The 113650-nt window shown below is 66.2% G+C and carries 96 protein-coding genes (1 of these 96 cut by a window edge); 44 read left to right on the top strand and 52 right to left on the bottom strand.

Annotated features, from left to right (window positions below; translation table 11 throughout):
• Nucleotides 1-1414, top strand: partial view of an OmpA family protein gene (locus V9L21_RS10680; RefSeq protein ID WP_337311647.1) — the 3' portion only. 2834 nt of this gene lie to the left of the window's left edge; 1414 of the gene's 4248 nt are visible here — the last part of the coding sequence; the start codon falls outside the window, past its left edge; it ends in the stop codon at nucleotides 1412-1414.
• Nucleotides 1415-1440: 26 nt separating this feature from the next.
• A complete protein-coding gene (locus tag V9L21_RS10675) occupies nucleotides 1441-1683 on the top strand; it encodes a hypothetical protein (RefSeq protein ID WP_337296806.1) in 243 nt (80 codons plus the stop codon).
• Nucleotides 1684-1706: 23 nt separating this feature from the next.
• Here V9L21_RS10675 and V9L21_RS10670 read toward each other — a convergent pair whose 3' ends face one another.
• From V9L21_RS10670 to V9L21_RS10660, 3 genes are all read right to left on the bottom strand, one after another.
• A complete protein-coding gene (locus tag V9L21_RS10670) occupies nucleotides 1707-2594 on the bottom strand; it encodes a hypothetical protein (RefSeq protein WP_337311645.1) in 888 nt (295 codons plus the stop codon).
• A 264-nt stretch (nucleotides 2595-2858) separates the two neighbouring features.
• The gene (locus tag V9L21_RS10665; RefSeq protein WP_337311643.1) at nucleotides 2859-3245 is read right to left on the bottom strand and encodes a RidA family protein; all 387 of its coding nucleotides are present in this window, start codon (nucleotides 3243-3245) and stop codon (nucleotides 2859-2861) included.
• Between the two features lie 11 nt (nucleotides 3246-3256).
• Nucleotides 3257-4399 (bottom strand): DSD1 family PLP-dependent enzyme, encoded by a 1143-nt coding sequence (locus tag V9L21_RS10660; RefSeq protein ID WP_337311641.1) that lies wholly within the window; start codon nucleotides 4397-4399, stop codon nucleotides 3257-3259.
• Between the two features lie 71 nt (nucleotides 4400-4470).
• Between V9L21_RS10660 and V9L21_RS10655 the strand changes: the two genes are divergently transcribed.
• On the top strand, nucleotides 4471-5424 hold the full coding sequence (locus V9L21_RS10655; protein WP_337311639.1) for a LysR family transcriptional regulator: 954 nt from the start codon (nucleotides 4471-4473) through the stop codon (nucleotides 5422-5424).
• A gap of 33 nt (nucleotides 5425-5457) precedes the next feature.
• Here V9L21_RS10655 and V9L21_RS10650 read toward each other — a convergent pair whose 3' ends face one another.
• Complete coding sequence (locus V9L21_RS10650) at nucleotides 5458-6303, bottom strand: plasmid replication/partition related protein (protein ID WP_337311637.1); 846 nt, start codon at nucleotides 6301-6303, stop codon at nucleotides 5458-5460.
• 307 nt (nucleotides 6304-6610) lie between these two features.
• Here V9L21_RS10650 and V9L21_RS10645 point away from each other — a divergent pair, with 307 nt between their 5' ends.
• From V9L21_RS10645 to V9L21_RS10600, 10 genes are all read left to right on the top strand, one after another.
• Nucleotides 6611-7156, top strand: coding sequence for a sigma-70 family RNA polymerase sigma factor (locus V9L21_RS10645; RefSeq protein ID WP_337311635.1), 546 nt, complete (start codon nucleotides 6611-6613; stop codon nucleotides 7154-7156).
• 104 nt (nucleotides 7157-7260) lie between these two features.
• Nucleotides 7261-7488, top strand: coding sequence for a DUF4880 domain-containing protein (locus V9L21_RS10640; protein ID WP_337311634.1), 228 nt, complete (start codon nucleotides 7261-7263; stop codon nucleotides 7486-7488).
• A 102-nt stretch (nucleotides 7489-7590) separates the two neighbouring features.
• Nucleotides 7591-7842 (top strand): MbtH family protein, encoded by a 252-nt coding sequence (locus V9L21_RS10635; RefSeq protein WP_337311632.1) that lies wholly within the window; start codon nucleotides 7591-7593, stop codon nucleotides 7840-7842.
• 5 nt (nucleotides 7843-7847) lie between these two features.
• Nucleotides 7848-8585, top strand: coding sequence for a thioesterase II family protein (locus V9L21_RS10630; protein WP_337311630.1), 738 nt, complete (start codon nucleotides 7848-7850; stop codon nucleotides 8583-8585).
• A gap of 4 nt (nucleotides 8586-8589) precedes the next feature.
• Nucleotides 8590-9252, top strand: a complete 663-nt coding sequence (locus V9L21_RS10625; protein WP_337311628.1) for a 4'-phosphopantetheinyl transferase family protein — start codon at nucleotides 8590-8592, stop codon at nucleotides 9250-9252.
• Entirely contained in the window at nucleotides 9249-14543 is a 5295-nt protein-coding gene (locus tag V9L21_RS10620) for an amino acid adenylation domain-containing protein (RefSeq protein ID WP_337311626.1), read from the top strand. Before V9L21_RS10625 ends, V9L21_RS10620 begins: the two co-directional genes overlap by 4 nt.
• Nucleotides 14543-19162, top strand: coding sequence for a type I polyketide synthase (locus tag V9L21_RS10615; RefSeq protein ID WP_337311625.1), 4620 nt, complete (start codon nucleotides 14543-14545; stop codon nucleotides 19160-19162). Before V9L21_RS10620 ends, V9L21_RS10615 begins: the two co-directional genes overlap by 1 nt.
• On the top strand, nucleotides 19159-22491 hold the full coding sequence (locus V9L21_RS10610) for an amino acid adenylation domain-containing protein (protein WP_337311623.1): 3333 nt from the start codon (nucleotides 19159-19161) through the stop codon (nucleotides 22489-22491). Before V9L21_RS10615 ends, V9L21_RS10610 begins: the two co-directional genes overlap by 4 nt.
• Entirely contained in the window at nucleotides 22491-30359 is a 7869-nt protein-coding gene (locus V9L21_RS10605; protein ID WP_337311621.1) for an amino acid adenylation domain-containing protein, read from the top strand. The genes V9L21_RS10610 and V9L21_RS10605 overlap by 1 nt, the downstream gene beginning before the upstream one ends.
• Nucleotides 30359-34474: an amino acid adenylation domain-containing protein gene (locus V9L21_RS10600; RefSeq protein ID WP_337311619.1), complete on the top strand. Its 4116-nt coding sequence runs from the start codon at nucleotides 30359-30361 to the stop codon at nucleotides 34472-34474. Before V9L21_RS10605 ends, V9L21_RS10600 begins: the two co-directional genes overlap by 1 nt.
• Before the next feature lie 86 nt (nucleotides 34475-34560).
• On the opposite strand, the gene V9L21_RS10595 is transcribed toward V9L21_RS10600, so the two are convergent.
• The 5 genes from V9L21_RS10595 to fhuF form a co-directional block, all read right to left on the bottom strand.
• The gene (locus V9L21_RS10595) at nucleotides 34561-36762 is read right to left on the bottom strand and encodes a TonB-dependent siderophore receptor (RefSeq protein WP_337311617.1); all 2202 of its coding nucleotides are present in this window, start codon (nucleotides 36760-36762) and stop codon (nucleotides 34561-34563) included.
• Nucleotides 36763-36931: 169 nt separating this feature from the next.
• Nucleotides 36932-38266, bottom strand: a complete 1335-nt coding sequence (locus V9L21_RS10590) for a lysine N(6)-hydroxylase/L-ornithine N(5)-oxygenase family protein (RefSeq protein WP_337311615.1) — start codon at nucleotides 38264-38266, stop codon at nucleotides 36932-36934.
• Between the two features lie 13 nt (nucleotides 38267-38279).
• Nucleotides 38280-39323, bottom strand: a complete 1044-nt coding sequence (locus tag V9L21_RS10585) for a GNAT family N-acetyltransferase (protein ID WP_337311614.1) — start codon at nucleotides 39321-39323, stop codon at nucleotides 38280-38282.
• Nucleotides 39320-40171 carry a formyltransferase family protein gene (locus V9L21_RS10580; RefSeq protein ID WP_337311612.1) on the bottom strand — a complete coding sequence of 284 codons (852 nt, stop codon included), beginning with the start codon at nucleotides 40169-40171 and terminating at the stop codon, nucleotides 39320-39322. The genes V9L21_RS10585 and V9L21_RS10580 overlap by 4 nt, the downstream gene beginning before the upstream one ends.
• Before the next feature lie 49 nt (nucleotides 40172-40220).
• Nucleotides 40221-40949: a siderophore-iron reductase FhuF gene (gene fhuF / locus V9L21_RS10575; RefSeq protein ID WP_337311610.1), complete on the bottom strand. Its 729-nt coding sequence runs from the start codon at nucleotides 40947-40949 to the stop codon at nucleotides 40221-40223.
• Nucleotides 40950-41132: 183 nt separating this feature from the next.
• Here fhuF and V9L21_RS10570 point away from each other — a divergent pair, with 183 nt between their 5' ends.
• Together V9L21_RS10570 and V9L21_RS10565 are read left to right on the top strand one after the other, a co-directional pair.
• Nucleotides 41133-42824, top strand: coding sequence for a cyclic peptide export ABC transporter (locus V9L21_RS10570; RefSeq protein WP_337311608.1), 1692 nt, complete (start codon nucleotides 41133-41135; stop codon nucleotides 42822-42824).
• Between the two features lie 9 nt (nucleotides 42825-42833).
• Nucleotides 42834-43079 carry a hypothetical protein gene (locus V9L21_RS10565; protein ID WP_337311606.1) on the top strand — a complete coding sequence of 82 codons (246 nt, stop codon included), beginning with the start codon at nucleotides 42834-42836 and terminating at the stop codon, nucleotides 43077-43079.
• A 12-nt stretch (nucleotides 43080-43091) separates the two neighbouring features.
• On the opposite strand, the gene V9L21_RS10560 is transcribed toward V9L21_RS10565, so the two are convergent.
• From V9L21_RS10560 to V9L21_RS10540, 5 genes are all read right to left on the bottom strand, one after another.
• Entirely contained in the window at nucleotides 43092-43307 is a 216-nt protein-coding gene (locus V9L21_RS10560; protein ID WP_258501596.1) for an iron dicitrate transport regulator FecR, read from the bottom strand.
• A gap of 10 nt (nucleotides 43308-43317) precedes the next feature.
• A complete protein-coding gene (locus V9L21_RS10555; RefSeq protein WP_337311604.1) occupies nucleotides 43318-43935 on the bottom strand; it encodes an RNA polymerase sigma factor in 618 nt (205 codons plus the stop codon).
• Nucleotides 43936-44176: 241 nt separating this feature from the next.
• Nucleotides 44177-44881, bottom strand: a complete 705-nt coding sequence (locus V9L21_RS10550) for a glutathione S-transferase N-terminal domain-containing protein (protein ID WP_337311602.1) — start codon at nucleotides 44879-44881, stop codon at nucleotides 44177-44179.
• A gap of 56 nt (nucleotides 44882-44937) precedes the next feature.
• On the bottom strand, nucleotides 44938-45825 hold the full coding sequence (locus V9L21_RS10545) for a phosphate/phosphite/phosphonate ABC transporter substrate-binding protein (protein WP_337311600.1): 888 nt from the start codon (nucleotides 45823-45825) through the stop codon (nucleotides 44938-44940).
• Nucleotides 45826-45935: 110 nt separating this feature from the next.
• A complete protein-coding gene (locus V9L21_RS10540) occupies nucleotides 45936-46775 on the bottom strand; it encodes a hypothetical protein (protein WP_337311598.1) in 840 nt (279 codons plus the stop codon).
• A gap of 210 nt (nucleotides 46776-46985) precedes the next feature.
• Between V9L21_RS10540 and V9L21_RS10535 the strand changes: the two genes are divergently transcribed.
• Complete coding sequence (locus tag V9L21_RS10535; RefSeq protein ID WP_337311596.1) at nucleotides 46986-47636, top strand: DUF1345 domain-containing protein; 651 nt, start codon at nucleotides 46986-46988, stop codon at nucleotides 47634-47636.
• On the opposite strand, the gene V9L21_RS10530 is transcribed toward V9L21_RS10535, so the two are convergent.
• The 3 genes from V9L21_RS10530 to V9L21_RS10520 are packed head-to-tail and all read right to left on the bottom strand — an operon-like array spanning nucleotide 47611 to nucleotide 50722.
• Entirely contained in the window at nucleotides 47611-48579 is a 969-nt protein-coding gene (locus V9L21_RS10530) for a DMT family transporter (RefSeq protein ID WP_337311594.1), read from the bottom strand. The genes V9L21_RS10535 and V9L21_RS10530 overlap by 26 nt on opposite strands.
• A gap of 37 nt (nucleotides 48580-48616) precedes the next feature.
• Complete coding sequence (locus tag V9L21_RS10525; RefSeq protein WP_337311592.1) at nucleotides 48617-49111, bottom strand: methylated-DNA--[protein]-cysteine S-methyltransferase; 495 nt, start codon at nucleotides 49109-49111, stop codon at nucleotides 48617-48619.
• A gap of 6 nt (nucleotides 49112-49117) precedes the next feature.
• Complete coding sequence (locus V9L21_RS10520; protein ID WP_337311590.1) at nucleotides 49118-50722, bottom strand: DNA-3-methyladenine glycosylase 2 family protein; 1605 nt, start codon at nucleotides 50720-50722, stop codon at nucleotides 49118-49120.
• Nucleotides 50723-50833: 111 nt separating this feature from the next.
• On the opposite strand from V9L21_RS10520, the gene V9L21_RS10515 reads away from it, so the two are divergent.
• The gene (locus V9L21_RS10515; protein WP_337311588.1) at nucleotides 50834-52216 is read left to right on the top strand and encodes a phosphomannomutase/phosphoglucomutase; all 1383 of its coding nucleotides are present in this window, start codon (nucleotides 50834-50836) and stop codon (nucleotides 52214-52216) included.
• A 5-nt stretch (nucleotides 52217-52221) separates the two neighbouring features.
• Nucleotides 52222-53601, top strand: coding sequence for a 3-deoxy-D-manno-octulosonic acid transferase (locus tag V9L21_RS10510; protein WP_337311586.1), 1380 nt, complete (start codon nucleotides 52222-52224; stop codon nucleotides 53599-53601).
• Between the two features lie 17 nt (nucleotides 53602-53618).
• Here V9L21_RS10510 and V9L21_RS10505 read toward each other — a convergent pair whose 3' ends face one another.
• The 4 genes from V9L21_RS10505 to V9L21_RS10490 all read right to left on the bottom strand — a co-directional run bounded on the left by V9L21_RS10505 (nucleotide 53619) and on the right by V9L21_RS10490 (nucleotide 56991).
• Nucleotides 53619-55172, bottom strand: a complete 1554-nt coding sequence (locus V9L21_RS10505) for a TolC family outer membrane protein (protein ID WP_337311584.1) — start codon at nucleotides 55170-55172, stop codon at nucleotides 53619-53621.
• 21 nt (nucleotides 55173-55193) lie between these two features.
• Nucleotides 55194-55532 carry a rhodanese-like domain-containing protein gene (locus tag V9L21_RS10500; protein WP_157614927.1) on the bottom strand — a complete coding sequence of 113 codons (339 nt, stop codon included), beginning with the start codon at nucleotides 55530-55532 and terminating at the stop codon, nucleotides 55194-55196.
• Nucleotides 55533-55545: 13 nt separating this feature from the next.
• Nucleotides 55546-56223, bottom strand: a complete 678-nt coding sequence (locus V9L21_RS10495; protein ID WP_258501579.1) for a protein-L-isoaspartate O-methyltransferase family protein — start codon at nucleotides 56221-56223, stop codon at nucleotides 55546-55548.
• Between the two features lie 90 nt (nucleotides 56224-56313).
• Nucleotides 56314-56991, bottom strand: coding sequence for a TetR/AcrR family transcriptional regulator (locus tag V9L21_RS10490; protein ID WP_337311582.1), 678 nt, complete (start codon nucleotides 56989-56991; stop codon nucleotides 56314-56316).
• 101 nt (nucleotides 56992-57092) lie between these two features.
• Between V9L21_RS10490 and msrA the strand changes: the two genes are divergently transcribed.
• The 4 genes from msrA (at nucleotide 57093) to V9L21_RS10470 (ending at nucleotide 61303) form a co-directional block, all read left to right on the top strand.
• Nucleotides 57093-57644, top strand: coding sequence for a peptide-methionine (S)-S-oxide reductase MsrA (msrA, locus tag V9L21_RS10485; protein ID WP_337311580.1), 552 nt, complete (start codon nucleotides 57093-57095; stop codon nucleotides 57642-57644).
• Between the two features lie 24 nt (nucleotides 57645-57668).
• Nucleotides 57669-58097 (top strand): hypothetical protein, encoded by a 429-nt coding sequence (locus V9L21_RS10480; RefSeq protein ID WP_337311578.1) that lies wholly within the window; start codon nucleotides 57669-57671, stop codon nucleotides 58095-58097.
• Nucleotides 58098-58178: 81 nt separating this feature from the next.
• Nucleotides 58179-60263 (top strand): TonB-dependent receptor, encoded by a 2085-nt coding sequence (locus V9L21_RS10475; protein ID WP_337311576.1) that lies wholly within the window; start codon nucleotides 58179-58181, stop codon nucleotides 60261-60263.
• An 89-nt stretch (nucleotides 60264-60352) separates the two neighbouring features.
• Nucleotides 60353-61303, top strand: a complete 951-nt coding sequence (locus V9L21_RS10470) for an AEC family transporter (protein WP_337311894.1) — start codon at nucleotides 60353-60355, stop codon at nucleotides 61301-61303.
• 97 nt (nucleotides 61304-61400) lie between these two features.
• On the opposite strand, the gene V9L21_RS10465 is transcribed toward V9L21_RS10470, so the two are convergent.
• Complete coding sequence (locus V9L21_RS10465; protein WP_337311574.1) at nucleotides 61401-61772, bottom strand: hypothetical protein; 372 nt, start codon at nucleotides 61770-61772, stop codon at nucleotides 61401-61403.
• Nucleotides 61773-61790: 18 nt separating this feature from the next.
• Between V9L21_RS10465 and V9L21_RS10460 the strand changes: the two genes are divergently transcribed.
• Complete coding sequence (locus V9L21_RS10460) at nucleotides 61791-63002, top strand: OmpA family protein (protein ID WP_443304619.1); 1212 nt, start codon at nucleotides 61791-61793, stop codon at nucleotides 63000-63002.
• Between the two features lie 6 nt (nucleotides 63003-63008).
• Here the strand turns inward: V9L21_RS10460 and pdxH are convergent, their stop codons facing one another.
• Entirely contained in the window at nucleotides 63009-63680 is a 672-nt protein-coding gene (gene pdxH / locus V9L21_RS10455) for a pyridoxamine 5'-phosphate oxidase (RefSeq protein WP_443304617.1), read from the bottom strand.
• 37 nt (nucleotides 63681-63717) lie between these two features.
• On the opposite strand from pdxH, the gene V9L21_RS10450 reads away from it, so the two are divergent.
• Nucleotides 63718-64290 (top strand): nucleotidyltransferase family protein, encoded by a 573-nt coding sequence (locus V9L21_RS10450; RefSeq protein ID WP_337311568.1) that lies wholly within the window; start codon nucleotides 63718-63720, stop codon nucleotides 64288-64290.
• A gap of 7 nt (nucleotides 64291-64297) precedes the next feature.
• Here the strand turns inward: V9L21_RS10450 and V9L21_RS10445 are convergent, their stop codons facing one another.
• The gene (locus V9L21_RS10445; RefSeq protein WP_337311566.1) at nucleotides 64298-64840 is read right to left on the bottom strand and encodes a superoxide dismutase family protein; all 543 of its coding nucleotides are present in this window, start codon (nucleotides 64838-64840) and stop codon (nucleotides 64298-64300) included.
• Complete coding sequence (locus V9L21_RS10440; RefSeq protein WP_337311892.1) at nucleotides 64837-65604, bottom strand: gamma-glutamylcyclotransferase; 768 nt, start codon at nucleotides 65602-65604, stop codon at nucleotides 64837-64839. The genes V9L21_RS10445 and V9L21_RS10440 overlap by 4 nt, the downstream gene beginning before the upstream one ends.
• Nucleotides 65605-65727: 123 nt before the next feature.
• On the opposite strand from V9L21_RS10440, the gene V9L21_RS10435 reads away from it, so the two are divergent.
• From V9L21_RS10435 to V9L21_RS10420, 4 genes are all read left to right on the top strand, one after another.
• Nucleotides 65728-66279 carry an OmpA family protein gene (locus V9L21_RS10435; protein ID WP_337311565.1) on the top strand — a complete coding sequence of 184 codons (552 nt, stop codon included), beginning with the start codon at nucleotides 65728-65730 and terminating at the stop codon, nucleotides 66277-66279.
• Between the two features lie 174 nt (nucleotides 66280-66453).
• Nucleotides 66454-68280 carry a phosphogluconate dehydratase gene (gene edd, locus V9L21_RS10430; RefSeq protein ID WP_337311563.1) on the top strand — a complete coding sequence of 609 codons (1827 nt, stop codon included), beginning with the start codon at nucleotides 66454-66456 and terminating at the stop codon, nucleotides 68278-68280.
• Nucleotides 68271-68915 carry a bifunctional 4-hydroxy-2-oxoglutarate aldolase/2-dehydro-3-deoxy-phosphogluconate aldolase gene (eda, locus tag V9L21_RS10425; protein ID WP_157614912.1) on the top strand — a complete coding sequence of 215 codons (645 nt, stop codon included), beginning with the start codon at nucleotides 68271-68273 and terminating at the stop codon, nucleotides 68913-68915. The genes edd and eda overlap by 10 nt, the downstream gene beginning before the upstream one ends.
• A 2-nt stretch (nucleotides 68916-68917) precedes the next feature.
• Nucleotides 68918-69646, top strand: coding sequence for a haloacid dehalogenase type II (locus V9L21_RS10420; RefSeq protein ID WP_337311560.1), 729 nt, complete (start codon nucleotides 68918-68920; stop codon nucleotides 69644-69646).
• A 26-nt stretch (nucleotides 69647-69672) separates the two neighbouring features.
• On the opposite strand, the gene V9L21_RS10415 is transcribed toward V9L21_RS10420, so the two are convergent.
• The 9 genes from V9L21_RS10415 to V9L21_RS10375 form a co-directional block, all read right to left on the bottom strand.
• On the bottom strand, nucleotides 69673-70734 hold the full coding sequence (locus V9L21_RS10415) for an acyltransferase family protein (protein WP_337311558.1): 1062 nt from the start codon (nucleotides 70732-70734) through the stop codon (nucleotides 69673-69675).
• Nucleotides 70731-71894, bottom strand: a complete 1164-nt coding sequence (locus V9L21_RS10410) for a hypothetical protein (RefSeq protein WP_337311557.1) — start codon at nucleotides 71892-71894, stop codon at nucleotides 70731-70733. Before V9L21_RS10410 ends, V9L21_RS10415 begins: the two co-directional genes overlap by 4 nt.
• Before the next feature lie 304 nt (nucleotides 71895-72198).
• Nucleotides 72199-72639 (bottom strand): lactoylglutathione lyase, encoded by a 441-nt coding sequence (gene gloA / locus V9L21_RS10405; protein WP_337311555.1) that lies wholly within the window; start codon nucleotides 72637-72639, stop codon nucleotides 72199-72201.
• Nucleotides 72640-72686: 47 nt separating this feature from the next.
• Complete coding sequence (locus tag V9L21_RS10400) at nucleotides 72687-73364, bottom strand: glutathione S-transferase family protein (protein ID WP_337311553.1); 678 nt, start codon at nucleotides 73362-73364, stop codon at nucleotides 72687-72689.
• A gap of 97 nt (nucleotides 73365-73461) precedes the next feature.
• Nucleotides 73462-74145 (bottom strand): ABC transporter ATP-binding protein, encoded by a 684-nt coding sequence (locus V9L21_RS10395; RefSeq protein ID WP_337311552.1) that lies wholly within the window; start codon nucleotides 74143-74145, stop codon nucleotides 73462-73464.
• The gene (locus V9L21_RS10390) at nucleotides 74142-75806 is read right to left on the bottom strand and encodes an ABC transporter permease (RefSeq protein WP_337311550.1); all 1665 of its coding nucleotides are present in this window, start codon (nucleotides 75804-75806) and stop codon (nucleotides 74142-74144) included. Before V9L21_RS10390 ends, V9L21_RS10395 begins: the two co-directional genes overlap by 4 nt.
• Before the next feature lie 136 nt (nucleotides 75807-75942).
• Entirely contained in the window at nucleotides 75943-77004 is a 1062-nt protein-coding gene (locus V9L21_RS10385; protein WP_337311549.1) for a Fe(3+) ABC transporter substrate-binding protein, read from the bottom strand.
• A 130-nt stretch (nucleotides 77005-77134) separates the two neighbouring features.
• On the bottom strand, nucleotides 77135-77827 hold the full coding sequence (locus tag V9L21_RS10380; RefSeq protein ID WP_337311547.1) for a nitroreductase: 693 nt from the start codon (nucleotides 77825-77827) through the stop codon (nucleotides 77135-77137).
• Nucleotides 77828-77841: 14 nt separating this feature from the next.
• Nucleotides 77842-78387, bottom strand: coding sequence for a PaaI family thioesterase (locus V9L21_RS10375; protein ID WP_337311545.1), 546 nt, complete (start codon nucleotides 78385-78387; stop codon nucleotides 77842-77844).
• Nucleotides 78388-78437: 50 nt separating this feature from the next.
• Between V9L21_RS10375 and V9L21_RS10370 the strand changes: the two genes are divergently transcribed.
• The 3 genes from V9L21_RS10370 to V9L21_RS10360 are packed head-to-tail and all read left to right on the top strand — an operon-like array spanning nucleotide 78438 to nucleotide 81607.
• Nucleotides 78438-78935 (top strand): MarR family winged helix-turn-helix transcriptional regulator, encoded by a 498-nt coding sequence (locus V9L21_RS10370; RefSeq protein ID WP_337311543.1) that lies wholly within the window; start codon nucleotides 78438-78440, stop codon nucleotides 78933-78935.
• Nucleotides 78928-80163: an MFS transporter gene (locus V9L21_RS10365; RefSeq protein WP_337311541.1), complete on the top strand. Its 1236-nt coding sequence runs from the start codon at nucleotides 78928-78930 to the stop codon at nucleotides 80161-80163. Before V9L21_RS10370 ends, V9L21_RS10365 begins: the two co-directional genes overlap by 8 nt.
• A gap of 34 nt (nucleotides 80164-80197) precedes the next feature.
• Nucleotides 80198-81607 (top strand): MATE family efflux transporter, encoded by a 1410-nt coding sequence (locus V9L21_RS10360; RefSeq protein WP_337311540.1) that lies wholly within the window; start codon nucleotides 80198-80200, stop codon nucleotides 81605-81607.
• 36 nt (nucleotides 81608-81643) lie between these two features.
• Here the strand turns inward: V9L21_RS10360 and V9L21_RS10355 are convergent, their stop codons facing one another.
• The 5 genes from V9L21_RS10355 to V9L21_RS10335 all read right to left on the bottom strand — a co-directional run bounded on the left by V9L21_RS10355 (nucleotide 81644) and on the right by V9L21_RS10335 (nucleotide 86197).
• Nucleotides 81644-81967 carry a hypothetical protein gene (locus V9L21_RS10355; protein ID WP_337311538.1) on the bottom strand — a complete coding sequence of 108 codons (324 nt, stop codon included), beginning with the start codon at nucleotides 81965-81967 and terminating at the stop codon, nucleotides 81644-81646.
• Between the two features lie 158 nt (nucleotides 81968-82125).
• Complete coding sequence (locus tag V9L21_RS10350) at nucleotides 82126-82881, bottom strand: aldolase (protein ID WP_337311890.1); 756 nt, start codon at nucleotides 82879-82881, stop codon at nucleotides 82126-82128.
• Nucleotides 82882-82909: 28 nt separating this feature from the next.
• Nucleotides 82910-83551 carry a 2-dehydro-3-deoxy-6-phosphogalactonate aldolase gene (locus V9L21_RS10345; protein ID WP_337311536.1) on the bottom strand — a complete coding sequence of 214 codons (642 nt, stop codon included), beginning with the start codon at nucleotides 83549-83551 and terminating at the stop codon, nucleotides 82910-82912.
• Nucleotides 83548-84456: a 2-dehydro-3-deoxygalactonokinase gene (locus V9L21_RS10340; RefSeq protein WP_337311535.1), complete on the bottom strand. Its 909-nt coding sequence runs from the start codon at nucleotides 84454-84456 to the stop codon at nucleotides 83548-83550. The genes V9L21_RS10345 and V9L21_RS10340 overlap by 4 nt, the downstream gene beginning before the upstream one ends.
• Before the next feature lies 1 nt (nucleotide 84457).
• The gene (locus V9L21_RS10335) at nucleotides 84458-86197 is read right to left on the bottom strand and encodes an IlvD/Edd family dehydratase (protein WP_258501538.1); all 1740 of its coding nucleotides are present in this window, start codon (nucleotides 86195-86197) and stop codon (nucleotides 84458-84460) included.
• Nucleotides 86198-86402: 205 nt separating this feature from the next.
• Here V9L21_RS10335 and V9L21_RS10330 point away from each other — a divergent pair, with 205 nt between their 5' ends.
• From V9L21_RS10330 to V9L21_RS10310, 5 genes are all read left to right on the top strand, one after another.
• Complete coding sequence (locus tag V9L21_RS10330; protein ID WP_337311532.1) at nucleotides 86403-87152, top strand: FadR/GntR family transcriptional regulator; 750 nt, start codon at nucleotides 86403-86405, stop codon at nucleotides 87150-87152.
• Nucleotides 87153-87199: 47 nt separating this feature from the next.
• A complete protein-coding gene (locus V9L21_RS10325; RefSeq protein WP_258501537.1) occupies nucleotides 87200-87745 on the top strand; it encodes a TRAP transporter small permease in 546 nt (181 codons plus the stop codon).
• Nucleotides 87742-89043, top strand: coding sequence for a TRAP transporter large permease (locus V9L21_RS10320; protein WP_337311530.1), 1302 nt, complete (start codon nucleotides 87742-87744; stop codon nucleotides 89041-89043). Before V9L21_RS10325 ends, V9L21_RS10320 begins: the two co-directional genes overlap by 4 nt.
• Nucleotides 89044-89090: 47 nt before the next feature.
• Nucleotides 89091-90101: a TRAP transporter substrate-binding protein gene (locus tag V9L21_RS10315; protein ID WP_258501533.1), complete on the top strand. Its 1011-nt coding sequence runs from the start codon at nucleotides 89091-89093 to the stop codon at nucleotides 90099-90101.
• Nucleotides 90102-90173: 72 nt separating this feature from the next.
• The gene (locus V9L21_RS10310; protein WP_337311528.1) at nucleotides 90174-91370 is read left to right on the top strand and encodes a mandelate racemase/muconate lactonizing enzyme family protein; all 1197 of its coding nucleotides are present in this window, start codon (nucleotides 90174-90176) and stop codon (nucleotides 91368-91370) included.
• A 24-nt stretch (nucleotides 91371-91394) separates the two neighbouring features.
• On the opposite strand, the gene V9L21_RS10305 is transcribed toward V9L21_RS10310, so the two are convergent.
• A complete protein-coding gene (locus V9L21_RS10305) occupies nucleotides 91395-92408 on the bottom strand; it encodes an endonuclease/exonuclease/phosphatase family protein (RefSeq protein WP_337311526.1) in 1014 nt (337 codons plus the stop codon).
• A 202-nt stretch (nucleotides 92409-92610) separates the two neighbouring features.
• Here V9L21_RS10305 and V9L21_RS10300 point away from each other — a divergent pair, with 202 nt between their 5' ends.
• Genes V9L21_RS10300 through V9L21_RS10285 form a run of 4 tightly spaced genes read left to right on the top strand, consistent with a single transcriptional unit; the run spans nucleotide 92611 to nucleotide 97157 of the window.
• On the top strand, nucleotides 92611-93042 hold the full coding sequence (locus V9L21_RS10300) for a hypothetical protein (protein ID WP_337311524.1): 432 nt from the start codon (nucleotides 92611-92613) through the stop codon (nucleotides 93040-93042).
• 45 nt (nucleotides 93043-93087) lie between these two features.
• Complete coding sequence (locus V9L21_RS10295; RefSeq protein ID WP_337311522.1) at nucleotides 93088-94815, top strand: Hsp70 family protein; 1728 nt, start codon at nucleotides 93088-93090, stop codon at nucleotides 94813-94815.
• Nucleotides 94812-96413, top strand: coding sequence for a hypothetical protein (locus tag V9L21_RS10290; protein WP_337311520.1), 1602 nt, complete (start codon nucleotides 94812-94814; stop codon nucleotides 96411-96413). Before V9L21_RS10295 ends, V9L21_RS10290 begins: the two co-directional genes overlap by 4 nt.
• Nucleotides 96414-96434: 21 nt before the next feature.
• Nucleotides 96435-97157: a hypothetical protein gene (locus V9L21_RS10285; RefSeq protein ID WP_337311519.1), complete on the top strand. Its 723-nt coding sequence runs from the start codon at nucleotides 96435-96437 to the stop codon at nucleotides 97155-97157.
• Nucleotides 97158-97233: 76 nt separating this feature from the next.
• On the opposite strand, the gene V9L21_RS10280 is transcribed toward V9L21_RS10285, so the two are convergent.
• The gene (locus V9L21_RS10280) at nucleotides 97234-99048 is read right to left on the bottom strand and encodes a DEAD/DEAH box helicase (protein ID WP_337311517.1); all 1815 of its coding nucleotides are present in this window, start codon (nucleotides 99046-99048) and stop codon (nucleotides 97234-97236) included.
• A 299-nt stretch (nucleotides 99049-99347) separates the two neighbouring features.
• Here V9L21_RS10280 and ettA point away from each other — a divergent pair, with 299 nt between their 5' ends.
• A complete protein-coding gene (gene ettA / locus V9L21_RS10275) occupies nucleotides 99348-101009 on the top strand; it encodes an energy-dependent translational throttle protein EttA (protein WP_337311515.1) in 1662 nt (553 codons plus the stop codon).
• A 109-nt stretch (nucleotides 101010-101118) separates the two neighbouring features.
• Complete coding sequence (locus V9L21_RS10270) at nucleotides 101119-102402, top strand: PQQ-dependent sugar dehydrogenase (protein WP_337311513.1); 1284 nt, start codon at nucleotides 101119-101121, stop codon at nucleotides 102400-102402.
• A 65-nt stretch (nucleotides 102403-102467) separates the two neighbouring features.
• On the opposite strand, the gene V9L21_RS10265 is transcribed toward V9L21_RS10270, so the two are convergent.
• Nucleotides 102468-103862 (bottom strand): TAXI family TRAP transporter solute-binding subunit, encoded by a 1395-nt coding sequence (locus tag V9L21_RS10265; RefSeq protein WP_337311511.1) that lies wholly within the window; start codon nucleotides 103860-103862, stop codon nucleotides 102468-102470.
• 7 nt (nucleotides 103863-103869) lie between these two features.
• On the bottom strand, nucleotides 103870-104919 hold the full coding sequence (locus V9L21_RS10260; protein ID WP_337311509.1) for a P1 family peptidase: 1050 nt from the start codon (nucleotides 104917-104919) through the stop codon (nucleotides 103870-103872).
• 40 nt (nucleotides 104920-104959) lie between these two features.
• Here V9L21_RS10260 and V9L21_RS10255 point away from each other — a divergent pair, with 40 nt between their 5' ends.
• Nucleotides 104960-106258, top strand: coding sequence for an NAD(P)/FAD-dependent oxidoreductase (locus tag V9L21_RS10255; protein ID WP_337311507.1), 1299 nt, complete (start codon nucleotides 104960-104962; stop codon nucleotides 106256-106258).
• Between the two features lie 29 nt (nucleotides 106259-106287).
• Here V9L21_RS10255 and V9L21_RS10250 read toward each other — a convergent pair whose 3' ends face one another.
• From V9L21_RS10250 to V9L21_RS10235, 4 genes are read right to left on the bottom strand one after another with little or no spacing between them, the layout of a single operon-like run.
• Nucleotides 106288-106755, bottom strand: coding sequence for a DUF411 domain-containing protein (locus V9L21_RS10250; RefSeq protein ID WP_337311505.1), 468 nt, complete (start codon nucleotides 106753-106755; stop codon nucleotides 106288-106290).
• Between the two features lie 11 nt (nucleotides 106756-106766).
• Nucleotides 106767-107045 carry a hypothetical protein gene (locus V9L21_RS10245; protein WP_337311503.1) on the bottom strand — a complete coding sequence of 93 codons (279 nt, stop codon included), beginning with the start codon at nucleotides 107043-107045 and terminating at the stop codon, nucleotides 106767-106769.
• A complete protein-coding gene (locus tag V9L21_RS10240; protein ID WP_337311501.1) occupies nucleotides 107042-108034 on the bottom strand; it encodes a glycerophosphodiester phosphodiesterase in 993 nt (330 codons plus the stop codon). The genes V9L21_RS10245 and V9L21_RS10240 overlap by 4 nt, the downstream gene beginning before the upstream one ends.
• Complete coding sequence (locus tag V9L21_RS10235; RefSeq protein WP_337311499.1) at nucleotides 108031-108612, bottom strand: DUF1439 domain-containing protein; 582 nt, start codon at nucleotides 108610-108612, stop codon at nucleotides 108031-108033. The genes V9L21_RS10240 and V9L21_RS10235 overlap by 4 nt, the downstream gene beginning before the upstream one ends.
• Before the next feature lie 177 nt (nucleotides 108613-108789).
• Between V9L21_RS10235 and V9L21_RS10230 the strand changes: the two genes are divergently transcribed.
• Nucleotides 108790-109752: a DUF72 domain-containing protein gene (locus V9L21_RS10230; RefSeq protein ID WP_337311497.1), complete on the top strand. Its 963-nt coding sequence runs from the start codon at nucleotides 108790-108792 to the stop codon at nucleotides 109750-109752.
• Between the two features lie 15 nt (nucleotides 109753-109767).
• Here V9L21_RS10230 and V9L21_RS10225 read toward each other — a convergent pair whose 3' ends face one another.
• From V9L21_RS10225 to V9L21_RS10205, 5 genes are read right to left on the bottom strand one after another with little or no spacing between them, the layout of a single operon-like run.
• On the bottom strand, nucleotides 109768-110535 hold the full coding sequence (locus tag V9L21_RS10225; RefSeq protein ID WP_337311496.1) for an amino acid ABC transporter ATP-binding protein: 768 nt from the start codon (nucleotides 110533-110535) through the stop codon (nucleotides 109768-109770).
• Nucleotides 110519-111172, bottom strand: a complete 654-nt coding sequence (locus V9L21_RS10220) for an amino acid ABC transporter permease (RefSeq protein ID WP_157614875.1) — start codon at nucleotides 111170-111172, stop codon at nucleotides 110519-110521. The genes V9L21_RS10225 and V9L21_RS10220 overlap by 17 nt, the downstream gene beginning before the upstream one ends.
• Before the next feature lie 17 nt (nucleotides 111173-111189).
• Nucleotides 111190-111846, bottom strand: coding sequence for an amino acid ABC transporter permease (locus V9L21_RS10215; RefSeq protein ID WP_337311492.1), 657 nt, complete (start codon nucleotides 111844-111846; stop codon nucleotides 111190-111192).
• A 38-nt stretch (nucleotides 111847-111884) separates the two neighbouring features.
• Nucleotides 111885-112685, bottom strand: coding sequence for a transporter substrate-binding domain-containing protein (locus V9L21_RS10210; protein ID WP_337311490.1), 801 nt, complete (start codon nucleotides 112683-112685; stop codon nucleotides 111885-111887).
• Nucleotides 112682-113452, bottom strand: coding sequence for a GntR family transcriptional regulator (locus V9L21_RS10205; RefSeq protein ID WP_337311488.1), 771 nt, complete (start codon nucleotides 113450-113452; stop codon nucleotides 112682-112684). The genes V9L21_RS10210 and V9L21_RS10205 overlap by 4 nt, the downstream gene beginning before the upstream one ends.
• Nucleotides 113453-113650 lie beyond the last annotated feature (198 nt).

Genomic DNA, 113650 nt, shown 5'->3' with positions numbered 1-113650 from the left:
CGACGGCTACAACAGCAGCGTGCTCGACGCGCAATACGGCCTGCGCCTGTCGCCCGACTGGAAGCTGGGCCTCGGCATGCGCTATGACGACAAGACCGGCGACTCGCTCATCACCAGCCCCTCGCTGCCGAGCACGCAGGCGGTCTCCGGCGAGCGCGCCGATGCCGCCGTGCAGCTGGAATACACCGGCAACGACCGCTGGAGCCTGTACGGCTTTGCGCAGAAGACGCTGCGGCGCACCGGCACGCGGCTGGACAACGATCGGCTGGGTTTCGGCGGGCGCTACCGCGTCAGCGACAAGCTCGCGCTGCGCGGCGAGCTCTCCACCGGCGACGGCGGCCTTGCGGGCAAGGCCGGTGTCGACTACCAGTTCGACGACCGTTCCAACCTCTACATGACCTACGTGGCGGACACCGGCCGCACCGACGAGAACCTGATCGGCCGCGGCGGCAGCCTGGTGACGGGCGTGCGCTCGCGCGTGGGCGACGGGCTCACCCTGTTCACCGAGCACCGCCATGCCACCGGCACGCAGCCGGGCCTCACGCATGCCTACGGCGTGCAATACGCGCCCGACACGAACTGGACCTTGGGCGTGAACTTCGAGAATGGCTGGGTCGGCGCCGAAACCCTGGGCGCCACGCGCCGCGAGGCGGTGGCTTTGACCGCCGGCTACTCGAGCGAGCGCCTCAAGTACAGCGGCGGCCTCGAGTACCGCAAGGACCGCACCACGGCGGAAGCGCGCACCAGCTGGCTCGTGAAGAACTCGTTCTCGTGGAAGGTGAACGACGACGCGCGCTGGGTCGGCAAGTTCAACTGGGCCGACAGCGACAGCAGCACCGGCGCGCTGGCCGCGGCCAAGTACACGGAGGCAATGCTCGGCTACGCACTGCGCCCGGCGCTGGACGACCGGCTCAACCTGCTCTTCAAGTACACCTACCTGTACGACCTCTCGTCGCCGGGCCAGGTGGTGTCGGCGGGCGGGCTCGATTCGAGCCTGGGCACCGTGTCGACCACCGGCATCGACTACCAGCAGCGCAGCCACGTCTTCGCGATCGATGCCACCTACGACATCAACGAGCGCTGGACCGTCGGCGGCAAGTACGCATGGCGCCGCGGCGAACTGCGCGCGAGCCGCGACAACTCGGCGCCGTGGTTCAAGAGCTCGGCCGAACTGGCGGTGCTGCGCGTCGACTGGAAGCTGGTGCGCAACTGGGACTGGATGGTCGAGTGGCGCTCGCTGCGCGCCAAAGAGCTGAAGGACCGCAAGAGCGGCTGGGTCACGGCCGCCTATTACCACGTGAACGAGAACCTCAAGGTGGGTGTGGGCTACAACTTCACCGACTACTCCGACAACCTGACCGACATGAGCTATCGCAGCAAGGGATGGTTCCTGAACGTGCTCGGCAAGTTCTGAAGCACCGGTCACAGGAGAAACGGTGCATGCATGAACGACAGGAGTTCGACCTGATCGTGCCCCTGGTGGACATCGCGGAAGCGCTTGTCCCCAGGCACTATCCGGGCGACAACCGCCAACGCTACAAGCTCTACGAGGAGTGGGCGCAAGACTTCCTTGTGGACTTTGCCGCGCGCGCCGCCGCGGGGCGAAGGCCCGAGGAAACCTACCGCCAGGACATCACCGATTTCGCGCTTCGCAAGGCCGCGGCATACGGGTTTGCGGCTTAGCGCAACCGCGGTGGCCGCGCCCGTCAGGGCAGGGTAGCCTGCAGCGCCAGGAAGGCTTGCATCTCCGCGGCGGTGGCGGCGCCCGATCGCCTGGCCAGCGCACGCACCACCTGCAGCACCTCGCGGAAGATCTCTGCGTCGTGTGCCGGCGAGCGCTGGTCTTCCTCCTTCCAATCGAAAGCGGCCCAGCCATTTCGCGCCGACACCTGGCGGTCCAGCGGACCGAGCGCTTCGAACAGCGCCTTCATGAAAGCCGCACCGCGCAGCTGGTTGTCACGGACGACCGGGCTGCCATCGACATAGGTAATACGCGCCAGATCGGGCGGCAGCTCGAGCCCGCCCTCTGGGTCCAGCAGCGATGCAAGACGGTTCCACATTGCGCTGGCTGCGTAACTCTCGGCGAACACCTGCGCCTGCAGGGCCGGCAAGGTGGCGGGCAGCGACCGCTCCGCGCCCACGCCGGCGCGCAATGCGTATTCAGCCCAACGCGCGGTTCCCTCCAGGAGCCAGCGCGCCTTGAACATGGTGTAGCCGTACTGGTATTGGTGGAAGAGTTCGTGCGCAGGCGACACGTTCTGGTTCGAATGGCTGTTCAGCAGGTCGATGCGCAATGCGCAGTGCCCCTGGGGCCCATCAATGCCAAGGCGATAGTTCGTCGCTTCGTCATAGGAACGGCCGTTCCCTTTCTCCATCTTGAGCAGAAAGACGTCGATCGATGCGGTGCGCGCATTGCGGGCCTGGCGCATCGGATGCGTGAGGCCCATCACCTCGGAGAAGATGCGCCGCCCCACCACCAATTGCGTGGCCACGTCCTCGACCTTGTCGGGCACGCCGTTGCGGTTGGCGTCGCGGGTATCGGGCAACGCATGCTCTCCATCCAGCGTGTAGAAGATGCGGAACTCATCGCGCACATGGATGCGATCGAGGCGGGGAAAGTCTGCGTTGCGTGGCGTGCGGCATTCTTTCGGACCAGTTGCCTGGGCTGCGGCAGGAGAGGCCGCAACGAGCATGGAGCCAATGAAGAGAAGGGCTTCTTTCCACGGACTGCGCCGGCTTTTTCCGCGAGAACTCCGCCGTTGGCCGAACGGCGCGGAGAGGGCATCTCGCGAGTGTTTCATGGCGCTTCCAGTATGCCATTGGCAGACAAGGCGGCGCTTCGTCTTCGAGTGCCTGAACTAGGCCAAGGCGACGGCTTCTACCTCGACCTTGAACCCGAAGTGCAATGGCCCCGTCGGCACGATGGCGCGGGCCGGGCGCGCATCGCCGGCCCATTCCGCATACAGAGTGTTGAACGCCGGCCAGTTCTCGATGGCGTCAAGGTAGACGCGAACCTGCACCAGGCGGTCGATGCCGCTCCCCGCCGCAACCAATGCGACCTTCACGTTGTCGAGCACCTGGCGCGTCTGCTCTTCGAACGAGGCCTCGGTCAGCTTGCCACCGCCGGGCGCAATGGGTAGTTGGCCGGAGACGAAGACGAAGCCGTTGGCCACGGTGGCGTGGCTGTAGTGCCCGCCCGGTGCGGCCAAGTTGTCGGGCGCGATGGGTCGAACGATGTTTTTCATGTGGTTCTTTCTTACCAGCCGTGGAGCCGGCTCCAGGTTGCGAGTGTTCCGTCTTGCGCCACCGCGTGGTACTGCGGAAACTGCGCGCCGGTGGCGCAGGCGTGGTTGGGTAGTATGCGCAGCTGCGTGCCGATGGGAAAGCGCGTTGCAATGCCTGTGTCGGGCGTGCCTTCGCGCGAGAGGATGCCGTGCTCCTGGTTGGCGCCGCTCAGCACATAGCCGTCGATCGGTTCGCCATTAACGCCGCAAACCTGGCCGTAGCCGTAGTCGCGCTTCTGCTTCTGCGTGCCGCGGTCGCGGCTCATCGCCATCCAGCCTGCGTCGACGATGGCCCAGCCCTTGTCCGGCTGGTGGCCGATCACCGTCGTGAGCACGCTCAGCGCAATGTCCGCGGCTGTGCAGACGCCGATGTTCTTCATCACCAGATCGAAGAACACATACACGCCGGCGCGCACTTCGGTCACGCCGTCGAGTTGTTGCGCATGCAGCGCAGTAGGCGTGGAGCCGACGCTGACCACCGGGCAGGGCAGGCCCGCGGCGCGCAGGCGCTCGGCCGCGTGCACGCAGCCCGCGCGCTCCTGCTCGGCCATGGCGGCCAATGCCTCGGGCGCGTCGAGTTCGTAGCTGGAGCCCGCATGCGTGAGCACGCCGCCGAGCCGCATGCCGCCCGCGTGCAAGGCGCTTCCTGCTTCGAGCAGCGCCGCTTCGTCGGGCTTGATGCCGGAGCGGTGGCCGTCGGTGTCGATCTCGATCCACACCTCGAACACCTCGCCATGCACACGGCCGAACTCGGCGATTGCCGCGGCCGAAGCCGGGCTGTCCGTGATGATCTTCAGGTCGCAGCCCTTGCGGCGCAGCGCGAGTGCCTGCGGCAGCCGGTGCTGCGCCATGCCGACCGCATAGAGGATGTTTGTGATGCCGTCGGCGAAGAACTGCTCCGCCTCCTTGAGCGTGGAAACGGTGATGCCCTGCGCGCCCGCAGCCAGCTGGGCGCGCACGACCGGCGTGCACTTGGTGGTCTTCACATGCGGGCGAAAACGCACGGACAGCGCGTTCATGCGCGCCTGCATGCGGTCGATGTTGTGCTGCATGCGCGGCAGGTCGATGAGGGCGGCCGGCGTGTCGAGCGTGGCAAGTTGCGATGGTGTGTTCATGGGCCTGACTGTAGTAACTCGAGGGGCGTGCGTGGTTTAATAAAACTACAACAATCGTTAAGTACAGCTGAATGCTCCGCATCGAAGACCTGCAACTTGCCGCAGCGCTCGCGCAAGCACCTTCGCTGAGCGCGGCCGCGCGCGCGTTGAACGTCACGCCACCCGCGTTGTCGATGCGGCTACGCAAGCTGGAGGCCACGCTCGATGTCGCTCTGGCGGTTCGCACCGCAAGGCGCCTGAGCCTCACGGCCGAGGGCGAGCGCTTTGCGCGCGAGGCGGCGGCGTTGCTGGCGGGGCTCGAGGCTCTGCCGCAATCGTTCCAGCGCAACGACCGCCGCTTGACCGGCACGCTGCGCATTGCGGCGCCCTTCGGTTATGGAAGGCAGCGCATCGCGCCGATGCTCGCGCGCTTTGCGCGGCTGCATCCCTCGCTGGGCCTTCAGCTCGACCTGAGGGAAACGCCGTGGCCCGACCGGCACGATTCGGACGTGGTGATTCACATTGGCACGGTGCGCGATTCGTCGTGGGTTGCGCGCACGCTCGCCTTCAATGAGCGCTGGCTGTGCGCCAGCCCGGGTTACTTGCGCACACACGGAACGCCCAGCGAGCCGCGCGACTTGCTGAAGCACTGCTGCATCAGCATCCGCGAGAACGAGGAAGACGTGACGCTGTGGCATTTCCACCGGCCCGTAGCAAAGGCTTCGGGCAAGGCAAAGGTGCTCGATGCCGCGCGGCGGCAGAAGCCGCGCGAAACGGTGCGCATCGTGCCCAGCTACACCTCGAACGACGGCACCGTGGCGCGCGAGTGGGCCGAGCAGGGCCTTGGCCTGGTGCTGCGGTCCGAGTGGGATGCCGCGGAGTCGATTGCCCGCGGAACCCTGGTGCGGGTGCTGCCCGATTGGGCGCTCGACAGTGCGCCCGTGACGGCGCTGGTGCCCACGCGGCAGGGCCGCACGGCGCGCGTCCAGGCGCTGCTTCAGTTCTTTGAGGAATCGCTCGGAAAACTGCCGGCTCAGCGGCGCTGAGAGAACCGGCTGCAGGCAGCCGGCACGTTTTGATCAGCTCGCCAGCTGCGCCTGCAGTTCGGCGACCTGCTTGCGCAAGGCGTCGTTCTCGGCCGTGAGTTCTGCCACGCGCTGCTCCAGCAGCAGGAGCGCGTCGGCCTTTGCCGGCTGGTCGGCCGTGTTCGATTCAGCCGACTCCGCAGCCTCCTCGCGCGGCTTGCGCTTGGCTTCGCGAACCCGCTTGGCGGCCTGCTTGAGTTCGTCCTTGCCCGCGTTCGCGGCAGAAACCTGCTCTTCAGCGGGCAGGCTGGCCACCGCCGCCGCGGTGTTGATGGAAATGACGCCCGACTTCACGGCTGCGACCAATTCAGGCGCGGCCTGCTTCTGGATCTTCTCGATCATCACCACCTGGTTGCTGCTGAGCCGCGCGGCGCGTGCAATGGCTTCGCGGCTGCTCAGCGGTGCGGGCGGGGGCAGGGCGGGCGCGTCGTCAGCGGACGATCCGGCGGCGGGTGGGTCGGCATCGAACGGCGCGCCGTCGTCGGACGGCGCCGTGTCGGCCATTGCGCGTGCGCGGCGCTCGTCGACGATGTCCTTCTTTCGCAGTGCCAGTACGCCGCGAAGAAAGTCGGAGATGCTGCGCCGGCCCAGGTGCTGGTCGATCATCCAGAGGTGCACGTCCTCGATGGTCTTGAAGCGCATGTTCTGCACCGTCTGGAACGGCAGGCCGTGCTTCTGGCAAATGCCGTAGCGGTTGTGGCCGTCCACCAGCACGTCGCCCCACAGCACCAGCGCGTCGCGGCAGCCCTCGGTGAGGATGCTGCGCTCCAGCGCCTCGTGCTCCTCCGGAGTCAATGGATCTATATAGGCTTTGAGTTCTTCGTTGACGACGATGTTCATGAGGCAGGGATCGGGGAAAGGGGCGGAATTCTAGTTGGCGGCCGCACGCGATCATCTGGCTGTCATGCAAGCAGCCCACCATCGCCGAACGTTTGGTTGCGCTAAATCCGGCGCGCGGCTGTCTCGCTTTGGTGCGCTCGAACGTCTACTGGGTATGGAGCATGAAGGGATCGGGAAATGGGGCATTTTTGTATCCACAAGTAGTAATAATTCTCATTTGTATTGAGCAATTCAGGAGTACCTCCCTCATGTTCATGTGTCTTCAACCTCGTCGACGTTCTTTCGCGCGCTTAGAGGTGCGCTTCGCATGATGAGAGAGCCCATCGACATGGCGTTGCCTCTTTCCGAGCCCACGCTCGCCGAAGTCTTCATTGCCAACCGTCCGCAGCTTCTGCGCGTGGCGCGACGGATCGTGCGCACCGCGGAACTCGCCGACGACGTGCTGCAGGACGCCTACCTGAAGATCACCGACGGCCCCTGCGTGCGCAAGGCCGATCGGCCGATCGGCTATTGCTGCCAGGTAGTGCGCAACGTGGCGCTCGACTGCTGCCGGCGGCATACCGTCGAAGCCAACTACCGCACCTTCGACGTCGACGTCGAGGCGCTCGACGTGGCGGGCCCGCCTTCGCCCGACCGCCTGATGCGCGAGCGCCAGGCCATTCACGCGATCGACAAGGTGCTGGCCGCACTGCCTGCGCGAACACGCCTGGTGTTCGAGCTCTATCGCCTCGAAGGCCTCACGCAGCGCGAAATCGCAGTGCGCCTGGGTTGCGCGCTCGGGCTGGTGAACGGGTTGATCGCCGAGGCGGCACAAGCAATCAAGGAATGCGGCCGGCTGCTCGACGACGATTGAGCCCTGGGCAATTGAAGCCCTGAACGCGTGCGAGATTGGTGTAAGGTAAAAGCCTTAGCGCCGACGCATTGTGCTGCCGCGCAATGCCACACATCTTCACGCACATGACACAAGAACAGGACGATCCCATCTGGAACGCCGCATGGCAATGGGTGCAGCGCGAGTACGACCGCGAGAGCTTCGATGCCGCTGCGCGCAGCGAGATGACGGCCTGGCTTGTTGCCGACCCCCTGCATCGCAAGGCCTACGACAAGGCGGCCCGCCTGTGGCTGCTCGCGGGCCTTGTACCGCCTGAGTCTCCGCCCGCTTCTCCCCCTGCTTCTGCGGAGTGAACAGATCGCGTCCTGAAACGTCTTGTTGAACAGAGGAGCGAACAGAAGGCCCGCCGGGCCGCCTGATCGCCAGAACCTGTTCAACCGCATAAGGACGCATCCATGTCGACGAGCTGCTTCGATCGCGAAGACGAGACCTTCATTGTTCTGGTCAACCACGAAGACCAGTATTCCATCTGGCCCCACTGGAAGGCCGTGCCAAAGGGGTGGACCGCGGTCGACGGCATCAAGGGCGACAAGAAGACCGCCCTTGCCTATGTCGAAGAGACCTGGACCGACATGCGGCCCCGGTCGCTGCGCGAATGGATGGCGCGGCAAGAACAAAACCCGACCACCGAACCTGCGGCCGGTTGACGCGCGTGGAGACGAGCGTCTCGCTGTTGTGCCTGCCGTGCGCGGGTGCCAGCGCCACGATGTACCTGCGCTGGCGCCGCCTGCTGCCGGGCTGGATCCGCGTCGTGCCGGTGGAGTTGCCCGGCCGTGGGAGCCGTTCGGCCGAAAGCCCGCTCCGCAATTTCGACAGCCTCGTTGTGCAGGTCTGCGCAGAGCAGGCCGAAGCCATGCGCGGCAACTTCGCGATCTTCGGCCACAGCATGGGTGCGCTGCTGGCCTACGGCATCGCATGCCGGCTGCGCGCGATGGGGCGCGAATTGCCCGTGGCGCTTCTTGCCTCGGGCAGCTCGGCGCCCAGCCGGCGTGACCCTGCGCGCTTTGCCGGAAAGACCGACGACGCGTCGCTGATTGCCGACCTGCGCAAGCAGGGCGGAACGCCCGAAGAAGTGTTTGCCAGCGCGGAGTTGATGCGCATCACCCTCGACGTGCTCGGGGCCGACTACCGCGTGTGCGAAGGCTTTCGCCATGCGGACGAAGCGCCGCTGCCGGTGCCGCTGCATGTGTTTGCGGGGCGCGACGACGACATCGAAGCCGAGCGCATTCACGCCTGGTCAGCCGAGGCGGGCGGCGTCTTCACGCTCGACTGGTTCGACGGCGGCCACTTCTTCATCCGGCAACAAGAGGCGGCCTTTCTGGCTGCGCTCTCGCAGCGCCTCGGCCAGGTCGTCGCGGGAGATCGCCATGCGACTCATGCCCTGGCCTGATCAGGTGGCCGAGGGCATCAAGGTGTATCGCCTCGACTTCGATCTGGCCGCCGAGCCTGAGGCGGCGCGGCAACTGCTGACCCCGGCCGAGCGCGCCAAGGCCGACAGGTTTGCAAGAACTGCCGACCGGGTGCGCTTTACGGAAAGCCGCGCTGCGCTCCGAAGCTTGCTTGCGGAGCGCGTGGGCTGCGAGCCGGCCGAAGTGCCGCTTGCATCGAGCGCGTACGGCAAACCGTATATCGAGTTCGCCGCCGGTGCTGCGCCGCTGTTCAATCTCTCGCATTCGGGTGCTCACGCGCTCATCGTTCTGGGCGATGCGCGCACGGTGAGCGAGGTGGGCGTCGACATCGAAGAGTGCAGGGCCGAAGTCGACGTGGAGGCTATTGCATCACTGGCTTTCAGCGATCGCGAATTCGATGAAGTGCGCAATGCCGCCGATCGGCCGCGCGCTCTCTACAGCCGTTGGGTTGCGAAGGAGGCGGTGCTGAAGGCCGTCGGCGTTGGCGTGGCCGAGCACCTGAAATCCATCGGCATCCATTTGGAGGCGGAGGGGCGGATCGCCCTCGAATCTGCCGTTTCTGGATGGACAAATTTTCAAGCCGTGGCGCTCCAGGCGCCGCCCGGCTATGCAGCCGCCCTCGCGTGGCGCGCAAAGGAATCGACATGACTGAAATGCCGCAAAAGGCAAACACGCAGCCGAAGAATTTCGTGACGCATTTGCGCACGCTCGCGAGCACGCGGCCGGACGACATCTGGCTGACCGTGGCTGGCACGGTGAACGGCGAATTGCATGAAGAGCCGATCAGCTATGGCGTGTTCGAGCGCCGCGTGCGCGCACTTGCGGCGCGGCTCCAGCAGCAGTTGGCCAAGGGCGAGCGAGCGCTCATCATGCTCGACAACGGCGACCATTACGCGGTGTGCATGCTGGCCTGCTTCTACAGCGGCGTGATCGCGGTGCCCGTGTTCCCGCCCGAGTCGATGCGGCCGCAGCATCTTGCGCGGCTCACCGGTATTGCCACGGATTCGCAGGCCCGCTGCGTGCTGACCTCGGCCGCCGTTTCTCACGCGATGAATGCAGCCAGCGAGTTTGCCGATGCGGAAATCATCGCTGTCGATGCGGTGGACGCGGCGCTCGCCGATGCGTGGACACCCTTCGACCCCGTCGACGGCGACATTGCATTCCTGCAATACACCTCGGGCTCGACCTCTGCGCCCAAGGGCGTGATGGTGACGCACGGCAACCTGGTTGCCAACGAAATCGCCATGACGCACGGCATGGACGTGAGGCCGGAAGACAAGTTCGTCTGCTGGGCGCCTCTCTATCACGACATGGGGTTGATCGGCGGGCTGCTCCTGCCGCTCTTCAACGGCATTCCGCTGGTGCTCACTTCGCCAGGGTACTTTCTCGAGCGCCCGGTGCGATGGCTCGAGCTGATCTCGCGCCACCGCGCCACCCATAGCGGCGGGCCCGACTTTTCGTTTCGCCTGTGCCTGGAGCGCGTGAACGATGCGAGGCTTGCGCAACTGGATCTTTCGAGCTGGCGCGTGGCCTACACGGGCGCGGAACCGGTGCGCGCGGACACCGAGACGGAGTTCATCGAACGCTTCGCGCCCGCGGGATTCGACCCCGGCGCGGCCTATCCTTGCTACGGCCTCGCGGAGGGCACCCTGTACGTGACCGGCAGCGTGCGCGGCGGCGGCATGGTGGCACGCACCTTCTCTTCCGATGCCCTGGCACAAGGAGCCGGCATGCCGGCCGGCGAAGGCACGGTGCTGGTCGGCTGCGGCGTGGCGGCGCCGGGCCATCGCGTCGAGATCGTCGATGTAGAAACGCTCTCGCCCGCGGCACCTGGAAAGATCGGCGAAATCTGGACCAGCGGCCCGAGCATCTGCCTCGGCTACTGGGGCAAGGAGCGCGAGACGCGCGAAACCTTCGTGGAGCGTGACGGCGAGCGCTGGCTGCGCACAGGCGACCTCGGCTTCATGCACGAGGGCCAGCTCTACGTCACCGGGCGGATCAAGGACCTGATCATCGTCCGCGGCCACAACATCTATCCGCAAGACATCGAGCGGCTCATAGAGGCCGAGGTCGACGCGGTGCGCAAGAGCCGCGTCGCCGTCTTTGCGGTGCAAGGCGCGGACGGCGAAGGTATCGGCGTTGCTGCCGAGGTGTCCCGCAGCATGCAGAAGCTGGTGCCGCCGCAGGCGCTGGTCGATGCGCTGGGCGCCGCGGTCAGCGAAGTGTTCGGCGAACCGCTCTCCGTGGTGCTGCTGCTCAACCCAGGCGGCCTGCCCAAGACCACCAGCGGCAAGCTACAGCGCAGCGCCTGCCGCGCGGGCTGGCAAGACGGCACGGCCGACGCCTATGCGGTTTACCAGTACGGCACCTTCGTGCGAGGCGGCCCCGCCGAAGCGGCCATCGAAGCGCCGCTCGACGAGGTCGAAATGGCGCTCTCCGCCATCTGGCGGGAGGTCTGGAAGCATGGCGACGATCGCCCGCTCGGGCGCGATGCGCACTTTTTCAACCGGGGCGGGAGCTCGCTCACCGCCACGCAGGCAGCATCGCGCATCTCGGCGCATTGGCAGATCGACTTTCCGGCGCGAATGCTGTTCGAGCAGCCGCGCCTGCAGGCGTGCGCAGCGGCCATTCGCCAACTGCAGGCGCAGGGCCTGCGCCCGCAGCACGCGCCGCTGCCGGTGCTTTCGGCAGAGCGCCGGCTGTTGCCGATGCCGCTTTCGCACGCACAAGAGCGCCAGTGGTTCCTTTGGCGGATGGACCCGCAAAGTGCGGCGTACCACGTGAGCGGCGCGCTTCGCCTCACGGGAGCGCTCAACGCCGATGCCTTGCGCGCCGCGGCGGACGACCTCGTTGCACGCCACGAATCGCTGCGCACGGTGTTCAGCGCCGCGGCCGATGGCAACGCGGAGCAATGGATAAAACCTGCCGGTGAGTTGCCGATGGCGCTGCTCGACTTGCGCAGCCTCGATGCCGGCGAGCGCGGCCGGCAACTGGCGGAACAAACACGGCGCCTCAAGGCCGAGCCCTTCGACCTGACGCAGGGCCCGCTGCTGCGCGCTGCGCTGATCCGCACTGCCGACGAGACCCATGTGCTCGCAGTGGTGATGCACCACATCATTTCCGATGGCGCCTCGATGCAGTTGCTCATCGATGAGTTGGCCGCGGGCTATGCCGCGCATCTGGGCACGGAGCCCAGACGCTCGCCCGCGCCGCGCGTCCAGTACGCCGACTACGCACTCTGGCAGCGCGACTGGCTTGCGGCAGGCGAGGGCGAACGGCAACTGGCCTGGTGGCGCGCGCAACTCGGCGACGCGCATGAAGTGCTGGACTTGCGCACCGATCATCCGCGCAGGCCGCAGGCCGGCTACAGCGCGGCGCGGCATGCCTTCGAACTGCCGGGCAGCCTGCTGGCCAAGCTTCGCGGCCTGGCCGACGCGCAAGGTGCCACGCTCTTCATGGTGTTGCTCGCGGGTTTCCAGTCGCTGCTGCACCGCTACACGGGGCAGCAGGACATCCGCATCGGCGCGCCGATTGCCAACCGCAACCGCATGGAAGCCGAAGGCGTGGTCGGGCTGTTCGTCAACACCCTGGTGCTGCGCAATTGCATTCACGGCCGCCTGAGCGCATCGCGCGTGCTGGCACAGGCCCGCGAGGCCGTGCTGGGCGCGCAGGCCAACCAGGACCTGCCTTTCGAGCAGCTGGTGCAGGCGCTGCAACCCGAGCGCAGCCTGAGCCAGACGCCGTTGTTCCAGGTGATGTTCAATCACCTGTTCGAGGACTATCGCGCATTCTCGAAACTGCCCGGCATCGCGGCAGAGGACCATGCATTGCCCGATCTCGCGGCCCAGTTCGATCTCACGCTCGAAGCACGCGAAAGGCCCGAAGGCCAGCTGTCGCTGTCGGTGATCTATGCGGCTGAGTTGTTCGAGCCGGACACCATCGAGCGCATGGCCGGCCACTATGTCGCCGTCCTGCAGGCAATGGCCGACAAGCCCGATCAGCCGGTAGGCGACATCGAACTGCTCGGTGCTCCCGAGCAGGTGCGGTTGGCGCAGTGGGGTGTGAACACGCACCGCGAGCCGCAACCCGAGCCCGTGCACCGCATGATCGAGCGACAGGCGCGAACGCAGCCCGATGCCACCGCAGTGCTCTTCGCCGACGAGTCGCTGAACTTCGCTGAACTGAACCGCCGGGCCAACCGCCTTGCGCATCGGTTGATCACGCTCGGCGTCAAGCCCGAAGTGTTGGTGGGCATCGCGATGGAGCGTTCCGTCGAGATGGTGGTGGCGATCCTCGGCGTGCTCAAGGCCGGCGGCGCCTATGTGCCGCTCGATCCGGAATACCCGGCGGAACGCCTGGCCTACATGGTGCAGGACAGCGGCATCGGGCTGCTGCTCACGCAGTGCAGCCTTGCCGATTGCGTGGCCGACCGTCGCGCATTGACCGTGCTGGAAGTCGACGCTGCCAACCTCGACGGCGAGCCCGACAGCGATCCGCACGTTGCCCTGCACATCGAGAACCTTGCCTACGTCATCTACACCTCGGGCTCCACCGGCAAGCCCAAGGGTGCGGCCATACGCCACGGCGCGCTGCACAGCTGCATGGTGTGGATGCAGAACATCTACCGCCTGACGCGCGATGACACCGTGCTGCACAAGGCGCCGTTCGGTTTCGACGTGTCGGTGTGGGAGCTGTTCTGGCCGATGACCTCAGGGGCGCGGCTCGTGGTGGCCAACCCCGGCGACCACCGGGACCCGTCCCGACTGGTCGAACTGATCCAGCGCCACCAGGTCACTACGCTCAACTTCGTGCCTTCGATGCTGCAGGCCTTTCTTGCGCACCCGGGCATTGAAGCCAGCACGCGCCTGCGCCACATTATTTGCGGCGGCGAGGCAATGCCGGCCGAAACGCAGAAGGAAACGCTTGAGCGCTTGCACGGCGCGGGCCTGCAAAACCTCTACGGCCCCACCGAAACCACCATCCACGTCACCCACTGGGCCTGCCGCAATGACGACCAAAGCCAGGTGCCCATCGGCCGGCCGATCAGCCACACCAGCACCCATGTGCTGGATACTGACCTGAACCTCGTGCCGCAGGGCGTTGCAGGCGAGCTGTACCTGGGCGGCATCAGCCTGGCCCGGGGCTACCTGAAGCGGGCCGGCCTGAGTGCGGAGCGCTTCGTGGCCGATCCCTTCGACAGCGAAGGCGGCGGAAGGCTCTACCGCACCGGCGATCTCGTGCGATGGAACGCCGAAGGGCAGCTGGAGTACCTCGGCCGCATCGACCATCAGGTGAAGATCCGCGGCTTGCGCATCGAACTCGGCGAGATCGAGGCACAGCTTCTCGCGCAGCCTGCCGTGCGCGAAGCCGTGGTCGTGGCGAAGGACGGCCCGGCCGGCGTACGCCTCGTGGCTTACCTCGCGGCGCATGCGGATCACATCATCGACACCGCCGCGCTCAAGGAGCGCCTTGCACAGGTGCTACCCGACTACATGGTCCCGCGTGCCTTCGCCGTGCTCGATAGCCTGCCGCTCAACGCCAACGGTAAGGTCGATCGCAAGGCGCTGCCGGAGCCTGTGTTCGCCAGCGAGCTGGCCTATGAAGCACCGCAAGGCCACGTGGCGCAGACCTTGGCCGGCGTCTGGTCCGAGGTGCTGAAGGTCGGGCAGGTCGGGCAGCACGACAACTTCTTCGATCTCGGCGGCCATTCGCTGCTGTTGATTCGCGCGCATCGCCTGCTGGAAGACCGGCTGCAGATTGCGATTCCGGTTGTCAACCTTTTCAAGTACCCCACCATCGAATCGCTCGCCCGTTGGATCGAGCAGGCACCGGCCGGCGCCGCGTCGTCCGCGGCCGCTGCCGCAGCTGGCGACGACCGGGCGCTGCGCCAGCGCGCCGCCATGCTTCAACGCCGCAAGGCGGCAGAGAGAGTCAATTGATGTCCAACTTCAGCGCTACCTCCCAGGAACTCTCCGAAGCTACAGGCATCGAGATCGCCATCGTCGGCATGGCCGGTCGCTTTCCGGGCGCCGACGATGTGGATGCTTTCTGGCGCAACGTGCAGGGCGGTGTCGAGTCGGTGTCCCGCTTCACGGACGACGAACTGCGTGCGCGCGGCGTGCCGCAGACCCTGCTGGACGACCCCGAGTACGTGAAGGCCGGCGTCAAGTTCGAGGGCTTCGACCAGTTCGACGCCGGCTTCTTCGGCTACACGCCGCGCGAAGCCGAGACTCTCGATCCGCAGCAGCGCGTCTTCCTGGAGTGCGCCTGGGCGTCGCTCGAGCACGCAGGCTGCGACACCGCGCGCTGGCCCGGCAAGGTCGGCGTGTATGCGGGCGAGGGCACCAACCTGTACCTCATCCGCAACCTGCTTCCGTCGTTCGGCCTTGGCGCGGAGAGCGGCATTGCTGACCTGCTGGGGCTGATGAACGGCAACTCCGGCGGTTCGCTCTGCACGCGCGTGGCCTACAAGCTCGACCTGCGCGGCCCCGCGGTTACCGTGCAGACCGCCTGCTCGACATCGCTCGTCGCAGTACACACCGCGTGCCAGGCCCTGTTGGGCCACGATTGCGACATGGCCCTGGCCGGCGGCGTGTGGCTCAACCTGCTGCAGGAAGGCGGCTACCGCTATCAGTCCGGCGCCATCCTTTCGCCCGACGGCCACTGCCGCGCTTTCGATGCAAAGGCCGCGGGCACGCTCATCGGTAGCGGCGCGGGCGTGGTGGTGCTCAAGCGGCTGGACGATGCGCTTCGCGACGGCGACACCATCCATGCGGTGATCAAGGGCTCGGCCGCCAACAACGACGGTGCCGGCAAAGTGGGCTTTACAGCACCCAGCGTGGACGGGCAGGCCGAAGTCATTCGCGCGGCCCAGCTCATCGCCGGCGTGGCGGCAGACACCATCGGCTATGTGGAAGCGCACGGCACCGGCACCACGCTGGGCGACCCGATCGAGATGGCCGCACTCACCCAGGCGTTTCGCGCCGATACCGAGCGGCGCGGCTTCTGCGCCATAGGCTCGGTAAAGACCAACATCGGCCACCTCGACGCGGCCGCCGGCGTGGCAGGGCTCATCAAGGCGACGATGGCGCTCAAGCACCGCGTGCTGCCGCCAAGCCTCAATTTCGAACAGCCCAATCCGCAGATCGATTTCGCGGCTAGCCCGTTCTACGTGAACACCGAAGCGCGCGCCTGGGCCGAGGGCCGCGTGCCGCGCCGTGCGGGCGTGAGCTCCTTCGGCATCGGCGGCACCAACGTGCACGTGGTGCTCGAAGAAGCGCCGGCCGTCGCAGCGAATGCGGCAAGGGCGCCGGCCTGGCAGGTCCTGCCCCTGTCGGCAAAAAATGAAACGGCGTTGGCGCAAGGCCGAACGCAACTTGCGGCGCACCTGCAGGCACAGCCCGCACTGGCCTTGCACGACGTGGCGCACACCTTGCAAACCGGGCGCCGCACCTTCGCATGGCGCAGCGCCGTGGTCGCAAGCGATACGCAGATGGCCGCGCAAATGCTGTCTTCGCCAGGCGCCACCTTCCGCAAGGCACCGGCCTCCGCGCCCGAGGTGGTGTTTCTCTTTCCGGGCAGCGGCAGCCAGCATGCCTTCATGGGCGCTGCGCTCCACAGCGAAAGCGCCGTGTTCCGCGCGGCACTCGATCGCTGCATCGACTTGCTGCGCACGCAGAGCGGCATCGACCTGCAGCCGCTGCTTTTTCCGGCAGCGGATGAAGAAGCATCGGCTAACGATCGCCTGTTCCACATCGAGGTCGCGCAGCCAGCGCTTTTTGCCGTCGAATATGCACTGGCGCAATGGTGGCTGCACCGCGGCGTGAAGCCCGCGCTGATGATGGGGCACAGCCTTGGCGAATACGTCGCAGCTTGCGTGGCCGGCGTGTTCTCGCTGGAAGATGCGCTGCGCATCGTCGCGCAGCGTGCGCGCCTTGTGCAGGTGCTGCCGGCCGGTGCCATGCTCTCGGTGCCGCTGGCCGAATCCGAACTCGCGCCTTTCCTCGAGATGGGGTGCGACCTTGCGGCGGTGAACGGAGAACAGCTCTGCGTGCTGGCCGGCACGCCTGAATCCATTGCGCGCGCTGAAGAAGAACTGCGCGCGCGCCAGCATTCGGCGCGCCGCCTGCATGTTGCCGTGGCGTTCCATTCGCGGCTCGTCGATCCGGCGGTCGCCGCGCTGGAGCAGCTGATTGCATCGGTGCCGCGCCATGCGCCGCGCATTCCATTCATCTCCAACCTCACCGGCCTGCCGATCACTGCGCAAGAGGCCACCAGCCCCGCATACTGGGGCCGGCATCTGCGCAACACGGTTCGCTTTTCCGAAGGCCTGGGCTACATCTTCAGCAAGCCCGGACGCGCCGTGCTCGAAGTCGGCCCCGGCGAAACGCTGGCCGGGCTCGCCCGCCAGCATCCGGGCGCCAGCTCGGCCGCGGGCATCTGGGCCAGCCAGGCCCATGCGCAGCAGACCGTGCGCAACAGCCAGCAATTGGCAAATGCGGTTGCGGGCCTGTGGAGGGCCGGCGTCGACATCGACTGGGCTGCGAACCAGGAGGGCGGCCAACGCCGCCGCCTGCCTCTGCCGACCTATGCCTTCCAGCGCCAGCGCTACTGGATGGAGCCGGGCAAGGCTGCACCGCCTTCTTCGCCAAACGCAGACGCCGAGATTCTTTATGCACCCCACTGGCAGCGAAGCACGCCGCCAGCGCCCTCCGAAAAACTTGCTGAGCGAACAGGCAGCACGCTCATCCTGGGCGATGCCGACAGCTTCACCGACCGGTTCGCACGCACACTGCGCGAGCGCGGCGAACAGGTGGTGCTGGCATTGCGAGGCCCGTGCTTCGCGCGCACCGCGCCGCGGCAATACACCCTGCGGCAAAACGTGCGCGCCGACCATGAAGCGCTGCTGCGCGAAGTGGAGGCCGAGGCAGGCCCGGTGCGGCACATCCATCACCTGTGGAGCCTTGACGGCGGCCGGCCCGCGCCGCCGCATGCGGACGCTTTGGAAGCCGGCTACTTCAGCCTGCTCGCACTCGTGCATGCACTTGACGCCCTGGGCTTGCCGGGCCGTGCTCCAACGGTGCTGACCATCGTGACCGATGGCCTGGAGGACGTCTCCGGCACCGAGGCGCTGGTGCCCGCGAAAGCAACCCTGCTGGGCATAGCCAAGGTCGTGGGCCAGGAATATCCGTCGGTCTCCTGCCGCGTGATCGACGTGGTGCTGCCTGCGCCGGAAAGCGCTGCCGAAAGCGATGTGGCGCGTCGCGTCGCCGACGAGGCGGTGTCTGCGAAAGACGATTTCGTGGTGGCCTATCGCGGGCCGCACCGTTGGCTCAAGAGCTACGAGCCGTTGCCCAAGCAGGCCGCCACGCCGCGCCTGCGCGAAGGCGGTGTGTACCTCATCACCGGCGGCATGGGCGGTGTAGGCCTTGCGCTCGCACGGCACCTGAGCCGCGCATGGAAGGCACGCCTCGTGCTGCTCGGCCGCACGCCGCTGCCCGCGCGCGGCGACTGGGAGCGCATTGCCGTGTCGTCCAGTGAGCCCGCTGCACTGCGGCGCAAGCTGCGGCAGCTGATCGAACTCGAAACCACCGGCGCGCAGGTGTTGACGGTCGCGGCGGACGTGACAGACGCCGAGCAACTGCGCGATGCCCTCGCGGCGGCGCATGCGCGCTTCGGCGCCGTCAACGGAGTGGTTCACGCGGTGATGGACCCGGGGCTCGGCATGATCGCCCAGCGCACCCGCGCCCAGGTGGAAGCGGCGTTCGCCCCCAAGGTGGCGGGCACGCGCGAGCTGCTTGCCGCCCTGCGCGAAGAGCCGCTGGACTTCGTGCTCTTCTGTTCTTCCATTGCGACGCTCGCCGGCGGGCTGGGCCGCAGCGACTATGCGGCTGCCAATGCCTATCTCGATGCACTCGCGGCAGCGCATCGCCGCACATCGGCGCTGCCGGTGTTCTCGGTCAACTGGGATGCGTGGCGCGATGTGGGCTCAGCGGCCGACATGGACCTGCCGGAAGGCGTCGGCCTGGACGAGCGCACCGGCGTGCTCGCCTTCGAACGCATCGTCAACGGCCCCGACCTGCCGCAGACGGTGGTGTCCGTTTCGGCTCTCGCGCCGCGCCTTCGTCCGTTGGGCAATCTGCTGGATGCGGTGGAGGCTCAGGATGCAGCGGGCGCCCCATCGGTGGTATCGGTGGGCGAAGCCCGTGCCAGCCATTCACGCCCCGCGCTGCCCACCGCGTATGCCGCGCCTGAAGGCGAACTGGAAGAAGGCCTGGCTGCGCTGTGGACCGAGGCACTTGGCATCTCGCCCGTGGGCGCGCACGACAACCTGTTCGAACTCGGCGGCGATTCGCTGCTGGCCATTCGCCTGCTGTCCCGCGTGCGCAAGGCCTATGGCGTCGAGCTGCAGCCTGCCGATTTCTTCAAGGCGCCGACCGTGGCCGAGTTGGCCGCGTTGATCGAGCTGCGGCTGATCGAAGAGATCGAGCGCGAGGCCGAGGCCACCGCAGACCCACAACCGGCAATAGACCGCATCACCGCAAGTTTTTCATCATGAGCGAGACATCTCACCTTTCCGAACGTCGCGCGCGCCTGTCGCCCGAGCAGCTGAGACTGCTGCAAAGCCGGGTGAAGCAGGGCGGCAATGCGGCACCCGCGCGCGAGAGCATCGTGCGCGGCCATAACGCCGGCCCCGCCTCCGTTTCCTTCGCGCAGCAGGGCCAATGGTTCCTATGGCAGCTGAACCCCGCCAACACGGCGTACCACGTCGGCGGCGGGCTTGGTTTTTCAGGCCCGCTCGATGTTGCGGCGCTGCAGGCTGCAATGCAGTCGCTCGCCGAACGCCACGACGCATTGCGAACCGTGTTCGCTTCCGGCCCTGAAGGCCTGCCGGAGCAGCGCATTCTGGAACACGTTTGCATCGACATTCCTTTCGCCGATCTCAGTGTGCTCGATGCGGCCGAGCGCGAATTCCGCTACGACGAAGCGGTGGCCCGGGTCTGCCGCACGCCTTTCGACCTGACGGCCGGCCCCTTGCTGCGTTGCGCTTTGCTGAAGATGGCGGAGGGCGAGCACCAGCTGCTGCTCATGATGCATCACATCATTTCCGATGCATGGTCCGTCCAGCTCATGCTGGACGACCTTGCGCAGGCATACGCCTTGCGAATGCAGGGCCTGCCGGACACCCGAGCCCAGCCCGAGATCGGCTATGTCGACTTCACACTGTGGCAGCGCAAGTGGCTCGAAGAAGGCGAGGGCGAACGGCAGCTCGCCTACTGGCGCAAGCGCCTCGGCGCGGGCCAGCCGGTGCTGGCGCTGACCACCGACCGGCCGCGTTCCGCCGAAGCCCGCTACAGCGCCGCGCAGCATTCGCTCGACATACCGGCCGGCCTCGCAGAGGGGCTCAGGCAGCTTTCACGTGCGCAGGGCGGTACCTTGTTCATGGTGCTGCTCACGGCCTTTCATGCGCTGCTGTTCCGCTACACGGGCCAGAACGAAATTCGCGTCGGCGTGCCCGCCTCGGGCCGCGGCCGGCCGGAGACGGCGGGCGTCATCGGCGTCTTCATCAACACACTGGTGCTCGATGCGCGCCTTGCCGCGCAAACCAGCCTGGCGGATCTCCTGGCGCAGGTTCGCGACACTTCGATCGAAGCGCAAGCCCACCAGGACCTGCCATTCGAACGCCTGGTGCAGGCCCTGCGCGCGGAGCATGGGAACGGCGCCGCGTCGCTGTTTCAGGTGATGTTCAACCACCTGGGGCAAGGGGACCAGCCGCTGCGGGGCTGGCCCGACCTGAGCGTGCGGCGCATCGACCTGGAGCAGCGCGCCGCCCCCTTCGAGTTGACGCTGGAAACCATCGAGCGCGAAGACGGCGGCATTCGGGCCAACTTTCGCTATGCGGCCGAACTGTTCGAGCCGGGCACCATCGCGCGCATGGCGGGCCATTACCAGCGCGTGCTCGAAGCGCTGGTAAAGCTGCCGGCAGCGAAGCTTGGCGAGCTGGAGCTGCTCTCCGACGCAGATCGCGCCCAACTCGCGCAGTGGGGCGTCAACACGCATCGCCGCGGCGAAGCGCAAACGGTGCATCGCATCATCGAGCAACAGGCGGCAGAAATTCCCGATGCCGTTGCCCTGGTTTTCAACGATGAAGTTCTGAGCTACGGCGAATTGAACCGCCGGGCCAACCAACTGGCACACCGGCTGATGCAAGAGGGCGTTCGCCCTGAGGTAAAGGTCGGAGTGGCGCTGGAGCGCAGCATCGAGCTGGTGGTCGGCCTGCTCGCAATCCTCAAGGCGGGCGGCGCCTATGTGCCGCTCGACCCGGAGTACCCCGCGGATCGCATTGCCTACATGGCCCAAGACAGTGGCCTTGCGCTGGTACTGACGCAAGAGCGCCTGAAAGAGCGGCTGCAATTGCCGGCCGGCGTACCCAAGCTCGTGCTCGACACGCTGGATCTTGGCGGCTACCCGCAAGCCGACCCGGCGGTGGCGCTCGACAGCGACAACCTGGCGTATGTGATCTACACCTCGGGTTCGACCGGCAAGCCAAAGGGTGCGGCCAACCGCCATGGCTCGCTCTACAACCGGCTGGTGTGGATGCAGCAGGCCTATGCGCTGGGCGAAGCGGACACCGTGCTGCAGAAAACGCCGTTCAGCTTCGACGTGTCGGTGTGGGAATTCTTCTGGCCGCTGATGTTCGGCGCCAGGCTGGCCGTAGCCAACCCCGGCGATCACCGCGAACCGGCGCGGCTCATGCAGCTGATTCGCGCGCATGGGGTGACCACGCTGCACTTCGTGCCATCGATGCTGCAGGCCTTTCTTGCCCACCAGGGCGTGGAGGCTTGCACCAGCCTGCGGCGCATCGTCTGCAGCGGCGAGGCCTTGGCCGCAGAAGCGCAGAACGAAGTCTTCAGGCGATTGCCGCAAGCGGCGCTCTACAACCTGTACGGCCCCACCGAGGCCGCCATCGACGTGACGCACTGGAGCTGCCGCGACGACGGGCGCAACCAGGTGCCGATCGGCCGGCCGATCGACGACACGCAAACCTATGTGCTCGATGCCGAAATGAACCTGGTGCCACCAGGCGCCGCGGGTGAGCTTTACCTGGGCGGCGCCGGGCTTGGGCGCGGCTACGTGCGCCGTGCCGCGCTCACTTCCGAGCGCTTCGTGGCCGACCCTTTCGACAGCGAAGGCGGTGCAAGGCTCTACCGCACCGGCGACCTGGTCCGCTGGAGCAGCGAGGGCCAGCTCGACTACCTGGGCCGCATCGATCACCAAGTGAAGATCCGCGGATTCCGCATCGAACTGGGCGAGATCGAAGCGCAACTGCTTGCCCAACCCGAGGTGCGCGAGGCCGTCGTCGTGGCAACCCAAGGCACGGGCGGCGCGCGGCTCGTGGCCTATGTGTCGGCGCAGGCGGAGCACGCCATCGATGCGACGCGCCTGCGCGAACAACTCGGCCGCGCGTTGCCCGACTACATGGTGCCGGCGCTCTTAATGGTGCTGGAAACACTGCCGCTGAACGCCAACGGCAAGGTCGACCGCAAGGCGCTGCCCGAACCCGAGCGCGCGAGCGCACGGGCCTACGAGCCGCCGCAGGGCGGCAGGGAAGAAGCGCTCGCAGCCATATGGGCCGAGGTGCTCGGCGTGCAGCGCGTGGGCCGCCACGACAACTTCTTCGAACTCGGCGGGCATTCGCTCATGTCCGTGCAGGTGGTCGCCCGGGTGCAGGGCGCCATGCATGCGGACCTCACGGTCTCCGATATTTTCAGGCAGCCGGTTCTCATGGACATGGCTGCGCTCATTGCCGATGCCGGCGAAAGGAAACCCGTGGCCCAGTCTCTTTCGGACATCGACGCCTTCATGGACAGCCTGGAGATCGCTTGATGGACATCACGGCCACGCACGACCAGATCGGCAAGCGCTTTTCGCGTCTCAACCCGGCGCAGCGCCGGGCGGTGTACCAGAAGATCCGCGCCGAGGGGCTGACCATCGGGCAGTTTCCGATTCTCCAGCGCGACGAGGCAGCGCGCGTTGCCTGCGCGCCCTCGTATGCGCAGATGCGCCAATGGTTTCTCTGGCAATTGGAGCCGGGCAGCTCGGCCTACCATATCTCGGGCGCGCTGCGGCTCCAGGGCACGCTCGACCGGGACGCGCTGCAGGCGAGCTTCGATGCCCTGATCGAGCGGCATGAAGCGCTGCGCACGGTGTTCCGCGCGAATGCCGAAGGCCTTGTCGAGCAGGTGGTGCAGCAGCGTGCGGGGCTGGACATTCCGCTGATCGACCTGGCTTTGCTCCCGGCCGGCGAGCGCGATGCGAGGGCGGACGAAGAAGCGCGGCGCATCGCCGAAACTCCCTTCGACCTGACCGCCGACCAGCTGCTTCGCGTGGCGTTGATTCGCCTTCATGACGAGGAGCACTTGCTCGTCGTCGTGATGCATCACATCGTGTCCGATGGCTGGTCGCTCAAGATTCTCGTGGACGAGTTTGCGGCTCACTACCGTGCGCGCGCCAACGGGCAGCCGGCGCGATTGCCGGCGTTGCCAATCCAGTATGCCGACTACGCCGTATGGCAGCGCCACTGGCTGGAGGCCGGAGAGAAAGAGCGGCAACTCGATTACTGGAAGGCGCATCTCGGCACCGAGCACCCGGTGCTGCAGCTGCCAACGGACCACCCGCGGCGCAGCGACGGCCGGTACCGCGCGGCGCGCCATGACGTGGCGTTGCCGCAGCAACTGGCCGACGCGCTGCACAAGCGCGCACAGGCGCAGGGTGCAACGCTCTTCATGGTGCTGCTCACGGGGCTGCAGGCGCTGTTGCACCGCTACACCGGGCAGCAAGACATTCGCATTGGCGTGCCCATTGCCAACCGCCACCGGGTGGAGGCTGAAAAGGTGATCGGCTTCTTCGTCAACACGCAGGTGCTGCGCAATGTGCTGACCAGCCGCACGAGCCTGCTGCAGGCATTGGAAGCCACGCGCAATGCAGCGCTCGGTGCCCAGTCGCACCAGGACCTGCCTTTCGAACAGTTGGTGGAAGCCCTGCAGCCTGAGCGAAGCCTGGGAACCGCGCCGCTATTCCAGGTGATGTTCAGCCACCAACGGCGCGACCTTCGCGCACTCGAAAACCTGCCGGGGCTTAGCCTGCAAGACCATGAACTGGGCGGCCAGGCTGCGCAGTTCGAACTCACGCTGAGCGTCATCGAAGACGCCCAAGGCCGAGCGCAGGCCAGCTTCCATTACGCGCAGGAGCTGTTCGATGCACAGGCCGTGGCCCACATGGCGGGGCACTACCTGGCCGTGCTCGGCGCGCTGGCCGCCAACCCCGGCCAGGCGGTCGGCGACATCGACCTGCTCGCGCCAGCGGAGAAAGAGCGGCTTGCGCAATGGGGCGTCAACGCACCCGCAGGCCAGGGCAGCGAGCCGGTGCACCGGCTCATGGAGCGGTGGGCGCATGAGCGCCCCGATGCCGCGGCGCTGCTGTTCGGCGACGAAGCATTGAGCTACGGTGAGCTCGACCGCCGCGCCAATCGCCTGGCCCACCGGCTCATTGGGTTGGGCGTGAAGCCCGACACGCGCGTCGGCATTGCCGTGGAGCGTTCGTTCGACATGGTGATCGGCCTGCTCGGCATCCTGAAAGCCGGCGGTGCCTACGTGCCGCTGGACCCGGAGTACCCCGCGGACCGGCTGGCCTACATGGTCGCCGACAGCGGCATCGACCTGCTCGTGACGCAAAGCCATGTGAGGGCACGGATTCCGTCCGGCGAGCATGTGCGCGTTCTGCAGCTCGACACGCTCGACCTCGAAGCCGAGCCCGCGCATTCGCCCGCCGTTGCGGTGCATGCCGGCAATCTCGCCTACATCATCTACACCTCGGGTTCGACCGGCATGCCCAAGGGCGTGATGGTTTCGCATGGCCCCTTTGCCGCCCATTGCGTTGAAACGGCTGTGCTGTACGAAATGGGGCCGCACTCCCGCGAACTGCACTTTCTGTCGTTCTCCTTCGACGGCGCGCATGAGCGCCTCTTCACGGCCCTGTGCTGCGGCGCCTCGCTGCTGTTGCGCGACGCTTCGCTTTGGACCGCCGAGCAGACGCTGGACGCGATGCAGCGCCACGGCGTTACCAACGCGGGCTTTCCGCCCGCCTACCTGCGGCAGCTGGCCGACTGGGCGCGCGACACCGGCCGTTGCCCGCCGGTGCAGCTGTATTCCTTCGGCGGCGAGGCCATGTCGCGCGAAGGCTTCGATGCCGTGCGCCGGCACCTGAAGCCCGAACTGCTGATCAACGGCTACGGGCCTACCGAAGCGGTCGTCACGCCGATGCTGTGGAAGGTCGATGGCGCAGCGAGCTTCGAAGAGGGCTATGCGCCCATCGGCCGGCCCGTGGGCGACCGCAGCGCGCGCGTGCTCGATGCAGACCTCAACCTGGTGCCGCGCAATGTTGCCGGCGAGCTGTACCTTGGCGGTGAGGGGCTTGCGCGCGGCTATCTGCACCGCGCCGCACTCACCGCGGAGCGCTTCGTGGCCGACCCCTTCGACGCGAAGGGCGGGCGCCTGTACCGCACCGGCGACTGGGTGCGCTGGCGCGACGACGGCCAGCTCGAGTACCTGGGCCGCATCGACCACCAGGTGAAGGTGCGAGGTTTCCGCATCGAGCTTGGCGAGATCGAGGCGCAACTGCTGGCCCGGCCCGAGGTGCGCGAGGCCGTGGTCGTCGCGCGCAGCGGCCCGGCCGGCGCGCGGCTGGCGGCCTATGTGTCGCTGAAGGCCGGGCAGTCCATAGGCGCGGCGGCATTGAAGGAGCAGCTCGCGCGCGCATTGCCGGACTACATGGTGCCTTCGGCCATCGTGGTGGTCGATGCGCTGCCGATCGGCCCCGCCGGCAAGGTCGATCGCCAGGCCCTGCCTGAACCCGAACTCCTGCAGGACGACAACGCCTATGAGGCGCCGCTCGGCGAGGCTGAAGAGGCGATTGCCAAGGTATGGTGCGGCGTGCTCGGACTTGAGCGGGTGGGCCGCAACGACAACTTCTTCGAGCTGGGCGGCGACTCCATCCTGAGCCTGCAGATCGTGGCGCGGCTGCGCCTTGCGGGCTGGAAGGTGAGCCCCAAGCAGATCTTCGAGCGGCAGACCGTGGCGCAGCTTGCAGGCGCGGCCGAACCCGTTGGCGATGCAAAGCGCACGGCTGCCGGCGATGCGGCAGGCGAGGCGCCCCTGCTGCCATTCCAGCACGCGTTCTTCGAGATGCAGATGCCGGTGCGCAACCACTGGAACCAGGCCGTGCTGCTGAAGTGCCGCGAGCCCTTGCAGGTGGCCGCATTCCGGCAGGCATTGCTGGCCGTGGTGCGGCACCACGACAGCCTGAGCCTGCGCTACAGCCAGGACGCCGAAGGCGCATGGCACCAGCACTACGCGGCAATGTCCGAAAACGAACTCGCCGAACTGCTGTGGGTGCGCAAGGCACGCGATGCGGGGCAGCTCGAAGCGCTCTGCGACGAAGCGCAGCGCAGCCTCGACCTGGCGCGCGGTCCCCTGCTGCGCGCGCTCGCCGTCGAGTTGCCGGACGGCGAATTGCGTCTGCTGCTCGCCATTCACCACATGGTGGTCGACGGCGTGTCGTGGCGCATCCTTCTGGAAGACCTGCAGGATGCGTATCGCCAAAGCCTCGCGGGCCAAGCCGTTGCGCTGCCCGCCAAGAGCAGCAGCTACAAAGACTGGACGACCGCATTGCAGGGCTACGCCGCAAGCCACGCCGACGGAATCGGCCATTGGGCGGCACTGGTGGATGCCCACGCCAACCTGCCGTGCGCTCATCCCTATGGATCGAACACCGCAGCCGACCAGCAGACCCTCGAAGTGCGGCTGGACACGGCGACGACGCAGACGCTGCTGAAGGACGCGCCCGCGGCCTACCGCACCCAGGCCAATGACCTGCTGCTGACAGCGCTCGGCCGTGCGCTGTGCGCATGGGCAGGCCATGACAAGGTGCTGGTCGATCTTGAAGGCCATGGCCGCGAAGACCTGTTCGGCCACATCGACCTGTCTCGCACCGTCGGCTGGTTCACCACGCTGTTTCCGGTTGCGCTCGATCCGCTGGGTGAACCCGGCGCTGCCATCAAGCGCGTGAAGGAAAGCCTGCGCGCCATTCCCGACAAGGGCATCGGCCACGGCGTGCTCAAGTACCTTGGCGACCCTGCGCAACAACAGGCGCTGCGGGCGCTGCCCAGTGCTCAGGTGGTGTTCAACTACCTGGGCCAGTTCGACGCCGGCTCCGATGAGCGCACGCACTGGCTGCTGGCCGACGAGGCGAGCGGCGCCCCGGTGGACGGCGGCGCACCGCTGACGCACGAGTTCACGGTCAACGGACAGGTGCACGAAGGCGTGCTGGCGCTGCGCGTGAGCTACAGCCAGGCCCGCCACGACCGCGGCGCCGTCGAAGGCTGGGTGCAACGGTTCCAGCAGGAGCTCGAAGCGCTGGTAGCGCATTGCACCAGCGGCGCACATGGCGTCACGCCCTCGGACTTTCCGCTCGCCCGCATCGGCGCGCAGCAACTCGATGCCCTGCCGGTGCCGCTTTTCAACCTGGCGGACCTGTACCCGCTTTCGCCCATGCAGGCGGGCATGCTGTTCCATACCTTGTACGCACCCGGCGGCAGCGCCTACGTCAACCAGCTGCGCGTCGACATCGACGGGCTCGATGTCGCGCGCTTCAAGGCCGCATGGCGTGCGGTGCTGCAGCGGCACGACGTGCTGCGAACCGGCTTCCTTGTGGGCGAACCAGCCTTGCAATGGATCGCGCGGCATCTTGAGCTTCCGATGGCGGAGCATGACTGGCGAGACCGCGCCGACGCCGCCGGTGCGCTCGACGAACTGGCGCAAGCGCAACTCGCGCAGGGCTTCGACCTGGCGCAGCCACCGCTGATGCGCTTCGTGCTGGTGCACACGCAGGGCGGCAAGCACCATTTCGTCTGGACCATGCATCACCTGCTGCTGGACGGCTGGAGTACCTCGCAGCTGATGGGCGAAATGCTGCGGCACTACGCCGGCGAAGCCCTCGCAGCGCCGGGCGGCCGCTATGCGGACTACATCGCCTGGCTGCAGAAGCGCGACGGAATGGGCGACGAGCGCTATTGGCGCGAGCAACTGGCGCGCATTGATGGGCCCACGTGGCTGGCCAACATCCTGCCCAAACCGCGCGACGCGCGCACGGGCCACGGCATGCATCGCTGCGAGATCGACGCGCAGCGCACCCGCGCGCTGGCAGAAGCGGCCAAGCGCGAGCGCGTGACCCTCAACACGCTGGTGCAGGCCGCATGGGCGTTGCTGCTGGCGCGCCATACCGGGCAGCGCACCGTGAGCTTCGGCGCCACCGTGGCGGGCAGGCCGGTGGAGCTGCCCGGCGCGCAGCAGATGCTGGGCCTGTTCATCAACACGCTGCCGGTCATTGCCACGCTTGAGCCGGCGCAGCGCGTGGGCGACTGGCTGCGCGAACTGCAGGCGCGCAACCTCGGCGCGCAGGAGCACGAGCACACGCCGCTCTATGAAATACAGCGCTGGGCGGGGCAGGGCGGGCAAGACCTGTTCGACAGCATCGTGGTGTTCGAAAACTACCCGCTCGACCAGGCGCTGAAGCAGGGCGCGCCCGACAGGCTGCGCTTCGGCGAGGTGTGGAACCGGGAAGAGACGAACTACCCGATGACGCTCTCGGTCAACCAGGGCGAGACGCTGATGCTGAGCTACAGCCACGCGCGCAACCAGTTCGGCGATGCGCTCGTGCAGACCCTGGCGCGCCGCATGGAGCAACTGATCGGAATGCTCGCGGCATCGCCCGGTGCGCTTGTGGGCGACATCGGCCTGCAGGACGAAGGCAAGGCGGCGCTGTCGCCGGCCCGACCCGTGGAGCCCCTGCATGCCGCCGACGTCGCGCAACCCGTGCACCGCTGGTTCGAGCGGCAGGCGGCCTTGCATCCGGACGCGACGGCGGTGGTCTTCGGCGATGAAAGCCTGAGCTACGCGAAGCTCGACGCACGCGCCAACAAGGTCGCGCACCGGCTCATCGGTCTTGGCGTGGCGCCCGAGGTGAAGGTGGGCATCGCGGTCGAACGCTCCATTGAAATGGTCGTGGGGCTGCTCGGCATCCTGAAGGCCGGCGGCGCCTATGTGCCGCTCGACCCCGAGTACCCCGCCGATCGCCTGGCCTACATGATCGAGGACAGCGGCATTCGCCTGCTGCTCACGCAAAGCCATGTGCAGCCCGGGCTTGCGCTGCCGGGCGATGTGCGCGTGCTGGCGCTCGACGATGCCAGCCTGGATGCGGCACCCGCGCATGCGCCCGACGTGCCGGTGCATGCGGACCATCTCATCTACGTGATCTACACCTCGGGCTCCACCGGCCGGCCCAAGGGAACGCAGCTGACACACCGCAATGTGGCGCGGCTGCTGGACTCGACGCAGCCCTGGTTCGGTTTCGGCGCGCAAGACGTGTGGACGAACTTCCACTCGTACGCCTTCGACTTCTCGGTGTGGGAAATCTTCGGTGCGCTGTGCACCGGCGGCAAGCTGGTGGTGGTGCCGTTCTGGGTCAGCCGCTCGCCCGACGATTTCGTGGCGTTGCTGCGCAAGCAGCAAGTCACCGTGCTGAACCAGACGCCGTCTGCTTTCCGGCAATTGATTCACAGCGCGGCGCTCGCTGCGGGCGACCGGCTGCCGCTGCGATGCGTGATTTTCGGCGGCGAGGCGCTCGAGCCGGAGAGCCTGCGGCCGTGGATGGATCGCTTCGGCGACCGGCAGCCGCAGCTCATCAATATGTACGGCATTACCGAGACGACCGTGCACGTGACCTACCGGCCGATCGTGCGCGCCGACCTCGACGAACAGAGCAGCCCGGTGGGCGCCTGCATTCCAGACCTTGGCATGTGGGTGCTCGATGGTGACCTCAACCCGCTGCCCGTTGGCGTGGCGGGCGAGCTCCATGTTTCGGGTGCGGGCCTGGCGCGCGGCTACCTCAATCGCGCGGGGCTCAGTGCGGACCGTTTTGTGGCCGCGCCCTTCGGCCCTGCGGGCGGGCGGCTTTACCGCACCGGCGACCTGGTGCGCTGGCGCGGCGACGGCCAGCTCGACTACCTCGGCCGCATCGACCACCAGGTGAAGATCCGCGGCTTCCGCATCGAGCTTGGCGAGATCGAGGCGCAGTTGCTGGCGCAGCCCGAGGTGCGCGAGGCGGTGGTGCTGGCAAAAGAGGGCGCGGGCGGCACGCGGCTCGTGGCCTATGTGTCCGCGCTCGCGGGCCAGGCGGTGGATGCCGCAATGCTGCGCGAGCGGCTGCTGCAGAAGCTGCCGGACTACATGGTGCCCGCGGCGCTGATGGTGCTCGACGCCGTGCCGCTGAACTCGAACGGAAAGGTCGACCGCAAGGCGCTGCCCGATCCGGAGATTGCCGGCGGCGGCGCCTATGCAGCGCCGGTGGGAGAGGTGGAGAGCGCACTCGCCGCCATCTGGTCCGAAGTGCTCGAGGTGGAACGCGTGGGCCGGAGCGACAACTTCTTCGAACTGGGAGGCCACTCGCTGACCCTGTTGGCCGTGCAGGCCAAGGTGCAGAAGCAGCTTGCGGTGCAGTTGCCGCTCAAGCGCTATTTCGAAAACCCGACGCTGGCCGCAATGGCCGGCGCCGTGCAGGAAGAGGTCGGCACAGCCACGGCCGCGGGCTCGGAAGACCTCGCGCAGATGGCCGCGATGCTCGACCTTCTGGAGGATTGATGGAGATCGACAAGAACAGCATTGCGGACCGCTTTGCGCGCCTGCCCCGCGAAAAACAGAAAGCGTTTCTCGGCCTGCTGCAAAAGCAGGGCGTGGACTTTGCCAGGCTGCCCATCGTGCCCTTGCCGGCCGGAACGAAGGCCGAACTTTCTTATGCGCAACTGCGCCAGTGGTTTCTTTGGCAGCTGGACCCGAAGAGCACGGCGTATCACATCTCCGGCGCGCTGAAGCTGCATGGGGCGCTCGACGTCGATGCGCTGAAGAACAGCTTTGCGGCACTGCTGGAGCGCCACGCGTCGCTTCGCACGGTGTTCAGGCCGGATGCGCAGGGGTTGTGCGAACAGGTTGTGCAGGAGCGTGTGGATCTCGACATCGCGGTGATCGACGTGGCCCACGGGCCCGGCGATGCGGAGGCGCGTGCGCGAGAAGAAGCCCGCCGCCTGAGTGTGACGCCTTTCGACCTCACAACGGGTCCGCTGATGCGGGTGGGGGTGATCCGGGTTGCACCGCAAGAGCACGTGCTCGTGCTGGTAATGCACCACATCGTTTCCGACGGCGGCTCGCTGCATCTGCTGGTGGGCGAGTTCGTCGCGCAGTACCGTGCGCGGGTGCTCGGCGACCGGGTGGACCTGCCGCCCCTGCCGATCCGCTACATCGACTACGCGGCATGGCAGCGCAACTGGCTGGAAGCCGGTGAAAAAGACAGGCAGCTTGCCTACTGGACCGAGCGCCTGGGCACCGGCAATCCGGTGCTGCAGCTGCAGGCGGACCACAGCCGCAGGCCGAACGGCCACTACACCGCGGCCAGGCACGGCGTCGATCTTGCGCCGGAGCTGGTGCAGGCGCTGCACAAGCGCGCGCGCACCGGCGGGGCGACGCTCTTCATGGTGTTGCTGGCGGCTTTTCAGGCGCTGTTGCACCGCTACAGCGGGCAGCAGGACATTCGCGTGGGCGTGTCGGTGGCCAACCGCCATCGCGCGGAGACCGAAGGCATCATCGGGCTCTTCGTCAACACGCAGGTCATGCGCAGCACGGTCGAAGGCCGCATGAGCCTGGCGAAGGTGCTCGCGCAGGCGAAGGAAGCCGCCATCGGCGCGCAGGCGCATCAAGACTTGCCTTTCGAACAGCTGGTGGACGCGCTGCAGCCCGAGCGCAGCCTGAGCGTGAACCCGCTGTTCCAGGTGATGTTCAGCCACGACCGGACCGACTCCCGCACGCTGAAACAGTTGCCTGGCCTGGCGCTCGAAGACTATGCGCTGGCCGCACCGGTGGCGCAGTTCGAACTGGTGCTGAACACCAGCGAAGATGCCGATGGGCGCTTGCATGCGAGCTTCATCTATGCGTCGGAGTTGTTCGAGCCCGGCACCATCGAACGCATGACCGCGCACTATGTCGCGATGCTCGGTGCGCTGGCTGATGACGAAGGGCGTTCGGTGGGTGACATCGCCCTGCTCGGCGCCCCCGAGCAGGCCCAGCTCACCGCCTGGAGCGTGAACCCCCACCGCGAGCCGGCTTCCGAGCCCGTGCACCGCATGATCGAGCGCCACGCCCGCCACCAGCCCGATGCCACGGCGGTGCTCTTCGCCGACGAGTCGTTGAGCTTCTCTGAACTGAACCGCCGTGCCAACCGCCTCGCGCACCGCCTCATCGCCCTGGGCGTCGGCCCCGAGGTGCTCGTGGGCATCGCCATGGAACGCTCCGTCGAGATGGTCGTCGCCATCCTGGGCGTGCTCAAGGCCGGCGGCGCCTACCTGCCGCTGGACCCCGATTACCCCGCCGAGCGCCTGGCCTACATGGTGCGGGACAGCGGCATCGAGCTGCTGCTGGCGCACCGCGCCACGCGCGGCTGTCTCGACGACCGCAGCAGCCTGACGACCCTCGAGATCGACAGCCTCGACTTCAGCGGCGAGTCAGAGGCGGATCCGCAGGTCGCCCTGCACGGCGAGCACCTCGCCTACGTCATCTACACCTCCGGCTCCACCGGCAAGCCCAAGGGCGCCGCCATCCGCCACCACGCCCTGCACAGCTGCATGGCCTGGATGCAGCGCACCTACGGCCTTACCCGCGAAGACACCGTGCTGCACAAGGCTCCCTTCGGCTTCGACGTGTCGGTGTGGGAGCTGTTTTGGCCCCTGACCGCCGGCGCCCGCCTCGTGGTGGCCCAACCCGGCGACCAGCGAGATCCGGCCCGGCTGGTTGCGCTCATCCAGCGCCACCACGTCACCACCCTGAACTTCGTGCCCTCCATGCTGCAGGCCTTCCTGGCGCACGAAGGCATCGAGGCCAGCACCCGCCTGAAGCACATCATCTGCGGCGGAGAGGCCATGCCCGCCGAGACCCAGAAGGAGACCCTGCAGCGCCTCAGTGGCGCCACGCTGCAGAACCTGTACGGCCCCACCGAGACCACCATCCACGTCACGCGCTGGACCTGCAGGCTGTATCCCGATGACAGTGGCCAGAGCCTCGTGCCCATCGGCCGGCCGATCACCGACACCCAGGCCTATGTGCTCGATGCCGAGCTCAACCTGGTGCCGCGCGGGGTGGCCGGCGAGCTGTACCTGGGCGGCGTGAGCCTGGCGCGGGGTTACCTGAAGCGGCCCGGCCTGAGTGCGGAGCGCTTCGTGGCCGATCCATTCGATAGCGAAGGCGGGGGGCGGCTCTACCGCACGGGCGACCTGGTGCGCTGGAACGCCGAGGGGCAGATCGAGTACCTGGGGCGCATCGACCACCAGGTGAAGATCCGGGGGCTGCGCATCGAGCTGGGGGAGATCGAGGCGCAGCTGCTGGCGCAGCCCGAGGTGCGCGAGGCAGTGGTGGTGGCCAGGGAGGGGCCGGGCGGTGCGCGGCTGGTGGGCTATGTCTCGGTGCATGCCATGCAAGCCGGGCAGACCATCGACACCGCGGTGCTCAAGGAGCGCCTGGGCCGGGTGCTGCCCGACTACATGGTGCCGCGGCTGATCGTCGTGCTCGATGCCTTGCCGCTGAGTGCCAATGGCAAGGTGGAGCGCAAGGCGCTGCCGGAGCCTGTGTTCGCCAGCGAGCTTGCGTTTGAAGCGCCGCAAGGCGATGCCGAAGAGGCGCTGGCTGCCATCTGGCGCGAGGTGCTGGGCGTTGCGCACGTGGGGCGCGGCGACAACTTCTTCGAGCTGGGCGGCGATTCGCTCCTGAGCCTCAAGCTCATCGCGCGCATTCGCAAGCAGCTGCCCGGCGGCAGCCACCTGGGCCTGGCCGATGTGATGCAGGCCGCAAGCCTGCGTGAGTTGGCCGCGCGCGTGAACCAGCGGGCCGAGAGCGCGAACGACGCCGTGTGCCTGCATGCCGGCGGTGCGGGCGTGCCGCTCTTCTGCCTGCCCGGTCTCATCGTCAACTCGCGCGAGTTCCAGCCGCTCGCGCGCGCAGTGCAGGGCGACCGGCCGGTGTATGCCTTTGTGAGCCATGTCTACACGCGCAAGCGCTGGCGCGGTTTTGCCATTCGCGAGCTCGCGGCCGAGTATGCGGATTTCATCGTCAAGACTGCCACCGGCGGCCGGTGCGCCTTGCTGGGCTGGTCGCTGGGCGGCGACCTGGCTTTCGAGGTGGCGCGGCAACTGCAGGGCCGCATCGAGATCGTGTTCTTCGGCGCGGTCGATGTGTTCGAGTCGGAGCCGATGGTTCCCCAAGGCAGCTTGACGCCGGCGCAGCGCGCGCAGGCCAACGAGGTGCTGGCAGCCTGGCTTGCAAAGTCGGACATGGCGGCGCAATGGAAGGAGCTGTTCGCCCGCATGACCGATGCAGAGCAGGCCTGGGTGGCCGAGCAGCTGCTGGCCCCAACCTGGGTGTCGCCGCTCGACGGTGCCGGCGACGAAGCTTATGAGTATCTTCTGTGGGCCACGCTCGACAGCCGCGTGCAGTCCGCGCACTACGCCCGCTGCGCGCAGGCCAGGACCGACCTGCCCGTGGAGGTGTTCCACGCCGAGCGCTCGCTGCATGCGCCGGGTGTGCTGCGCCGCTGGCCGGAGCGCGCCCGCGTGCTCTCGACCGAGGTGGTGCCGCGCACCGGGCACCTGGACATCATCCGCGACGCGCAGTTCGGCGCCACTGTAAAGAACCGCCTGCTGGCGCTCGACGCGGCCTAGCGGCTAGGCTCCGCAGAGCTGCCGCACAAAAAAAGGCCGGATGCCCCGCGATGGCATCCGGCCTTTGCTCTTTGGGGCCGAAGGGCTTACCAGCGATAGGTGGCCGTTGCCACCGCCGTGCGCTGCGTGCCCAGGTAGCAGTAGCCGTAGGCGCAGTTGGCAACGTAGGTCTTGTTGGTCAGGTTGCGCAGGTTCAGCGCCAGCGTCCAGCGGTCGATGTCGTAGCCGATCATGGCGTCCAGCAGCGTGTACGAAGGCACCTTGGCCGGCGCGACGACTTCCGCGTCGCCGCGGGTCGAGCCGTTGAAGCGCACGCCCGCACCCACCTTCAGGCCGTTGCTGAAGCGGTAGTCCGCCCACACCGACAGGCGGTTGCGCGGAACGGACATCGCCTGCTTGCCGATCTCCTCGGCGCGGCTGCTGGCCGTGACGATGGCGCGCGGCGTGTAGGCGTAGGAGGCCGTGAGGTTCAGGCGCGGCATGAGTTCGGTGGTGGCTTCGAGCTCGAGGCCCCGCACCGAGATCTCGCCGGTCTGCTTCGGCATGAAGGTCGCGTCATACGTGATGTAGTTCTTGCGGCGCAGGTCGAAGATGGCCGCGCTGTACAGCGACTTGCCGCCCGGCGGCTGGTAGCGGATACCGGCCTCGTACTGGCGGCCGCTTTCAGGCTTGAAGGGGGTCCGGGTGGCCGGGTCGAGCGCGCCGATGGGCGCGAACGACTCCGAGTAGCTCAGGTACGGCGCCAGGCCGTTGGGCGCCAGGTAGACCAGGCCCGCGCGTTTGGTGAACTTGTGTTCCGAAATGCGCTGCGTGGAGCCGTCGAGGCGACTGTAGTTGGTGCTTTGCGCCGTGTCGTAGCGCCCGCCGATGGTGAGCGACCAGCGGTCGCCCCACTTGATCTGGTCCTGCAGGTAGATGCCGGTCTGCGCGAGCCGGCTCACACCGTTGACGTAGGGCTGTGGAATGTCGATGGTGCCGCCGTACACGGGCGCGTAGATGTCGAGCAGCGGCGCGCCGAAGCCGCTGCTGTAGGTGTACTGGTCGATGCGGGTGCGCTGGTAGTCCAGGCCCACCAGCACCTTGTGGCGCCAGTCGCCCGAGCGCAGGTCGGCCTGCAGCTGGTTGTCCATGGTGACGGACGAGGTGCTTTCCTGGCTGCCGAAGACACCGCGGTTCAGGTAGCGGTAGTTCTCCGTGCTCAGGGCATTGGCCGGGTCCATGGGGACGAAGTTCGGCGACTGCAGGGCGCGGTAGTCGACCTCGAGCTTGCCGTAGCGCAGCTTCTGGCGCACGGTAAAGGTGTCGTTGAAGCGATGCTCGAGCTGATAGCCGATCATCTTCTGGTCCTGGTTGAAGTGATCGAAGTTGGGATCACCGGCGTTCAGGTCTTCGGGAATGTAGGTGCCGATGCGCGTTGGCGTGAGCGAGCCGGCCGCGGGGCGAATTCGGGTGTAGCTGCCTGCGCGGTTCTTCTGGTACTGGGCCAGCAGCGTGAAAGTGGTGTCGCTCGACGGCTTCCAGGTGATCGAGGGCGCAATGTAGGTGCGGTCGTCGCGTGAGTTGCCGCCGGGCAGCTGGGCATCGCGCAGCACGCCGGTGATGCGGTAGAGCACCTTGCCTTCCGAGTCGAGCGCACCCGAGAAGTCGCCGGCCACCTGGCGGCGGGCATCGTTGCCGTACTGCAGCTGGATCTCGCGCACGGGCTCTGCCGTGGGGAGCTTGCTCGCAATGTTGACCACGCCGCCCGGGCTTGCCATGCCATAGAGCACCGAGGTGGGGCCGCGCAGCACTTCGATGCGTTCGCTGCCGTAGTTCTCGGTTTTCCACAGGCCCCAGGTGCCGTTGTTGCGCAGCGGCAGGCCGTCCAGGTAAAAGCCCGGCGCATAGCCGTCAAAGCCGCGGATCGAGATCCAGTCGTAGCGCGAATCGGCGCCGAAGGGCGCAATGCTCACGCCCGGGGTGTAGCCGAGCGCGTCCTTGACGTTGGTGGCGCCGATGGCGTCCATCCGGTCGGCCGTGATCACCGAGATCGACTGCGGCGTCTCGACGATCGGCGTGTCCGTCTTGCTGCCGGCCGTGCTGCGCTTGGCAAGGTAGCCGTTGACGCGGCCGGTGGCAGATTCTTCCGTGTCGGCGTTCACCGTGATGGCGGGCAGCGTCGAATCGCCGGCCCGCTGCTGCTGTCCAGTCGCCTGCGCCAGGGCGCTCACGCTGCAAAGGGAAAAGGCCGTTCCGAAGGCCGTGGCGAGCGCGGCATTCAATAGACGTTGACGGGGCAGGGGACGCATAAAGTTGATACTCCAGGTGCTTGAATACGACGTGTTCACGTTGCGACGCCCAAGGCCGGCCGGTTTCGGCACCTTGGCGCTTCCATACATGAGACGTTTGGCTTAAAAAAAAGGAGACAGCGACCTGTCTCCTTTTTCTTTTTGCCTGCCCGGCGCCGGGTAGCCGCGCCTAGGCTTGCACCGCCTGCCGCTCGTGGCGGGGGCTGTTTGCAGCATTCGCGGCAGTGGCGGCCACCGGCGCGCCGGCCGGAATCGCCTTGAGCAGGGCGTTGCCGATCTCGCCCGTGCGCACCGAGGTGACCGACAGCAGGGTGTCGCTCAGCCCGTGCGACGACTCGCAGGCGCCTTGCAGGAAGATGGCGGGGTGAAAGTCCGGCGTGCTGCCCACCCGGTAGTGGCGGTCGACTGAAAAATCGCCAAGGTAGGGGGCAAGCGGCGTCAGCAGCGCCTTGTGCTGCTCGCGGCCATAGCCGGTGGCCAGCACCACGGCGTCGTAGCGCAGGGTGTTTTCATGGCCGGTGTTCTGGTCGTGCAGGGTCAGGTGAACGCCATCGGCCGCCGCATGCACGCCGCGGATATCGTGCCGGCGCAGGAAGCGCATGCGCTCTTCGCCGCGAACCTTCTGCTCGTAGAACATCTTGAAGATCTGCTGGATCAGGTCGAGGTCGGCCACCGCGTAGTTGGTGTGGCCGAACTCGTCGATCAGCGCGGCGCGTTCGTCTTCAGGCTGGCTGTAGATGTAGTCGGTGAACTCGACGTTGAACACTTCGTTCACGAAGGGGCTGTCGTCCGACGGACGGATCGAGCGGGCCCGCATGATGAGGTCGACCTGCGGCGCGTGCGGGCGGCCCTGCAGGTCCATGAATATCTCCGCCGCGCTCTGGCCCGCGCCGATGATGGCAATCCTTGCCGCATCGGGCAGGCGGGCCATGTCGCGCAGGTAGCTGCTCGAATGGAACACGCGCGGGTCGTTCCTCAGTGCGCGGAATCCGTCCGGAATGTTGGGCATGCCGCCAATGCTCACGACCAGGTTGCGTGCAAGGCGCTCGGTCACGTGGCCGGCGCCGTCGCGCGAGCGCACGCGCAGCAGCGAGACCTCGCCGCCATGGCCTTCTTTTTCGGGCAGCACCTCGAAGACTTCCTCTCCGTAGACGCAGGCATCTTCGAACTGGGATGCGGCCCAGCCCAGGTAGTCGTTGAACTCGTGGCGGCTGGGAAAGAAGGTCTTCAGGTTGATGAAGTCCTGCAGGCGCTTCTTTTCATGCAGGTAGTTGATGAAGGTGAAGCGGCTGGTGGGGTTGCGCAGCGTCGCCAGGTCCTTCATGAACGAGATCTGCATGTGCGCCTGGTCGAGCATCATGTCCTTGTGCCAGGCGAAGCCGGCCTGCTTCTCGATGAACATCGCATCGACGCGGCGGCCGTCGCGCCGTTTCTCGTCCAGCGCAATGGCCAGTGCGATGTTCGAAGGGCCGAAGCCGATACCGATGAGGTCGTGAATCACCATGGCGGTTTTTCCTTTACGCAGAATGTTGGGCAGGCGTGGCGGCGCCGTCGCTGCGGGGCAGCCAGAGGGCGTCGGTGAAGTAGCGTTCGCGCAGCATCACGACCAGCAGGGCGCGCTTGTGCGGCAGGTCGAATTCCTTCACCTTCGCGTAGCCGGACTTGTCGAGGTTGCGTATCTGCTGCAGGTGGTCGATGCGCGGCTCGCCCACGGCGCGCTGGGTGCGTGGGTCGCACAAGAAGATGTAGTGCGAAATCGAGGTGAGCCAGGCGGTGGCAAAGGCCTTGCCGCGAAACGCCGGCTCGCCGATCAGAACGTGCCAGCCGCGGTCGTAGTCGTCCACGTCGTAGAACGGCGCAATGCGGCTTTCCTTGGCCCAGTACATCTCGAAGTAGCCGAAGGGCTCGCCGTCGAGGCAGGCGATCATCGAATACATGTGCGGGTCGCGGTCGATGGCCGAGAGGTACTGGCGGTGCTTGTCCAGGTCGCCTTCTTCTTCCCAGATCACGGCCACGTCGGGGTCGTTCATCCAGCGGTTGAACATCGGCAGGTCGGCCTCGAAGTCGAAGCTGCGAAACGAAAAGGTCTTGCCAAGCCAGGGAATGAAGCGCTGGTAGAGCACGCCGCGCGGTTTGGGCGGGCGCACGGGGTGGCGCTTGCCGTTGGTCAGCGCGTATTGCAGGGCCATGGGGGCGTGCACTGCGGGCAGCCACAGCGAAGGCTGCTGCCAAAGCATGTCGCGGCAGGCGAGGGCTTGGCCGCCTTCGGCTTGCAGCAGCACGCCGGCCTGCACGAGCGACGCCGCCGGCTGGCTCGGCGCAACGCGCAGCGTCTTGTGGGCCGGGTGGTATTCGAACGCGCCTTCCAGGGCGGCCAGCAGGTGGGCCGTGGACGCATTGCTGCCGTCCACCCACTGGAGCACGGCGCTTGAAGCCGCCTGGCTGGTTTTCCAGAGCGAGCGTGTTTCGTCCTGCGTGTTGCGCACGCTGAGCGTGTCGCCGTCGCGCGTGATGGCGTGCGGCATGCCGCCCGCATAGGAGACATGGGGAGTTGGCGTCATGCTGTTCTTTCGGTGAGCGGTTGCCGTTGCGCTGCAAGCAGGGCCAGGCCCTCGTGCAGGGCGGGAAAGAGGCTGTGGTTGAAGTTGTTCCAGCGCAGCTCGAGGATGGTGTCCTCCGGGTCGATGGTGGTGCGCAGCGCGTCGTGGATCACCTCGCCGGAGTCGATGCCGTTGTCCACGTAGTGAAGCGAGGCCCCTGTCTTGTAGAGCGGAGGCACGGGCACGCTTTCCATCGTTTGCCAGTTCACGATCTTGCGGCCCTGCGCGCCGTGCAGCGCATCGAGCGTTGCGTAGGCGCCGCGGCGCTCGTAAGGCGATTCGATGCGGGTGATGCCCGGATGGATGTTGACGATCTTGCGGTGGAACGGCGCGCCGGGCCGCACCAGCTCGTCGAGGATCACGAGGAGGCCGTCGAGCACGACGATGTCGGCCTGCAGCGTCAGCAGCTTGTCGAGCAGGGTGCGCTCGAAGCGGCTCTTGCCTGCGGGGCGTTCGGCTGAATCGAGCGGCAGCCGCCTGTATTCGGAAGGCACCGGATGGAAGATGTCCGTGAGCTGTTTGCCTTGCGTCTTCAGGCCCGCCGGAAAAATCCATTTCTTGTCGGGCTGGCATGAAAAGCCGTAGTCCTGCAGCGCGGCCTGGTCTTTCGGCGAGCGCGGATCGTCGTCGATGACGATGCCTTCGAGCGAGTAGGCGTCGCCCAGCGGCGTCTCGTCGAGCGCCTTGGCCAGGTACTCGAGCGGGGAGGCCATGTAGCGCTGTTCTCCCTTGTACGCAATATGCTGGCCGGCCTTGTCGGCGGCGGCATTTCTCAAAGACAGGATGTAGACGAGCTTGGCCTTGGACATATGTGTGGAATGGATGGATAGATGGAAGACGGAATGGCCCGCAATCTGTTCACCCGAGACCGCGATGCTCCGGCGCAAGCGGGCAGGCGTTGCAGTGGTGCTCGTGCGGCAACAGATAGTTGAGGCAGCACTCCCGGTGCAGCTTGACGGGGTGGCTGCGTTCGCGGCCGTGAAGCGGGTTGGGGCGAAGCTCGTTCGGCCACGTGGCGCTGTGCAGCAGCAGCTGCCGGTCGCGCGAGATCGAGGGTGCGCCGCCGGTGGCGGCCAGCGCCACGTCGAATACGGGCTCCATGAGCCGACCGGTGTTGCTCCAGAGAATCTTGGGCGCGAGCCGCGTCAGGCCGGCGAGCGCCTCGAACAGCGGCGCAAGGTGCTGCCAGAGCAGCGGCGCGTAGCGCTCTGCGGTACCGGTGCCGTGGTGCGGCCGGCCCATGTTCCGGATGTGAAAGCTGGCGGGGCCGCCATGCGCGTCGAGCCGAACCCAGGTGTGTTCCGCCGCAACCGGAAACACGTGCTGCAGCATGCTGGCCGCGGCCATCACGGGCGGCAGCAGCATCGCGATGTATTCGAGGCTCCACGCGGACGCAACGGCGCGCAGGTCTGTGCCGGCAACGCCCCGGTAGCGCGCATTTCTTTGCAGCACGTCGGCAAGCAATGCACGCGATTGCACAAGGTCCGCCACGCGCACCGCGCCGGGTGGCACGATGTCGGCGCATTGCAGTTTCTCGCCATGCACGGCCAGTTCGCCGGGGAACAGGGGCTCCAGCAGCGGGATCACGGATCGGCCGTCGGCAAGGTCATTTCATCAAGACGGATTTGCAGGGCAACTGTTCACGCGCACCGCGCTGAACATTGCCGCGGCTCAACCGTCTAGGCAGTAGGTGGCACGAAGCCGCCGGGGCTGTGCCGGGCGGCATGGTCGTTTCCACGCTGTCGCCCCCGGGGCGGAAAGAGCCTTTGCATGACAACTACCACCACAGGCAACGGCGCCGAAATCGGGCGCCTGCTGAAACCCTTTCTTCCGTGGATAGTGCTGTCCGCGGTCACGGGCATCAGCGCCGGTGCCGCCACGGTCGCGCTGCTCGGCACCATCAACCGGGTGCTCAACCAGCCGGGCGGGCTGGCGGGTGGCCTGCTGCTGACCTTCATCGGCCTGTGCGGCGTGGCGCTCTTCGGGCGCATGGTGTCGGACGTTTCGACCAACTTCGTCGGCCAGCGCCTGGTGGCCCAGGTGCGAAAGAGCCTGGCGCAGAAAATTCTCGCGGCGCCCATCGATGCGCTGGAGCGCTACCGCACGCACCGCCTGATGCCGGTGTTGTCGCAGGACGTGGACATGATCAGCGACGTGGCGTTCGCGCTGTCGGGAATGCTGATCGCAATTGCCGTGGCGCTGGGCTGCCTGAGCTATCTCGCGTTTCTTTCGCTGCCGCTGTTCGGCCTGATGCTGGTGGCGCTGGTGATCGGCATCACGGTGCAGCTCATGGCGCAGATCCGCGGCGAGGCCGGTTTCTGGAAAGCGCGCGAGCAGGAAGACCAACTGCACAAGGCCTACCGAGCCATCAGCGAAGGCGCGAAGGAACTTCGCATGCACCGCACGCGCCGCACGCGCATGTTCTCCGGCCAGATCGAGCGCATCGTCGACACCATCCGCGTCGTCAACGGGCGCGCCATCAACACCTATGTGATTGCCACCGCCTTCGGCTCGGCGCTGTTCTTTTTGCTGATTGCGCTGATCCTGGGCTGGGCTGCGTTTCAGCCGACCGAGCCCGCGGTGCTCAGCGGCTTCGTGCTGGTGCTGCTGTTCCTGAAGGGGCCGCTGGACCAGATCGCGCTCCTGTTGCCCGGCGTGGGCCGTGCCAAGGTCGCCTTTCAACGCATTGGCGACCTGTCCGCGCGCTTTGCCACGCCGGAGCCGCACCTGCACCTGGAGCGCGCGTCCAACGGCGTGATCCTGAAGAACGAGATCGGCATGCGCGGGGTGCGCTATGCCTTCGATGCGCCCGAAGGCGGCGAGGCCTTTGCGCTCGGCCCCATCGACCTGAAGCTGCGCCGCGGCGAAATGGTGTTTGTGGTGGGCGACAACGGCTCCGGCAAGACCACGCTGATCAAGCTGCTGCTGGGCCTGTATGCACCGCAGGCAGGCGAAGTGCTGATCGACGGCTCGGTGGTCAAGCCCGAAGGCCGCGACGACTACCGCCAGCTCTTCACCACCGTGTTCTCCGACTTCTATCTGTTCGAAGACCTCGTGGCCGGTGAAGAAAGCGAAGGCGGCGCGGGCATGGAGGTGCTGCCCGAGACGGCATTGCCTTATCTGGAGCGGCTGGAAATCGCCCACAAGGTGAGCCTGAAGAACGGCGCATTCAGCACCACCGACCTTTCGACCGGGCAGCGCAAGCGGCTGGCGCTGGTGCATGCCTACCTCGAAGGCCGCCCGGTGCTGGTGTTCGACGAATGGGCTGCCGACCAGGACCCGACCTTCCGCCATCTTTTCTATACCGAGCTGCTGCCCGAACTGCGCGCCAAGGGACACCTGCTGGTGGTGATCTCGCACGACGACCGCTACTTTCACCTGGCCGACCGCGTCATCACCATGCAGGCGGGAAAGATCGTCGAGGACAAGGTTCGCGAATCGCGGGAAAGCCTCGCAGCGTGAAGGAGGGGAATGAAAGACAAGACGACCCGGACGACCGACGACGACCCGGCCTTCGACGTCGCCTGGACGCTCTTCTGCACGCTGCATGATTCGCCCTCGCCGGAGCGGGCCGAAGAGCTCATACGCTGGCTCGGCGTGAACCCCGGCAACATCTGCGCGCTGGACGACGTGCTGACGCTGTGGGCCCTGACCGGCGCCGCGCTGATCAAGCCGTCGATGGAAGAGGCGCTGCGCGAAGAGGGGCGCCTGCAGTGAGGCGCGGCACCGCTACTTTTGCAGGTTGCGCAGTTCCGCCGCCATGCCGCCGAGGGCGTCCCAGCGACGCCGCGCTTCTTGCGCCGCGGCTGCGTGTTCGGCCGACCGGCTGCGCCAACGGCTCAAGGCCAGGCGCGCGGCAACAGCCGCATCTTGCGGGGCGCTTTCGCTTTCGACGATGAGCGCAAGTGCACGCTCGATGAGCTTTTCTTCCGGCGCGCTTGCCACGTTGCGTCGCTCAGGCGAAGTCTTCGGCCAGCTTCGCGTCGAAGCCCGTTCGGTTCGATACGGTGGTCTGTTCGACGAGCTCCGAGCGCAGCACGGCGAACACGCGCGAGCAGTCGATGGCGGCGCGCAGCAGATGCTTGGCCACCGCCATTTCAGTGATGCCGAGTTGCTGCGCGATTTCTGCGCGCGTGTGGCCGTAGGCGCGAAACAGCAAAAACACTTCGCGCCGCCGCGGCGGCAGGGTTTCCAGCGTTTCGACCACACGCGCCAGCACCTGCTGCTGGGAGGCGACGTATTCGCAAGACGGCACCGTCTGGCGCGAGCTGACGCTGAAATGCGTGCTGACCCATTCCTGCGCCACCTTGCGATGACGCGCATCGTCCACGCACAGGTTGCGCGCCACGCGAAACAACAGCGCCCTCGGCGACTCGATGCCGGCGCCCTGCGGTCCGTCGGGTGCCGCGCCGCCGATGCGGATGTCCTTGTTCAGCTTGAGCGCGTGCGCATACACCCGCTCGAAGCTGGATTGCGCGATGTCCGCCGCGTAGTGAGGGTCCCGCAGGTCGCGCGTCAGCTGCCGACGCAAGTCCGCATAGTGAGCTACCAGTTCCTGGACGAGGTCGCGCATCCGATCGCCTTCTCGCAAGCATTCGCAGTGGTGGTGGTTCCCGGGCCGGTCACCGGCGCAGAGCGAAGGGTGACCGGATGGTTGAATAAGAATTATTCTTATTGAAGTGTAACCTTAACCGCGGCTCAACGATGCGCGGTAAAGGTTGGGAAACCTCAACTGCGTGCCTGAAAAAGACACTTGCTCCGAAAATGAATAGTTCTGTTTTCGGATCGGGCGGCGGATGCGCCGCCCCTCGCGATCAACCGCGCTTGGGAACGCCCAGGCCGCGCACGACGGCGGGCCGCGCAACGAAGGTTTCGAGCACGCGAGCGACGTTCTTGAACTCGCCAAAGCCCACCAGGTCGGCCGCTTCGTAGAAGCCGATCAGGTTGCGCACCCACGGGAAGATGGCAATGTCGGCGATGGTGTAGCTATTGCCCATGACCCAGTCGCGCCCTTCGAGGCGCTTGTCGAGCACGCCGAGCAGCCGCTTCGACTCGGCCACATAGCGGTCGCGCGGGCGCTTGTCTTCATAGTCCTTGCCGGCAAACTTGTTGAAGAAGCCGAGCTGGCCGAACATCGGGCCGATGCCGCCCATCTGGAACATGAGCCACTGGGTGGTTTCGTAGCGGCCCGCGGCATCTTGCGGAATGAACTGGCCGGTCTTGTCGGCCAGGTAGAGAAGAATGGCGCCCGACTCGAAGAGCGCGAGCGGCTTGCCGCCGGGGCCGTCGGGATCGAGGACGGCGGGAATCTTGTTGTTCGGGTTGAGCGACAGGAATTCCGGCGACATCTGGTCGTTGGTTTCGAAGCTCACCAGGTGCGCTTCGTAAGGCAGCCCGGTTTCTTCCAGCATGATCGAAACCTTCACGCCGTTGGGCGTGGGCAGCGAATAGAGCTGCAACCTGTCAGGCTGCAGCGCGGGCCATTTCTTGGTGACGGGAAAGCTGGAGAGATCGTGCATGGGCAATTCTGAAAGAACGGAAAAGGAGCGGAGCCATCGCGCCGCGCCCGCCGGTTTCAGATGCCCAGCCAGGTAAGCAGGGCGGCCTCGACCTCGGCCGACGGCGCGACGAAGCCAGTGTAGGTCGAGGTTGCAAGCGCGCGCTTGCCGGCATCGCTTTGTGCAAGCCCCAGCAGGGCTTCTCGCGCCGCGGCGGTGGTGGCGGCATCGAGCTTGCGCGACGCCACCCATTGCTTGATGGGCACCGCGCGCGATTCGGCGCACACGTTGCCGCCGCTGTCCTTCCAGGCCTTGATCACGCCCGACGAGGCCGTGGCGCCATAGGCGGCAAAACCGTTCTTCACGTAGAAGGGCACGGCATCCTGGTAGCGCGTATTGGTGAGCTTGAGCGAGGCGGCCTGCACGCCTTGCTCGCGCAGCATGGCGCGCGTGATCACCGAGGTGATCGAATCCGGGTCGGGCATCACGAGGCCTTTGCCGGCAATGCTCTTCCAGTCGGAGATGGGCTGCGGCTCCTTGCACAGCAGCGACACCTTGTACGCGGTAAAGCCGCCGGTCCAGGCCAGGGCCTGGTAGCGGCCGCTCTTGATGGCCTCCAGCGCCACATGGGCCGGATGGATGAAGGCCATGTCGACCTGCTGTTCCTTCAGGGCCTCGCGCGCACCGTTGTACGAAATCAACACCTTGATGGTCACCGGCTGCTTCAATGCCTTGCTGAGGGCCTCGGCAATGGGCTCGAAGCGCGGTGCGATCTGGCTTTCGGTTACCTGGTAGCTCACGCCTTCCGTCACGCCGATGACCAGCGCGTGGGCCGGTGCGGCCGCTGCCAGCAGCAACGCCACCGCCGGAGCGGCAAGCAAAAGCGAGCGCGGCCTGCGGGCGGGGCGCGCACTGGCGGCGCACACGTCGATGTTGTCGGGGCGGAGTGTGGCGGGGATGTACATCAAAAGATCATAGGGGCCGGGGGTGCGGCCGCCGATGATCGCAAGCACCTATGCGCGCGGCGCCCCACCCATGGCATGCATGGCGCCGGGCCGCTGCGGCAGTAGAAGCCTCAGAACCGCGCCTTGAGGAAGGCAGACGGCCCGTGCAGCTTCACCTTGACCCGCGTCTCGGCGGTGCTGCTTTCGCGCGCCAGGTCGATGTTGGTGACGCCGTAGGCCAGCACCAGGCCCACGTTCTTCACAGGGAACCACTCCACGCCCGCGCTTGCGTTGTAGATGTTGCCGTGAAAGCGCCCGCCGCCCTTGCGCACGCCGGAGAGGTCTGCAAACAGGCGCAGGTCCGGGTTGATGGCATGCCGCACGCCGACTTCGAGCAAGGGCGCAATGGCATCGTCGCTCGCGTCTTCATTCAACTGGCTGACGCGCCCGTTGACCGCAACATTGGCGTTCGCGCCCACATTGATGCGGTAGTAGGCCGCGCCTGCACCAAGCCCGAAAACCGTGTTGCCCGTGCCCAGCCACCATTTGTACGAGAGCTTGGCAAAGTCGAGCTTCACGTTGAGATTGGCGTTGCCCAGGGCATTGAACGTGCCGAAACCGCCGAGCGATTCGCTGCCGCCGGCTTGGCCGAAGTAGTCGCGCTTGTAGCGGTAGTAGTCGAACGAAAGGCCGTGGCTGTCGCCGATCAGCAGGTCGGCCGTCACGCGCGGCATGGTCACGCGGCCGGGCTCGAGGTCGCGCGTTCGCAGCGCGCCGTAGGGCGAGCTGACCGATGCATTGAATTTGGGATCGGCGCTGAAGGCTCCCACCGAAAAACTGAACCGGTCGAGTGCGGGTGAAGGTTCCGCCCAGGCGCTTGCGTGGGCAAAGATCAATCCGGCACCGGCCAAAGTGCCCAGCGTCGTCAATCTTGCGGTGTTGGCGAGCGGGCGGGAGCGAGGCAGCAGCATGAAAGGTCCTTCAGAAGGCAAAAAAAATGCCTCGGGCTCGACACGCAATTTCTATGCGCGCGGTGCTTCCGGGCGGGGCTCCCTTTTGATGACCGACAAGTTAATAGGGCGCATGCCAAAAACCCATGCGTTGATTGCCGCTCTGCTTGTAGGACGGTGTCGATGTCGGCGTTAGCGCGCCTGAAAAAGTATTCAAGCTAAGCTTTGAACATGCACGAACATCTTTCCACGACCACCGGTCCTCAGCGTCTCTTGTATGGCGCGGTGGCAGGCATTGCCGTTGCAGCCGTCGCTCCGCTCGAGCCGATGGTGCGCGGCCTTGCAGGCTGGTGCGCCGGCGCCGCGGTCTTCCTGGTGCTCACGTGGTGGCTGGCCGATACTTTCGATGCACAGCGAACCCGCGAGCGCGCGCAGTCGCTGGACCAGCCCAACCTGGTGATCCTGGTGTCGATGCTGGTCGCGATTGGTGCGAGCGTGGTTGCCATTGCAATGCTGCTGCAGCAGGTCAAGCTGATGAGCGGCCCCGCGCGCGCCGCGCACATCGCGCTGGGGCTGGTGGCGCTCGTGGGCTCCTGGCTCATGATGCATACGATCTACGCGTTTCATTACGCGCATCGCTACTACATCGACCAGCGGGACGGCTCGCCCGACGGCGGGCTGGATTTTCCGGGCAAGGATGAGCCGGACTATTTCGACTTTTTGTACTACGCGTATGTGGTCGGCATGACCTCGCAGGTGTCGGACGTGCAGGCCACCTCGCGCGAGATGCGGCGCATCACGCTGGTGCACAGCGTGCTCGCCTTTGCATTCAATATGCTGGTGCTCGCGCTGTCGGTCAACGTGGTCGCGGCGGCGATGTAGCTGCGGCCGAGCCCGCGCCCGGCCACAGCTTCACAAGGCCGGTGGAAAGCGCCACGCCGCACACGATGACGGCCGCGCAGATCAGCATCCACTGCGTGATGTTTTCGCCGAGGAACACCGCGCCGTAGAACACCGCGAACACCGGCACCAGGAAAGTCACGGTCAGCGCGCGCGCCGGTCCCGCATTGGCGATGAGCCGGAAGAAAAGGATGTACGCCAGGCCGGTGCAGGCAATGCCCAGCGCCAGCAATGCGAGCCATGCGCGCAGGCTGGGCATTTGCGTGGGCCAGAACCACAGCGCAGGCAACGCGAGGAACAGGGTGGCCCCAATCTGGCTGCCGGTGGCCGTGGCCAGCGCGGGCACGCCGCCCAGGTAGCGCCGCGTGGCGCTGGCTGCCACGCCATAGCTTGCACAGGCGCCCAGGCACGCCAGCACGGCCCACAGCGCGGCATTGCCGCCCGCGTCGGCATGCAGGCCTGCGCTGCGGCTTGCGAGCATGGCAACGCCCGCAAAGCCGATGATCAGCCCGACGATGCGCGAGCCGTCCGGCCGGTCGCGAAACCAGGCCCACGCCACCAGCGCGCCGAACATCGGCACGGTGGCGTTGATGACCGCGGCCAGGCCGCTGTTGATGGTGAGCAGCGCAAAGCAGAACAGCGCGAACGGAATGCCGGAGTTCAGTACGCCGATGGCCATCGAGGCCTTCCAGTGCTGTGCCAGTGCCTCGCCGTGGCCGCGGATGAACAGCAGCGGCAACAAGAAGAGCGTGGCTACGCCTACGCGCACCGCGGCCGCGGGCAAGGCACCGAACTCGGCCGCGCCGATGCGCATGAAAAGAAAAGACGCCCCCCAGAGCGCGCCCAGCAGCACAAGATCAACAAGCCAGGCGTTGGGCTTCGGTGAGTCGGTGGCTGTGGTGTTGTCTTTTGTTGTCGTACTCATACGTTCTCTTGATGGTGCGCGTAGCCGGAGCCGGGCCCTATTTCGATTCGAGTTCCAGCAAGGCGGTCTTGCGGTGAAGCCCGCCAGCGTAACCGGTCAGCGAGCCGTTGGCGCCGAGCACGCGGTGGCAGGGCACGATCACGCTGATCGGGTTGCGCCCCACGGCCGCGCCCACCGCGCGCACCGCGGTCGGGTTGCCCACGTTTGCGCTCAGTGCGCTGTAGGTCATGGTCTTGCCCGCGGGTATGGCTAGCAGTGCCTGCCACACGCTCTGCTGGAAGGCGGTGCCGTGCGAGAGATCGAGCTTCACGTCGAAGGTATCGCGCTTGCCGGCAAAGTAATCGCGCAGCTGCGCGCCGGCTTCGACGAGCGCGGGGTGGTCGTCCTTGGTCTGCCAGCCCGTGGTGTCGGGCCAATGGCGCTGCTGGTCGAACCAGACACCCGCCAGGCCTTCGTCGGTGGCCGCCATGGTGATGCCGCCGAGCGGCGTGTCGATGTGCGATGTGTAGATGACTTTGGTCTTGAACTTCATGACATTTCAGGCGGGGGCGCCTGCCGTTGTGATGTTGCTGGAAGAAGATTCCGCTGCGGGTGAGTCCGCGGTTGTGGCTGTTGCCGGCGCGGGTGAAGGCGCATGCCATGCGCGCAGCACCGCGTAGCTGCGCCACGGGCGCCATGCCTGCGATGCCTCGCTCGCTGCGCGTGCGGTCGTCACGCCCAATGCTTTTTGCAGCGCGACGTCGCCCGCCGGAAACGCATCGGACCAGCGCAGCGCACGCATGGCGATGTACTGCGCGGTCCAGGCACCGATGCCGGGCAGCTCCTGCAGCGCCGCGATGGTCGAGGGCACATCGGCACCCGCATGCAGCGCCAGCTTGCCGGCCGCCACCTCGCGGGCGATGCCCTGCAGCGCGGCCTGCCGCTGGCGCACGATGCCGAGCTGACCGAGCGCGTCGCCGCTCGCGGCTGCCAGGGCCGCCGGCGTAGGAAACAACCGGTCCAGGCCCTCGATGGGCGTGGCGATGGGTTCGCCGAATGCCGCGACCAGCCGCGAGCCCAGCGTGCGCGCCGCAGCCACGGTGATCTGCTGGCCCAGCACCGCGCGCACCGCGAGCTCGAAGCCGTCGACCGTGCCCGGCACGCGCAGCCCGTCGCCATGCGGAAAGGCTTCATGCAGCGCGGCGTTGATGGCCATCGGCTCGGCGTCGAGGTCGAGCATGGCGCGTGCGCGGCTGATCACGATCGGCAGCACGGCGGCAAGCGAATCGCTGACCGAGAGCAGCATCTGCTCGCGCTCCATGTCGAAGCGCAGTTGCAGCCATCCGGCGTGCGTCTGCGTGCCTTGCTGCACGCGTAGCGTGCGGGCTAGCCGCACATAAGCAGGCGTGCTGCCCTTGGCGGGCTCCTTGCCATCGGCAGTGAACGCAACCTCGACACCGCGCAGCGCACGGCGCGCGAAGAAGCCCAGCATCGCGTTCACGTCATACGGCGGACGAAAACCCAGTCGCACTTCGATCGCCTTGCCTTCGCCGCCCTCGGCACCGCCCGCGCGCCGCAGCGCACTCGGGTTGAGGCCATAGTGTTCAAGAAAGGCGGCATTGAAGCGGCGCACGCTTGCAAAGCCGCTGGCCAATGCCACCTGTGTCATCGGCAAGCGCGTGTCGGCAATCAGTTGCTTGGCGGCCAGCAGGCGGCGTGTTTGCAGGTATTGCAGGGGCGAGACGCCGAACTGCGCCTCGAAAATGCGCCGCAGGTGGCGGTCGCTCACGCCGAGCCGTGCGGCAATCTGCGCGGCACCCGGGCCGTCTTCGGCCCACGCATCGGGCTCGTCGATGAGGCGGGCCGCCTGCAGCGCGAGGATGCGCGAGGCATCTTCGGTGGACCAGCTTGCTGCGCGCGGCGCCAGTTCGGGCCGGCAGCGCAGGCAGGGGCGAAAGCCTTCGGCCTCGGCCTGTGCCGCATGGCGGAAAAACCGGCAGTTCTCGCGGCGCGGCAACTTCACGCGGCAGACCGGCCGGCAGTAGATGCCGGTGGAGGTCACCGCGGTGAAGAAAGAGCCGTCGAAGCGCGCGTCGTGCGTCTTCATTGCCAGGTAGCAGGCGTCGCTCTCGAGCACTTCGGTGGAGGCAGGTGTGGAAGGCATGGACAAATGATACGGTTTCGACTCGTTTCAACTGGCCGTTTTCGGACATGTGGGCACCAGACTGCTTGCCTACAATGGCTCGGTCTTTAGAACTACAGGGAATGCCTTCTCATGCAACTCAGTGCGTCGATTTTCAAGGCCTATGACATTCGGGGCGTTGTGCCTGTCACGCTCGATGCCGAGGTCGCCGAAGCGCTCGGCCGGGCTTTCGGAAGCGCCGCCCGTGCCGCCGGTGAAAAAACCGTGGCCGTGGGCCGCGACGGCCGCCTGTCGGGCCCTGCGCTCGCCGAAGCACTGATCAAGGGCCTTGTTGCCACCGGCATCGAGGTGATCAACGTGGGTGCCGTGACCACGCCCATGCTGTACTTTGCGGCGCACACGCTGTCGAGCAGCGGCATTCAAGTGACCGGCAGCCACAACCCGAAGGACTACAACGGCTTCAAGATGGTGCTGGCCGGCCGCGCCATCTACGGCGACGAGATCCAGGGCCTGCGCAAGGTGATGGAAGAAGGCACCGCCAAGCTCGCACCCGGCGGCAGCGTGCGCAATGTCGACGTGACCGAGGCCTACGTGAAGCGCATCGTCGGCGACATCAAGCTGGCGCGGCCACTCAAGATCGTGGTCGATTCGGGTAACGGCATTGCGGGCGCTTCGGCACCCGCCATCTTCCGCGCCATCGGCTGCGAAGTGACCGAGCTGTTCAGCGAGGTCGATGGCGACTTTCCCAACCACCACCCAGACCCGAGCCGCCCCGAGAACCTGAAGGACCTGATGGCCGCGCTGGCCACGGGCGACGCCGAATTGGGCCTGGCCTTCGACGGCGACGGCGACCGGCTGGGCATCGTCACCAAAGACGGCCAAAACATCTTCCCCGACCGCCAGATGCAGCTCTTTGCGCAGGACGTGCTTTCGCGCGTGCCGGGGGGCACCATCGTGTACGACGTGAAGTGCTCGCAGCGCCTGGCGCCGGCCATCGAGGCCGCGGGCGGCAAGCCGATGATCTTCAAGACCGGCCATTCGCTCATCAAAGCCAAGATGAAGGAAATCGATTCGCCGCTCGGCGGCGAAATGAGCGGCCACATCTTCTTCAAGGAGCGCTGGTTCGGCTTTGACGACGGCACCTATGCAGGCTGCCGCCTGCTCGAGATATTGAGCAAGACGCCGAACGCGAGCGACACGCTCAACGCGCTGCCCACGAGCTTCTCGACGCCCGAACTCAATGTGAAGTGCGCCGAAGGCGAGCCGCACGCGGTGGTCGAAAAGCTGGTTTCAGGCGCAAGCTTTGCAGCACCGGCCGTGGTCTCGACCATCGACGGATTGCGCGTCGACTGGCCCGACGGCTTCGGCTTGATTCGCGCTTCGAACACCACGCCGGTGCTGGTGCTGCGCTTCGAAGGCCAGACCGATGCGGCGCTCAAGCGCATCGAAGCCGAGATGCTCGCGCTCCTCAGAACCGTCAAGGCCGACGCGACGCTGGCCGAAGCGTCGCACTGAACCCCGTGCGTTCGCTGCTGCTGCGCCTGTACGGCGTCTTCACCACCGTTGTGCAACCGCTGGTTCGCCGCAAGCTGCGGCGCCGTGCGGTGGCCGAGCCGGGCTATGGCATGGCCGTGGAGGAGCGCTTCGGCTACTACGACGACGCAACCACCGGCGAGGGGCAGTGTTGGGTGCATGCGGTTTCGCTCGGCGAAACGCGCGCGGCAGCCATCCTGATTGCGGAGTTGCGGCGGCAGTATCCGGGCATCCCCATCCTGCTTACGCATGGCACTGCCACCGGCCGCGAAGAGGGCGCCAAGCTGCTCGAGCCCGGCGACACGCAGGTCTGGCAGCCGTGGGACACGCCGGGCGCGGTGGCGCGTTTTCTCGATCGCTTTCAGCCGCGCATCGGCGTGCTGATGGAAACCGAAGTCTGGCCAGAGATGGCCGCCGCCTGCGCCGAGCGGCGCATTCCGCTGGTGCTCGCCAATGCGCGCCTCAACGAAAATTCGCTGGCCGCGGCCGAGCGCCTCAGCTGGCTCGCGCGGCCCGCGTATTCGGCGCTGGCCGCCGTGTGGGCACAGACGGAGGCCGACGCGCACCGGCTGGTGTCCCTTGGCGCCAAGGTGGCCGGCATCTACGGCAACCTCAAGTTCGATGCCTCGCCCGACGCGCGCCAGCTCACCGCGGCCGTGGCGCTGCGCGAGCGGCTGCCCAAACCCATGGTGGTGCTTGCGAGCTCGCGCGACGGCGAGGAGCGCATGCTGCTCGAGGTGCTCAAGCGCTTCGGCGCCACGTCGCCCGTGCCGCCGGAGCAGGGTGCGGTTCGCTCGATTGCCAAGCGCGTGCACGACGTGCAATGGATGATCGTGCCGCGCCATCCGCAGCGCTTCGACGAAGTGGCCGCGCTCATCGAGTCGCAGGGCTTTGCCGTGGCGCGCCGCAGTGCGGCCGGCCAGCCGACCGATGCAGAGATATGGCTCGGCGATTCGCTCGGTGAAATGGCGCTTTACTACGGCCTTGCCGACGTTGCGCTGCTGGGCGGAAGCTTCGAACCGCTGGGCGGGCAGAACCTCATCGAGCCCGCGGCATGCGGTTGCCCGGTGGTCATGGGCCCGTCGACCTTCAACTTTGCCGAAGCCGCTCAGCTTTCGCTTGCGGCCGGTGCCTCGCTCCGAGTCGAGAACATGGAGCAGGCCGTGACCGCGGCGCTCAAGCTGGTCGAAAACCCCGAGCGACGTGCCGCCATGGCGCAGGCCGCACTGGCTTTCTCATCGTCGAACCGTGGGGCGGCCGAACGCACCGCCGCGGCGGTGCTGGCCATTGCGCAGGCTGCGGACCCCGTGCCGACCGGCGCCGCGCCGCTGGAAGAAGACGCGAGAGCCGAACCCACGCTCGAGTAGCCGCCGGCCCTTGACCCTCAGCGGGCGGGGGGATTCAGGATGACCGGTGGCGGCGGTGCCGAAGGCATCGTCGGTGCCGGCGGATTGAACGGCGGCACGGGCACGGGCGGCACCACGGGAATGCTCGGCGGCGTGACCGGCACCACCGTTGAAGGCGCCGTCTGCGGGCGCTCGCCAGGCGAAGGTTGCGCAGGCTGCGAAGACGGGCCTCCGTTCTTTGCCAGCGTCGCGTTGATCGCATTCATGTCGTCCACCGTCAGCGTGCCGTTGGCCTGGCGCAGCCTGAGGTTGCCCAGCAGCACGTTGTAGCGCGCCTGCGCGAGATCGCGCTTGGTCTGGAACAGCTGGCTTTGCGAATTGAGCACGTCGATGTTGATGCGCACACCCACCTGGTAGCCAAGCCGGTTGGCGTCGAGCGCGCTCTGGCTCGAAGCCTCGGCGGCCTCCAGCGCCTTTACCTGCCCCGCGCCCGAGACCAGCCCGAGATAGGCCGCGCGCGTGGCCTGCGCCACGCTGCGGCGGGTGCCTTCGAGCACGCTGCGCGACTGGTCTTCGAGGGCCAGCGTTTCCTTGATGCGGTTCTCGGTGGCAAAGCCCGCGAAGAGCGGCATGTTGAACACCACGCCCACCGACGCGGCATCGATGCGCGTGCCCACCGTGCTGGTGCTGGTGCCGTGCGGATTGCGCGTGATGTTGTAGCCCAGGTTGGCGTCCAGCGTGGGCTTGTGGCCGGCTTCGGCCTTGCGGATTTCGAGGCCGGCCACGTCGAGGCCGAGCCGCGCCTGGCGGATGGAGGGGTGCGCTTCTTCGGCCTGTGCCACCCAGGCATCGATGTTTGCCGGCATGGCCGTCGGCAGCACCACGGGCTGCGCCAGCGGAACCGGCACACTGCCGGGCCGGCCGACCAGCTGGTCGAGGACGATCTTCTTGACCTGCAGGTCGTTCTCGGCGGCAATTTCCTGCGCAATGACGAGGTCGTAGCGCGCCTGCGCTTCGCGTGTGTCGGTGATGGTGGAGGTGCCGACCTCGAAATTGCGCTTGGCCGATGCGAGCTGCTCGGCCACGGCCACCTTTTGCGCGCGCACCAGCGTCAGGCTGTCCTGGCTGGCGAGCACGTCGAAATACGCCTGGCTCACGCGAACGATCAGGTCCTGCTCGGCAGCGGTGAGCACGGCCTCGGCAATCTCGGCCTGCCGCTTGCCCTGCTCGTAGGTGGCCCAGTTGGCGGGCCGGTAGATCGGCTGCGTGGCGTTGATGCCGACGTTCTGCGTGGTGAAGTCGCGCGGCGTGCTGGTTCCGCGGCCGGGGCCGGTGAGCGTGTCGATATCGAGGTTGTTGCGCGTGGCGCCGGCCGTGAGCCCCACGGCGGGAAGAATGCCCGCCTTGGCCTGCGCGGCGCGCGCTACGTTTGCTTCGTACTGGGCGCGCGCACCCTGGTAGGTGGCGTCGAAGCCGCGGGCGGATTCGTAGAGTTCGTTCAGTGTCTGGCCTTGGGCCGGCAGTGCGAGCAGGGTGGCAAAGAGACTTGCGAGCGCTGCGGAAAGAGGCAAAAGCCTGGGCCTGGAAGGCATTGAACGTCCTTGAAGAAAGAATCAGTAGCGCGGCACGGCAGGGTCGTGCTGTGCGGACCAGGCGTCGATGCCGCCGGCCACGTTGGCCAGCTCGGCAAAGCCGTTTTGGCTCAGGAAGGCCGCCACGCGCTGGCTGCGCGCGCCGTGATGGCACAGGCACGCAATGCGCTGGCCTTCGTCGAGTTCGGAAAGCCGGCCCGGAATTTCGTTCATCGGGATGGCGACCAGCGTGAAGCCCTGGGGCGCAACGCTCGCCGTCTGCAGCTCCCAGGGTTCGCGCACGTCGAGCAGCACGGGCGCGGCATCGGGGTTCTGGGCAAACCAGGCTGCGAGATCGGCGGGGCGGACTTGATCGATCATTCGGAAGTCCCGCTCAGAACGAGAAGCGCGAAGGCTCGGGGAAGTTGAGCAGGCGCGGCGCCACCGTGTCCCAGGGCTGGATGGTGTCCCACTTGCTTTCGCTGGTGCGGGTCACGAAGTGCGCGCGCATCATCGGCTCTTCGCCCACGATGGCAGCCAGGCGGCCACCCACCTTGAGGGAGCCGAGCAGGTTCTGCGGAATGCGCGCGACGGAGCCGCTGAGCACGATTACGTCGAAGCTGGGGCCGCTCGGCAGCGGCACGGCGCCGTCGGCGTTGCGCACTTCCACGTTGGCAACGCCGTTCTGGCGCAGTGTTTCGGCGGCGCGGGCGGCCAGCACGGGGTCGATTTCGAGCGACAGCACCTGGGCGGCGCGATGGGCGAGCAGGGCGGCCATGAAGCCGGAGCCGGTGCCGATCTCGAGCACCGACTCGTGCTTTTGCACGTGCAGGTCTTGCAGCATGCGTGCCTCGACCTTGGGCGAGAGCATCACCTGGCCGGGAACCGAGCCGTCGCCGAGCGGAATTTCCATGTCGAAGAAGGCCAGGCCGCGGTGCGCGGGCGGCACGTAGTCTTCGCGCCGGATGGCAGCCAGCAGGTCGAGAATTTCCAGGTCGAGCACATCCCAGGGCCGGATCTGCTGCTCGATCATGTTGAAGCGCAAGCGCTCGAGGGTGGGGGTCGGGTTCATTGGGGGCTTTTCCTTGTGGGGCTCAGGACAAACCTTCAATTTTAGGTTGCGCCGCGCCCGCTCGCGGAAGCCCGGCCGTCCATGCACGCTTCATGCCGCGCTCTCCGGGCGGCGCGTGAGGCCGTAAAGCACGGTCTCGGCCTGGGTGGCGAGGTACTTTTCAGGGTCGAGCGAGGTGTCTTCGTCGACGCAGACCATGGCCGAGTGCTTCCACAGCATCAGGAAGACCATGGGCGCCACCACCGAGTAGATGGCGTGGTCGATGTCGACCGGCGCGAATTCGCCCCGGTCGATGCCCCGCTGCAGGATGCGGCGCAACAGCGAATGGCCCGGCCGGATCACTTCCTTCCGGTAGAACTCCGCCAGGTCGGGAAAGTTGGCGCCTTCGCTCATCATGAGCTTGGTCAGGCCCGAAGCCTTGGTCATGCCGACCCGCTCCCACCAGACGCGCATGCAATAGCGCAGCATGTCCGCCGAGGTGCCTTCGAAGGTCTCGAACTCTTCGTTCCACTCGGAAAACCGGCCGCTGAGGTTTTCGACCACCACGGCCTTGAAGAGCTCTTCCTTGCTCGGAAAATAAAGAAAAAGCGTGCCCTTGGAGACCCCGGCGCGCGCCGCCACTTCCTCGGCGCGGGTGGCGGCAAAGCCTTTTTCGACGAAGAGATCGAGCGCTGCCGCCAGCAGTTCGCCGGGGCGCGCCTCCTTGCGGCGCTCGCGTTTGGAGCGCACCGGGCAGATCTTGTCGACAAAGGAACGGGGGGTGGGCATGAGATTAATGACTCGCGGGTTAGTAATGTAGTGACCAGCATCCGGCCCGTCAAGCCGCGACAATATCGGGTTCGCTTTTTTCCTACCTGCCGGAGCAGCCCATGTCTTCTTCACCGTCGCAAACCGAATCCATCGTGCTGGGCGGAGGCTGCTTCTGGTGCACCGAGGCGGTTTTCGACCGCGTGCAGGGCGTGGTGGACGTCGAATCGGGCTACTGCAACGGCCAGACCCTCAACCCGACCTACGAGCAGATTTGCACCGGCCGCACCGGGCATGTGGAGGTCGTGAAGGTCGAATTCGACCCCGCCGTCATCAGCCTGCGCGAAGTTCTCGAGATCTTCTTTGTGGTGCACGACCCCACGACGCTGAACCGCCAGGGCAATGATGTCGGCACGCAGTACCGCAGCGGCATTTATGTCACGAGCGACGCGCAGAAGGACGTGGCCCAAGGGGTCATCCGCGAAATCGAGGCCGGCAAGACCTACAGCGCTCCCGTGGTGACCGAGGTGGTGCCGCTCGCCAACTATTCGACCGCCGAGGCGTATCACCAGGACTATTTCCTGAACAACCCGAACCAGGGCTACTGCGCTTTCGTGGTCGGGCCCAAGGTCGAGAAGTTCCAGAAGACCTTCGCCTCGCGCGTCAAGGCCTGATCTTTCGCCCAAAGCCCGTTTCCCGTGCACACCATCGCCAGCCAGGCTCGGCACCGGTCGATTCTGTCGACCCGTGCGATCGCCATCGCGCTGGTGGTTGCGTTGTGGTTCGCGGGCACGCTCGGGCTGATCCACCGGTCGCTGCACGTGCCGGGCCTTGGCCAGGCGACCGCGGCCGCGCAGGCCAGCCACGCCGAAGAGGCGCGCGGGCACGCGCCCCACGCGTCGCACCTGCCTCACGTGTCCCACGGCATCGCCAGCCTGTTCGGTGACCACACCGATGCCGAATGCCGGCTGTACGACCAGCTGTCGCACGGCTCGGGCGCATTGGGCGTGCCCACGGTCGCGCTGCCGGTGCTGCTGCCATCGGCCACCTTTGCCTATCTGCAGGGCGAGGCCATCGCCCGCTGGGTTGCGCTGTTCGACGCGCGCGGCCCGCCTTCCACTCGCTGAATCCCTCCGTGTTCCGGTTGCTGCACCGCGCTTTTTCTGCGGTGGCGGCAGATCGTCCCTTGATTCAACGAGTGCTCATTCATGATTCCCAATTTCCGTCGCAACGCCATCGGCGCTGCCGTTCTTTTGCTGGCTTCCTTCGCGGCCATGGCCCAGGCGCAACCCGCCGAAGCGCCTGCGGCCTCCCTGCCTGAAATTGCCGTCACCGGCAATCCGCTGGGCGCGGCCGACCTGATTGCGCCCACCACCACGCTTTCGGGCGACAAGCTCCTGATGCGCTCCGAATCGACGCTCGGCGAAACGCTCAACAACCTGCCCGGCGTGAGCAGCAGCTACTTCGGTCCCAACGCAAGCCGGCCGATCATTCGCGGGCTGGACGGCGACCGCATCCGCATCCTGCAGAACGGCGGCGGCGCGCCGGACGCCTCGGCGCTGAGCTACGACCACGCGGTGCCGGTGGATTCGCTGGTGACCGACCGCGTCGAGGTGCTGCGCGGGCCTTCGGCGCTGCAGTACGGCGGCAGCGCGGTGGGCGGCGTGGTCAACGTGATCGACAACCGCATTCCCACCGAGCCGATCAACGGCTTCGGCGGTCGTGCCGACCTGGGCTTTTCGACCGGCAACAAGGAAAAGAACGGCGGCGTGGTCTTCGAGGGCGGCAACGACCGCCTGGCGCTGCACGTCGATGCGTTCAACCGCAACTCCAAGGACGTCTCGGCGCCCATCGACCTGGAATGCACCAAGCCCGGCCGTCCCACGCTGGCGCGCAAGATATGCAACTCGGCCAACGAGGCGCACGGCGGCGCAGTAGGCGGCACGCTGTTCTTCGACCAGGGCTGGATCGGCGCCTCGGCCAGCACCTACCGCAGCAACTACGGCACGGTGGCCGAAGACGACGTCACCATCGGCATGAAGTCCGACCGCTATGCGATCGAGGGCGAATGGCGCCCGGGCGGCATCATCAGCAGCGTTCACGCCAAGCTCAGCCACACCGACTACCGCCACACCGAGTTCGAAGGCGGCGAGGCCGGCACCACCTTCTCGAACATGAGCAACGATGTGCGCATCGAAGTGCGCCACCAGAAGATCGGCAACCTCGAAGGCCTGGTCGGCTTCAGCAGCGAGACCAACCGCTTCGCCGCGGACGGCGCCGAGGCCTTTGCGCCGCACAGCCGCACGCGCTCCAACGCGTTGTTCATGTATGAAGAGCTCGGCACATCGTGGGGCCGGCTGAGCTTTGGCGCGCGCACCGAGAAGGTCCGCGTTACATCGCTCGGCTACCCGGACGATCCGAGCGTGACGCGATTTGCCGTTGGCGAGCGCACCTTCAACCCCCACAGCGCGGCCCTGGGCGCGCTGGTGAACCTGACGCCGCAGTGGCAGCTCACCTCAAACCTTGCCTACACCGAGCGCGCCCCGAAGGATTACGAACTGCTTGCCAACGGACCGCACGTTGCAACGGCCGCATGGGAAGTCGGCAATCCGAACCTCGAGAAGGAAAAGTCGACCGGGTTCGACCTGGGTGCGCAATGGAAGTCGGGCGCCAACACAGCCCGCGTCAACGCGTATGTCACGCGCTTTCGCAACTACATCGGCCTGACCGCATCGGGCCGCACGCTCGATGAAGAAGGCCAGGTGGTGACAGACCCGGAAGCGACCGACACGCTGGCCGAGTACCTCTACAGCGGCGTGCGCGCGCGGTTCACCGGCATCGAGGCGAACGGCAACCTGCGCCTGCTGGGCACCGACGGCTTTGCGCGTTCGGCCGACGGCTCGACGCTCGACCTGGAGTGGCGCGGCGACATCGTGCGGGCCAAGAACCTCGACACCGGCGAGCCGCTGCCGCGCATTGCGCCATTGCGCCTGGGGGCTACGCTGGCCTATGGCAACGGCCCATGGGGCGCGCGCCTGGGCTTCGACTACAACGCGGCGCAGCGTCGGGTGCCGAGCGTGGGCGCGCGCGAGACCGACTCCTACACGCTGTGGAATGCCGCCGTTACCTACCGCATGAAGGTGCAGCGCGCCAACCTCACCTGGTATGCGCGCGTCGACAACATCACCAACAAGCTGGCCTACAGCCCGACGTCGATCCTGACGACGACGGTGTACCCGAACGCGCCGCTGCCGGGGCGTTCGCTGAAGGTTGGCCTGCGCGTGACGTTCTGACCTGAGGCCCGTACCGCTTGCTCTTTCCTCGGCGCATCCCAGGGGAAGAGCGGGCGGGAGTGAACGCACCCTCGGCTATCCTCGACCGGGTGAACCCGTTCGTCATTTCTTCGCTGCTGCCGGTCGTCGTCCTGATCGCAGCAGGCTACCTGGCAGGCCGGCGCCGCTGGATCGGCGGCAACGCCGTCAAGGACCTCTCCAACCTGATCTTCCTGCTGCTTGCACCCGCGCTCCTGTTCCGCGCGATGAGCACGGTGCACGTGGAAGAACTCAGCCTGAAGCCCGTGGCCGCATATTTCATCGCTTCGGGCCTGCTGTTCGCGGGCACGCTGGCGCTGCGCGGCTTCAATCGCACGGCAGCCGTGATTGCACTGGCCAACACCTACAGCAACACCGTGATGATCGGCATCGTGCTGGTCGGCCTGGCCTATGGCGAGCAGGGCATGGTCGTGCTGCTCACGCTGATCTCGCTGCACTCGCTGGTGCTGTTGACGAGCGCCACCGTGGTGCTGGAGCTGGCCGTGGCGCGCGAGCATGCGGTGGTGAGCGGCGAAGAGAAGCGCTCCATGGCGCGCACGGTGCTGCGGGCGCTGCGCAACGCCATCATCCACCCGGTGCCGATGCCGATCATTGCGGGGCTGCTGTTCGCGCAAACGGGGCTCGTGATGCCCGATTTCCTCGACAAGCCGATCATGCTGCTCGGGCAGGCGTTCGGCCCGGTGGCGCTTGTGATGGTGGGCATCACGCTGGCGTTGACGCCCATCGGCCGGCACTGGCGCGGTGCCACGGTGCAGGCCCTGGTGAAGAACCTGCTGCATCCGCTGCTCGTGGCCGGCATCGGCTGGCTGCTGGGCGTGCGCGGCATTCCGCTCACCGTGATGGTGGTGGCAGCGGCGCTGCCCATCGGCGCCAACGTCTTTCTCTTTTCGCAGCGCTACCGCACGGCCGAAGACCTGGTGACGGCCAGCGTGGCGGTGTCGACGGTGCTCGCGCTGGCCACGCTCACGCTGGTGATGACGCTGGTGCAGTGGCTCCCCTGAAGCTTTCGTAGCGCCGGGCGCCTATGCCGTTCGGCAGGGTGGCCATTTGGCGAGATGGCGAGCGGCGCCTGCCGCTCTACATTTGCCGGCTGATGATTTACCAGGTGCGGTCTTCGCCGTTTTCCGCCATGGCGCCGATCGCGATGGTGGTCGCGCTGTGCTGTGCCGGTTTTGCCGCAACGGCCACGGCAGACACCAAGCCGTGCAGAACGCCGTGCCTTTCGGCGGGGGTACCGAGGGAGGCGGTGCCGCCGACAGCCGAGCGACCGGCAGCCAGGCCAGCGGGGCCCAAGCCGGCTGCGGCAACGCGGCCCAGGCCGCAGGCCGTTGCGGTGGCCGCGCAGCCGGCGCCGCTGCCAGTGCCGGAGGTGGAGAAGCACGCGGCCCCCAAAAATCCGCCGCTCTCCAGGCGCTGCAGCGAAATCAACATGCGGGCAGCGGTGGGTGAGCCGCTGTCGAACGAAGACATGAAGATCTTGAGGAGCCAATGCTGATGATGAAGACCACCATCCAACCGATCGGGACCGTGCTGCGCGTGCTCGCGCTGTGCGCCGCGGCGCTTTCCGTTGCGTGTGCGCACCGGCCCGCACCGGGCAACGCCATGCCTTTCGACCAGGCCGTCAACCAGGCGGTGGACGACCTGATCGTGCAGACGCAGAAGCTGCCGGCCTTCCTGGCCAAGGTGGAGTCGACCATCAAGCAGAGCCGCATCGTGATCGATCCGCTGCTCGAGGGATCGAGCGGCCAGCAGACCGAAGTGACGCGCGTGGCCGAGCAGCGCGTGGTGCAGCGCATGCAGTCGCAGTTCAAGCAGTTCACCGTCACGCCCTTCAACAGCGCCGAGATCGAACGCGCCCAATACGTGCTGAACGGCACGCTGGTGCGCGACAAGGATGCGGCCGACGGGCGTTACCGCCTGAACCTGGCGCTGACCGAAATCAAGAGCGGCGTGGTCATCGCGCAATCGGTGGCGCGCATCAGCGACCCGACGCTGGACACGCGGCCGACGGCTTTCTTTCGCGACAGCCCCGTGAACGGCAAGGACCGCGGCGTGGAAGGCTACATCCGCACCGCCGAAACGCAGCCCGGCCAGGCCGCCGACGCGTTGTACCTGGAGCGCCTGCCCACCTCGACCGTGCTGCAGGAAGCCACCGCGGCCTACGAGGCCGGCCGCATGAGCGAAGCGCTGAGCCGCTACGAAGCCGCATCGCGCCGGCCCGACGGGCAGCAGCTGCGCATCTACAGCGGCCTCTACCTCACGCAGGCGCATCTGGGCCGCGCGGCCGATGCCGAAAAAACCTTCGGCACCCTGGCGCGGCTCGGGCTGGAAACCAACAACCTGAGCGTGAAGTTCCTGTTCAAGCCAGGCTCGACCGAGTTCCTGGCCGACCCGAAGATCAGCGCCGCCTATCCGATGTGGCTGCGGCAGATCGCGCGCCAGGCAGCGCAGATCGATTCATGCGTGGTGGTCACGGGCCACACGAGCCGCACCGGCCCCGAGGCGGTCAACGAGCGCCTGTCGTTGCAGCGCGCGGTGAGCGTGAAGACCCGGCTCGTGGGCGAGGCGCCGCCGCTGTCGAAGAAGCTGCGCGAATCCGGCATGGGGTTCCGCGAGAACATCGTGGGCACCGGGGCGGACGACGCAAGCGATGCGCTCGACCGCCGCGTCGAATTCAAGGTCGCGGCCTGCGAGGCTTGACCAGGCTCAGGGTGCGAGCCGTTCGCGCACCCAGTTGCCGCCTTCGAGCCGGTAGCGCAGCCGGTCGTGCAGACGGCTCTTGCGGCCTTGCCAGAATTCCCAGCGGTCGGGCACAAGCCGGTAGCCGCCCCAATGCGGCGGGCGCGGCGGCGACAGCAGGTGCCTGGCGGCGGCCACGGCGGCGTTCTTCACCAGCACGTCACGGCCGCTGATCACTTCGCTCTGCGGGCTGGCCCAGGCGCCGATGCGCGAGTCGAGCGGGCGGCTGGCAAAGTAGGCATCGCTTTCCTCGGCGCTGGCTTTTTCGACCCGGCCTTCGATGCGCACCACGCGTTCGAGCTCGACCCAATGGAACTGCAACGCCGCATACGGATTGCCCGACAGCTCGCGGCCCTTGCGGCTTTCGTAGTTGGTGTACCAGACGACTCCGCGTGCGTCGTAACCCTTGATGAGCACGATGCGGCTGGAGGGCCGCAGGTCGCTGCCCACGGTGCACAAGGTCATCGCATTGGGCTCGGGCACCTGGGCGTCGATGGCTTCGCCGAGCCAGCGTTCGAACTGCTTGAGCGGATCGTCGGCGCTGTGGGTTTCGCCGAGCTCGGCCCGCTCGTAGCTCTTGCGCAGCGCGGCCAACGTTTCGTTGGTGGGAGAAGAGGTCATGCCGACATTGTTGCGCATGCCTTCCCTGCCGGCATTCCGCGCACATACTCGGCCCATGGCGACAAAGGCAAATTCTCCGTGGGTGATCGTGCTTGCTTCGGGGCGGGGCGAGCGTTTCAAAGCGGCCGGCGGCGTGGGCTCCAAGCTGCAGGCACCGCTCGCGGGCAGGCCGGTGCTCGAGCGAACGCTCGATGCCGTTCGCGCCAGCGGACTGCCCTGGCGGCTCGAAGACGCCGGCCATCCGGGCATGGGCGATTCGATTGCCGCCGCGGTGCGGGCCACGCCCGACGCCGCCGGCTGGCTGATCTTGCCGGGCGACCTGCCGCTGGTGCGCGCTGAAACGCTTCGGGCGGTTGCGGGAGCTCTTTCCGGCCGTGTCTGCGCGGCGCAGCCGCAATACAAGGGCGAGCGCGGCCACCCGGTGGGCTTTGCGGCCGGATGCCGCGCGCAGCTCGCGGCGCTGCAGGGAAATTTCGGCGCCGCGCCCGTGCTCAAGGCCATGCGCGCCATCGATGCGGTGGCAGACCTTGTGGTGGACGACGTGGGCATCGTGACCGACATCGACACGCCGGAGGCCCTGGCGCACGCCGAGGCCCTCTGGCGGGAGCGCTCGGCGGGTTTGGCTTAACCGACGATCAGCGCCGCGCGATCACCGCGCATGCGGTGCGCGGGCCGGAGTTGCCGGCCGGCTGGGTCGTGAAATCGTCGCGGTCGCGGTGCACGACGAGCGCACGGCCCACCACGTTGTTGGCGGCGCCTTCGGTCAGCGAAATCGAGTGGATATCGACGCGGAAGCGTGCCACGCCGCTCGCGTCGGCCACGAGGCTGGGGAGTTCGCCGGCGTGGCTGCCCGGCGCGCCGAACTTGCCGTGCGTGCCGCCGGCGGGGTTGAAGTGGCCGCCCGAGGCGTTGCCGTTGTCGCCGCAGTCGCCTTTTTCATGGATGTGGAACCCGTGCTCGCTGCCCGGTGCCAGGCCGCGCACTTCGCCGGCCACCCGCACGCCGTGGTCCAGCGCGGTGAAGGTCACCGTGCCGCGCGTGGGGTTGGGCGAGATCGCCGCGGTGGGCATCAGTTCGGCGGCCGCGCTCGGCTTGCCGCCCATCATGCCGCCGCAGGCCGAAAGCAGGGCGCTGGCGAGAAGGGCGGTGCCGGTGGCGATCGAGAGACGATGGTTCATGGTTTTTCCTTGGACGGTCCGGAAGATTGTTGGGAAGAAAAGGAACGGGACGAAGAATTTTTTGTGTCCGGAGACCCCGGAACATATACCGGAGCAGGAGGCGTGCCGCAATCAGCCGCGGCGCCGGATTGCGCTTGCTGCGCCTGTCGGTCGTGCTGTTCCTGTTGTTCCTGCTGCTGCTCTTGCCTCTCGTGCGCCAGCGCAACCAGCCGGGCCAGCGCCGCGTCGTGGATCGAGTGGCGGCGCAGCTCCAGCAAGGTCTGGCGCGCATAGTCGAGCGAGCTGCCGTAGCGGCCCACCGCATGGGTGAAGATGTGGCGATAGCGCTCGTCGCTGAGCTCGCCCGTGAAGTTGGGGCTGCGCCTGGAGAGCGTGAAGGCCAGCGCGCGCACCGGGCCTTCGGGCGTGGTGCACTTGAGCCACTTCGGGTCGTACACGCCGGTGGGCATCTCGCGCAGCCAAAGCCTGCGCAGCGTTTCGAGGCCCTGTGCAGCCGGCACCCGGAACACCATGCCGCGGCAACTGCCGCCCGACAGCAGCCCGAAGACGAGGCCCGGCGTCTGCACGCTGCCTCGGTTGATGCGGCTCCACATCTTCAAGGCGCGATGCCAGCCGTGTACCCAGGCGAAGCGCCGCTCGGCAAAATCGAACTCGGGGCGCCATATGAGCGAGCCGTAGCCGAAGAGCCACAAGTCCTCGCGCCCGCCCCAATCGGCAATGGCCTTTTCGAGCATCGGCTGCGGGTCGCGCAACGGCCGGGGCATCGGGTCCAGCCCCGGCGGCCCGGGGTCGGGTGCGGAGCCCGACGGGCCGGCGCCTACAATTTGGCGATCATGGTTCACCGCACCATTATTTACCGACCTCTTCCCTTCGGAGCACGCAGACCCATGAATGAAGACGACAGCCAGCAAAAATTCGCCCTCGGATTCCTCGTCATACTGATTGCGCTGGTGATCTCCTTCGTCCTGGGCATCGCGTTCTGGCACAAGGGCAAGAACACGGCGGCAAAGGCCAGGCCCGCAGTTGCGGTTGCAGCGGCTCCCGCGCCGCCGGCACCCACCACCACCGTGGCCGAGGTCACCGAAACGGTCACCGTGGTGATCCCCGATGGCGCCAGCATCCGCGTGGGCGACGGCGTGGTGAACTTCTATTTCGCAACCGGCAGCGCCGACCTCGCACCCGGTGCCGCCGAGGCGCTGGCCGCTGTCATCAAGGGCGTGGAAAGCGGCCGCAAGGCGGTGGTCTCGGGCTTTCATGACACCACCGGCGACGCGGCCATCAACGAGCAGCTTGCCAAGAAGCGCGCCGAAATGATCCGCGATGTGCTGGTGGGCCTGGGCGTTCCGGCGAACAAGGTCGACTTGCAAAGGCCCCCCGTCACAGCAGGTTCGGGCAACAACGCCGAGGCGCGCCGCGTCGAAGTCAAGCTCATCGATTGAGCGCCCTCCGCCCCTCGTTTGGCGCGCGGATGTGAATACGGATGTAAATGCGTATTGCTGGAAGGCCGTTTCCGATCGGCCTTGGTCTTGCTGTCTTGGTACTATTCACTTCCAAGTCGAAGGTCGCAAAAGTGACATTGGCCAGATGCCGGCAGCGCGACCGAATACATCCCCATGAGCACACATCCCACCGTCCTTGACGTTACCGCTCGCATTCGCGAACGCAGCCGGGGGCCGCGCACCGCGTACCTCCAGCGCCTGACCGAAATCCGCAACCGCGACCGCGGCTCCGACCGCATGGGCTGCGCCAATGTGGCGCACGCCGTGGCCGGTATTCCGGCCAACGACAAGTTCAGGGTGGTGACGGAGCGCTCGCCCAACATCGGCATCGTCACCGCCTACAACGACATGCTCTCGGCCCACGCGCCGTACCAGAGCTACCCCGACATCATCAAGAACGAGGCGCGCAGCCTCGGCGCCACGGCGCAGGTGGCCGGCGGCGTGCCCGCCATGTGCGACGGCGTGACCCAGGGCACGCCCGGCATGGAGCTGAGCCTTTTCAGCCGCGACGTGATCGCCATGGGCACCGCGGTGGCGCTCACGCACGACATGTTCGACGGCGCGCTGCTGCTGGGCGTGTGCGACAAGATCGTGCCGGGCCTGTTGATCGGCGCATTGCACTTCGGGCACCTGCCCACCGTGTTCGTGCCTGCGGGCCCCATGCCCTCGGGCCTGTCGAACGGCGAAAAATCCAAGGTGCGCGAGCAGGCTGCGCAGGGCCTGGTTGGCCGGCAGGGCCTGCTCGACGCCGAGATGGCGGCCTATCACACCGTGGGCACCTGCACCTTCTACGGCACCGCCAACAGCAACCAGATGCTGCTCGAGGCCATGGGCCTGCACGTGCCCGGCACTGCGTTCATCCAGCCCGGCGATGCGATGCGCGAAACGCTCACGCGCGAGGCCGTTCGCACGGTGCTCGGCCGCGCGAGCGAGACGAAATTCAATTGCCCGCCGATTGGCGAAGTTGTGGACGAGCGCTGCATCGTCAACGCCATGGTGGCGCTGCTTGCCACCGGCGGCTCCACCAACCACCTGATCCACTGGGTGGCCGTGGCGCGCTCGGCCGGCATCGTGATCGACTGGGACGACTTCTCGCGCCTCTCCGACGTGATTCCGCTGCTGACGCGCGTGTACCCCAACGGCAGTGCCGACGTGAACGCTTTCCAGGCCGCGGGCGGGCCGGGCTTCGTGATCGGCGAGCTGCTCGACGCAGGCCTGATGCATGCCGACGTGCTGACCGTGCGCGCCGGCGGCATTCGCGAATTTGCGAACGTTCCCACCATGGCCGACGACAAGCGCCTGGTGTGGCAATCCGCCGCGCCTTCGAAGGACGAAGCGGTGGCTCGGCCCGTCGAGAACCCCTTCAGCGCCACCGGCGGCCTGAAGCTGCTCAACGGCAATCTTGGCCGCAGCGTGATCAAGGTGTCTTCGGTGCCCGACGACCGCCACGTGATCGAAGCCCCGGCGCGCGTTTTCGATTCACAGGCCGCGTTGCAGCAGGCCTTTACCGCCGGCGAACTCGAGCGCGACGTGGTGTGCGTGGTGCGCTGGCAGGGCCCGCAGGCCAACGGCATGCCCGAGCTGCACAAGCTCACGCCGCCGCTGTCGGTGCTGCAGGGCAAGGGCTTTCGCGTGGCGCTGGTCACCGACGGCCGCATGAGCGGCGCATCGGGCAAGATTCCCGCCGCAATTCACGTCTCGCCCGAAGCCGCCGCGGGCGGCCCGCTCGCCAAGGTGCGCGACGGCGACGTCATACGCCTGGATGCGGTAGCGGGTACGCTTGCCGTGCTGGTGCCCGACGACGAATGGGCCGAACGCGAGCTTGCCAAGCTGCCCGAAGCCAAGCGCATCGCCGACGGCCACGGCCTCGGCCGCGAGCTGTTCGCCGGCATGCGGCGCAATGCATTGACTGCTGAAGAAGGAGCCTGCTCATGGCTGTAGATAACAACAAACTCACCGCACTCGACGTCATGCGCGATGCGCCGGTCATCCCGGTCATCGTGCTGAACGACGTGAAACATGCCATTCCACTGGCGCGCGCGCTGGTAGCCGGCGGCATCCGCATGCTCGAAGTGACACTGCGCACGCCGCAGGCGCTCGAATGCATCGAAGCCATTGCCAAGGACGTGCCCGAGGCCGTGGCCGGCGCCGGCACCATCCGCAGCGCGGCCGATGCGCAGGCCTCGGCGCTCGCGGGTGCCAAGTTCGGCGTGAGCCCGGGCTACACGCGCGCTGTCGGCAAGGCCTGCCACGACCTCGGCTTGCCGCTGCTGCCCGGTGTGGCCACCGGCAGCGAGATCATGACGGCGCAGGAAGACGGCTACACCGAGCTCAAGTTCTTTCCCGCGTTGCAAGCGGGCGGGCTGCCGATGCTCAAGGCGTGGCAAGGGCCGTTCGGCGATGTCACCTTTTGCCCCACCGGCGGCATCCATGCGGGCAATGCGGCGGAGTTTCTCGCGCTCTCGAACGTGGCTTGCGTGGGCGGCTCGTGGATCGTGCCGACCGACGCGATCCGCGAGGGCAACTGGGCACTGATCGAGCAGCTGGCACGCGCCGCGAGCCAACTGCAGCGCTGACCATGCGCGCGGATTTCGACGCGAGCGACCTGAAGGTCATCGCGTTCGACGTTTTCGGCACGGTGGTCGATTGGCACAGCGGCATTGCCGCCGAGGCCGAACTCGCGTTGCCGGGCGTGGACGGCGCCACCTTTGCGCTGGCGTGGCGCGCCGGCTACCAGCCCGCAATGAAATCGGTCATGGAGCGGATTGCCGCGGGCGAGGGCGGCTTCACGCTGCTCGACGAACTGCACCTGAGCATGCTCGAGCAGGTGCTGCACGATTTCGGCCTGACGGAGCAACTCGACACCGCCGCCAAGCGACACCTGAGCCGCGCCTGGCACAGGCTGCCCGCCTGGCCCGACGCGGTCGAGGGGCTCACGCGCCTGAAGAAGAAGTTCACCATCTGCACGTTGTCCAACGGCAACATCGGCCTGCTCACCGAAATGGCCAAGCGCGCCGGCCTGCCGTGGGATTGCGTGCTCTCGGCCGAAGTGTTCAAGGCCTACAAGCCCGATCCGCGCACCTACCTTGGCGTGGCGGGCGTGTTCGATGCGACGCCGGGCCAGGTCATGCTGGCGGCGGCGCACCACGACGACCTTGCCGCGGCGCGCGTGTGCGGCCTGAAGACCGCCTACATTGAGCGGCCCCATGAATACGGCTGCGCGCAGCCCAAGGATGTTTCGCCGAACGCAGAGAACAACCTGCACGCGCGCGACATCAACCAACTGGCCGATCTGCTGGGCTGCTGATCGCGCAAAGGCCCATCGGGCCGCAATTACCTGGCTCTCGCTGCGCCAAGCGATTTCGCGGACTTGATCATTCCGCGCATCATTTGCGTGAGCGGAAATTCCACCAGCTTGTAGACCATGTGCGAAGCCGCAATGGCCGCAACGCCGACCGCGGCGGAAATGGCGAGTATCTGCACCGGCGAGGAAATGCCGAGCAGCTTCACCGTGATGGGAATGCCGACCAGGATGAACGGATGGAAGAGGTACAGCGAATACGAGCTGTCCCCAATGGCGAGCACCGTGCGCATTCTTTTCCAGAACGGCCCGAGCAGGATGATTCCGATGAACATCATGGCCGAAGGAATTGCCAGCGCAAATCCTCTCAGCTGGCCGCTGCCAAGGCCTTGGGATATGGCCAGGTGGGCAAGAAAGGCGCCCGCAACGGTCAGGCCGAGGGCGGCAGGAATGTGTTGCCGGAACAACCCCTTCTTGAACGCGACGCCAACGGCCACGCCAAAGGCAAATTCCACGAACAGCGAAAAATTGATGACCTTGGGGTCTACGTTCAGGAGCAGCCCCATGAATGAGCCCGCAGCCAGTATCAGGCACGCAATGGTTGCGGTTTTTTGGTTGGCTGTGGGCAGCGCGACAAGCGCCCAGAGCGCGTAGAAAATGATCTCGTAGGTCAGCGTCCAGCCGTTGTTCACCAGATACGGCGCGGTGGTGGGCCACAAGAAAAACGAGGCGGCAATATCCGTTGCCTGCTGCGCATTGCTGTTGATCAGGTTCGGCTTGAAGATCAGAACCACCAATGCCAGCAATGAGAGCCCCCAATACAGCGGGAACACTCGCACGATTCGCTTTTCCATGAATTCCACATGCGTCATCGTCTTGTTGGCGGTAACAAAGTAGATGATGAAGCCGCTGATCATGAAGAAGATGTCGACGCCGACGATGCCGAAATCGAACAACGGAATGGCGCCACCCGAGAGCGCATGCGATTTCTGCGCGATGTGGTGAACCACCACCAGAAGAGCCGCAATGCCTCTTCCCGCCTGGATGGATTCAACGTACTGGGGCTGGTCGACCGCAATGGATTGAGACTTCACGAGATGCGATCCTGCTGAATGGCGCCAACGAGAGCCGGCGAGCCGGAAGGGGCGGCAGGGCTGCTGCGCCGCAACCGCTTTTCTTCACGCAGTTCGGCTTTTTGCAGCATTGCCATGGCGGAAAAAACAAGCGGACTCACAATGGCGAAATGGCGCGCAAAAGAGCCGAAATCGGGCTCGAACACGCCTTCGATAATGAGAAAGGACAAAGGCGCCAGGGCAATCTTGCCGGCCTGGATGATCTTTCTATTGTCGGACTTCGCGCTCTTGACGATGACCTTCACCATCCAGATGAAGGTGAAAGGCATGATCGAAATAAATGCCAACTGGCTGACCGATCCAAAGCGCAAAAGCTCGAGCGGAAATGCCAGCCTGAAAAACGTGATCGTCGCATTGAGCGCCTGCAGCAATGCATTGTCGGAGGCAATGACCGCCTCGATCACCGTTCGCGATCCTTCGGCGCCAACTTCCCGGTTTTCATTGACCGCGAGTCGGGCAAAGTCCAGCGTAACGCCCAGCGCAATCTGGAACGTCAGCGCAAGTGCGATGTAGACCAGAACAATGATGACCAGCAGCCGGAATACGGTGAGTTGCTTTCTGATGAGCCTCAACCCGAACCAGACGCCGCTGACCAGCAGCCAGTACTTTCTGACCACCCAGCCGTAAATCGTGGCGGACAACAGCCACGTGAGCCCGAACCATGATTGGCGTGCCGCCATGACCGAAACGAGCACCACGGCGGCAGACAGCATGTCCTTGGAGAGAACCGAAAGAAAAATCGCCCGGATGACCCCCCAGGCCAGCGACGCGAGAAATACGCCCAGGGGAATGCGGGCGAACTGGAAGATGGGAATCAAGGTGAGCGACACGCTCAGCAGGGCGCCGGCCAACGGCGCGGTGCCGGCGCTCAACCCCACCGATTCAAGAAGGAACGCGCTGCAGGCGTAGGAGTTTCTTTCCTCGATGGTGGTGGAGGTCAGCTGGCATGCATCGGCACCGAAGAAACTCAGCAGCGTGTCTTCGTCCGGAAAGATCTGGGCTGCCGTGTCGTGATACGCGAACGGAATGGCCCCAACGACGAGCGCGGCAAATAGAAATACGATGAGCGATATTGCCGGATCGATGGCCTTGCCGCGTATGCTTAAACTGGTCAAATTCATTCCGCTTTAGAAGAAAGCGCTCATTTGGGAAGACGGGAGCAGAATTAACAGGGCATTCCAATGCTCGTGAACCTACAGCTTTTGCTCACGCATGAAGGTTCTTGTTGCAAATTCGTGCGTTGTGAAGTGTTTAGCATTAACGCCTTCACCGAGAAAAGCGCAGCAAAGAATATGCCGGTCGCCCTGCAAAGGCGGCTTATTTTGTCTCGTTAATTCGCCCGCGCATTCCAGGGCTCGCGTTTCTTACGGTTGCTTGCAACCTCGCGGAGCCGGCCCGGTGGCCGGCACTCATTGCGTCTGCCGATTACGGCGCGCGCAAAGCGTCTGCGGCGGCCTCTGCCTTGTCGCCGTGGGCTCTGGACTTTTCCTGGATCAGTTCGACCTTGTAGCCGTCCGGATCGGTCACGAAAGCGATGACCGTGCTGCCGCCTTTCACGGGGCCGGCCTCGCGCGTGACGTTGCCGCCGGCGGCCTTGATCTTTTCGCAGGCGGCGTAGGCGTCGGGTACGCCGAGCGCGATGTGGCCGTAGGCCGTGCCGAGCTCGTAGCTTTCGGTGCCCCAGTTGTAGGTGAGTTCGATCTCTGCCTGGTCTGGGTTGCCGTTGCCGTAGCCGACAAAGGCGAGGCTGTATTTGTACTCGGGGTTCTCGGAGGTGCGCAGCAGGTTCATGCCCAGCACCTTCGTATAGAAGTCGATCGAACGCTGGAGATTGCCGACGCGCAGCATGGTGTGGAGAAGTCGCATCTCGTGGGTGCCTGTTCGTTGTTGTGGGAAGAATTCGATTGTCGGGATTACGCGAGCGCGAGCAAGTGCGCCTCGTGCTTCTGCAGAAATTCGCGCAGGTGCTGCGGATATTCCGGCACCACGGCGTTGCGCACGCTGGGCCGCGCCGCCAGCGCTTTGCGCCATGCATCCACCTTCGGCAACGCATCGAAGATGTGCGAGTTGCTGATCTCGTCGAACACCTCGAAGTAGCGAAAGACCGGCGCGAAGACCGCATCGACCAGGCTGAAGTTTTCGCCCGCGAAGTAGGGGCCTGCGCCCAGCGCGGCTTCGACGCGCTCGAACTTGGCGGCGAGTGCCAGGCGCTTCTGTTCGAACACTTCGGCGTCGCGCGTGGTTTCGTAGCCCCACAGGTCGCCCAATATGGCCGAACCGAATTCCATCCACGCGCGATGTTCGGCGCGGGTGAGTGGGTCTTCAGGGTGCAGGCGCGGGCCGGGTTGGGTCTCTTCCAGGTATTCGCAGATCACGTTGCTTTCGAACAGCACCGCTTCGCTGCCGTCAGGCCGCTCGAGGCGCAGCAGAGGCACTTTGCCGAGCGGCGAAATCGCGATGAACCAGTCCGGCTTGTTCGCGAGGTCGATCACCACGCGCTCGAAGGGCACGTTTTTCTCGGCCAGGGCGATGGCTGCGCGCTGCACATAGGGGCACAGCAAGTGGCTGACGAGGGTAAGGGGCTTGGCCATGGGATGTTCCGAAAAATAGGGATGTAGGAGCGCCGCATTCTTGCGGTCCCGAACAACCTTTTCCCGGAAAGCCCATTCGCCGAACGGGCGCCTTGTGCTATTTGGCGGTGTCCAGCCAATGCGTGATGCGGCCACCATGCATCACGCCGATGCGGTCGGCCATGGCATGGGCTTCGGCATCGTTGTGGGTCACCAGAATTGCGGTCTGCCCGGCGCGCTTGAGAATGCCACGCACCTCCGCCGTCAGGCGTTCGCGCGTGCCGCCGTCGAGGTTCGAAAAAGGCTCGTCGAGCAACAGCAGCGCGGGTGAAGGCGCCAGCGCGCGGGCAAGCGCAATGCGTTGCTGCTGGCCGCCCGACAGTTCATGCGGAAAGCGTTCGCCGGCGTCGGCCAGGCCGACGAGCGACAGCATGTCGGCCACGCGCGACTGCTGTTGCGCACGGCTCGAGCGGCGCAGGCCGAAGGCCACGTTCTGGCTCGCCGACAGGTGCGGAAACAGCGCGTACTCCTGAAACATCATGCCCACGCGCCGCTGCTCGGGGGGCATGTGCACCTGGGTCGAAGACAGCAGCACGTCGCCGAGCCGGATCGCGCCGGCGCGCACGGGTTCGAAGCCGGCGATGGCGCGCAGCACGGTGGTCTTGCCGCAGCCCGAGGGGCCGAACAGGCAGGCTATTTCGCCCGCGGGCAGGGACAGCGAAAAGTCGTTCACCACGGTGTGCAGGCCGCGCGGTGTTTCGTAGGCGAGCTGGATCGACTCGAGGGAAAGGGGGGAACTCATGTTTTGTCCGGACCGGGCAAGGCCGATGGCGTGCCCAGTTGATTGCGTGCCAGCAGCACCACGGGCAGCAGCCCGGCCGCGACGATGGCCAGCGCGGCAATCGCGCCTTCCTCGTACGTGCCGCGGGCGGCCTCGGCATAGAGCCATGTGGCCAGCGTGTCGAAATTGGCGGGACGCAGCAGCAGCGTGGCGGGCAGCTCTTTCATCGCGTCGACAAAGACCAGCAGCGCCCCCGTGGCAATGGCGGGCTGCAGCAGCGGCAGATGCACACGGCGCAGCGTGCCGCCGGTGGTTTCGCCCAGCAGCCGCGAGGCCTGTTCGATGGCCGGCGGAATACGGGCAAGCCCGGCCTCGATGCCGCCCACCGGCATGGCGAGAAAACGGATGGCGCAGGCCACTACCAGCACCACACCCGCGCCCATCAGCGGCAGGCCCGTGAGGCCGAAGGCGTTTGCCAATGCGGCGTCGAACGCCAGCGCGGGCGTGAGCAGGCCAATGGCGAGCACCGTGCCCGGCACTGCGTAGCCCAGCGCGGCCACGCGTGCCTGCCAGCGCGCGCGGTTGGGCCGCGACCCCTGGCTGCGGGCCGCCCATGCCACCACCAGCCCCGCGGCCACGGCGACGACGGTCACGCCCGCGGCCAGTGCCAGCGTGTTGCCAAGGCTGGAGAGCAGGCCTTGCGAAATGCCGCCGCCCTGGCGCAGGCGCTTGCTGCTTTCCCAGACGAGGTAGAGAGCAGGCGCTGCGAATCCGATCATCACCGGCAAGGCGGCGGTGGCGGTGGCCAGCCATGCCGTCCAGCCGTGCAGGCGCCGCGGCTGCATCGCACGCATGCGCTGCGTCGAGCCGAAGCGTTGATGCCGGCGGCCGTTGCGTTCGAGCCAGACCAGGGCCACCACCACGAACAGCATGGCGCAGGCGATCTGCGCCGCGCCGGCCAGGTCGGAGCGCGTGATCCACGTGGTGTAGACCGCAACGGTGAGCGTGTTCACGCCCAGGAATTCAGAGGCGCCGATGTCGTTGAGCGTTTCGAGCAGCGCAAGGCTCAGGCCCACGGCAAGCGCCGGGCGTGCCAGTGGCAGCGCCACCCGAAAGAACGCACCGCGCCGGCTTTCGCCCAGCGTGCGGGCTGCTTCCATCAAGTGCGCGGGCTGCGTCATGAACATGGCGCGCGCGGTCATGTAGACGTACGGGTAGAGCACAAAGCCCAGCACGAAGATCGCACCCGGCATCGAGCGCAGGTCGGGCAGGCGGAACTGGCGCGGGCTGTCGAAGCCCAAGGCCCAGCGGATCGCGCCCTGCACGGGGCCGATCGGGTGCAGCAGGTCCAGGTAGGCGAAGGCGACGATATACGTCGGCATGGCCAGCGGCAGCAGCAGTGCCCAGTGCAGCACGCGGCGCCCCGGAAAGTCGCAGGCCGTGACCAGCCAGGCGCAGCCGGTGCCTATCACCAGCACCAGCACGCCGACACCTGCCAGCAGCACGGCCGTATTGAGCGCCGCCTGCGGCAGCACGTGCGCGAACAACGGCCCCCAGTGCGCCACGCCGGAGCCGAACGCGAGCCAGGCGAGCGTGAGCACCGGCGAAAGCACGCCGACGGCAATTGCAAACGAGGCGCTGCGCCAGAGCGGGCCTGCAGCGTGCAGGCCACCGAAGCTCATGCGAACCACAGGCTTTCCACTACCCCCGCTCCTCGGGGAAACACCGTGGAACCGGCTTTGCCGGGCCACTGGTGTTGCCCCCGGTAGGGGGAGGGAGAAGCGACACGAAGTGCGCGAAGCCTGGGGGCGAGCAACATTACAAGTCGAAACCGACCTTGTCGACAAGCGCGCTGGCTTGCTTGCGGTACTTGGCAATGTCGGTGAGCGGCAGTGGATCGACCTTCAGCTCGCCGATGGTCTCGCCGATGATCGGGTCGAGCGCCACACCCTTGCGCACCGGGTATTCATAGTTGGCTTGCGCGTACAGCGATTGGGCCGGCTCCGACACCAGGAACTCGAGCAGCTTGACCGCATTGGCGCGCTGCGGCGAGTTCTTGGCCACGGCCGCGCCGCTGATGTTGACGTGCGTGCCGCCGCTCTTGCCGCTGGCGAAGGTCGGGCGGATCACCTTGATGGCGTCGCCCCACTTGCGCGCGTCGGTGCCTTCCTTGGCGCTCTTCATCTGGCCCACGTAGTACGAGTTGGCCACGCCGATGTCGCAGATGCCGCCGAGGATGTCGCGCGCCACGTCGCGGTCGCCGCCGGTGGCCTTGCGGGCCAGGTTGGCCTTGACGCCGCGCAGCCATTGTTCGGTCTTGGCTTCGCCGTCATGCGCGATCATCGATGCGATCAGCGCCGTGTTGTAGGGGTGTTGGCCCGCGCGGATGCAGACCTTGCCCTTCCACTTCGGGTTGGCCAGGTCTTCATAGCGGAAGCTCGTGAGGGGCTGGTTCTTGTCGGCGTAGAGCACACGCGCGCGCAGCGAGAGCGCGAACCATTGCCCGTCGGCGCCGCGCAGGTTGGCGGGAATGGCCGATTCGAGCGCGGCCGATTTCACCGGCTGCGTCACGCCGCCGTCCACCAGGTCGATCAGGTTGCCGATGTCCACCGTCATCAGCACGTCGGCCGGCGAGCGTGCACCTTCGGCCTTGACGCGCTCCAGCAGGCCGTCCTTCACGAACACGGTGTTGACCTTGATGTTGGTCTGCGTGCTGAAGGCCGTGATCAGCGGCTGGATCAACGCGGGTTCACGCGTTGTGTAGAGCGTGAGTTCGTCGTTGGCGGCGAAGGCAGGCAGGGCGGCAGCGGCCAGCCAGGCGGCGGAGACGCCGAGCAATGCGCGGGCGGCGCGGCCTTGAACGCCGAGGCGGTCGGTCATGAAGGATCCTCCAGGTGCAGGGACAGTTTCGAGAAGCATCGCGGCCGCATGGCAACGATGCGAATCATTATCACTGCCATTGAGACCGTTTTACGTCCTTGCACTTACAAGAAGCACCGGGCCGCGCCGGTTAATCCACCCATTGACAAGCCCCGCCCAGCGTTGCGCGCGTGGTGCGAAAGCGATTCGCCGGGTGCGCCGGATCCTCGTAGCCGAACGAAATGCCGCAGACGATCTGGCGGTCGTCCGGAATCTCGAACCAGCGGTGCAGGAACCTGGAGCGCGACGCGACGGCCGCCTGCGCGATGCTGGCCACGCCGAAGCTGCGCGCCGCCAGCATGAAGTTGCCGACATAGGCACCGCAGTCCACCGCGCCATAGGTGCCTAGCAGCGCCTCGGTGGTGACGAGGGCCAGGTGCGGCGCCCCGAAGAACCTGAAGTTCTCCTTGGCTTGCCGCGCCGAAGCCTCGCGGTCGCCGCGCGCGATGCCGACGCTCTCGTACAGCTGAAAACCGCATTCGCGGCGGCGCTCCTGGTACACGCCGCGGTATTCCGCGGGAGGCGCGATGTCGAACGCGGCATCGGCCGCGGCCTCGTCCGAATCGAAGGCCTGGCGCAGCCGCTCGGTGGCATCGGCACTGGTCACGATCACCTGCCATGGCTGCGAGTTGCACCAGGAGGCGGTGCGCTGTGCCATCTGCAGGATCGTGTCGATGGTTTCGCGTGCGACGGGTTCTGCAAGGTAGGCCCGGCAGCTGTATCTCTCCGAAAGCAGAGTCTTGAAGGCCGGAGCGAGGCCAGGGTCGAGCGGCGTGAGTGGCATGGCGGCGGCCCGACTTACCGGGGAGAAGGCATTTCGAACACGAGGCAGGTGGTGGTGGCGTGTGCGTACAGCGTGCCGTCCGGTCCGAAAAGCCGCGCCTCGGCGGTGGCCAGTTGCCTGCCGCAATGAATGACCTTGCCCTCGGCGCGAACCCGCTGCACCTTGGGCGTGAGGCCCTTCACGTAGTTCACGCTCAGCTCGGCGGTGGTGTAGGCGCGGCCGACCGGCATCATGGTGTGGACCGAGCAGCCCAGCGCCGAATCGAGCAGCGTGGCAACCCAGCCGCCATGGATGGTGCCGAGCGGATTCAGATGCTGCGGCAGCGGTGTGCCTTGGAACACGGCCACGCCGGGGCTCACCGAAAGAAGCGTGAAGTCGAGCGTCTTGGCGATGGCGGCATAGGGGATTTCGGCGCGCAGCATCGCTTCCATCATCTGCAGCCCGGTCTTGCCGGCGATCTGCTCGGGGAGTGCCAGGCCGGGACCGGGTCCCGCATCGAGGCGTTGGACGATCTCCGCCTCTTGGGCGATCCAGGCGTCGATGGAATGGGGCTCGGACATGAAATCTCCTTGATGGTTGTAGATGCAATTATTGTAGCTACAATCAAAAAATGAACACCGCTCCGAAGCCCCCTCAGCTGAAGCCCCAGGGATGTACCAATTTCCGCTTGCGGCGGCTCTCCAGGCTGGCGTCGCGCCTCTATGACGCGCACGTTGCGCCCAGCGGGCTCAAGACCACGCAGTATTCACTGCTCTCGCACGTGCTGCATTTCGGACCGCTGCGTCCGGTCGACCTCGCGCGCGAAATGAACGTCGACGCCTCCACGCTCACGCGCAATCTCAAGCCGATGCTGGCGGCGGGCTTCCTGGTGCAAACCGAGGGCCCCGATGCGCGCAGCCGCATGCTGTCGATTACCGACGCGGGCCGCGAGAAGCGGGCCGAGGCGCAGCGCCTGTGGCACGGCGCGCAGCTGGCGCTCAACGACATCCTCGGCACGGAGCGCGTTCTGGCGCTGCATGCCCTTCTCGACGAGAGCCTGGAGTTGCTGCAGCGCGCAGGGCTGGGCGATGGACAGCCGGAAGACGAAACAGGAGCCCGCGATGAATGAAACCTCTGTACGGCGCCATGCGCTCTGGCTCGTGCTGCTGGCGGCCGCGGGCGCTTTCGCGCTCACGATGGGCGTGCGTCAGACGATGGGGCTGTTTCTCTCGGCACTCAACACCTCGACCGCGCTCGGCATCGGCAGCATCAGCCTTGCGTTCGCCTTCGGGCAGCTCTGGTGGGGACTCACGCAGCCCTTCGCGGGCGCCGTGGCCGACCGCATCGGCACCGGGCGCGTGGTGTTCATCGGCGTGCTGATGGTGGCCATCGGCACGCTCATCACGCCGCTCATGACGAGCACGGCTGGCCTGATCTTCGCCATTGGCGTGCTTGCGGCCGGTGGCGCCGGCATGGCAGGCCCTTCGGTGCTGATGGCCGCGACCACGCGCCTGGTGCCGCCAAACAAGCGCGGCCTGGCCACCGGCATGGTGAATGCCGGCGGCTCCTTCGGACAGTTCGCGATGGCACCGATTGCCGTCGGCCTGACGGCCGCCGTGGGCTGGGCCGGCGCCATGCAGTGGCTCGGCGTGCTGGTGCTGCTGGCGCTGCCGGCCGCATGGGTGCTCAAGGGCAATTCGAACGCAATGGCCGCGGCCTCGGCGGCCGCATCGGGCACCAAGCCGCTGAGTGCGCGCCAGGCCATCGGCCAGGCGCTCGCGACGCCCAGCTACCGCTACCTGAGCCTGGGCTTCCTGGTCTGCGGCTTTCACGTTGCCTTCCTGGCCACGCACCTGCCCGGCGTCGTTGCGGCCTGCGGGCTGCCGGCCGAAGTCGGCGGCTGGGCGCTCGCGATGATCGGACTCTTCAACATCGTCGGCAGCCTTGCCATGGGCTGGGCCGTGGGGCGCTGGCGCATGAAGTCGCTGCTGTCGCTGGTCTATGCCACGCGCGGCATCGCCGTGCTGGTGTTTCTGCTGGCGCCGAAAACGACCGCGGTCATGCTGGTGTTTGCCGCCGTGATGGGTGTGACCTTCCTGTCGACCGTGCCGCCGACCGCCGGCCTCGTCGCCAAGATGTTCGGGCCGGCCAACATGGCAATGCTGTTCGGCATCGTGATGCTGGCGCACCAGGTCGGCGGCTTCCTGGGCGCGTTCCTGGGCGGCTACGTGTTCCAGGCCACGGGCAACTACGACATCGTCTGGTACATCGACATCGCGCTTGCCGCCGGCGCCGCGCTGGTGCACCTGCCGATCCGCGAAGCGCGGCTCGTGCGTTCGAAGCTGGCGGCGGCATGAACGCGCACCGCGTGCAAAGCACAGGGGGCGATGAATGAGCCAGGAACTCGATCCGCGCACGCGGCGGCTGCTCGAAGCGCCCATCGTGCCGACGCTGCTGCGGCTGGCCGCGCCCAATGTGCTCGTGATGGTGGCGCAGGCTTCCGTCGGGCTCATCGAAACCTACTTCGTTGGCAAGCTGGGCACCGATGCGCTTGCGGGCATGGCGCTGGTGTTTCCCATCGTCATGCTGATGCAGATGACGTCGAGCGGCGCGATGGGCGGCGGCATTGCCTCGTCCATTGCACGCGCTCTGGGCGCGCGCCGCCGTGATGATGCCGACGCGCTGGTGTGGCACGCGGTGGTCATCGCCATCGGCTTCGGCTTGCTCTTCTCGCTCGCGCTGCTGGCCGGCGGGCGCTGGCTCTACGGGATCATGGGCGGCACCGGCGCCGCACTGGAGGCGGCGTTGACGTACTCGAACTGGGTATTTGCGGGCGCGGTGCTGGTGTGGCTCTTCAACTCGCTGTCGGCCATCATCCGCGGCACCGGCAACATGGCGGTGCCGGCGAACGTGACGGTGGCTGGCGTTGCGTTTCTCATTCCTGCATCGCCGTTGCTGATCTTCGGCTGGGGTCCGCTGCCGGGCATGGGCATTGCGGGCGGCGCAATGGCGCTGCTGCTGTACTACCTGCTGGGCTCGGTGGCGCTCATCGTCTACCTGCGCTCGCCGCGCAGCCTGCTGCGCCCGACGCTTGCCGCGCTGAAGCTGCGCTGGCCGCTGTTCCGCAACATCCTGGGCATCGGGCTCGTGGGTGCGGTGTCCACGGTGGCAACCAATCTGTCGATCGGCATTGCCACTGCACTGACCGGCCATTTCGGTTCAGGCGCACTGGCAGGCTACGGAACCGCATCGCGGCTCGAATACCTGCTGGTGCCGCTGGTGTTCGGCCTTGGCGCGCCGCTGGTCGCGATGGTCGGCACCTGCATGGGTGCCGGGCAGCGCGAGCGCGCGTTGCGCGCCACATGGGCCGGTGCCGCTCTGGCTTTTGCGCTGACCGAAACCATCGGCCTCGCCGCGGCGCTGTTTCCGCGCCCCTGGCTGCTGCTGTTCGGCAATGACCCTGCCATGCTCGAAACCGGCGCGCACTACTTGCGCGTGGTGGGGCCGCTCTACGGCTTCTTCGGCGTCGGCCTGGTGCTGTACTTTGCCTCGCAGGGGGCGGGGCGCCTGCTGTGGCCTGTGCTCGGCAACATCGCGCGGCTGGCCGTGGCCGGCATCGGCGGGTGGCTGGCGCTGCGCTGGGGCGGCGGGCTGACCGGCGTGTTCGCCGCGCAAGGCGTGGCGCTGGTGGTGTACGGCATCGTCATCGCGTCGGCAATTGCGGGCGGCGCGTGGTTCGGCCGTGTCGGCTGGCCGCGCACGCCCACAAATCTGCTGCGGCGGGTGGCGGCGCAAGCCTGAGCCGGCTTGCGCCAAGGCCAGGCCTAGCGCGCGAAATCAGTAGCGGTAGGGGTTCTCGGGCCGGCGGTCGTAGCGATTGGGAACGCCGTCGCCGTCGTAGTCCCTGCGGCCGTAGCGGCGCTCTTCCCAATGGCGATGCCGGCGGTGCTCGTAGCGGTCGTGGCCATGGTGGTAGCCCGGACCGTAATAGGGCCGCGGGGGCGGCGGAGCGTAGTAGTGATGGCGCGGCGGCGGTGGTGCGGGCACCATATACACCTGTGCCTGGATGAAGCGGCCGCCGGTCTGGGCTTGGGCCGGAGCGCTGAGGGCGGTCAGCGAGAGCAGGGCAGCGGCGCTGATTGCGAAGATGAGCTTTTTCATGGCAACTCCAATGGAGTGGTTGGAAGCCCTATCGTCGTGCTCCCATGTGAACGCTGTGTAAGGCTCGCGCGAAATCCGATAAAGAGCTGTAAGCCGCTGCGCAACCGTTCCGCCATCCTAGGCGCCCTGTGCCGTGGCCGTAACCGGCCGAACGGACGTCAGCCGTGTGGCGGAGGCAGCATTCGCCGGAGCGCCTCGAAGAACAGGTCGGACTGCTCGCGTTCGCCCTGTATCTGCGCCGCGGCAAGCGAGGCCATCTTGGCATCCACGGGAACCAGCGGGCGCCCGGTCGATTGCGCAATCACCTGGTGCAGGCTTGCGCGTTCGAGGTAGTAGAGGTCGTCATAGGCGTGCGCAATGGTGGCGCCCGCCACGACGACGCCGTGGTTCGCGAGAAAGGCCACGTCTTTTCCCGCCATGGCGCGCGCGATGCGCTCGCCTTCGGCATCGTCTAGCGCCAGCCCGTTGTACACCGCGTCGATCGCGATGCGGTTCATGTAGCGCATCGCGTTCTGGCTCAGCGTGGGGTCGAGCGCGCGATCGGCCGTGAGCGTGAGCGCCGTGGCGTAGGGCATGTGGCAGTGCAGCACCACTGCATGGCCGGTGATCCGGTGCACCGCACCGTGAATGAAGAGGGCAGTTGGTTCGACCCGGTGACGCCCGGCGAGCACTTCGCCGTGCACGTCGATCAGCACGATGTCGTCGGGCCCGATCTCGCTCCAGTGCAGGCCGCGAGGGTTGATCAGGTAGCGGTCTTGCGCGCCCGGAAGCATCACGCTGAAATGGTTGCAGACCCCTTCGGACAGGCCGTGGTGTGCGGCTGCGCGCAATGCAAGCGCAAGGTCTTCGCGCAACTTGCGCACGGCGGGGCTGGCGTAGTCTGAATCTGCGGACATCGACGGGGCCTCGTGGATGTGTGGATGGAAGTGAAAAAAAATGCGCTCAGGCGCGGATTGCGCCCGTATAGGCCGCAACGAATCTCTCGGCGTCGGCACGCACTGCCGAGGCCTGCTTGCCCGGCTTGTAGAGCGCGGAGCCGATGCCGAAGCCGGACGCGCCAGCCGCACGCCACTCGGCCATGTTGGCCGGCGTGATGCCGCCCACGGGCATCAGTGGCGTGCCGGCGGGCAACACCGCAAGCAGCGCCTTCACCACTGCGGGCGATGCCAGTTCGGCCGGAAAGAGCTTGAGCCCGGTGGCGCCCGCGGCCAGCGCGCCGAAGGCTTCGGTCGGCGTCATCACGCCCGGCAGGCAGACCATGCCGAGCCGCACGGCTTCGGCAATGACTTCGGCGTTGAAGTTGGGCGACACGATCAGCTCGCCGCCGGCCGAATGCACATAGCGCACCTGCTGCGCATCGAGCACCGTGCCGGCGCCCACCAGTGCCTGCGGAAAGCGCGTGCGCATCAGCGTGATGCTGGCATAGGGCTTGGGTGAATTGAGCGGCACTTCGAGCAGCCGGAAGCCCGACTCGACGATGGCGTCGCCCACGTCGGCGGCCTCGGGCGGTGTGAGCCCGCGCAAGATGGCGACCAGCGGCAGCTCGCGCATCGCGGCATCGAATTTTTCTTGGGGAGTCGTCATGAGGGTGTTCTGTCTGCGTCGAGAAAACCGGACAGCGCGTGCAGCCCGGCCCAGGTGGCTTCGGCGCCGAGCGTGCGGGTGGCGGTGCCGGTAGCGCTCAGCGCAAGCGTGTAGCGCTGCGTCAGCGCAGGGGAGCCGATCAGCACCACTTCGCCGAAGGCATGCAGCGATTGGGTGCGCAGTTCTTCGCCGATCAACAGGCCCGAGAGATAGCTCGCAAGCTCCTGCGTGGGCATGCGTTCGAAAAGTGCCAGCGTGCGCGCGCCGAAGGCGTTGTGCAGCAGGCCCTGGCCGTTGTCGGCGCGGGTAACGCCTTGCACGAAAGCGGCCTCGTCGAGCGGTGCATCGGCATCGAGCGTGCGCGCAAGAATCGAATGCTGGCTCAGCAGCGCATAGAACTCACCGGTCATGAAGGTGCGAAAGCCCGTGACGCGGCCTTTCTTGACCGTGGCCCATTTGTTATGGGTGCCCGGCAATACGAACACGCCTTCGTCCACATCCATCAATGCCATGGCGCCGAAGATCTGCACTTCTTCGCCGCGCATGACATCGGGAACGCCGTCATGCTCGTCGCTCAGGCCCGGCACGATGGCAATGCGTGAACCCGGCCGCGCGTCGATGTCGATGATCTTGCGGCCCACTTCGACGCGGCCCGCGGGGCAGGCGCAATACGGCGCCTCGACCCAGCCCTGCTTGCTGCCGGCCATGCCGGAGATCAGGCAGCGCGTGCCTTCGGGCTGCATCCAGTCGCCGAACAGCTCATCGAATACTGCGGGAAAGCCGCCCGCCGGCACCTTGAGAATGCCGCGCGTGTCGCTGCGCTCTTCAAGCACATTGCCACCCGCGTCGAGCAATGCGCCGCGCAAGGAGCTCGTGCCCCAGTCGATGGCTACGAGTTTTGTCATCCTAGTGATTGTCGCGCGGCACAAAGCTTCCGCGGCGGCCACGCAGGAAGGCCAGGTCGGCCCCCTGGTCGGCCTGCAGCACCGTATCGACATAGAGCTTCCAGTAGCCCGAATCGAGCGGCGCTTTGGGTGCGACCCATTTTTCGAGCCGCTTGGCCAGTTCCTCGTCACTCACATGCAGGTGCAGCTTGCGGTTGGGCACGTCGAGTTCGACGATGTCGCCGTCCTGCACCAGCGCGAGCGGGCCGCCCGCCGCGGCTTCAGGCGAGGTGTGCAGAACCACCGTGCCATAGGCCGTGCCGCTCATGCGCGCATCGCTGATGCGGACCATGTCGGTGATGCCCTTGCGCAGCACCTTGGGCGGCAGCGGCATGTTGCCCGACTCGGCCATGCCGGGGTAGCCGCGCGGGCCGCAGTTCTTCAGCACCATGACGCAGTGCTCGTCGATGTCCAGGTTCTCGTCGTCGATGCGCTTGTGCAGGTCGTCGGCGTTTTCGAACACCACCGCGCGGCCCTTGTGCACCAGCAGTTCGGGCGTGGCAGCGCTCGGCTTGATGATGGCGCCGTTGGGCGCGAGGTTGCCGCGCAGCACGCAGATGCCGGCCTTGTCCTTGAAGGGCTCTGCCAGCGGGCGGATCACCTGCGGGTTGTAGTTTTCGGCGTCCTTCACGTTGTCCCACAGCGTCTGGCCGTTGGCGGTGATGGCGTCCTTGTGCAGGTGCTCCGCAATTTCCTTGATGACCACCGGCAGGCCGCCCGCGTAGCAGAAGTCTTCCATGAGAAAGCGGCCCGAAGGTTGCAGGTCGACCAGGCATGGCAGCTCGGAGGCCAGCCTGTCGAAGTCGTCGAGCGAAAGATCGACGCCGATGCGGCCCGCAATGGCCAGCAGGTGAATCACCAGGTTGGTCGAGCCGCCGATGGCCGCATTGACCTTGATGGCGTTCTCGATGGCCTGGCGCGTGAGGATCTTCGACATGTTGAGGTCTTCATGCACCATGTCGACGATGCGGCGGCCGGCCATGCGTGCCAGCACGTTGCGGCGGCCGTCGACTGCGGGGTATGCCGCATTGCCCGGCAGGCCAATGCCGAGCGACTCGACCATGCAGGCCATGGTGCTTGCGGTGCCCATGGTCATGCAGTGGCCGTGGCTGCGGTGCATGCAGCTTTCGGCCTCGAAGAAGTCTTTGAGCTTGAGCGTGCCGGCGCGCACCTGCTCGCTCATCTGCCACACGCCGGTGCCCGAGCCCAGCTCCTGGCCGCGCCATTTGCCGGAGAGCATGGGGCCGCCCGAAACGCCGATGGTCGGCAGGTCGACGCTGGCCGCGCCCATCATGAGCGCGGGCGTGGTCTTGTCGCAGCCCATGAGCAGCACCACGCCGTCGAGCGGGTTGCCGCGAATGCTTTCTTCCACGTCCATGCTCGCAAGGTTGCGGTACAGCATGGCGGTGGGGCGTAGCAGCGTTTCGCCGAGCGACATGACCGGAAACTCCACCGGAAAGCCGCCCGCTTCGTACACGCCGATCTTCACTTGCTCGGCAAGCGTGCGGAAGTGCGAATTGCACGGCGTGAGTTCGCTGAAGGTGTTGCAAATGCCGATGACCGGACGCCCGTCGAACTGGTCGTGCGGCACGCCCTTGCCCTTCATCCAGCTTCGGTAGATGAAGCCGTCGCGGTCATTGCGGCCGAACCATTGCTGGCTGCGCAGGTCTTCGGGATTTTTCTTCTTCGGCGGGGTGGTCATCGCTTGTCTCCGGTAACTGGAAGTGTGCCGACAGGTCAGGGTTTTTCCTGCCGAAATGCGTTTTCAATCATCATATGATAAGCGTGAGACGCTGTCACGGCGTTCAGGGTTTTCGAGTGGCTGGCGGCGTCCCAGGCTCCTGAACCGGCAAGAAGCGAGAGCCGGGAAACACAACAACAGACAGACAAGCAATCAACAGGCACGCATGATCAAGAACGTTCACGGCAATACCGTCGACCGCATCGGAAGCGACATCGTCGCCGGCCGTTATGCGCCTGGCGCGTCGATCCCGCCGGAACCGCTTCTGTGCGAGGAGCTCGGCGTCAGCCGCACCGTCATTCGCGAGTCGATCAAGTCGCTGATTGCAAAGGGCTTGGTCACCAGCGGACCCAAGGTGGGCACGCGCGTGCAGCCGGCGGACCAGTGGAACTGGTTCGACGCCGATGTGATCGTCTGGCAGACCGAAGCAGGCTTGTCGGCCGAGTTCCTGCGCGACCTGCAGGACCTGCGCCGCGTGGTCGAGCCTGCGGCCGTCGGGCTGGCAGCTGCGCGCGCCACGGCCGAAGACATTGCCGACATGGAAGACGCCTATGCGGGCATGAAGCGCGCCATCGAATTCGGTGGCGACTACATCACGCCCGACCTGCGTTTTCATCAGGGGCTCATCCGTTCCAGCCACAACCGCATGCTGGTGCAGATGAGTCGCGCGCTGGGTGCGCTGCTGCGCACGAGCTTCGAAATATCGACCAGCCGCAAGAACGGTCCCGCCAGCTCGCTGCCGTTGCATCGCGCGGTGCTCGACGCCGTGATTGCGCGAGACTCCGTACGGGCCGAAAAAGCAGTGCTGGTGCTGATCGACGGTGCCCGCCACGACATCGAGCAGGTGCTCGCCTCGCGCAAGAAGCTTCCGCGCATCAGCCGCCCGGCCACCAGGCTCAAGGCGTTTCCGCTTTGACGTGCGGCAGATTTCATAACAACAGCAAAAGCGACAGGAGATGGTTTATGAATAGAGTGATCGACGGGTTCTTCCGCGTGCTGGAATTCCTGGTAGTGGTATGCATGGTGGCCATGGTCGTCATGGTGTTCGGCAACGTGGTGCTGCGCTACGGCTTCAACTCGGGCATTTCCGTGTCCGACGAAATGTCGCGCTACTGCTTCATCTGGCTCACCTACATCGGTGCCATGGTGGCAATGCGCGAAGGCGCGCACCTGGGTGTCGACACGCTCATCAAGCGGCTACCGCTCGGTGGCAAGAAGTTCTGCTTCTTCATGAGCCAGTCGCTCATGCTGTTTTGCAACGTGCTGTTTCTCATGGGCACTTACGAAATGCACGAGCTGCAGGTCACCAATATTTCGCCGGTGGTCGGCATCTCGATGATCTGGATCTACGGCATCGGCTACGTGGTTGCCGTGGTCATGGGCATCTTCAATATCGAAAAGCTGTGGCGGCTGTTCCGCGGAAGAGTCCCTGAGCAGGAGCTGATTCAGGTCATGGAATCCGAAGAGCAAGTGCTCGAAGTGTCCGCACACGGCAAGGTGGCGCAATGACAGTCACCATCTTCATCGTGTCGCTGCTCGGTGCCATGGCGCTGGGCATTCCAATTTCGTATTCGCTGCTGGTGTGCGGCGTGTCGCTGATGGGCTGGCTGGCCTACACCGGCGGCCTGCCGGCATTCGACAGCCAGATCATTGCGCAGCGCTTCGTCGATGGCGCCGACAACTTCCCGCTGCTCGCCGTGCCGTTCTTCCTCTTGGCCGGCGAATTCATGAATGCCGGCGGGCTGAGCCGGCGCATCGTCAACCTGGCGATGGCGTGGGTCGGTCACTACCGGGGCGGCATGGGCTACGTGGCGGTGCTGGCGGCCATCATCATGGCGTCGCTGTCAGGCTCGGCCGTGGCCGACACGGCCGCGCTGGCCGCGCTGCTGATTCCAATGATGAAGGCGGCCGGCTACCAGCTGAACCGCTCGGCCGGCCTGATTGCCGCGGGCGGCATCATTGCGCCCGTCATTCCGCCGTCGATCGGTCTCATCGTGTTCGGCGTGGCCGGCAACGTGTCGATCACCAAGCTGTTCCTGGCCGGCATCGTGCCGGGCATCCTGATGGGCCTGGCGGTGGGCATTGCCTGGTGGATCGTCGCCAAGAAGGAAAACGTGAAGTCCGCGCCGCGCGTGGGCTGGGGCGAGCGGCTCAAGGTCACGGCGCAGGGCAGCCTGGCACTGGCGCTGCCCGTCATCATCATCGGCGGCATGAAGTTCGGCATCTTCACGCCGACCGAAGCCGCCGTGGTGGCGGCGGTCTACTCGCTGATCGTGGGCCTCTTCGTGTACGGCGAACTGAAGTTCAAGGACCTGTACCGCCTCACGCTGGCCGCGGGCAAGACGACAGCCGTGGTGATGTTCCTCGTGGCGGCCGCCATGGTGAGCGCCTGGCTCATTACCGTAGCCAACATCCCCGGCGAGGTGGTGTCGCTGCTCGAGCCGTTTCTCGGCAACAAGATCCTGCTGATGTTCGTGATGATGGTGCTCATCGTCATCGTGGGCACCGCGCTCGACTTCACGCCCACGGTGCTGATCCTCACGCCCGTGCTGATGCCGGTGGTGCTCAAGGCCGGGATCGACCCGGTGTACTTCGGTGTGCTGTTCATCATGAACAACGCCATCGGCCTCATTACGCCGCCCGTGGGCACGGTGCTCAATGTGGTGAGCGGCGTAGCGCGCATCTCGATGGACGACGCCTTCAAGGGCGTGATGCCGTTCTTCATCGCGCACCTGGTGGTGTTGTTCGCGCTGGTGTTCTTTCCCCAGATCGTGACCGTTCCGCTCCAGTGGTGGATGGGTCGCTAGTCAATTTTTTCGTCAGTTCATTCAACCTCAATCGAAGGAGACAAAGCATGTTGTTCCGTAGAACCCTGATGACCGCCGCCCTCGTGGCCGGCGGCCTGCTGGCATCGACCGGTGCCATTGCGCAATTTGCCGAGCGCACGATCAAGTTCACCAATGGCGTGAACGAAGACCACCCCGTGGGCGTGGGCGTCAAGAAGATGCAAGAGGTGCTGGCCGCCAAGACCGGCGGCAAGATGAAGATCGTCGCCTTCTGGGGCGGCGCCGCGGGCGGCGACCTGCCGGCCACGCAGGCGCTTCGCGCAGGCACGCAGGAGATGGTGTGCACCTCCAGCTCGCCGCTGGTCGGCATCGTGAAGGAGCTCGGTGCGTTCGACCTGCCTTTCCTGTTTGCCAACGAGAAAGAGGCCGATGCGGTGCTCGACGGCCCCGCCGGCGAATACTTCAACAAGAAGCTCGAAGCTGCGGGCCTGGTGAACCTGGCCTATTGGGAAAACGGTTTCCGCAACCTGACCAACAGCAAGAAGCCCGTGGCCAAGCCCGAGGACTTCGAAGGCGTGAAGCTGCGCGTGATGCAGAACAACATCTTCCTGGACTCGTTCAAGACCCTGGGCGCCAATGCCGTGCCCATGGCTTTCGGCGAGGTGTTCACCGCACTTGAAACCCGCACCATCGACGGCCAGGAAAACCCCTTCGTGACCATCGAAACCTCGAAGTTCAGCGAAGTGCAGAAGTACCTGAGCGTGACGCGCCATGCCTACACGCCGTTCCTCATCCTCTACAGCAAGAAGCTGTGGGACCAGCTCAACCCGCAAGAGCAGGCCGTGCTGCGCGAAGCCGCCAAGGAAGGCCAGAAGGTCCAGCGCGAAGCCAATCGTGCACTCAACGAGAAGGCGCTCGCCAACCTGCGCAAGACCATGACGGTGAACGACGTGTCGCCGGCCGAGCAGAAGCGCATGCTGGACAAGGTGAAGCCGGTGTACGACAAGAACGTGCCCAACATCGGCGCCGAAGCCGTGGGCGTGGTCACCGACGCGCTGAAGAAGGCGCGCGGCGGCTGATCGATTCCTGACTTGGTATCGGGGCCGCGCAGCGCAAGCTGCCGCGGCCCTTTTTTTCTGGAGTTTCAAAAATTGAAGATCACCGAAGTCGAAACCGTCCGCCTGGGCGAGTTTCCCAACATCGTGTGGGTGCGCCTGCACACCGACGAGGGCCTGGTCGGCCTTGGCGAAACCTTCATGGGCGCCGAGGCGGTCGAAGCCTACCTCCATGAATGGGCGGCGCTCAAGCTGCTCGGCACCGATCCGCTGCAGATCGAGGCGCGCAACCGCGACATCACCGGCTACCTGGGCTGGCGCGGATCGGGCGTGGAAACGCGCGGCAACTCGGCCGTCGACATTGCGCTGTGGGACCTGTTCGGCAAGGCCGCCAACATGCCGGTGCACACCGCCCTGGGCGGCAAGAGCCGCGATGCGATCCGCATCTACAACACCTGCGCCGGCTACCAGTACATCCGCAGCGCCACCAACCAGACCAGCTCCAACTGGGGCCTGGCCAACAGCAACGGGCCCTACGAAGACTTGCAGGGCTTTCTGCACCACGCCGACGAGCTGGCCGAATCGCTGCTGTCCGAAGGCATCACGGCCATGAAGATCTGGCCCTTCGACCCGGCTGCCGAAAAGAGCCACGGCCAGTACATCAGCAACGCCGATCTCGACACGGCGCTGGAGCCGTTCCGCAAGATCCGCAAGGCCGTGGGCAGCAAGATGGACATCATGGTCGAGTTCCACAGCCTGTGGCGCCTGCCCATGGCGCAAAAGATCGCCCGTGCGCTGAAAGAGTTCAACACCTTCTGGCACGAAGACGCCATCCGCATGGACAGTCTCGATCTGCTCAAGCAGTACGCGAAGGATTGCGATGCGCTCATCTGCGCGAGCGAGACTCTCAGCTACAAGTGGGGCTTCAAGGACTACTTGCAGACCGGCGTGGCCGGCGTTGCCATGCTCGACCTGAGCTGGTGCGGCGGCCTCACCGAAGCACGCAAGATCGCCGCCATGGCCGATGCATGGCAGCTGCCGGTGGCGCCGCACGACTGCACCGGCCCGGTGGTCTGGGCCGCGTCGACGCACCTGAGCCTGCATGCGCCGAACGCACTCATCCAGGAGAGCGTGCGAGCTTTCTTCACCGGCTGGTACAAGGAACTCGTCACCGAGCTGCCGAAGGTCAAGAACGGAATGATCAGCCTGAACGACAAGCCCGGGCTCGGCCTCGAACTGCTGCCCGACCTGCACAAGCGTCCGGATGCGATGGTGCGGGTTTCCAAGCTCTGATCCGAGCTTCGTTGCCTCCGGGGCTCAGTCGGTGCGCAGCCTCAGTAGCGCACGCACAAAGCCGTGGTCCGAGCGCGAGCGGTCGCGCCCTTCGTGCAGGTGGTCGTTGAAATAATCGACCCGGCGCACGTCGCCCAGGCTGCGCCGGCTTGCCGCAACGAACTCCTCGCTCACGAAGATCTGGTCGAGCACCGCCGGAAAGCCCTGGTGGATGTGCGAATAGGCCACGTCTTTCTTGAGTGCCGACTCGCCCTGCATCTCGTAGGCGTTGAAGAGCGCCACGTCGCGCGCGGCCTTGTCGTAGGCCACATCGGAAGTGGCGGCCACCAGTTGCGTGGTCACGCTATGCGGCTCGTCGTTGAAGTCGCCCATCACCACCAGCGGCGTGTCCGTGCCTTGCAGCAGGTCGATCACGATGCAGCGCAGGGCGGCCGCTTCGACGCCCCGCATGACCAGCGAGCGCAGCGAAGCCATGGCGCCGACCTTGCGGTCCTCCCGGTCTTCGAGGTGGTTGCCTTGTGCGTCTTGCAAAAATTTCGGGCGCTTGGATTTGAGGTGCGCCGTAAGCACGTGCACCTGCTGCCCGTGCTTCATGCGCAGCGTGACCAGAAAGGGCGGGCGCTCGAAGCGCGTGTGCGGGCCCAGGCCCGGCACGTCGACGCCGAAGCCGGGCGGAAAGTCGACAAAAGACTGTGCATGGTCCACCTGCAAGCGCGTGGCAATGCCGACCCGCGGTGTGCCCTGTGCACCGTTGTGCGGCGGCGTGTTCTCGGCGCCGGGTACCGAAACGAAGTCATAGCGCAAGCCGCTGCGCGCAATCGCGGCCTTCAGCGCGCTCTCGTCCCAGACCTCTTGCACCGCCAGCACGTCGGCATTCAGCGCGTGAAAGCGCTCGCCGATCCAGCCGATCTTGCGTTCGTATTCGCGCTCGTCGTAGGCGTCCTGGTTCTCGTAGTACACGCGGTGCGGGTTCGCGAGATTCAGCAGATTGCAAGTCGCAACGAAGAGGGTGGCGTAGTTGGGCGGTATGTACTGCATGGCTTGGGATTGTGTCGGGACCGCGTGACGCGCGGCGCGACGCCTTTCGTATTAACGGGAAAAGACGATCGACTCCGCTTTGTTGCGCAGCTGACAAAAAGCGCGAGAAATGTGCGGAATTTGCGTTCTTGCAACGTTTGTGTCCGCATTTGTAAAACGACAATTCGGCGCTGCATCAAATTCCGAACGGGAGGAAATAAACATGAAGATTCGATCGACCTGCGCCATCTTGCTGGCGTGCATCGCACTTGCCGCTTGCCGGTCCGCGCCTTTGTACGAGCCCAGCCGGCGCGCGCTGGTTTCGGCGGAAGAAGACGAAGAGCGCACAGTTGTTGGCCAGCCGGTGACCGGCACGGCCTTCGCGCAGCTGCGGCCCAGCATGAGCTACGCCGAAGTCATCAAGATCGCGGGCAAGCCCAACGCCGAGACCGTCCGGAACACCGGCAAGGCCTGGATTCCCACCTATAACGGCACAGACCGCTGGCGCCACTACCTTGCCTACAAGGGGCAGGGCGTCCTCGTCTTCGCCGGCACTGCGGGCGGAGAAATCGCCGAGATCTCGCGCACCAGGAATTACACGCCGGACGTGCTGATCCAGATCGTGCACAACCCCGCGGACACAGGGAGGCTCTGAGGTTGGTTTTTCGGTTCTCACATACAAAAGCGAAAACGGGAAACGATGATCATCGGAGTTGACCTTGGGACCACCCACAGTTTGGTGGCCATCTGGCGTGATGGGCGCGCCCAACTTGTTCCAAACGCACTCGGCGAATTTCTGACGCCCTCGGTCGTGAGCGTCGACGAGGATGAGAGCATCCTGATTGGCCGGGCGGCGCGCGAACGCTTGCAAAGCCATCCATCGCGCACGGTGGGGGCATTCAAACGCGCGATGGGCACCGCCAAGCAGTTCGATCTTGCGACGCGGCGTTTTCGCGCCGAGGAGCTTTCATCGCTCGTTCTCCAATCGCTCAAAGCTGACGCCGAGGCCTTTCTCGGGGAGACAGTGCAAGAGGCAGTCATCACTGTGCCGGCATATTTTTCCGATGCACAGAGGCAGGCTACGCGATCCGCCGGCGCTTTGGCGGGCTTCGCGCAGATCAGCCTGCTCAACGAGCCTACAGCTGCGGCGCTCGCGTATGGGCTTAATCAACGAGACAGCGAAACGCAGTTTTTGGTGTTCGATCTCGGTGGCGGAACATTCGACGTCTCCATTCTCGAAATGTTCGATGGCGTCATGGAGGTCCGGGCAACGGCGGGCGACAACCATCTGGGCGGCGAAGATGTGGATTCGCTGCTGGTGAGCGCCTTCATCGCGCATACCAAGCTGCCGGACAAGCTGGCCAACAATGCCCCGCTTCGGGCCCAGATTGCTGCGCGCGTAGAAACAGCCAAACGTGCCTTGGAAACACGCGAGAGCGTCACGATTTCCATTACGGCGCAGGGGCGCGAGCACACCATGGTGCTGTCCGCCGAGACTTTGGCAACAGTGATTGCACCTTTGCTGGACCGTTTGCGGGCCCCCATCGAGCGGGCATTGCGCGATGCCAAGATTCGTTCCAGTGAACTCGAGGCTGTTGTGCTCGCAGGCGGCAGCACGCGATTGCGCGCGGTGCGGCAGCTCGTGGCTCGGATGTTCGGCAGGTTTCCCGAGACTGCCATCAACCCTGACGAAGTCGTCGCAATGGGGGCCGCCGTCCAAGCCGGTCTGAAGATGAACGACGCCGCACTGGCCGAGCGGGTGTTGACAGACGTATGTCCCTACACCCTCGGCATCGAAACGTCGCGCCATTTTGGCGACGGCCGCCTCGCGACCGGATTCATGGCGCCGGTCCTGGATCGCAATACGGTAATTCCTGCCAGCCGGGTGCAGCGCTTCTTTCCGGTGGCTGATTTCCAGAGCCTGTTGCGGATCATGGTCTACCAGGGTGAGGCAAGACGTGTCCAGGACAACATCCTGCTGGGGCAGTTCGATCTGGAGATGCCGAAAGGGCGAGTGGGCGAGGTCGGAGCCGATGTGCGCTTCACCTATGACGCAAGCGGGCTGCTGGAGGTTGAAGCAACACCGGTGAAGGATGATCGGCCTGCCGGCGCGCCGCGGCAACTTGTGATCCAGAACTCGACGGATCGTCTTTCCCCCGAAGAGATTGCAAATCGGCTCGCGGCTTTGAAGCAGCTCAAGATTCATCCGCGCGAGAAGCTGGAAACCCGCACGCTGCTTGCGCGCGCTGAACGCCTGCATCAGCAGCTCCTGGGGCAGGCACGCGAGCATCTTTCTGTTTCCATCAGTCGCTTCGAACTGGCGCTAGATACGCAGGAAGAAGGCGCTATTGCCACGGCGCGCACGCAGCTTGAGTTGCTGGTCGCCGCAGTGGAAAAAGACAGATTCCTGCTGGACGAAGAGCAATGACTTCCCTCGACCTGACGGGCTGCTTCGCGCGCCTGGGCTTGCCGCCCGATTCCGACACCCGATCGATCAAGCGTGCCTATGCACAGGCACTGAAGCTGATCGATACCGCCACAGAGCCCGAACGCTTTGCACAGCTCCGGCATGACTACGAACAGGCACTGGCGATCGAAGGTGCAAGGAAATCAACAGACTTTGAGCTTGACTCGGAGCATGGGCTGGATCCCTTTGCCGGAGGGAGCTTCGGCCGATCCGAATCGGTGAATCCGAGCGCAGCAGAGCCTGCGAGTGCGCCCTCTGATATAGACGTCGAAACGGCGCTTGATGACGAGAAGCCGTACGTCTTCGAATCGGAATTGCCGCCAGTCGATGTTCCTGCGTCAGAAGAACTCATCGAGCAACTGGAACGCTCGGCAACCTTCGCCTCCGACAACGTTGATGCTGCGATCATGGTGCTCCGGGGGATCATCGAAACAGACGCAATGACCTCGTTGGCGCGGCGAGATGCATTCGAAGTGTTACTTGTGGATGCCCTGCGCATACGACGGTTTGGACCTTGCAACGGCGCGCTGCTTCTTGCCGCAGCCGAAGTGTTCGGTTGGCGCGTCGATGGCGCAAGGCATCTTTCGCGCATGGGGTTTTCCGGCTCCATCATGAATGCGGTGCTCGATGAAGTCAGCCAGACCTCTCAAGCGCGGCTTCAGCGGATGCTGCTGCTTTCCGCAGAGCCTACTGCCGCCAGCGCGCTCAGGCTATGGAAACCCGAGCAAGAGATCAATGCACATACGCCGCTCGGCTCCGTGCTCTTTGCGCCTGGGCACCTGGAGCGATGGGCGCAAGCCCATGCGCATGCGCCGCTTGTCGAGCGATCGAAGCGCGGGCTCAATAAGTTGCTGAGTTCAAGTACCGTTTGGCGCGCGGCAGTCACCTTGTTGATTGTCCCGGTGGCGCTGGCAATCTTTGCGCTGGTGTTGTCGCGTGTCACAGAAGGGGAAGCCCGGCAGGCGTCCATCGAATGCCAGCGTGCGTTCGCGGCCGCCCAAGGAACCAATTGGAAGAATATCGCGCTGTCCTCGGTTGGGACTCTGCAAAAGTGTGCGGCGCAGCTGCCCCCGGAAAATTGCGCAGACAAGGAAGGTCTTCTGGTCGTGACGGCGATCGCCAACCGCTTGATTCCCCGCGCGGGCGACCAAGACCTCCGTGCCGTTTTCTATTACGTGCTGATGCCCTATGAAGCGATCCGTCTCAATCTGGACGACGGGCGGAGCTTCGGCCCGTCTGAGGGTGGAAGCTGCGACGGTGTCGAGTCTTTCATGAATGCCGCGAATTGGCTGGCCGAAGGCGATGAACCGGCCGCTAGGCGACTGATCGAGACCGCGGCGAGCTGCCGGCACAAAAGCAGCGGGCCCTACCAGCGCCTGAGCCCCGCTCTGTACACATTTCTAGAACATACAGACGCTTGGCCGGCGCCTGAGGGCGGCAGGCAAACCGCACGCTATCGCCTGAAAGATTTGGTGGGGCCGGCTCGTCCGATCGACGTCGCAAGCGCGAGAGCAGCAATCGGGTCGCAATATCCCTGGGCTGCGTGCAAAACCAACTGAACCTTCCGAATCGATCAACTCATGACGCTTTGCAGCACTCAATCTCACCGCATCTTTCTGGCTTGCGCTTTCGCAGGCGCCCTGTTGCTCGCAGGCTGCGGCTCCAGCCCCGCCACTGCGCCAGAACTCCCCACCGTCACCCGCATCATGGTGATTCCCGTGGCGCCCATCGACAAGCTGCACACCGAGAACAAGGGCGTTCCGCTCGGCGTGCTGTGGCAGTCGATTGCCGATCGTGTGAAGGGTTCTGAATTCAACGAGCGCATGGAGGCCGTTCGCAAGGACATGGGGCCGAAGATGACGGCGGCGCTGGTGCAGCAACTGAACGCGCTGGGCTACCAGGCGCAAGCGCTCGAAGGTGTCTCGAGGCCCGCGGCTTCGCCGGATCACATCGCCTACGGCAAGCTGCCGACGTCGGAGCCGGTGTTGCATGTCTACTTCAACGAGGTCGGCATGTACTCGGCGCGGTTCTCGACCGACTACGTGCCGCGCGTGAACCTGAGCGTCGACTTGATGACCGGCAGCGACCACGATTCCGTGTACTCCGAAACGATCTACTACGGTGCCGATGCGAGCGGCGAATCTTCCCGCAGCGTGCCGGCAAATGCGCGCGATCGTTGGGGAAGCTTCGGTGAACTGGTTGCGAAGCAGCAGGAGGTCACCCGCAGCTACGACGACGCGGTGAACGCGCTGGCGACCAGGATCGCCAGGAACATTCGGGCGAGCACGGCGCCGCCGCGCTGACCGACTCCGAAAAAAACAAAGGGCACCGAGGTGCCCTTTTTCAATTGCGGGGTAGCTGCTCTACCCGCGCTTCGGCTTAACGGCCGAACGAACGGCCGCCGCCGCCACCGCCGGAGCGGTTGCCACCACCGCCGCCGCCGTAGCCGCCGCCACCCGAGCGGCCACCGCCGCCCGAACGGTTGCCGCCGTAGCCGCCACCGCCGCCGCCCGAACGGCCGCCGCGACCGCGGCCGCCACCCATGTGGTCGACGCTCGTGCGCAACGGATCCGGTTGGCCGTCGCCACCCGCGACCGCTTCGGCGCGCAGGTGCGCAACCTGGTTAGCTTGCGTCGGGCTGTGGCTGTTGCCGTGATGGCGCGGTTGGCGCTCGTCGTGCGGCAGATGATTCTGTTGATGATGCTGGGGCGCGTGGTGCGGTGCGCGCGCCGGGCCTTGCGGTCCACGGCCTTGTGCCGGTCGGCCGCCGCCTTGGCCGCGCGGACCTTGTCCCTGGCCTTGGCCGCCGCCATTGGCGCTGCGGCCCTGACCGCCACCCTGGCCGCCGCGGCGTTGACCGCCGCCGTTGCCGCCACCACCACCGGCGCGCTCGCCGCCGCCCTGGCCGGCCTTGTTTTCGCGAATGCGTTGTAGCATTTCGGTGCGGGCGGCCTTGGCGGCTGCCTGCATCACGTCGCGGCTCGGCGGACGGCCGGCGCCGCCCCAGATCGTCTGGCGACCCATGGCGATGGGCTCGGCGCGCTCGCCTTCTTCAGGGCCGAAGCCTTCGACGAACTGCACCGGGATCGTCTGCTTGGTGAAGCGTTCGATTTCCTGCATGAAGCCTTCTTCGTCCATGCAGACGAAGCTCACGGCCTCGCCGCTCGAACCGGCGCGGCCGGTGCGGCCGATGCGGTGCACGTAGTCTTCGCTGACGTTCGGGATTTCGTAGTTGACGACGTGCGGCAGTTCGTCGATGTCGATGCCGCGGGCTGCGATGTCGGTGGCCACCAGCGCGCGGATGTCGCCGCTCTTGAAGCCGGCCAGCGCCTGCGTGCGTGCGCTCTGGCTCTTGTTGCCGTGCAGCGCCATCGCCTCGATGCCGTTCTTGGTCAGGAACTCGGCCACGCTGTTGGCGCCGAACTTGGTGCGCGTGAACACGAGCACCTGGCTCCACTTGTTCTCGTTGATGATGTGCGCGAGCAGCGCCTTCTTCTTGCCGCGGCCCACCGGGTGGATCACCTGCGTGATGCGCTGCACGGTGGTGTTGCGCGGCGTGACCTGGATGCTTTGCGGGTTCTTGAGCAGCGTGGCGGCCAGGTCGCGGATTTCGTCGCTGAAGGTGGCCGAGAACAGCAGGCTCTGCTTTTCCCGGGGCACCAGCGCGAGGATCTTCTTCACGTCGTGGATGAAGCCCATGTCGAGCATGCGGTCGGCTTCGTCGAGGATCAGCATCTGGACCTGGCTCAGGTCGAGCATGCCTTGCTGCTGCAGGTCGAGCAGGCGGCCGGGGGTGGCCACGAGAATGTCGACACCCTTCTTGAGCTTGCTGATCTGCGGGTTCATGCCCACGCCGCCGAAGATCACGGTGGAGTCGAGCTCCAGGTACTTGCCGTAGGTGCGGACCGACTCTTCGACCTGGGCCGCGAGTTCGCGCGTGGGGGTGAGCACCAGGGCACGAATGCCGATGCCGCCGAACTTGTTGGTGGCGCTGGCGCTCATGCTGAGCTTGTGCAGCATCGGCAGGGTAAAGGCGGCCGTCTTGCCGGTGCCGGTCTGGGCGCCGCCCAGAAGGTCATGGCCTTCGAGAACCGCGGGAATGGCTTGCGCCTGGATGGGGGTGGGGGTGTCGTAACCGTGCTCGTGCACAGCCTTCAAGATGGCGGGGGCCAGCTTCAGTTCGTCAAAATTCATTGGAAACAATAAGCGCCATACACGGCGCAGTGGCATCGGCCCGCTTGGCGTCTTTTGGTAACGCCGAGCCAGTCAAGGCAGATGAAGGTCAGGGGTGGGAGCCGGAAAGTCCGCCCTCGCAAAAGGGTTGGAAAGGGCTTTCTTCGTCCCCGGCAGAGAGCCGGTGCTGCGGGCAACTGGACCCGGCAACGGTGCTTATTGTCGCATGAGTCGATAATCGGTGGTTTGCCGCGTCCGAAAGCTTCTTCGGGCGCCCGCGCTTTCCCCCAATTTCCGCTACCCAAGGTAACTATCCACAGATGGCTCAATACGTCTATTCGATGAACCGTGTCAGCAAGACCGTGCCGCCCAAGCGGCAGCTCTTGAAAGACATTTCGCTCTCTTTCTTCCCTGGCGCCAAGATCGGCGTGCTCGGCCTGAACGGCTCGGGCAAGTCCACGCTGCTCAAGATCATGGCGGGCGTGGACAAGGAGTTCGAGGGCGAGGCGCTGCCCATGCCGGGAATGACGATCGGCTACCTGGAGCAGGAACCCAAGCTCAACCCCGAGCACACCGTGCGCGAATCGGTCGAAGAGTCCATGGGCGCGGTGTTTGCGGCCAAGGCGCGCCTCGAAGAGGTGTACATCGCCTATGGTGCCGAAGACGCCGACTTCGACGCGCTGGCGGCCGAGCAGGCCCAGCTCGAAGCCGTCATTGCCACCGCCGGCACCGATTCCGAGCATCAACTGGAAATTGCGGCCGACGCATTGCGCCTTCCACCGTGGGACGCAAAGATCGGCCTGCTGTCAGGCGGCGAAAAGCGGCGCGTGGCGCTGTGCCGCCTGTTGCTGTCCAAGCCCGACATGCTGCTGCTCGACGAGCCGACCAACCACCTGGACGCCGAATCGGTGGAGTGGCTCGAAGTGTTCCTGCAGCGCTTCACGGGCACCGTGGTGGCCATTACCCACGATCGCTACTTCCTCGACAACGCCGCCGAGTGGATCCTGGAAATGGACCGCGGCCGCGGCATTCCCTGGAAGGGCAACTACAGCACCTGGCTCGAGCAGAAGGGCGAACGCCTGGCGCAGGAGCAGAAGAGCGAAGAAGCTCACGCCAAGGCGCTGAAGAAGGAACTCGAGTGGTCGCGCCAGAACCCGAAGGCTCGCCAGGCCAAGAGCAAATCACGCCTGGCCCGCTTCGAAGAGCTGAGCGACATGGAATACCAGAAGCGCAACGAGACGCAGGAAATCTTCATTCCTGTGGCGGAGCGGCTGGGCCAGCAGGTGTTCGAGTTCCACAACGTCAGCAAGTCCTTCGGCGACCGCATGCTGATCGACAACCTGAGCTTCACTGTGCCGCCGGGCGCCATCGTCGGCATCATCGGCCCGAACGGCGCCGGCAAGTCGACGCTGTTCAAGCTGCTCGCGGGCAAGGAAAAGCCGGATTCGGGCGAGGTCGTCATCGGCCAGACCGTGAAGATGGCCTTCGTCGACCAGCACCGCGACGAGCTGGCGTCCGACAAGACCGTGTGGGAAGACATCTCGAACGGCCTGGACATCATCAACGTCGGCAAGTTCCAGATGGCGAGCCGCGCGTATGCGGGCCGCTTCAACTTCAACGGCGCCGACCAGCAGAAGAAGGTCGGCACGCTGTCGGGCGGTGAACGCGGCCGGTTGCACCTGGCCAAGACGCTTATTGCGGGCGGCAACGTGCTGCTGCTTGACGAACCGTCGAACGACCTGGACGTTGAAACGCTGCGCGCCCTGGAAGATGCACTGCTCGAGTTCGCCGGCACGGTCATGGTCATCAGCCACGACCGCTGGTTCCTCGACCGTATCGCCACGCACATCCTGGCCGCCGAAGGCGACAGCCAATGGACCTTCTTCGACGGTAACTACCAGGAGTACGAAGCCGACAAGAAGAAGCGCCTGGGTGAAGAAGGCGCCAAGCCCAAGCGCATGCGCTACAAGGCTCTGAAGTAACGCTGCCGCGGTGCTTACCAAATGAAACCGCCTTCGGGCGGTTTTTCTTTGCGCCGGGTAGGTCGCGGTGTCACCATGGTGCGGTTCATTCTGTCGAAAGAGGCCGGTCATGACGATGTCGACACGCATCCTCTGGTTCACCGCACCGATATGGCTGGCCGGTTGCGGCGGAGGGAGCGGCGGGGGCGGCAACTTTTCGCTCGCCCCGTTGGGCACGCCGGCCGCGGTCACGACCCCCTCCCCAGCACCGGCGCCTCAACCCGTTCCCGGCGCCACGCCTGCACAGCCTTCCGGCCCGCTCCGCGTGACGGAACTGGCCACCGACCTGTCGAACCCCTGGGGCATGGCTTTTCTGCCGGATGGCCGAATGCTCGTCACTCAGCGCGGCGGTCAACTGCGGCTGCGCAACGCCGATGGCACGCCCGTCAATGGTGGGGCCGACACAGTGTGTTGTGCACCGGTGGTCGATACCGACGGCCAGGGCGGCCTGCTCGACGTGGCGCTCGATCCGGCCTTTGCCAGCAACGGCCGCATCTATCTGAGCTTCGCCGAGCGCGACAGCGCGAACACCGCGCTCAACGGCACGGCCGTGGCACGCGCCCAACTCGATACCGCCAATCGCACGCTGAGCAATGTCACGGTGATCTACCGGCAGGCTCCCAAGGTGAGCGGCAGCAGTGGGCACTACGGCTCACGCCTGGCATTCGACCGCCTGGGCTACCTGTTCGTGACCATGGGCGACCGTCAGATCGACGCGCAGCGCGGATTCGCGCAAGACCTGTCGCGCGGCAACGGCAAGGTGGCACGCCTTACGACGGAGGGCGCCCCGGCGCCCGGCAATCCGGACTTCGGTGTCGCTGGCGCGCAGCCAGAGCTGTGGAGCTACGGCCACCGCAACCCGCAGGGCGCCGCGATGCGGCCGGGCACGGACCAGCTCTGGACCAGCGAGCACGGCCCGCAGGGCGGCGACGAGATCAACCTCACACAGGCAGGCCGCAACTATGGTTGGCCGGTGATCAGCTATGGCCAGGAGTACGGCACCCTCACCCAGGTGGGCGAGGGAACCAGCAAGGCGGGCATGGAGCAGCCCGTGACCTGGTGGGAAAAGATCGACGGCTCGGTCTGGACCCCAGGCACGCAGAAGTCGTCGATCGCGCCGAGCGGAATGGCCTTCTACACCGCGATGAACATCCCGGAGTGGCAGGGTAACCTGTTCGTCGGGGCATTGGCCGGTACCGCGCTCTGGCGGCTCACGCTGAGCGGCGACACTGTCATCGGCCGCGAGCGCCTGCTCGCAAACCGCGGCGAGCGTGTGCGCGATGTTCGCCAGGGCCCGGACGGCTGGCTCTATGTGCTGACCGACAACGGCAAGCTGCTGCGCCTTCAGCGCTGACGGCGCTTTCTCAAGAGATCAAGCTGTGCCCGCGACGCGGGTCGCAGCTTGGAGCGCGCTCCAAGTCAAGCGCTTTCTGTGGATTCTTTCGGCGGCGGCGTGCGGGGCGCGAAGTCGCCCGGCTGCGGCCAGCGCAGCTGCACGCGCCGCTGCACCGTGTGGATGTTGTTGCGCAGCGCATAGAGCTCGTCGGCGTAAGAAAGCGGCACGGCCACCTTGTTCACCACGCGGTCGAGCTCTTCGAGCTCGCTCAGCAATTCCTCGCGTCCGCCTTGCTGCGCATCGATCTTGGCTTCGATGTCGCGCAGCCGCGCATACCAGCGGAACACGCGCCGCCGCACGCGGAACTGGTAAAGCGGCGGCACCACGCGGCTCAGCGGCAGCATCAGCACCAGCAGGCCGCCGAGCACCAGCCACATGCGCTCGATCAGGTTGCTGGCCCAGAACGGAAGATAGCGCTGCCAGAACGGCGGCGTGCCGTTGATGGCGCGGTCGCCCTCGGGGCTCACGGGCAGTTCGCTGGTGCGGGTGTTCGGAAAGTCGCGCGCGCGGTTGAACCAGCCGGCATCGCTGTGCAGGCCTTGGGCGGCCTGCGCGAAGAGCTGCCGCAGCGCCGAGTGCGTTTCGTCGCGCGAAAGCATCGAGGTGGTGGCCGCGAGCAGCGTGACGTCCGAGGGCGGCAGGTCTTTCGACAGGTCGACCACGCCGCGCGGCAGCGTCACTGCCGAAAGAAAGGGAAAGCGCCGCGAATACGCGTCGGCCTGGCCGAAGTCCATCAGCTTGATGTCGGGTGCGCGCAGCAGGCGCTGCACCTGCGGCGACTGCGGCGCCGAAGACAGCACGATGGCATCGAGCAGGCCCGCCTGCAGCGCCTCGGCCGCGGCCGCCTGTTCAAGGTTCGACAGCTGCAGCGCGTCGGCTTCCAGGTGGTTGGCCTTGAAGAGCCTGTCCATGATCTCCGGCAGGCCGCTGCCCGGCATGTCGACGTTCACGCGCAAGCCGCGCAGCTGCGTGAGCGAGGTCAGCGTGGCTGTCTTGCGGTCGATCTTCTGCGCGGTGTCGGCGCGATAGAAGAGCCATATCGGTTCGAAGAAAAGGCTGCCGAGCGATGTGAGGCCGGCTTCTTCGTCGGCCACCGGGTCGGCGCTGCCGCCGCGCACAAAGCCCACGTCGGCGCCGCCGGTTCGCAGCAGCTGCAGGTTCTCGGTCGATCCCGTGGTGGCCTTGAGCTCCACCTCGATGCCGCTGCTCTTGAGCACTTCGGCATAGCGTTTGCCGAACTGCGCGTATGCGCTGCCGGTGGGGCCGGTGGCCAGCGTCACGTGCTTGGGCGGCTGCGGCTGCAGCCACCAGTAGGCGGCAATCAGCACGCCGATCACAAGGAACACGACAGGACCGGCAGAGGCGATCAGGTCGCGTATCGACAGCAGGATCAGCTTCAGCGTCTTGGGCATGGCCATGGGGAGTTCAACCTTTCGTTGCTGCGAGGTCGCCCGCGCAGGGAACATGCAAATCGCCGACGGTGACGGCGCGGGCCGCCAGCACCGCGCGCAAGGTGGCGCGTGCCACTGCTTCGGCCGCCATGGTGCCGAGCACGGTCATGCCGGGCCTGAATTCGGCGCCGGGGCCTTCGAGCGGAACACGGCCGGTGGCCAGCGCAAACAGCGTGTCGCCGTCGCTCATGGTGTGCACCGGGTTGATGGCGCGCGCGAGGCCGTCGTGCGCCACGCTGGCGAGGCGATTGGCCTGCACCTTGGTCAGCACCGCATCGGTCGCGATCACGCCAAGCGTGGTGTTGGTGCCCGCGAGCAGCGGCTTGGGCAGGTCGCCGCGCAAGAGCGCGCGGCGCGTGTCGAGCAGTGCAAGGCCGTCTTCGGTGCGCGCGCCGGCCACGGGCTGCGCGGTGTCGGGGTCGATCACGTCGCCCAGCGCATTGACCGCGATGAGCGCGCCCACCGTCACGCCGCCCACGGTGACAGAGGCCGTGCCGATGCCGCCCTTCATCGCGCGGTGCACGCCGAAGAGCTTGCCCACGAGCGCGCCGCTGCCGGCGCCCACGTTGCCTTCTTCCGGCGCATCTCGGGTGGCCGCCTCGCAGGCTGCATAGCCGGCCGCCGCATCGGGGCGGATGCGCGCATCGCCCATGGGCAGGTCGAACAGCACGGCGGCCGGCACGATGGGCAAGGTGCCAAAGCGCACGTCCATGCCGATGTTGCGTTCCTCGAGCCAGCGCATCGCGCCTTCGGCCGCGGCAAGGCCCCAGGCGCTGCCGCCCGCCAGCATGATGCCGTGCACCTGCTGCACCAGGTTGCCGGGCGCAAGCAGGTCGGTCTCGCGCGTGCCCGGTGCGGCGCCGCGCACGTCGACGCCGGCCACGGCGCCCTCGCGGGCAAGAATCACGGTGCAGCCGGTGGGCCGGCGCGTATCTGAGAAGTGGCCGACTTCGATGCCGGCAACATCGGTGATAGCGCCTGAAGACGAGGAAAGAGAAGAAGGTGCGGATGACGAAGCAGGCATGGCGGCCGATTATGGGACCGCGCCCTCTACGATAGGCGCCATGACAGTTGCAAGAAGTTTCTCCGCGGGCGGTGCTGTGCGCCACGTGGTCGTGATCGGAGCGGGCGCGGTAGGCAGCGCAACCGCCATCGAGGCACTGCGCGCGGGCCTGCGCGTGACGGTGGTGGAGCCCGGCGAACCCGGCGGCCCGCACGCGACGAGCTACGGCAATGCGGGCTGGTTGTCCTCGCATTCGGTGGTGCCGCCCGCATTGCCGGGTGCATGGCGCAAGGTGCCGGGCTGGCTGGCCGATCCGCTGGGGCCGCTGGCGCTGCGTTGGCGCTACCTGCCGAGCGCGTTGCCCTGGCTGCTGCGCTACCTGGCTTCGGGTTGGACCGAGGCACGCGTGCAGCGCACCGCCGACGCATTGCGCACGCTGCTCGCCGACGCGCCGGCGCTGCACGCACGGCTTGCCGCCGAGGCCGGCGTGCCGCAACTCATCGAGCAACGCGGACTGCTGCATGCCTACCGTTCGCGCGAAGAATTCGAGGGCGACGCGCTCGGCTGGCGCGTGCGTGGGCGCACCGGCGTGCAGTGGGAGGAATGGGCAGAGCCGCAGCTGCGGCAGCGCGAGCCCGACCTTGACGCGCGCTACACGCTCGGCATCTTCGTGCCAGAGGCTGGCCACTGCCGCAACCCGGGTGCCTACGTGGCTGCGCTGGCGCAGCATGCACTCAGCGCCGGTGCGCAGCGCGCGGCAACGCGCGCCACGGGTTTTCGCATCGAAGGCGGCCGGCTGCGCGCGGTGTTGACGGAAGCCGGTGAAATCGCCTGCGATGCCGCTGCGGTCTGCGCCGGCGCACGCTCAGGTCCGCTGGCCGCTGCAGCCGGTTCCCCGGTGCCTCTGGAATCGGAGCGCGGCTATCACGTCGTCGTCGAAGGAGCCGCGGTGGGTCCGCGCACACCGACCATGGTGGCCGACGGCAAGCTCATCGCGCACTGGATGGACGGCGGCTTGCGCGCGGCGGGGCAGGTCGAGATCGGCGGGCTCGAAGCCGCGCCCGATTGGCGCCGCGCAGAGATCCTGCACCGGCATCTGCAATCGATGTTCCCCGCGCTCGGCGATCAGGCAGCGGATTCAACCTCGGTGAAGCACTGGCTCGGCCACAGGCCGAGCCTGCCCGATGGCCTGCCATGCATCGGTGCCTCGAAGGCGAGCACCGACGTCGTGCTGGCTTTCGGGCATGGGCACGTTGGCCTGTGCGGGTCTGCGCGCACCGGCAAGCTCGCGGCGCAATTGCTTGCGGGCACAACGCCCGAGACGCCGCTTGCCCCTTTCGACCCTGGCCGCTTCAGCTGACCGGAGCGTTCCCTCGGCGCGGTTCCGCCTCAGCGGTAGCTCTGGTAGACGCGGCTGCCGCCATCGGCGAGCACCAGCAGAACGTCGTAGGGATCGCGCCTGTCCCCGTAGGCGGCGCCGTCCATGCCGGGTGAACCCACCGGCATGCCGGGCACGGCAAGGCCGACGGCTTTCGGCTTTTCACGCAGCAGCCTGTGCACCTCGCGCGCAGGCACGTGGCCTTCGAGCGCATAGCCGCCGACCAGGCCGGTGTGGCACGAGCCCAGCTTGGTGGGAATGCCGAGCCGCGCGCGTGCAGCATCGTTGCCGCTGCCGTGCACGCGGGTTGCGAAGCCGTTCGCGTTGAGGTGCTTCACCCAATCCTGGCAGCAGCCGCAGTTCGGGTCTTTCCAGATTTCAACCATCGGAGCGGCGGCCAATGCGGCCAGGGGCCATGCTGTCGTCGATGCGAGCGCCAGCACCGGGGCGGCGCGCAGAAGCAGGGTTCGTCTTTGCATATCGATTCTCCTCAAGACGCGAGTTGCGCACGGGCCTTGTCGACCCATACCTGCAGGTTGTCGAGCAGGTCTTTCTGGCTGAAGGAACAACTCTCTTCGCTGAACAGGGCGCTCGATTCCAGCCGGTCGAGCAGGTTCAGCAGCACTTCGCCATAGCGCGGCGGCAGAGCCGCAAGCAGTTCGCTGCTTGCGCGCGCCTCGTTCGAGAGTGCGGTGATCGATTCGCCGCGGCCGCTGCGCAGTGCGTCGATCCGCGCGCCGATGGCGTCGAGTTGCAGTGCCGCGCTCATGTGCCGGCCTTTCCGGGCGGCGGCAGCGAAAGGCCGCGCTCGCGCATCAGGTCGCGCAGCACGTCGGGGTAGTCGGTAATGATGCCGTCCACGCCCCAGTCCATGAGCCGCAGCATGTCGGCGCGCTGGTTCACGGTCCAGGGCAGCACCTTGAAGCCGAGCTTCTGCGCTTCCTTGATGGCAGCCGGCGTCAGGTCGGCATAGGCCGGTGACCAGGCCACGGGCGCGCCGGGTTTGCCGGCGGCGGCCTTGACCAGTTGCGGTGTCGAAGCGAAGTCGGCCGCGTTGAGGCCGGCCGTCCAGCGGCTGTCCTTGAGCGTGCGCGGGGAGCTCAGGTAAGCCCGCGGCAACTGAGGCGCAAGCTGGCTGACCAGCGCCAGCGTGCGCCAGTCGAAGCTCTGGATCGTCACCCGGCCGCCCATCTGCGCCTTGTCGATTTCTGCCAGCAGGGCGCGCACCATCGGCTCGGGTGCGGCGGTGTCGTCGGGCCTGGTCGGGTCGATCTTCGTTTCGATATTGAAGCGGACCGTGGCCGCACTTGCGCCGCGTGCGCGCACGTGGTCGAACAGGGCCGCCAGCGTGGGAATGCGCTCGCCGTCGCGCGGCTGCTGCAGCGCGAACTGCTTGCCATAGTTGCTTGCGGGGTTGAGCCGGCCCACGTCGTAGCCCTGAAGCTGCGCCAGCGTCAGCGAACGAACGGCCGGGCCTGTCTTCGATGCAAGCCATGCGCCATTCGCGTCGCGCGTGTGGTCGGCATTGAGCGCGGTGTCGTGCGAGATGACGACCACGCCGTCGGCCGTGAGCCCGATGTCGAGCTCGAGCGTGGTCACGCCCAGGTCGATGGCCCTGGAGAACGCCGCCAGGGTGTTCTCTGGCGCAAGGCCGCGCCCGCCGCGATGGGCCTGCAGCTCGAAGTGCTGCTTGGCCGTGGGAAGAATGGCCGCGCAGCCCGCAATGAGCAATGCGGCGGCGAGCAGTGGGATTTTCATTTCAGCTGTACCTTGATGCCGTCGTCCTGCACGGTGATGTCGCCGATCTCGTAAGTCTTGCGCCCTACCGTGAGCTCGTCCGCGGTAAAGCTGCGCAGCACCTGGCCCTGCAGCAGTTCCTGCGCCACCACCGCGCCCATCTTCTGCAGCCGCTCCGCATCGCGCCCTTCCACGCCCTGCAGCTCGAGCCGTTCGGCCTTGGGCTGGTCGAGCCGCAGCGCGCGCGTGGCGGCGTCGTAGCGCAGCGCGCTGCTGACCGAGACCACGCCCTGCACGGGCGATGTGGCCAGCAGGGGGCTCGCAATGGTCAGCGTGGCGGTGATGGCCGCTCGGTTGCCTCGTGCGTCCAGGCCCAGCTGCGGGTCGCGCAGGCCGACCATGAAGATCTCGGCATAACGCTCGGCCACCGGAAAGCGCTTGGCGATCTGCGTTTGCAGCTCATCGCGGGTCGCGGTGTATTCGCTGGTAAAGAAGTTGAAGCCGGCCAGCGCCGAGAGCGGCGACTGCAGGGCCGCGGCGCCCAATAGCGTGCGCAGCATCCAGCGGCGGGAGGTGAAGGGCAGGGGGCGGATTTGCATACTTCTCGGAGCTTGCCACAGCCTGCATGGTTCCGGCCAGCTGCGGGGGGCCGACAGATGCGGGGCGCTGCAGGGTCCCCGCGCTGCTATGCAAACAGGAAAATCTCCTACGCCGCGGCGGCGCCTGGCGGGCCAGGTTCAAGTCTTCAGCCAAAAAAGACGAACAAGAAACGAACGATGCCCGGTGCCACGCGAATCGGAATTTCTGGCTGGCGCTATGCACCATGGCGGGGCCGTTTTTACCCGAAAGGCCTGGCGCAGCGCCTCGAGCTCGACTTTGCCTCGCGCATGCTCCCCACCATCGAGATCAACGGCTCGTTCTATTCGCTGCAGCGCCTCGTGTCGTACCAGGCGTGGCATGACGCGACGCCCGACGATTTTGTTTTTGCGGTGAAGGGGCCGCGCTACGTCACGCACAACCTGCGGCTCAAGGAGCCGCGTACCGCGCTGGCCAACTTCTTTGCCTCGGGCGTGTTCGCGCTGCGCGGCAAGCTGGGGCCGATCCTGTGGCAGTTGCCGCCGTCCTTCGTCTACAACGCCGATCGGCTCGAGGAGTTTCTGGCGCTCTTGCCGCGGGACGGCCGGTCTGCCCTTGCGCTGGCGCGGCAACACAACGAAAAGCTGGATGACGACCGCGCGTTTCTGAAGGTGCCTGCAAAGCTGCAGATCCGGCACGCCATGGAGGTGCGGCATGCGAGCTTTGAGAACCCGGACTTCATCGCGATGCTGCGCCGCCACGGTGTTGCGCTGGTCGTTGCCGACACCGCAGGGCGCTGGCCCCTGCTCGAAGACCTTTGCGCCGATTTCGTCTACATGCGGCTGCACGGCGACAAGGAGCTCTACGCCAGCGGCTATAGCGACGAGGCACTCGACCGCTGGGCCGAGCGCATCGAGGCCTGGCGCAACGGGCGGCAGGTCACGGACGCAAGGCTGGCCGACCCCTCGCGCCTGCTCTCACGCAAGAAGGGGCGCGACGTGTACTGCTATTTCGACAACGACGTGAAGGTGCATGCACCGTACGACGCTGCGCACCTGGCGGCCCGGCTCGGCGTGGAGACCGGCATCGGGCCCGACGACAACTTCGATCCGCCACCTGGAATGGTGGTGGGCAAGCGTGCGAAGGCGCGGGCGCGCAAGTAGCGAAAGCTTTCCGCCTCAGTCGTGCAGCGACGAGAGAAACTGCTTCAGCTCGGGCGTTTGCGGGTTGCCGAACAGCTCCGCCGGCGGACCCATCTCATGCACGCGGCCCTGGTGCATGAAGATGAGCCGGTCGCTCACCTTGCGCGCAAAGCTCATCTCGTGCGTGACCATCAGAAGCGTCATGCCTTCATCGGCCAGCGACTCCACCACGCGCAGCACGTCGCCGACCAGTTCGGGGTCGAGCGCGGAGGTGATCTCGTCGCACAGCAACACCGCCGGCTCCATTGCCAGCGCGCGTGCAATGGCCACGCGCTGTTGCTGGCCGCCCGAAAGCTGGTCGGGCATGGCGTCGAACTTCTCGGCCAGGCCCACCCGGTCGAGCAGCTTGCGCGCTTGCGAGGCCGCTTCCAGGCTGCTGCGCTTTTTCACCAGCGTGGGCGCGAGCATCACGTTCTTGCCGACGGTGAGGTGCGGAAACAGGTTGAAGCTCTGGAAGATCATGCCCACGCGCTGGCGCAGCTCGCGCATGGCCATGGCGCTCTCGTGCAGCAGCGGCTTGCCGTCGACCGTGAGCGAGCCTTCCTGGAACACCTCGAGCCCGTTGATGCAGCGCAGCAGCGTGCTCTTGCCCGAGCCGCTCTTGCCGATGATGGCGATGACCTCGCCGCGCTTCACTTCAAGGTCGATGCCCTTGAGCACCTCGTTGGCGCCGTACGATTTGCGCAGCGCGGTCACGCGCACGATCGGCGCGGCGGAGGTCTGGGGGTCAAGCACGGCGGCCATGGGATTTCCTCTCGAGGTTCTTGGCGTACAGGCTTACCGGAAAGCACAGCACAAAGTAAAGCAGCGCCACGCAGCTGAACACCACAAAGGGCTGGAAGGTGGCGTTCGAAATCATGCTGCCGGCCTTGGTGAGCTCGACAAAGCCGATCACCGAGGCGAGCGCCGTGCCCTTGATCACCTGCACCAGAAAGCCCACCGTCGGCGCAATGGCGATCTTCACGGCCTGCGGCAGGATCACATGGCGCATCTGCTCGGCAAAGCTCAGCGCCAGGCTGCCCGAGGCTTCCCACTGACCCTTGGGAATGGAGGCCACGCAGCCGCGCCAGATTTCGGTGAGAAAGGCGCTGGTGTAGAGCGTGAGCGCCACGCTGGCCGCAGTCCACGCAGACACGTCGACACCGAACAGCGCAATGCCGAAGTAGGCAAGAAACAGCTGCATGAGCAGCGGCGTGCCCTGGAAAAGCTGCACGTACAGGCCGACGGCGCGATTCATGATGCTGCCCCCGCGCAAGCGCAGGAACAACAGCAGGCCGCCCACCAGCCCGCCGCCGATGAAGGCGATGAGCGACAACACGACGGTCCAGCGCAGCGCCATGAGCAGGTTGCGCAGGATGTCCCAGAGAGAAAAATCGACCATGTGGTTTTCCTCTTCTTTCAACGGCCGAAGAAGAACTTCGGCCCGGCCCAGTTGAGCAGCCGGCGCAGGCTCACGGCAAGCGCCAGGTACACCAGCGTGGCGATGATGAAGGCCTCGAACGCGCGGAAGTTGCGGCTCTGGATGAGATTGGCCGCGTAGCTCAGCTCTTCGGTGGAAATCTGCCCGCACACCGCGGAGCCCAGCATCACGATGATGATCTGGCTCACCATGGCGGGCCATACCTTCTTGAGCGCCGGCGGCAAGATGACGCGGGTGAACACCTGCACCTTGTTGAGCGCCAGGCTCACGGCCGCTTCGATCTGCCCCTTGGGCGTGGCCTCGATGCCGGCGCGAATGATTTCGGTGGCGTAGGCGCCGAGGTTCAGCACCATCGCAATCACGGAAGCCGTCTCCGGCGTGAGCTTGACGCCCGCCGCGGGCAGCCCGAAGAAGATGAAGAACAGCTGCACGATGAAGGGCGTGTTGCGGATCAACTCTACATAGCTGCCGACGAGCCAGCGAAGCCATGCAGGCCCGCTGGCGCGCGCCCAGGCGCAGGCCACGCCCACGGCCATGCCGATGAGGGTGGCGATGGCCGTGAGGCCCACCGTCCAGGCCACCCCTTTGGCGAGCAGCCGCCAATCGACAAGAACTGCACCGAAGTCGAATTCCATGGCCGCGCCTTCTTTACTCGTGGGAGGTCAGCGGGCGATCAGACTGGCAGGTCGCCGGCGGCCTTGCCGAGCCACTTCTTGGACATGGTGTCCAGCGTGCCGTCCTTCTTGGCGGCGGCAATGATCTCGTTGACCTTGGCCTTCAATGCGGTTTCGCCTTTGGCAACGCCGACGAAGCAGGGGCTGTCTTTCAGCAGCAGCTTGAATTCAGCGCTCACCTTCGGGTTCTTGGCGAGCATGTCGCCCGCCACCGCCGCGCTGGTTGCAAGGGTTTGCGTCTGGCCGGCCACGAAGGCGGCGATGGTCGCGTTGTTGTCCTCGAAGCGGCGGTAGTCGACGTTGGGCGGCGCCACCTTGTTCAGCTCCTGGTCTTCCATGGCACCGCGCGTCACGGCCACGGTCTTGCCTGCCATGTCGGCAAAGCTGGTGAGCTTCATGCTCTTGGCTGCATACACGGCCTGGAAGAAGGGGGCGTAGGCGGAAGAGAACTCGATGACCTTCTCGCGCTCGGCGTTCTTGCCAAGCGTCGAAATCACGAGGTCGGCCTTGCGTGTCTGCAGGTAGGGAATGCGGTTGGCGCTGGTCACGGGCACCAGCTCGACCTTCACGCCCAGCTTGGCGGCAATGAGCTCGGCCATTTCAACGTCCAGGCCCTGGGGCTTCATGTTCTTGTCGACCGAGCCGTACGGCGGGTAGTCGGTCGGCACGGCGATCTTGATGGTCTTGGCCTTCAGCACGTTATCCAGGGCGTTCTGGGCCTGGGCGGTGCCGGCTGCGGCCAGCATGGCAACGGAAGCAAGCGCGAGCGTGAGGTGGCGTTTGGACGAAGAGAAAGTCATAGCAGGGCTCCTAGGTAAGTCGAAGAATCGGTGTCATTGGGAGAAGACGCGGCCGCCTTGCGCCGCTTTGGCCTGGCCGCGGTGTTCTGTTGCAGCGGCGCCAGCGCATCGCGCAGTTGCGCAAGGGGATCGGTCGGCGCCTGCACACGCAGTGCGGACTGCACGGTGCCGATATGCGCAGCCATCAGGGCTTCGGCGGCGGCGTGGTCGCCCCGTTCGAGTGCGGCAACGATCTGCACGTGGTCTTCGCACGACTGCACTGCATCGTGCGTGCTTTGGTAAAGCATGGCGATCAGCGTGGTGCGCGCGGTGAAGTCGCGCAGCGTGTCGGCCAGCAGCGTGTTGCCCAGGCATTCGGCCAGGCACACATGAAAGTCGCCCAGAAGAAAGCTGCGGTTCCCGACGTCGCTTTCCTTCAGCGCCGCCTTTTCACGCTGAAGGTGCGCCTTCAGCTGGCGCAGCGCGGTCTTGTCGATCTTGCCGGTGCTGCCCGTACTGCGGATCAGGCCAAGCTCGATGACGCGGCGCGCCTCGAAGGCTTCACGCGCTTCTTCCTGCGAAGGCTCGATAACGAACCAGCCGCGCCGTGCGCTCACCGTCACGATGCCGCGCGCTGCCAGGCGGGTGAGGGCCTCGCGCACGATGGTGCGGCTGCAGTCGAAGAGCATGGCCAGTTGCTGTTCGCCCAGGCGCGAACCGGGGGCGAGCTTCTGCGCCATCACCGCTTCGACGATGCGTGCACTGATTTCGGATGCGGATGTAGACATTGGTCTGCATACCAGCAGCTTTTGTGCCAACTGGTATGCAAGATATGTGCACCGAAATGGGTTTGCGCTGCATGCCGGTGGTGCGTGGAGCTTGGTTCGAGGCGCTTGTTTTGGGCGCCGCTGTTCGGGGCGGCGCACCCGCCGACGGGGTACCTTTCTCCGCGAATGTCCCCCGGCCTGCGGCCTCCTCCTTTATTT

It is taken from the genome of Variovorax sp. CCNWLW235, assembly GCF_037204085.1.
GTDB lineage: Bacteria > Pseudomonadota > Gammaproteobacteria > Burkholderiales > Burkholderiaceae_C > Variovorax.
This window is presented reverse-complemented; position numbering and strand designations above follow the sequence as displayed.

What these genes read in the sequence shown, in the direction of transcription:
- V9L21_RS10675 (WP_337296806.1), top strand. Translation starts at nt 1,441, where the DNA reads ATGCATGAACGACAGGAGTTCGACCTGATCGTGCCCCTGGTGGACATC.
- V9L21_RS10665 (WP_337311643.1), bottom strand. Translation starts at nt 3,245, where the DNA reads ATGAAAAACATCGTTCGACCCATCGCGCCCGACAACTTGGCCGCACCG.
- V9L21_RS10660 (WP_337311641.1), bottom strand. Translation starts at nt 4,399, where the DNA reads ATGAACACACCATCGCAACTTGCCACGCTCGACACGCCGGCCGCCCTC.
- V9L21_RS10655 (WP_337311639.1), top strand. Translation starts at nt 4,471, where the DNA reads ATGCTCCGCATCGAAGACCTGCAACTTGCCGCAGCGCTCGCGCAAGCA.
- V9L21_RS10650 (WP_337311637.1), bottom strand. Translation starts at nt 6,303, where the DNA reads ATGAACATCGTCGTCAACGAAGAACTCAAAGCCTATATAGATCCATTG.
- V9L21_RS10645 (WP_337311635.1), top strand. Translation starts at nt 6,611, where the DNA reads ATGATGAGAGAGCCCATCGACATGGCGTTGCCTCTTTCCGAGCCCACG.
- V9L21_RS10640 (WP_337311634.1), top strand. Translation starts at nt 7,261, where the DNA reads ATGACACAAGAACAGGACGATCCCATCTGGAACGCCGCATGGCAATGG.
- V9L21_RS10635 (WP_337311632.1), top strand. Translation starts at nt 7,591, where the DNA reads ATGTCGACGAGCTGCTTCGATCGCGAAGACGAGACCTTCATTGTTCTG.
- V9L21_RS10620 (WP_337311626.1), top strand. Translation starts at nt 9,249, where the DNA reads ATGACTGAAATGCCGCAAAAGGCAAACACGCAGCCGAAGAATTTCGTG.
- V9L21_RS10615 (WP_337311625.1), top strand. Translation starts at nt 14,543, where the DNA reads ATGTCCAACTTCAGCGCTACCTCCCAGGAACTCTCCGAAGCTACAGGC.
- V9L21_RS10610 (WP_337311623.1), top strand. Translation starts at nt 19,159, where the DNA reads ATGAGCGAGACATCTCACCTTTCCGAACGTCGCGCGCGCCTGTCGCCC.
- V9L21_RS10605 (WP_337311621.1), top strand. Translation starts at nt 22,491, where the DNA reads ATGGACATCACGGCCACGCACGACCAGATCGGCAAGCGCTTTTCGCGT.
- V9L21_RS10600 (WP_337311619.1), top strand. Translation starts at nt 30,359, where the DNA reads ATGGAGATCGACAAGAACAGCATTGCGGACCGCTTTGCGCGCCTGCCC.
- V9L21_RS10595 (WP_337311617.1), bottom strand. Translation starts at nt 36,762, where the DNA reads ATGCGTCCCCTGCCCCGTCAACGTCTATTGAATGCCGCGCTCGCCACG.
- V9L21_RS10590 (WP_337311615.1), bottom strand. Translation starts at nt 38,266, where the DNA reads ATGGTGATTCACGACCTCATCGGTATCGGCTTCGGCCCTTCGAACATC.
- V9L21_RS10585 (WP_337311614.1), bottom strand. Translation starts at nt 39,323, where the DNA reads ATGACGCCAACTCCCCATGTCTCCTATGCGGGCGGCATGCCGCACGCC.
- V9L21_RS10580 (WP_337311612.1), bottom strand. Translation starts at nt 40,171, where the DNA reads ATGTCCAAGGCCAAGCTCGTCTACATCCTGTCTTTGAGAAATGCCGCC.
- V9L21_RS10570 (WP_337311608.1), top strand. Translation starts at nt 41,133, where the DNA reads ATGACAACTACCACCACAGGCAACGGCGCCGAAATCGGGCGCCTGCTG.
- V9L21_RS10565 (WP_337311606.1), top strand. Translation starts at nt 42,834, where the DNA reads ATGAAAGACAAGACGACCCGGACGACCGACGACGACCCGGCCTTCGAC.
- V9L21_RS10555 (WP_337311604.1), bottom strand. Translation starts at nt 43,935, where the DNA reads ATGCGCGACCTCGTCCAGGAACTGGTAGCTCACTATGCGGACTTGCGT.
- V9L21_RS10550 (WP_337311602.1), bottom strand. Translation starts at nt 44,881, where the DNA reads ATGCACGATCTCTCCAGCTTTCCCGTCACCAAGAAATGGCCCGCGCTG.
- V9L21_RS10545 (WP_337311600.1), bottom strand. Translation starts at nt 45,825, where the DNA reads ATGTACATCCCCGCCACACTCCGCCCCGACAACATCGACGTGTGCGCC.
- V9L21_RS10540 (WP_337311598.1), bottom strand. Translation starts at nt 46,775, where the DNA reads ATGCTGCTGCCTCGCTCCCGCCCGCTCGCCAACACCGCAAGATTGACG.
- V9L21_RS10535 (WP_337311596.1), top strand. Translation starts at nt 46,986, where the DNA reads ATGCACGAACATCTTTCCACGACCACCGGTCCTCAGCGTCTCTTGTAT.
- V9L21_RS10530 (WP_337311594.1), bottom strand. Translation starts at nt 48,579, where the DNA reads ATGAGTACGACAACAAAAGACAACACCACAGCCACCGACTCACCGAAG.
- V9L21_RS10525 (WP_337311592.1), bottom strand. Translation starts at nt 49,111, where the DNA reads ATGAAGTTCAAGACCAAAGTCATCTACACATCGCACATCGACACGCCG.
- V9L21_RS10520 (WP_337311590.1), bottom strand. Translation starts at nt 50,722, where the DNA reads ATGCCTTCCACACCTGCCTCCACCGAAGTGCTCGAGAGCGACGCCTGC.
- V9L21_RS10515 (WP_337311588.1), top strand. Translation starts at nt 50,834, where the DNA reads ATGCAACTCAGTGCGTCGATTTTCAAGGCCTATGACATTCGGGGCGTT.
- V9L21_RS10505 (WP_337311584.1), bottom strand. Translation starts at nt 55,172, where the DNA reads ATGCCTTCCAGGCCCAGGCTTTTGCCTCTTTCCGCAGCGCTCGCAAGT.
- V9L21_RS10500 (WP_157614927.1), bottom strand. Translation starts at nt 55,532, where the DNA reads ATGATCGATCAAGTCCGCCCCGCCGATCTCGCAGCCTGGTTTGCCCAG.
- V9L21_RS10495 (WP_258501579.1), bottom strand. Translation starts at nt 56,223, where the DNA reads ATGAACCCGACCCCCACCCTCGAGCGCTTGCGCTTCAACATGATCGAG.
- V9L21_RS10490 (WP_337311582.1), bottom strand. Translation starts at nt 56,991, where the DNA reads ATGCCCACCCCCCGTTCCTTTGTCGACAAGATCTGCCCGGTGCGCTCC.
- msrA (WP_337311580.1), top strand. Translation starts at nt 57,093, where the DNA reads ATGTCTTCTTCACCGTCGCAAACCGAATCCATCGTGCTGGGCGGAGGC.
- V9L21_RS10475 (WP_337311576.1), top strand. Translation starts at nt 58,179, where the DNA reads ATGATTCCCAATTTCCGTCGCAACGCCATCGGCGCTGCCGTTCTTTTG.
- V9L21_RS10465 (WP_337311574.1), bottom strand. Translation starts at nt 61,772, where the DNA reads ATGTCTTCGTTCGACAGCGGCTCACCCACCGCTGCCCGCATGTTGATT.
- V9L21_RS10460 (WP_443304619.1), top strand. Translation starts at nt 61,791, where the DNA reads ATGCTGATGATGAAGACCACCATCCAACCGATCGGGACCGTGCTGCGC.
- pdxH (WP_443304617.1), bottom strand. Translation starts at nt 63,680, where the DNA reads ATGCGCAACAATGTCGGCATGACCTCTTCTCCCACCAACGAAACGTTG.
- V9L21_RS10450 (WP_337311568.1), top strand. Translation starts at nt 63,718, where the DNA reads ATGGCGACAAAGGCAAATTCTCCGTGGGTGATCGTGCTTGCTTCGGGG.
- V9L21_RS10445 (WP_337311566.1), bottom strand. Translation starts at nt 64,840, where the DNA reads ATGAACCATCGTCTCTCGATCGCCACCGGCACCGCCCTTCTCGCCAGC.
- V9L21_RS10440 (WP_337311892.1), bottom strand. Translation starts at nt 65,604, where the DNA reads ATGCCCCGGCCGTTGCGCGACCCGCAGCCGATGCTCGAAAAGGCCATT.
- V9L21_RS10435 (WP_337311565.1), top strand. Translation starts at nt 65,728, where the DNA reads ATGAATGAAGACGACAGCCAGCAAAAATTCGCCCTCGGATTCCTCGTC.
- edd (WP_337311563.1), top strand. Translation starts at nt 66,454, where the DNA reads ATGAGCACACATCCCACCGTCCTTGACGTTACCGCTCGCATTCGCGAA.
- eda (WP_157614912.1), top strand. Translation starts at nt 68,271, where the DNA reads ATGGCTGTAGATAACAACAAACTCACCGCACTCGACGTCATGCGCGAT.
- V9L21_RS10420 (WP_337311560.1), top strand. Translation starts at nt 68,918, where the DNA reads ATGCGCGCGGATTTCGACGCGAGCGACCTGAAGGTCATCGCGTTCGAC.
- V9L21_RS10410 (WP_337311557.1), bottom strand. Translation starts at nt 71,894, where the DNA reads ATGAATTTGACCAGTTTAAGCATACGCGGCAAGGCCATCGATCCGGCA.
- gloA (WP_337311555.1), bottom strand. Translation starts at nt 72,639, where the DNA reads ATGCGACTTCTCCACACCATGCTGCGCGTCGGCAATCTCCAGCGTTCG.
- V9L21_RS10400 (WP_337311553.1), bottom strand. Translation starts at nt 73,364, where the DNA reads ATGGCCAAGCCCCTTACCCTCGTCAGCCACTTGCTGTGCCCCTATGTG.
- V9L21_RS10395 (WP_337311552.1), bottom strand. Translation starts at nt 74,145, where the DNA reads ATGAGTTCCCCCCTTTCCCTCGAGTCGATCCAGCTCGCCTACGAAACA.
- V9L21_RS10390 (WP_337311550.1), bottom strand. Translation starts at nt 75,806, where the DNA reads ATGAGCTTCGGTGGCCTGCACGCTGCAGGCCCGCTCTGGCGCAGCGCC.
- V9L21_RS10385 (WP_337311549.1), bottom strand. Translation starts at nt 77,004, where the DNA reads ATGACCGACCGCCTCGGCGTTCAAGGCCGCGCCGCCCGCGCATTGCTC.
- V9L21_RS10380 (WP_337311547.1), bottom strand. Translation starts at nt 77,827, where the DNA reads ATGCCACTCACGCCGCTCGACCCTGGCCTCGCTCCGGCCTTCAAGACT.
- V9L21_RS10375 (WP_337311545.1), bottom strand. Translation starts at nt 78,387, where the DNA reads ATGTCCGAGCCCCATTCCATCGACGCCTGGATCGCCCAAGAGGCGGAG.
- V9L21_RS10370 (WP_337311543.1), top strand. Translation starts at nt 78,438, where the DNA reads ATGAACACCGCTCCGAAGCCCCCTCAGCTGAAGCCCCAGGGATGTACC.
- V9L21_RS10365 (WP_337311541.1), top strand. Translation starts at nt 78,928, where the DNA reads ATGAATGAAACCTCTGTACGGCGCCATGCGCTCTGGCTCGTGCTGCTG.
- V9L21_RS10360 (WP_337311540.1), top strand. Translation starts at nt 80,198, where the DNA reads ATGAGCCAGGAACTCGATCCGCGCACGCGGCGGCTGCTCGAAGCGCCC.
- V9L21_RS10355 (WP_337311538.1), bottom strand. Translation starts at nt 81,967, where the DNA reads ATGAAAAAGCTCATCTTCGCAATCAGCGCCGCTGCCCTGCTCTCGCTG.
- V9L21_RS10345 (WP_337311536.1), bottom strand. Translation starts at nt 83,551, where the DNA reads ATGACGACTCCCCAAGAAAAATTCGATGCCGCGATGCGCGAGCTGCCG.
- V9L21_RS10340 (WP_337311535.1), bottom strand. Translation starts at nt 84,456, where the DNA reads ATGACAAAACTCGTAGCCATCGACTGGGGCACGAGCTCCTTGCGCGGC.
- V9L21_RS10335 (WP_258501538.1), bottom strand. Translation starts at nt 86,197, where the DNA reads ATGACCACCCCGCCGAAGAAGAAAAATCCCGAAGACCTGCGCAGCCAG.
- V9L21_RS10330 (WP_337311532.1), top strand. Translation starts at nt 86,403, where the DNA reads ATGATCAAGAACGTTCACGGCAATACCGTCGACCGCATCGGAAGCGAC.
- V9L21_RS10325 (WP_258501537.1), top strand. Translation starts at nt 87,200, where the DNA reads ATGAATAGAGTGATCGACGGGTTCTTCCGCGTGCTGGAATTCCTGGTA.
- V9L21_RS10320 (WP_337311530.1), top strand. Translation starts at nt 87,742, where the DNA reads ATGACAGTCACCATCTTCATCGTGTCGCTGCTCGGTGCCATGGCGCTG.
- V9L21_RS10315 (WP_258501533.1), top strand. Translation starts at nt 89,091, where the DNA reads ATGTTGTTCCGTAGAACCCTGATGACCGCCGCCCTCGTGGCCGGCGGC.
- V9L21_RS10305 (WP_337311526.1), bottom strand. Translation starts at nt 92,408, where the DNA reads ATGCAGTACATACCGCCCAACTACGCCACCCTCTTCGTTGCGACTTGC.
- V9L21_RS10300 (WP_337311524.1), top strand. Translation starts at nt 92,611, where the DNA reads ATGAAGATTCGATCGACCTGCGCCATCTTGCTGGCGTGCATCGCACTT.
- V9L21_RS10295 (WP_337311522.1), top strand. Translation starts at nt 93,088, where the DNA reads ATGATCATCGGAGTTGACCTTGGGACCACCCACAGTTTGGTGGCCATC.
- V9L21_RS10290 (WP_337311520.1), top strand. Translation starts at nt 94,812, where the DNA reads ATGACTTCCCTCGACCTGACGGGCTGCTTCGCGCGCCTGGGCTTGCCG.
- V9L21_RS10285 (WP_337311519.1), top strand. Translation starts at nt 96,435, where the DNA reads ATGACGCTTTGCAGCACTCAATCTCACCGCATCTTTCTGGCTTGCGCT.
- V9L21_RS10280 (WP_337311517.1), bottom strand. Translation starts at nt 99,048, where the DNA reads ATGAATTTTGACGAACTGAAGCTGGCCCCCGCCATCTTGAAGGCTGTG.
- ettA (WP_337311515.1), top strand. Translation starts at nt 99,348, where the DNA reads ATGGCTCAATACGTCTATTCGATGAACCGTGTCAGCAAGACCGTGCCG.
- V9L21_RS10270 (WP_337311513.1), top strand. Translation starts at nt 101,119, where the DNA reads ATGACGATGTCGACACGCATCCTCTGGTTCACCGCACCGATATGGCTG.
- V9L21_RS10265 (WP_337311511.1), bottom strand. Translation starts at nt 103,862, where the DNA reads ATGGCCATGCCCAAGACGCTGAAGCTGATCCTGCTGTCGATACGCGAC.
- V9L21_RS10260 (WP_337311509.1), bottom strand. Translation starts at nt 104,919, where the DNA reads ATGCCTGCTTCGTCATCCGCACCTTCTTCTCTTTCCTCGTCTTCAGGC.
- V9L21_RS10255 (WP_337311507.1), top strand. Translation starts at nt 104,960, where the DNA reads ATGACAGTTGCAAGAAGTTTCTCCGCGGGCGGTGCTGTGCGCCACGTG.
- V9L21_RS10250 (WP_337311505.1), bottom strand. Translation starts at nt 106,755, where the DNA reads ATGCAAAGACGAACCCTGCTTCTGCGCGCCGCCCCGGTGCTGGCGCTC.
- V9L21_RS10245 (WP_337311503.1), bottom strand. Translation starts at nt 107,045, where the DNA reads ATGAGCGCGGCACTGCAACTCGACGCCATCGGCGCGCGGATCGACGCA.
- V9L21_RS10240 (WP_337311501.1), bottom strand. Translation starts at nt 108,034, where the DNA reads ATGAAAATCCCACTGCTCGCCGCCGCATTGCTCATTGCGGGCTGCGCG.
- V9L21_RS10235 (WP_337311499.1), bottom strand. Translation starts at nt 108,612, where the DNA reads ATGCAAATCCGCCCCCTGCCCTTCACCTCCCGCCGCTGGATGCTGCGC.
- V9L21_RS10230 (WP_337311497.1), top strand. Translation starts at nt 108,790, where the DNA reads ATGCCCGGTGCCACGCGAATCGGAATTTCTGGCTGGCGCTATGCACCA.
- V9L21_RS10225 (WP_337311496.1), bottom strand. Translation starts at nt 110,535, where the DNA reads ATGGCCGCCGTGCTTGACCCCCAGACCTCCGCCGCGCCGATCGTGCGC.
- V9L21_RS10220 (WP_157614875.1), bottom strand. Translation starts at nt 111,172, where the DNA reads ATGGTCGATTTTTCTCTCTGGGACATCCTGCGCAACCTGCTCATGGCG.
- V9L21_RS10215 (WP_337311492.1), bottom strand. Translation starts at nt 111,846, where the DNA reads ATGGAATTCGACTTCGGTGCAGTTCTTGTCGATTGGCGGCTGCTCGCC.
- V9L21_RS10210 (WP_337311490.1), bottom strand. Translation starts at nt 112,685, where the DNA reads ATGACTTTCTCTTCGTCCAAACGCCACCTCACGCTCGCGCTTGCTTCC.
- V9L21_RS10205 (WP_337311488.1), bottom strand. Translation starts at nt 113,452, where the DNA reads ATGTCTACATCCGCATCCGAAATCAGTGCACGCATCGTCGAAGCGGTG.